General features: G+C 42.6%; 118 protein-coding genes (1 of these 118 only partly in view). 83 read left to right on the plus strand and 35 right to left on the minus strand.

Annotated features, from left to right (window positions below; translation table 11 throughout):
- The first annotated feature begins 98 nt into the window (after positions 1 to 98).
- The 4 genes from ABXS85_RS01280 (at position 99) to ABXS85_RS01295 (ending at position 3,017) form a co-directional block, all read left to right on the plus strand.
- Positions 99 to 221: a hypothetical protein gene (locus tag ABXS85_RS01280; protein ID WP_353668242.1), complete on the plus strand. Its 123-nt coding sequence runs from the start codon at positions 99 to 101 to the stop codon at positions 219 to 221.
- Positions 222 to 272: 51 nt separating this feature from the next.
- Positions 273 to 989, plus strand: a complete 717-nt coding sequence (locus ABXS85_RS01285) for a ZIP family metal transporter (RefSeq protein WP_353668243.1) — start codon at positions 273 to 275, stop codon at positions 987 to 989.
- 218 nt (positions 990 to 1,207) lie between these two features.
- A complete protein-coding gene (locus ABXS85_RS01290) occupies positions 1,208 to 2,377 on the plus strand; it encodes a benzoate/H(+) symporter BenE family transporter (RefSeq protein WP_353668244.1) in 1,170 nt (389 codons plus the stop codon).
- A 13-nt stretch (positions 2,378 to 2,390) separates the two neighbouring features.
- Entirely contained in the window at positions 2,391 to 3,017 is a 627-nt protein-coding gene (locus ABXS85_RS01295; protein ID WP_353668245.1) for a GntR family transcriptional regulator, read from the plus strand.
- Here the strand turns inward: ABXS85_RS01295 and ABXS85_RS01300 are convergent.
- From ABXS85_RS01300 to nadC, 11 genes are all read right to left on the minus strand, one after another.
- Positions 3,014 to 3,685, minus strand: coding sequence for a HAMP domain-containing sensor histidine kinase (locus ABXS85_RS01300; RefSeq protein WP_353668246.1), 672 nt, complete (start codon positions 3,683 to 3,685; stop codon positions 3,014 to 3,016). The genes ABXS85_RS01295 and ABXS85_RS01300 overlap by 4 nt on opposite strands.
- A gap of 6 nt (positions 3,686 to 3,691) precedes the next feature.
- Positions 3,692 to 4,903 carry a response regulator gene (locus tag ABXS85_RS01305; RefSeq protein ID WP_353668247.1) on the minus strand — a complete coding sequence of 404 codons (1,212 nt, stop codon included), beginning with the start codon at positions 4,901 to 4,903 and terminating at the stop codon, positions 3,692 to 3,694.
- A gap of 26 nt (positions 4,904 to 4,929) precedes the next feature.
- On the minus strand, positions 4,930 to 5,148 hold the full coding sequence (yacG, locus tag ABXS85_RS01310; protein WP_353668248.1) for a DNA gyrase inhibitor YacG: 219 nt from the start codon (positions 5,146 to 5,148) through the stop codon (positions 4,930 to 4,932).
- Positions 5,145 to 5,750, minus strand: a complete 606-nt coding sequence (gene coaE / locus ABXS85_RS01315) for a dephospho-CoA kinase (protein ID WP_353668249.1) — start codon at positions 5,748 to 5,750, stop codon at positions 5,145 to 5,147. The genes yacG and coaE overlap by 4 nt, the downstream gene beginning before the upstream one ends.
- Positions 5,751 to 6,235: 485 nt before the next feature.
- The gene (locus tag ABXS85_RS01320) at positions 6,236 to 7,300 is read right to left on the minus strand and encodes a secretion system protein (RefSeq protein WP_353668250.1); all 1,065 of its coding nucleotides are present in this window, start codon (positions 7,298 to 7,300) and stop codon (positions 6,236 to 6,238) included.
- 19 nt (positions 7,301 to 7,319) lie between these two features.
- Positions 7,320 to 8,234, minus strand: coding sequence for an ATPase, T2SS/T4P/T4SS family (locus tag ABXS85_RS01325; protein ID WP_353668251.1), 915 nt, complete (start codon positions 8,232 to 8,234; stop codon positions 7,320 to 7,322).
- Positions 8,231 to 8,683: a pilin gene (locus ABXS85_RS01330; RefSeq protein ID WP_353668252.1), complete on the minus strand. Its 453-nt coding sequence runs from the start codon at positions 8,681 to 8,683 to the stop codon at positions 8,231 to 8,233. The genes ABXS85_RS01325 and ABXS85_RS01330 overlap by 4 nt, the downstream gene beginning before the upstream one ends.
- Positions 8,684 to 8,757: 74 nt before the next feature.
- Positions 8,758 to 9,123, minus strand: coding sequence for a hypothetical protein (locus tag ABXS85_RS01335; protein ID WP_353668253.1), 366 nt, complete (start codon positions 9,121 to 9,123; stop codon positions 8,758 to 8,760).
- 109 nt (positions 9,124 to 9,232) lie between these two features.
- Positions 9,233 to 11,332, minus strand: coding sequence for a phosphate acetyltransferase (gene pta / locus ABXS85_RS01340; RefSeq protein ID WP_353668254.1), 2,100 nt, complete (start codon positions 11,330 to 11,332; stop codon positions 9,233 to 9,235).
- A gap of 29 nt (positions 11,333 to 11,361) precedes the next feature.
- Positions 11,362 to 12,555, minus strand: coding sequence for an acetate kinase (locus tag ABXS85_RS01345; protein WP_353668255.1), 1,194 nt, complete (start codon positions 12,553 to 12,555; stop codon positions 11,362 to 11,364).
- A complete protein-coding gene (nadC, locus tag ABXS85_RS01350; protein WP_353668256.1) occupies positions 12,555 to 13,406 on the minus strand; it encodes a carboxylating nicotinate-nucleotide diphosphorylase in 852 nt (283 codons plus the stop codon). The genes ABXS85_RS01345 and nadC overlap by 1 nt, the downstream gene beginning before the upstream one ends.
- A gap of 973 nt (positions 13,407 to 14,379) precedes the next feature.
- On the opposite strand from nadC, the gene aceE reads away from it, so the two are divergent.
- The 4 genes from aceE (at position 14,380) to umuC (ending at position 20,890) form a co-directional block, all read left to right on the plus strand.
- A complete protein-coding gene (aceE, locus tag ABXS85_RS01355; protein ID WP_353668257.1) occupies positions 14,380 to 17,046 on the plus strand; it encodes a pyruvate dehydrogenase (acetyl-transferring), homodimeric type in 2,667 nt (888 codons plus the stop codon).
- Between the two features lie 89 nt (positions 17,047 to 17,135).
- Positions 17,136 to 19,037, plus strand: a complete 1,902-nt coding sequence (gene aceF / locus ABXS85_RS01360) for a pyruvate dehydrogenase complex dihydrolipoyllysine-residue acetyltransferase (RefSeq protein ID WP_353668258.1) — start codon at positions 17,136 to 17,138, stop codon at positions 19,035 to 19,037.
- A gap of 135 nt (positions 19,038 to 19,172) precedes the next feature.
- Positions 19,173 to 19,619 carry a translesion error-prone DNA polymerase V autoproteolytic subunit gene (gene umuD / locus ABXS85_RS01365; protein WP_353668259.1) on the plus strand — a complete coding sequence of 149 codons (447 nt, stop codon included), beginning with the start codon at positions 19,173 to 19,175 and terminating at the stop codon, positions 19,617 to 19,619.
- The gene (umuC, locus tag ABXS85_RS01370; protein WP_353668260.1) at positions 19,619 to 20,890 is read left to right on the plus strand and encodes a translesion error-prone DNA polymerase V subunit UmuC; all 1,272 of its coding nucleotides are present in this window, start codon (positions 19,619 to 19,621) and stop codon (positions 20,888 to 20,890) included. The genes umuD and umuC overlap by 1 nt, the downstream gene beginning before the upstream one ends.
- 140 nt (positions 20,891 to 21,030) lie before the next feature.
- On the opposite strand, the gene trmJ is transcribed toward umuC, so the two are convergent.
- From trmJ to ABXS85_RS01385, 3 genes are all read right to left on the minus strand, one after another.
- Complete coding sequence (gene trmJ, locus ABXS85_RS01375; RefSeq protein WP_353668261.1) at positions 21,031 to 21,810, minus strand: tRNA (cytosine(32)/uridine(32)-2'-O)-methyltransferase TrmJ; 780 nt, start codon at positions 21,808 to 21,810, stop codon at positions 21,031 to 21,033.
- 89 nt (positions 21,811 to 21,899) lie between these two features.
- Positions 21,900 to 23,201, minus strand: coding sequence for a J domain-containing protein (locus ABXS85_RS01380; RefSeq protein ID WP_353668262.1), 1,302 nt, complete (start codon positions 23,199 to 23,201; stop codon positions 21,900 to 21,902).
- A gap of 86 nt (positions 23,202 to 23,287) precedes the next feature.
- Positions 23,288 to 25,789: an EAL domain-containing protein gene (locus ABXS85_RS01385; protein ID WP_353668263.1), complete on the minus strand. Its 2,502-nt coding sequence runs from the start codon at positions 25,787 to 25,789 to the stop codon at positions 23,288 to 23,290.
- A gap of 115 nt (positions 25,790 to 25,904) precedes the next feature.
- Between ABXS85_RS01385 and moaC the strand changes: the two genes are divergently transcribed.
- Genes moaC through ABXS85_RS01400 form a run of 3 tightly spaced genes read left to right on the plus strand, consistent with a single transcriptional unit; the run spans position 25,905 to position 27,081 of the window.
- Positions 25,905 to 26,393, plus strand: a complete 489-nt coding sequence (gene moaC, locus ABXS85_RS01390) for a cyclic pyranopterin monophosphate synthase MoaC (protein WP_353668264.1) — start codon at positions 25,905 to 25,907, stop codon at positions 26,391 to 26,393.
- The gene (locus tag ABXS85_RS01395; RefSeq protein ID WP_353668265.1) at positions 26,377 to 26,634 is read left to right on the plus strand and encodes a MoaD/ThiS family protein; all 258 of its coding nucleotides are present in this window, start codon (positions 26,377 to 26,379) and stop codon (positions 26,632 to 26,634) included. Before moaC ends, ABXS85_RS01395 begins: the two co-directional genes overlap by 17 nt.
- Positions 26,635 to 27,081: a molybdenum cofactor biosynthesis protein MoaE gene (locus ABXS85_RS01400; RefSeq protein WP_353668266.1), complete on the plus strand. Its 447-nt coding sequence runs from the start codon at positions 26,635 to 26,637 to the stop codon at positions 27,079 to 27,081. It abuts the gene before it with no gap.
- Between the two features lie 121 nt (positions 27,082 to 27,202).
- Here the strand turns inward: ABXS85_RS01400 and ABXS85_RS01405 are convergent, their stop codons facing one another.
- Entirely contained in the window at positions 27,203 to 28,450 is a 1,248-nt protein-coding gene (locus ABXS85_RS01405; RefSeq protein ID WP_353668267.1) for a site-specific integrase, read from the minus strand.
- A 304-nt stretch (positions 28,451 to 28,754) separates the two neighbouring features.
- Between ABXS85_RS01405 and ABXS85_RS01410 the strand changes: the two genes are divergently transcribed.
- Positions 28,755 to 29,033, plus strand: coding sequence for a hypothetical protein (locus ABXS85_RS01410; RefSeq protein ID WP_353668268.1), 279 nt, complete (start codon positions 28,755 to 28,757; stop codon positions 29,031 to 29,033).
- A gap of 51 nt (positions 29,034 to 29,084) precedes the next feature.
- Positions 29,085 to 29,357: a hypothetical protein gene (locus tag ABXS85_RS01415; RefSeq protein WP_353668269.1), complete on the plus strand. Its 273-nt coding sequence runs from the start codon at positions 29,085 to 29,087 to the stop codon at positions 29,355 to 29,357.
- 71 nt (positions 29,358 to 29,428) lie between these two features.
- On the opposite strand, the gene ABXS85_RS01420 is transcribed toward ABXS85_RS01415, so the two are convergent.
- On the minus strand, positions 29,429 to 30,877 hold the full coding sequence (locus tag ABXS85_RS01420; protein ID WP_353668270.1) for a M48 family metalloprotease: 1,449 nt from the start codon (positions 30,875 to 30,877) through the stop codon (positions 29,429 to 29,431).
- Positions 30,878 to 30,939: 62 nt separating this feature from the next.
- On the opposite strand from ABXS85_RS01420, the gene ABXS85_RS01425 reads away from it, so the two are divergent.
- Both ABXS85_RS01425 and ABXS85_RS01430 read left to right on the plus strand, forming a co-directional pair.
- Complete coding sequence (locus ABXS85_RS01425) at positions 30,940 to 31,140, plus strand: sulfurtransferase TusA family protein (protein ID WP_353668271.1); 201 nt, start codon at positions 30,940 to 30,942, stop codon at positions 31,138 to 31,140.
- The gene (locus ABXS85_RS01430; protein ID WP_353668272.1) at positions 31,134 to 32,210 is read left to right on the plus strand and encodes an AI-2E family transporter; all 1,077 of its coding nucleotides are present in this window, start codon (positions 31,134 to 31,136) and stop codon (positions 32,208 to 32,210) included. Before ABXS85_RS01425 ends, ABXS85_RS01430 begins: the two co-directional genes overlap by 7 nt.
- Positions 32,211 to 32,216: 6 nt before the next feature.
- Here ABXS85_RS01430 and ABXS85_RS01435 read toward each other — a convergent pair whose 3' ends face one another.
- Positions 32,217 to 33,869: an alpha-amylase family glycosyl hydrolase gene (locus tag ABXS85_RS01435; protein ID WP_353668273.1), complete on the minus strand. Its 1,653-nt coding sequence runs from the start codon at positions 33,867 to 33,869 to the stop codon at positions 32,217 to 32,219.
- A gap of 150 nt (positions 33,870 to 34,019) precedes the next feature.
- On the opposite strand from ABXS85_RS01435, the gene ABXS85_RS01440 reads away from it, so the two are divergent.
- A complete protein-coding gene (locus ABXS85_RS01440) occupies positions 34,020 to 35,174 on the plus strand; it encodes an MFS transporter (protein WP_353668274.1) in 1,155 nt (384 codons plus the stop codon).
- A 23-nt stretch (positions 35,175 to 35,197) separates the two neighbouring features.
- Here the strand turns inward: ABXS85_RS01440 and ABXS85_RS01445 are convergent, their stop codons facing one another.
- Positions 35,198 to 36,082 carry a LysR family transcriptional regulator gene (locus ABXS85_RS01445; protein ID WP_353668275.1) on the minus strand — a complete coding sequence of 295 codons (885 nt, stop codon included), beginning with the start codon at positions 36,080 to 36,082 and terminating at the stop codon, positions 35,198 to 35,200.
- Between the two features lie 93 nt (positions 36,083 to 36,175).
- Between ABXS85_RS01445 and leuC the strand changes: the two genes are divergently transcribed.
- From leuC to raiA, 5 genes are all read left to right on the plus strand, one after another.
- The gene (gene leuC / locus ABXS85_RS01450) at positions 36,176 to 37,603 is read left to right on the plus strand and encodes a 3-isopropylmalate dehydratase large subunit (protein WP_353668276.1); all 1,428 of its coding nucleotides are present in this window, start codon (positions 36,176 to 36,178) and stop codon (positions 37,601 to 37,603) included.
- An 8-nt stretch (positions 37,604 to 37,611) separates the two neighbouring features.
- Complete coding sequence (gene leuD / locus ABXS85_RS01455) at positions 37,612 to 38,262, plus strand: 3-isopropylmalate dehydratase small subunit (protein WP_353668277.1); 651 nt, start codon at positions 37,612 to 37,614, stop codon at positions 38,260 to 38,262.
- 20 nt (positions 38,263 to 38,282) lie between these two features.
- Positions 38,283 to 39,362 carry a 3-isopropylmalate dehydrogenase gene (leuB, locus tag ABXS85_RS01460; protein ID WP_353668278.1) on the plus strand — a complete coding sequence of 360 codons (1,080 nt, stop codon included), beginning with the start codon at positions 38,283 to 38,285 and terminating at the stop codon, positions 39,360 to 39,362.
- Positions 39,363 to 39,438: 76 nt separating this feature from the next.
- Entirely contained in the window at positions 39,439 to 40,557 is a 1,119-nt protein-coding gene (asd, locus tag ABXS85_RS01465; RefSeq protein WP_353668279.1) for an aspartate-semialdehyde dehydrogenase, read from the plus strand.
- Positions 40,558 to 40,910: 353 nt separating this feature from the next.
- Entirely contained in the window at positions 40,911 to 41,303 is a 393-nt protein-coding gene (gene raiA / locus ABXS85_RS01470) for a ribosome-associated translation inhibitor RaiA (RefSeq protein WP_353668280.1), read from the plus strand.
- A 221-nt stretch (positions 41,304 to 41,524) separates the two neighbouring features.
- On the opposite strand, the gene ABXS85_RS01475 is transcribed toward raiA, so the two are convergent.
- Together ABXS85_RS01475 and ABXS85_RS01480 are read right to left on the minus strand one after the other, a co-directional pair.
- Positions 41,525 to 44,323, minus strand: a complete 2,799-nt coding sequence (locus tag ABXS85_RS01475; RefSeq protein ID WP_353668281.1) for a bifunctional aconitate hydratase 2/2-methylisocitrate dehydratase — start codon at positions 44,321 to 44,323, stop codon at positions 41,525 to 41,527.
- Between the two features lie 198 nt (positions 44,324 to 44,521).
- Positions 44,522 to 46,249 carry an SUMF1/EgtB/PvdO family nonheme iron enzyme gene (locus ABXS85_RS01480; protein ID WP_353668282.1) on the minus strand — a complete coding sequence of 576 codons (1,728 nt, stop codon included), beginning with the start codon at positions 46,247 to 46,249 and terminating at the stop codon, positions 44,522 to 44,524.
- Between the two features lie 161 nt (positions 46,250 to 46,410).
- Between ABXS85_RS01480 and ABXS85_RS01485 the strand changes: the two genes are divergently transcribed.
- Both ABXS85_RS01485 and ABXS85_RS01490 read left to right on the plus strand, forming a co-directional pair.
- Positions 46,411 to 47,022, plus strand: a complete 612-nt coding sequence (locus ABXS85_RS01485) for a tRNA-(ms[2]io[6]A)-hydroxylase (RefSeq protein WP_353668283.1) — start codon at positions 46,411 to 46,413, stop codon at positions 47,020 to 47,022.
- Positions 47,023 to 47,117: 95 nt separating this feature from the next.
- The gene (locus ABXS85_RS01490) at positions 47,118 to 47,429 is read left to right on the plus strand and encodes a hypothetical protein (protein ID WP_353668284.1); all 312 of its coding nucleotides are present in this window, start codon (positions 47,118 to 47,120) and stop codon (positions 47,427 to 47,429) included.
- Positions 47,430 to 47,508: 79 nt separating this feature from the next.
- Here the strand turns inward: ABXS85_RS01490 and ABXS85_RS01495 are convergent, their stop codons facing one another.
- The 4 genes from ABXS85_RS01495 to queC form a co-directional block, all read right to left on the minus strand.
- Positions 47,509 to 48,300: a UDP-2,3-diacylglucosamine diphosphatase gene (locus ABXS85_RS01495; RefSeq protein ID WP_353668285.1), complete on the minus strand. Its 792-nt coding sequence runs from the start codon at positions 48,298 to 48,300 to the stop codon at positions 47,509 to 47,511.
- Positions 48,300 to 48,803, minus strand: a complete 504-nt coding sequence (locus tag ABXS85_RS01500; RefSeq protein WP_353668286.1) for a peptidylprolyl isomerase — start codon at positions 48,801 to 48,803, stop codon at positions 48,300 to 48,302. The genes ABXS85_RS01495 and ABXS85_RS01500 overlap by 1 nt, the downstream gene beginning before the upstream one ends.
- Positions 48,804 to 48,843: 40 nt before the next feature.
- On the minus strand, positions 48,844 to 49,494 hold the full coding sequence (gene queE, locus ABXS85_RS01505) for a 7-carboxy-7-deazaguanine synthase (protein ID WP_353668287.1): 651 nt from the start codon (positions 49,492 to 49,494) through the stop codon (positions 48,844 to 48,846).
- Positions 49,495 to 49,598: 104 nt separating this feature from the next.
- Positions 49,599 to 50,258, minus strand: a complete 660-nt coding sequence (gene queC, locus ABXS85_RS01510) for a 7-cyano-7-deazaguanine synthase QueC (protein ID WP_353668288.1) — start codon at positions 50,256 to 50,258, stop codon at positions 49,599 to 49,601.
- Between the two features lie 169 nt (positions 50,259 to 50,427).
- Here queC and ABXS85_RS01515 point away from each other — a divergent pair, with 169 nt between their 5' ends.
- The 5 genes from ABXS85_RS01515 (at position 50,428) to cysS (ending at position 55,634) form a co-directional block, all read left to right on the plus strand.
- Entirely contained in the window at positions 50,428 to 51,408 is a 981-nt protein-coding gene (locus tag ABXS85_RS01515; protein ID WP_353668289.1) for a bifunctional helix-turn-helix transcriptional regulator/GNAT family N-acetyltransferase, read from the plus strand.
- A complete protein-coding gene (locus ABXS85_RS01520) occupies positions 51,405 to 52,127 on the plus strand; it encodes an AzlC family ABC transporter permease (protein ID WP_353668290.1) in 723 nt (240 codons plus the stop codon). The genes ABXS85_RS01515 and ABXS85_RS01520 overlap by 4 nt, the downstream gene beginning before the upstream one ends.
- Entirely contained in the window at positions 52,124 to 52,450 is a 327-nt protein-coding gene (locus ABXS85_RS01525) for an AzlD domain-containing protein (RefSeq protein WP_353668291.1), read from the plus strand. Before ABXS85_RS01520 ends, ABXS85_RS01525 begins: the two co-directional genes overlap by 4 nt.
- 122 nt (positions 52,451 to 52,572) lie before the next feature.
- Positions 52,573 to 54,246: a glutamine--tRNA ligase/YqeY domain fusion protein gene (locus tag ABXS85_RS01530; protein ID WP_353668292.1), complete on the plus strand. Its 1,674-nt coding sequence runs from the start codon at positions 52,573 to 52,575 to the stop codon at positions 54,244 to 54,246.
- A gap of 5 nt (positions 54,247 to 54,251) precedes the next feature.
- Positions 54,252 to 55,634: a cysteine--tRNA ligase gene (gene cysS / locus ABXS85_RS01535; RefSeq protein WP_353668293.1), complete on the plus strand. Its 1,383-nt coding sequence runs from the start codon at positions 54,252 to 54,254 to the stop codon at positions 55,632 to 55,634.
- Positions 55,635 to 55,712: 78 nt separating this feature from the next.
- On the opposite strand, the gene ABXS85_RS01540 is transcribed toward cysS, so the two are convergent.
- On the minus strand, positions 55,713 to 56,144 hold the full coding sequence (locus tag ABXS85_RS01540; protein WP_353668294.1) for a universal stress protein: 432 nt from the start codon (positions 56,142 to 56,144) through the stop codon (positions 55,713 to 55,715).
- Positions 56,145 to 56,208: 64 nt separating this feature from the next.
- Here ABXS85_RS01540 and ABXS85_RS01545 point away from each other — a divergent pair, with 64 nt between their 5' ends.
- Positions 56,209 to 56,706 (plus strand): hypothetical protein, encoded by a 498-nt coding sequence (locus ABXS85_RS01545; protein WP_353668295.1) that lies wholly within the window; start codon positions 56,209 to 56,211, stop codon positions 56,704 to 56,706.
- A gap of 1 nt (position 56,707) precedes the next feature.
- Here the strand turns inward: ABXS85_RS01545 and ABXS85_RS01550 are convergent, their stop codons facing one another.
- Positions 56,708 to 57,472, minus strand: coding sequence for a DNA topoisomerase I (locus ABXS85_RS01550; protein ID WP_353668296.1), 765 nt, complete (start codon positions 57,470 to 57,472; stop codon positions 56,708 to 56,710).
- Between the two features lie 187 nt (positions 57,473 to 57,659).
- Here ABXS85_RS01550 and topA point away from each other — a divergent pair, with 187 nt between their 5' ends.
- Genes topA through ABXS85_RS01565 form a run of 3 tightly spaced genes read left to right on the plus strand, consistent with a single transcriptional unit; the run spans position 57,660 to position 61,022 of the window.
- The gene (gene topA, locus ABXS85_RS01555; RefSeq protein WP_353668297.1) at positions 57,660 to 60,293 is read left to right on the plus strand and encodes a type I DNA topoisomerase; all 2,634 of its coding nucleotides are present in this window, start codon (positions 57,660 to 57,662) and stop codon (positions 60,291 to 60,293) included.
- Positions 60,290 to 60,757, plus strand: coding sequence for a DUF6586 family protein (locus ABXS85_RS01560; protein WP_353668298.1), 468 nt, complete (start codon positions 60,290 to 60,292; stop codon positions 60,755 to 60,757). Before topA ends, ABXS85_RS01560 begins: the two co-directional genes overlap by 4 nt.
- Position 60,758: 1 nt before the next feature.
- Positions 60,759 to 61,022 (plus strand): hypothetical protein, encoded by a 264-nt coding sequence (locus ABXS85_RS01565; RefSeq protein WP_353668299.1) that lies wholly within the window; start codon positions 60,759 to 60,761, stop codon positions 61,020 to 61,022.
- A 103-nt stretch (positions 61,023 to 61,125) separates the two neighbouring features.
- Here ABXS85_RS01565 and lexA read toward each other — a convergent pair whose 3' ends face one another.
- Positions 61,126 to 61,749, minus strand: a complete 624-nt coding sequence (lexA, locus tag ABXS85_RS01570; protein WP_353668300.1) for a transcriptional repressor LexA — start codon at positions 61,747 to 61,749, stop codon at positions 61,126 to 61,128.
- 70 nt (positions 61,750 to 61,819) lie between these two features.
- Between lexA and dinG the strand changes: the two genes are divergently transcribed.
- The 9 genes from dinG to ABXS85_RS01615 all read left to right on the plus strand — a co-directional run bounded on the left by dinG (position 61,820) and on the right by ABXS85_RS01615 (position 71,307).
- Entirely contained in the window at positions 61,820 to 63,943 is a 2,124-nt protein-coding gene (gene dinG / locus ABXS85_RS01575) for an ATP-dependent DNA helicase DinG (protein WP_353668301.1), read from the plus strand.
- Positions 63,944 to 64,072: 129 nt separating this feature from the next.
- Positions 64,073 to 65,404, plus strand: a complete 1,332-nt coding sequence (locus tag ABXS85_RS01580; protein ID WP_353668302.1) for a DEAD/DEAH box helicase — start codon at positions 64,073 to 64,075, stop codon at positions 65,402 to 65,404.
- A gap of 24 nt (positions 65,405 to 65,428) precedes the next feature.
- Positions 65,429 to 66,850 carry a protein adenylyltransferase SelO gene (locus tag ABXS85_RS01585; protein ID WP_353668303.1) on the plus strand — a complete coding sequence of 474 codons (1,422 nt, stop codon included), beginning with the start codon at positions 65,429 to 65,431 and terminating at the stop codon, positions 66,848 to 66,850.
- Between the two features lie 26 nt (positions 66,851 to 66,876).
- Complete coding sequence (locus ABXS85_RS01590; protein WP_353668304.1) at positions 66,877 to 67,905, plus strand: NAD(P)H-dependent glycerol-3-phosphate dehydrogenase; 1,029 nt, start codon at positions 66,877 to 66,879, stop codon at positions 67,903 to 67,905.
- Positions 67,898 to 68,182 carry a DUF4389 domain-containing protein gene (locus ABXS85_RS01595; RefSeq protein WP_353668305.1) on the plus strand — a complete coding sequence of 95 codons (285 nt, stop codon included), beginning with the start codon at positions 67,898 to 67,900 and terminating at the stop codon, positions 68,180 to 68,182. Before ABXS85_RS01590 ends, ABXS85_RS01595 begins: the two co-directional genes overlap by 8 nt.
- Positions 68,172 to 68,648 carry a phosphohistidine phosphatase SixA gene (sixA, locus tag ABXS85_RS01600; RefSeq protein WP_353668306.1) on the plus strand — a complete coding sequence of 159 codons (477 nt, stop codon included), beginning with the start codon at positions 68,172 to 68,174 and terminating at the stop codon, positions 68,646 to 68,648. Before ABXS85_RS01595 ends, sixA begins: the two co-directional genes overlap by 11 nt.
- Before the next feature lie 35 nt (positions 68,649 to 68,683).
- On the plus strand, positions 68,684 to 69,547 hold the full coding sequence (locus tag ABXS85_RS01605; protein ID WP_353668307.1) for an alpha/beta hydrolase: 864 nt from the start codon (positions 68,684 to 68,686) through the stop codon (positions 69,545 to 69,547).
- A 32-nt stretch (positions 69,548 to 69,579) separates the two neighbouring features.
- Positions 69,580 to 70,362 carry a DUF4892 domain-containing protein gene (locus ABXS85_RS01610; protein WP_353668308.1) on the plus strand — a complete coding sequence of 261 codons (783 nt, stop codon included), beginning with the start codon at positions 69,580 to 69,582 and terminating at the stop codon, positions 70,360 to 70,362.
- 15 nt (positions 70,363 to 70,377) lie between these two features.
- Complete coding sequence (locus ABXS85_RS01615; protein WP_353668309.1) at positions 70,378 to 71,307, plus strand: patatin-like phospholipase family protein; 930 nt, start codon at positions 70,378 to 70,380, stop codon at positions 71,305 to 71,307.
- Here the strand turns inward: ABXS85_RS01615 and ABXS85_RS01620 are convergent.
- Positions 71,255 to 71,896 (minus strand): Maf family protein, encoded by a 642-nt coding sequence (locus ABXS85_RS01620; RefSeq protein ID WP_353668310.1) that lies wholly within the window; start codon positions 71,894 to 71,896, stop codon positions 71,255 to 71,257. The genes ABXS85_RS01615 and ABXS85_RS01620 overlap by 53 nt on opposite strands.
- A gap of 117 nt (positions 71,897 to 72,013) precedes the next feature.
- Between ABXS85_RS01620 and ABXS85_RS01625 the strand changes: the two genes are divergently transcribed.
- The 7 genes from ABXS85_RS01625 (at position 72,014) to fabF (ending at position 77,123) form a co-directional block, all read left to right on the plus strand.
- The gene (locus tag ABXS85_RS01625) at positions 72,014 to 72,562 is read left to right on the plus strand and encodes a YceD family protein (protein WP_353668311.1); all 549 of its coding nucleotides are present in this window, start codon (positions 72,014 to 72,016) and stop codon (positions 72,560 to 72,562) included.
- Positions 72,563 to 72,573: 11 nt separating this feature from the next.
- A complete protein-coding gene (gene rpmF, locus ABXS85_RS01630) occupies positions 72,574 to 72,753 on the plus strand; it encodes a 50S ribosomal protein L32 (protein ID WP_353668312.1) in 180 nt (59 codons plus the stop codon).
- A gap of 11 nt (positions 72,754 to 72,764) precedes the next feature.
- Positions 72,765 to 73,712, plus strand: coding sequence for a fatty acid synthesis protein (locus tag ABXS85_RS01635; protein WP_353668313.1), 948 nt, complete (start codon positions 72,765 to 72,767; stop codon positions 73,710 to 73,712).
- Positions 73,709 to 74,632 (plus strand): ACP S-malonyltransferase, encoded by a 924-nt coding sequence (gene fabD / locus ABXS85_RS01640; protein ID WP_353668314.1) that lies wholly within the window; start codon positions 73,709 to 73,711, stop codon positions 74,630 to 74,632. The genes ABXS85_RS01635 and fabD overlap by 4 nt, the downstream gene beginning before the upstream one ends.
- Before the next feature lie 49 nt (positions 74,633 to 74,681).
- Entirely contained in the window at positions 74,682 to 75,416 is a 735-nt protein-coding gene (fabG, locus tag ABXS85_RS01645; protein WP_353668315.1) for a 3-oxoacyl-ACP reductase FabG, read from the plus strand.
- A 130-nt stretch (positions 75,417 to 75,546) separates the two neighbouring features.
- Complete coding sequence (gene acpP, locus ABXS85_RS01650; RefSeq protein ID WP_067017871.1) at positions 75,547 to 75,780, plus strand: acyl carrier protein; 234 nt, start codon at positions 75,547 to 75,549, stop codon at positions 75,778 to 75,780.
- Between the two features lie 104 nt (positions 75,781 to 75,884).
- Positions 75,885 to 77,123, plus strand: coding sequence for a beta-ketoacyl-ACP synthase II (fabF, locus tag ABXS85_RS01655; protein WP_353668316.1), 1,239 nt, complete (start codon positions 75,885 to 75,887; stop codon positions 77,121 to 77,123).
- Positions 77,124 to 77,211: 88 nt separating this feature from the next.
- On the opposite strand, the gene ABXS85_RS01660 is transcribed toward fabF, so the two are convergent.
- Positions 77,212 to 77,619, minus strand: coding sequence for a PA2817 family protein (locus ABXS85_RS01660; protein ID WP_353668317.1), 408 nt, complete (start codon positions 77,617 to 77,619; stop codon positions 77,212 to 77,214).
- 60 nt (positions 77,620 to 77,679) lie between these two features.
- Between ABXS85_RS01660 and ABXS85_RS01665 the strand changes: the two genes are divergently transcribed.
- The 3 genes from ABXS85_RS01665 to queF are packed head-to-tail and all read left to right on the plus strand — an operon-like array spanning position 77,680 to position 80,198.
- Positions 77,680 to 78,594 carry an ABC transporter ATP-binding protein gene (locus tag ABXS85_RS01665; RefSeq protein ID WP_353668318.1) on the plus strand — a complete coding sequence of 305 codons (915 nt, stop codon included), beginning with the start codon at positions 77,680 to 77,682 and terminating at the stop codon, positions 78,592 to 78,594.
- 3 nt (positions 78,595 to 78,597) lie between these two features.
- The gene (locus tag ABXS85_RS01670) at positions 78,598 to 79,371 is read left to right on the plus strand and encodes an ABC transporter permease (RefSeq protein ID WP_353668319.1); all 774 of its coding nucleotides are present in this window, start codon (positions 78,598 to 78,600) and stop codon (positions 79,369 to 79,371) included.
- A gap of 8 nt (positions 79,372 to 79,379) precedes the next feature.
- Positions 79,380 to 80,198, plus strand: a complete 819-nt coding sequence (gene queF / locus ABXS85_RS01675) for an NADPH-dependent 7-cyano-7-deazaguanine reductase QueF (RefSeq protein WP_353668320.1) — start codon at positions 79,380 to 79,382, stop codon at positions 80,196 to 80,198.
- A 65-nt stretch (positions 80,199 to 80,263) separates the two neighbouring features.
- Here queF and ABXS85_RS01680 read toward each other — a convergent pair whose 3' ends face one another.
- Complete coding sequence (locus tag ABXS85_RS01680) at positions 80,264 to 81,157, minus strand: AEC family transporter (protein WP_353668321.1); 894 nt, start codon at positions 81,155 to 81,157, stop codon at positions 80,264 to 80,266.
- Positions 81,158 to 81,204: 47 nt separating this feature from the next.
- Here ABXS85_RS01680 and ABXS85_RS01685 point away from each other — a divergent pair, with 47 nt between their 5' ends.
- Positions 81,205 to 82,185, plus strand: coding sequence for an aldo/keto reductase (locus ABXS85_RS01685; protein WP_353668322.1), 981 nt, complete (start codon positions 81,205 to 81,207; stop codon positions 82,183 to 82,185).
- Positions 82,186 to 82,436: 251 nt separating this feature from the next.
- On the opposite strand, the gene bcp is transcribed toward ABXS85_RS01685, so the two are convergent.
- Positions 82,437 to 82,886 carry a thioredoxin-dependent thiol peroxidase gene (gene bcp, locus ABXS85_RS01690; RefSeq protein ID WP_353668323.1) on the minus strand — a complete coding sequence of 150 codons (450 nt, stop codon included), beginning with the start codon at positions 82,884 to 82,886 and terminating at the stop codon, positions 82,437 to 82,439.
- A 175-nt stretch (positions 82,887 to 83,061) separates the two neighbouring features.
- On the opposite strand from bcp, the gene dapA reads away from it, so the two are divergent.
- The 5 genes from dapA to ABXS85_RS01715 all read left to right on the plus strand — a co-directional run bounded on the left by dapA (position 83,062) and on the right by ABXS85_RS01715 (position 87,763).
- The gene (gene dapA, locus ABXS85_RS01695) at positions 83,062 to 83,943 is read left to right on the plus strand and encodes a 4-hydroxy-tetrahydrodipicolinate synthase (protein WP_353668324.1); all 882 of its coding nucleotides are present in this window, start codon (positions 83,062 to 83,064) and stop codon (positions 83,941 to 83,943) included.
- Positions 83,940 to 85,022 (plus strand): hypothetical protein, encoded by a 1,083-nt coding sequence (locus ABXS85_RS01700; protein WP_353668325.1) that lies wholly within the window; start codon positions 83,940 to 83,942, stop codon positions 85,020 to 85,022. Before dapA ends, ABXS85_RS01700 begins: the two co-directional genes overlap by 4 nt.
- 40 nt (positions 85,023 to 85,062) lie before the next feature.
- Positions 85,063 to 85,779, plus strand: a complete 717-nt coding sequence (gene purC, locus ABXS85_RS01705) for a phosphoribosylaminoimidazolesuccinocarboxamide synthase (RefSeq protein ID WP_353668326.1) — start codon at positions 85,063 to 85,065, stop codon at positions 85,777 to 85,779.
- A gap of 63 nt (positions 85,780 to 85,842) precedes the next feature.
- Entirely contained in the window at positions 85,843 to 87,087 is a 1,245-nt protein-coding gene (locus ABXS85_RS01710) for a lipoprotein-releasing ABC transporter permease subunit (protein ID WP_353668327.1), read from the plus strand.
- Positions 87,080 to 87,763, plus strand: coding sequence for an ATP-binding cassette domain-containing protein (locus tag ABXS85_RS01715; RefSeq protein ID WP_353668328.1), 684 nt, complete (start codon positions 87,080 to 87,082; stop codon positions 87,761 to 87,763). Before ABXS85_RS01710 ends, ABXS85_RS01715 begins: the two co-directional genes overlap by 8 nt.
- A gap of 174 nt (positions 87,764 to 87,937) precedes the next feature.
- Here the strand turns inward: ABXS85_RS01715 and ABXS85_RS01720 are convergent, their stop codons facing one another.
- Positions 87,938 to 88,450, minus strand: coding sequence for a DUF2062 domain-containing protein (locus ABXS85_RS01720; protein ID WP_353668329.1), 513 nt, complete (start codon positions 88,448 to 88,450; stop codon positions 87,938 to 87,940).
- Positions 88,451 to 88,494: 44 nt separating this feature from the next.
- On the opposite strand from ABXS85_RS01720, the gene ABXS85_RS01725 reads away from it, so the two are divergent.
- Genes ABXS85_RS01725 through murI form a run of 8 tightly spaced genes read left to right on the plus strand, consistent with a single transcriptional unit; the run spans position 88,495 to position 95,146 of the window.
- The gene (locus tag ABXS85_RS01725; protein ID WP_353668330.1) at positions 88,495 to 90,429 is read left to right on the plus strand and encodes a ComEC/Rec2 family competence protein; all 1,935 of its coding nucleotides are present in this window, start codon (positions 88,495 to 88,497) and stop codon (positions 90,427 to 90,429) included.
- 26 nt (positions 90,430 to 90,455) lie between these two features.
- Entirely contained in the window at positions 90,456 to 91,082 is a 627-nt protein-coding gene (locus tag ABXS85_RS01730) for a MotA/TolQ/ExbB proton channel family protein (protein WP_353668331.1), read from the plus strand.
- On the plus strand, positions 91,079 to 91,501 hold the full coding sequence (locus ABXS85_RS01735; RefSeq protein ID WP_353668332.1) for a biopolymer transporter ExbD: 423 nt from the start codon (positions 91,079 to 91,081) through the stop codon (positions 91,499 to 91,501). The genes ABXS85_RS01730 and ABXS85_RS01735 overlap by 4 nt, the downstream gene beginning before the upstream one ends.
- Positions 91,498 to 92,517, plus strand: a complete 1,020-nt coding sequence (gene lpxK / locus ABXS85_RS01740; protein WP_353668333.1) for a tetraacyldisaccharide 4'-kinase — start codon at positions 91,498 to 91,500, stop codon at positions 92,515 to 92,517. Before ABXS85_RS01735 ends, lpxK begins: the two co-directional genes overlap by 4 nt.
- A 22-nt stretch (positions 92,518 to 92,539) precedes the next feature.
- Entirely contained in the window at positions 92,540 to 92,737 is a 198-nt protein-coding gene (locus ABXS85_RS01745) for a Trm112 family protein (protein WP_353668334.1), read from the plus strand.
- Positions 92,734 to 93,216 carry a low molecular weight protein-tyrosine-phosphatase gene (locus tag ABXS85_RS01750; protein ID WP_353668335.1) on the plus strand — a complete coding sequence of 161 codons (483 nt, stop codon included), beginning with the start codon at positions 92,734 to 92,736 and terminating at the stop codon, positions 93,214 to 93,216. The genes ABXS85_RS01745 and ABXS85_RS01750 overlap by 4 nt, the downstream gene beginning before the upstream one ends.
- A gap of 26 nt (positions 93,217 to 93,242) precedes the next feature.
- Positions 93,243 to 94,349, plus strand: coding sequence for a UDP-N-acetylmuramate dehydrogenase (gene murB, locus ABXS85_RS01755; protein ID WP_353668336.1), 1,107 nt, complete (start codon positions 93,243 to 93,245; stop codon positions 94,347 to 94,349).
- The gene (gene murI, locus ABXS85_RS01760) at positions 94,346 to 95,146 is read left to right on the plus strand and encodes a glutamate racemase (protein ID WP_353668337.1); all 801 of its coding nucleotides are present in this window, start codon (positions 94,346 to 94,348) and stop codon (positions 95,144 to 95,146) included. Before murB ends, murI begins: the two co-directional genes overlap by 4 nt.
- Positions 95,147 to 95,172: 26 nt before the next feature.
- Here the strand turns inward: murI and ABXS85_RS01765 are convergent, their stop codons facing one another.
- Entirely contained in the window at positions 95,173 to 96,324 is a 1,152-nt protein-coding gene (locus ABXS85_RS01765; RefSeq protein WP_353668338.1) for a patatin-like phospholipase family protein, read from the minus strand.
- 198 nt (positions 96,325 to 96,522) lie between these two features.
- Here ABXS85_RS01765 and ABXS85_RS01770 point away from each other — a divergent pair, with 198 nt between their 5' ends.
- Together ABXS85_RS01770 and pgm are read left to right on the plus strand one after the other, a co-directional pair.
- Positions 96,523 to 97,647 (plus strand): beta-ketoacyl-ACP synthase III, encoded by a 1,125-nt coding sequence (locus ABXS85_RS01770; RefSeq protein WP_353668339.1) that lies wholly within the window; start codon positions 96,523 to 96,525, stop codon positions 97,645 to 97,647.
- Positions 97,648 to 97,780: 133 nt separating this feature from the next.
- Positions 97,781 to 99,421 carry a phosphoglucomutase (alpha-D-glucose-1,6-bisphosphate-dependent) gene (gene pgm / locus ABXS85_RS01775; protein WP_353668340.1) on the plus strand — a complete coding sequence of 547 codons (1,641 nt, stop codon included), beginning with the start codon at positions 97,781 to 97,783 and terminating at the stop codon, positions 99,419 to 99,421.
- A gap of 87 nt (positions 99,422 to 99,508) precedes the next feature.
- Here the strand turns inward: pgm and ABXS85_RS01780 are convergent, their stop codons facing one another.
- Positions 99,509 to 100,249, minus strand: a complete 741-nt coding sequence (locus tag ABXS85_RS01780; protein ID WP_353668341.1) for a spermidine synthase — start codon at positions 100,247 to 100,249, stop codon at positions 99,509 to 99,511.
- Positions 100,250 to 100,425: 176 nt separating this feature from the next.
- Here ABXS85_RS01780 and ABXS85_RS01785 point away from each other — a divergent pair, with 176 nt between their 5' ends.
- The 11 genes from ABXS85_RS01785 to ABXS85_RS01835 all read left to right on the plus strand — a co-directional run bounded on the left by ABXS85_RS01785 (position 100,426) and on the right by ABXS85_RS01835 (position 110,775).
- Positions 100,426 to 101,373 (plus strand): cysteine desulfhydrase, encoded by a 948-nt coding sequence (locus tag ABXS85_RS01785; RefSeq protein WP_353668342.1) that lies wholly within the window; start codon positions 100,426 to 100,428, stop codon positions 101,371 to 101,373.
- A 135-nt stretch (positions 101,374 to 101,508) separates the two neighbouring features.
- Positions 101,509 to 102,390, plus strand: coding sequence for an NAD(+) kinase (locus ABXS85_RS01790; protein WP_353668343.1), 882 nt, complete (start codon positions 101,509 to 101,511; stop codon positions 102,388 to 102,390).
- Between the two features lie 22 nt (positions 102,391 to 102,412).
- Positions 102,413 to 103,312 carry a rhomboid family intramembrane serine protease gene (locus ABXS85_RS01795; protein WP_353668344.1) on the plus strand — a complete coding sequence of 300 codons (900 nt, stop codon included), beginning with the start codon at positions 102,413 to 102,415 and terminating at the stop codon, positions 103,310 to 103,312.
- Between the two features lie 57 nt (positions 103,313 to 103,369).
- Positions 103,370 to 103,651, plus strand: coding sequence for a DUF1315 family protein (locus tag ABXS85_RS01800; protein ID WP_353668345.1), 282 nt, complete (start codon positions 103,370 to 103,372; stop codon positions 103,649 to 103,651).
- Positions 103,651 to 104,475 (plus strand): DUF2797 domain-containing protein, encoded by an 825-nt coding sequence (locus ABXS85_RS01805; RefSeq protein ID WP_353668346.1) that lies wholly within the window; start codon positions 103,651 to 103,653, stop codon positions 104,473 to 104,475. Before ABXS85_RS01800 ends, ABXS85_RS01805 begins: the two co-directional genes overlap by 1 nt.
- 10 nt (positions 104,476 to 104,485) lie before the next feature.
- A complete protein-coding gene (gene pepN / locus ABXS85_RS01810; protein ID WP_353668347.1) occupies positions 104,486 to 107,119 on the plus strand; it encodes an aminopeptidase N in 2,634 nt (877 codons plus the stop codon).
- 164 nt (positions 107,120 to 107,283) lie between these two features.
- Entirely contained in the window at positions 107,284 to 108,735 is a 1,452-nt protein-coding gene (locus tag ABXS85_RS01815; protein WP_353668348.1) for a hypothetical protein, read from the plus strand.
- A 229-nt stretch (positions 108,736 to 108,964) separates the two neighbouring features.
- Positions 108,965 to 109,141, plus strand: coding sequence for a hypothetical protein (locus ABXS85_RS01820; protein ID WP_353668349.1), 177 nt, complete (start codon positions 108,965 to 108,967; stop codon positions 109,139 to 109,141).
- Positions 109,125 to 109,568, plus strand: a complete 444-nt coding sequence (locus ABXS85_RS01825; RefSeq protein ID WP_353668350.1) for a hypothetical protein — start codon at positions 109,125 to 109,127, stop codon at positions 109,566 to 109,568. Before ABXS85_RS01820 ends, ABXS85_RS01825 begins: the two co-directional genes overlap by 17 nt.
- Positions 109,569 to 109,861: 293 nt before the next feature.
- Positions 109,862 to 110,068 (plus strand): hypothetical protein, encoded by a 207-nt coding sequence (locus ABXS85_RS01830; protein WP_353668351.1) that lies wholly within the window; start codon positions 109,862 to 109,864, stop codon positions 110,066 to 110,068.
- Entirely contained in the window at positions 110,068 to 110,775 is a 708-nt protein-coding gene (locus tag ABXS85_RS01835; protein WP_353668352.1) for a hypothetical protein, read from the plus strand. The genes ABXS85_RS01830 and ABXS85_RS01835 overlap by 1 nt, the downstream gene beginning before the upstream one ends.
- On the opposite strand, the gene ABXS85_RS01840 is transcribed toward ABXS85_RS01835, so the two are convergent.
- Positions 110,738 to 111,235: an NADAR family protein gene (locus ABXS85_RS01840; RefSeq protein ID WP_353668353.1), complete on the minus strand. Its 498-nt coding sequence runs from the start codon at positions 111,233 to 111,235 to the stop codon at positions 110,738 to 110,740. The genes ABXS85_RS01835 and ABXS85_RS01840 overlap by 38 nt on opposite strands.
- 282 nt (positions 111,236 to 111,517) lie before the next feature.
- On the opposite strand from ABXS85_RS01840, the gene ABXS85_RS01845 reads away from it, so the two are divergent.
- The 5 genes from ABXS85_RS01845 to ABXS85_RS01865 all read left to right on the plus strand — a co-directional run.
- Positions 111,518 to 111,685, plus strand: coding sequence for a hypothetical protein (locus ABXS85_RS01845; RefSeq protein WP_353668354.1), 168 nt, complete (start codon positions 111,518 to 111,520; stop codon positions 111,683 to 111,685).
- 5 nt (positions 111,686 to 111,690) lie between these two features.
- A complete protein-coding gene (locus tag ABXS85_RS01850; protein ID WP_353668355.1) occupies positions 111,691 to 112,311 on the plus strand; it encodes a hypothetical protein in 621 nt (206 codons plus the stop codon).
- Positions 112,312 to 112,510: 199 nt separating this feature from the next.
- Entirely contained in the window at positions 112,511 to 112,846 is a 336-nt protein-coding gene (locus tag ABXS85_RS01855) for a TolC family protein (RefSeq protein ID WP_353668356.1), read from the plus strand.
- Positions 112,843 to 113,550, plus strand: coding sequence for a hemagglutinin repeat-containing protein (locus ABXS85_RS01860; RefSeq protein WP_353668357.1), 708 nt, complete (start codon positions 112,843 to 112,845; stop codon positions 113,548 to 113,550). The genes ABXS85_RS01855 and ABXS85_RS01860 overlap by 4 nt, the downstream gene beginning before the upstream one ends.
- 71 nt (positions 113,551 to 113,621) lie before the next feature.
- Positions 113,622 to 114,456, plus strand: the 5' portion of a protein-coding gene (locus ABXS85_RS01865; protein ID WP_353668358.1) for a transposase. The gene runs 134 nt beyond the window's last position; 835 of the gene's 969 nt are visible here — the first part of the coding sequence; its start codon is at positions 113,622 to 113,624; the stop codon falls past the right edge of the window.

Below are 114,456 nucleotides of genomic sequence, written 5' to 3' on the forward strand. Positions count from 1 at the left end.
TATAGTTTTTATTGACTAGTTTGTTGAATTTAATTTTGTTGTTGTATTTAGTTCAGGTTCTTATCCTAGTATGGTCATAACATAATAGGGTGAAACTCATGTTGAAAAAACTATTTACTCTGAGCTTAGCACAACAACAAAGTCTGGATATTGAGATGTGGCAAGGTTGGGATGCTTGGGTCAGTGTTGATTTCAGTGACTATGAAAGCCTTTCTCATTAAGCATTTTTTGCTAAAGTGTGATGTGAAATAAAATGGATTTGAGGGATAAAAATGACACCAATGCAGTGGGCTTTGATTCTCACTTTAATGGCAGGAATGGCTATGCCATTTGGAGCCATCATTGCACACTTTTTACAGATTAAACCTCGTTGGTTAGAAAAAGAAATCTTGCATGGTATTACCGCATTTGGCGGTGGTGCCTTATTATCTGCAGTATCACTAGTTCTAGTACCTGAAGGGATTAAACACTTTAATGCTGTGCAATCTGCGAGTTTGTTTTTATTAGGCGGTGTGATTTTTATGCTCTTGGATTACCGTTTATCCAAAAGTGGCTCATCCATGAGTCAGCTGATTGCCATGTTGTCTGATTTTATTCCTGAATCTTTAGCCCTTGGAGCGGCAGTGGCAGTAGGGCGAAAAGACGCTATGTTAATTACCTTGTTAATTATTATGCAGAATTTGCCTGAAGGTTTTAACGCTTTTCGTGAGATACGGCAAAGTCGCCAATTTAGTGTGAAAACAGTGATTGGTATTTTTCTTTTACTGGCATTAACCGGGCCAATTGCAGGCATGGCTGCGTACATCTGGTTATCTGAATGGCATGGTATGATTTCTGGCATCATGCTGTTTTCTGCCGGTGGTATTTTATACATTGTGTTTCAAGACATAGCACCACAAGCGGTTCTTGCAAAACATTGGGGACCTCCACTCGGGGCTGTTTTGGGTTTTGCTCTAGGTCTTATTGGTTATGTTATGGTGAACCAATAATCTGACCGTTTTTTAGCTTGTGCGTCTCTCATTTCAAATTTCATCTTGTCTGTAAAACCCATATTCGTTCTTTCAGTTTGTTAGTAAAAATGAATTCTTTTTTTAGATAAAAAGTGATTATTTATGCTTAGTATAAATAATGTATACATTTTTTTGTGTTGTCCGATTATAGTGGTTCATAGTAAGCGATTTGCTGGATGTAAAATAAGGTGGACAAGATGCTGGTATCAATATTAAAGGACGTTAGCTTGAGTGCTGTGGTCGCTGGATTTGTAGCTGTATTGATTGGTTTTGCTAGCTCGGTAGCCATTGTCTTTCAAGCGGCACAAGCAGCAGGAGCGAGCGAAGCCATTGTGGTGTCATGGATTATGGCATTGGGTCTAGGCATGGGGGCTAGCTGTTTTTGCCTCTCTTTATGGTTTCGTGCTCCTGTTATTACGGCTTGGTCCACGCCAGGGGCGGCTTTATTAACGACAAGCTTGGCTGGTTATTCCTATCCAGAGGCCATTGGCGTGTTTATTTTTGCTGGAACTTTGACGCTTATCGTCGGCGTATCAGGATGGTTCGATCGTTTGATGAACTGGGTACCATTACCTATAGCCTGTGCCATGTTAGCGGGGGTGTTGTTTCAGTTTGGTATAAGCATTTTTACTGCTATGCAAGGGGATATTTGGCTAGTAGGGATTATGCTGTTGGCCTACTTAGTTAGTAAACAATGGTTACCGAGATACGCTGTTCTTGGTGTGCTTTTGGTAGGTGTGATGATGGTGGTAGGTCGTTCTAATCAGGCTATTTTTACAGGAATCCCGCTTACTATTGGACATCCTATTTGGGTGTGGCCCGAATGGAACGTTAGTGCTTTGATCGGTATTGGTATTCCTTTGTTTATCGTTACCATGACATCTCAGAATATTCCTGGTGTGGCTGTATTGCGAAGCAGTGGTTATCAAACTCCTGTGTCACCTTTGATTAGCTCAACCGGTTTGGCTTCTATATTTCTAGCACCGCTGGGCGGCTTCGCTTTTAACCTAGCGGCTATTACTGCGGCGATTTGTGCTGGTGATGAATGCCATAAGAATCCAGCAAAGCGATATATTGCTGGCCTTTCAGCAGGTGTGTTCTATGCTATAGCGGGTTTGGCTGGGGCATCGGTGGTTGGTTTATTTACTGTTTTTCCGGCGAGCATGATAGCGGCTTTGGCGGGTATTGCTTTGCTAGGTACGATTGGTACAAATTTAAAAGTCGCAATGCAGGAAGATAGGTATCGCGAAGCGGCTTTAGTTACTTTTTTAGTTACCGTTTCCGGAGCGTCTTTTTTTGGTGTGGCTTCGGCGTTTTGGGGAATCTTATTAGGGATTGCATGTCTGTTAGTCAATAAATGTCGTTAATTAAGGTGGTTTAATGGATTTAGTCGCCGTCATAAAAGAAGATATATTGCACCAGCGCTTACCGACAGGAGTGCCATTAAGGCAAAGTGTGTTGTCAGAACAATATGCTGTCAGTCGTATACCGGTGCGAGATGCTTTACTGAAACTCAAAGGAGAAGGGTGGTTAGTCGCGCATGGCAAAGCTGGGGTGATGATTCCTGAGTTGAATTGGCAAGAGGCGGAGGAGCTTGCTTGGATGCGGGCCAAACTGGAAGTATTAGCACTTGAGCTGGCTTGGTCAAAGTTAACAGTCGAGCATCTTTCAAGTGCTCATTCTTATTTGGATAAACTGGAACAAAAAAATTTGCCTTTAATGACGCGAGGCGATTTGAACTGGTCTTTCCATAGTGCTATTTACGAGGCTTGCCAACGGAATACTTTATTGAGAAATATAGCCTCTCTTAATCAGCAAGCCAGTCGATATTTGGGTTTTCAATTTGGTCCATTGGACTATCACCAACATAGTCAGCAGGAGCATAGGGACTGGTTGGATTGCATTAAGCGAGAGGATAAAACAAGTGCCATAGTTTTGCTTGAGAAGCATATTTTAGCGGCGGGACAACGACTCTCTGAACATTTAAAGAGAAGCGTAGAAGATTAATCGTGACTTTGCGGAATATGAATAGAAAGGCAAGCGCCGCCAAGTCTCGTCGACTGACTTTTACGAGTAAAGCCTAGCTTATTATTTTTGCTATGAGCATTAGCCGATAATTCCGCGAAATACAGGCCTAAGCCAGTGTTGTCGTCAAGCAGGGCATCAAGGTGATGCTCTTCATCTTCATTAAAGCCTGGGCCATCGTCTTCCACGGTTATAATCAGATACTGATCTTCTTTGTAAGCCGACAGCAATATACTGCTTTTCGCGTAACGAAAGGCATTGTATACGCCAGTACTGACGACTGCTGTCATCAGCCTTTCATCAAAACTGCCGGACAGTCCGGTTTCACAATCAAAGGACAGCTCTAATTTTTTTGCGTTCGCTGAAGATGATAAAGCAAATACTTGATCGTCTAAGAATTCTTCCATAAGAAAGGTATCTGGATGTAATTCATAGCCGTCAGATGCCAAGCGATATAAATACAGGTACTCTACCCATTCATCATTGAGTTTTTTTAAGGACTCTTCGATATGGACGATTTTTTTGTTCTGGGGAGCTTTATCGCCAAGGCTTTCTTTCACCGTTTGTAATTGGTACAGAAGGGTGCCAACTTGGTTTTTGCTCTCATGAATGGCGCTTGCCAATATGGTGCTAATGTCGACTTTTTCCATCTTAGATCAATTTCCAAAAAGTTTGGCATAACGGTCATTTTGTTCCTTGGTTGGGGCGGTGGTCGTGGCAGAACCTACCTCACTTAGCCAAACTTCAAAAATTTGCTTGGCTGTAGTGGTCTCTCCGCTAGCAATACAAACATCCATTTCGTATTCATAAGATTTAGCACGTGTTTCAGGTTCTTCAAAGAAGTTCTCGTGAATTTTCTTTAAAGTACTATCAAAGTTATCTTGCTGGCGAGGAAGCAGAGTGCCAGCGTCAGAAATTCTTGCTAAAGACTCTAGGTGTTTTAAATATACCTCAGAGGTATTGTAGCAGGAATGTTTCGCTAAAAAGACCGCTTTACGATAAGCCATTTCAGCGGTGATACTGTCTTCAATCATTAAACTGATGCGACCTAATTCCATTTGCCGCAAAATATTTTTTGGTGATTTGGTGATGGCTTCTATTAAGGCTGCTTGAGCTTCTTTTGGCTTATCTTGCTTGAGTAGTACTTTGGCTAGCCAATCATATGCACTAACGAAAAAGCGATTGTCTAACATAAGCTGGCGCAGCAGTTTTTCTGCCTTGTCCTGTTCATTTGTGAAGTAATAGCATTTGGCCTTGCCAAATAAGGCCCAAGGCATCTTGCGGCTTTTGGCAACTTTGTCAAATAAGCTAAAGGCTTTTCTGTAATCTCGTAACTCTAATAAGCAATCACCAATAATTCGTTCGCACTTACCTTCCAGTGAAGGATGGTTTTCAATGACTTTTTCGGCTTGCTTGATGGCGTCTGAATATTTTTTTGAATCCAAAGCTTTATTTACTTTGAAAAGGCGTTCCTTGGTTTCTAACAATTTATTCAATCGGCGTTGTAGCATAGCCTGAGAAAATGGTTTGGTAATGTAGCCATCAGGTTGATATTCAATAGCGCCCATAACCATTTCAATGGAGGTTTCTGCGGTAACCATCAAATAGGTCGCCGTGTTGGGAATCAGCTTAGAGTGGCGAACTTCCTCTAGTAGTTGTTGGCCGTCCTTGCCTTTACCAAGATTGTAATCTGACAAAATGACGTCGAAGGACTTGCTGCGCAGCAGTTCAATTGCTGTTTCTGCTTTCATCGCAATATCAATGGAAGTAAAGCCAAAATCTGTCAGCATTTTACGCTGCATAATACGAGCTTCAGCCATATCTTCAATCAATAGAGCTTTCTTAGTCGAAAAATCTTGTTGAGCCATAAAACGTTAGGTTCCCAATCGATACATCATAAAAAAGACTTATTAGGGTCGGCTGCTAAGTCTTCGGAGAAGATTTCGTCTTCTTCAGAGGTTTGTTGAGGAATAGCATAAGATTCTCTCGCCCACTCACCAAGATCAATTAATTTACAACGTGCACTGCAAAACGGACGGTCAGGATTGTCAGTTGACCAAGCTGTTTTATTTTGACAGGTTGGACAGGAGACAAGGCTAGAATTTTGTATCATTTGAGCAGACCTAGTATTTTTTCATGCATAGATAAAACTTTAGCATTCATCTTGTTAATATTTCCAGCATTTTCAAGGCTGAAGTCAGCTTTGTTGAGTCTTTCATGGTTGCTGAGTTGGGAATGAATGATGTTCAGTGCGGTAGATTCATCACAGTGATCACGTGATATAACACGCTTTAGCTGGATATCTTGTGGTACATCTAATGCAACAACAAAGTGACATAAACTATTTTGACCTGTTTCAAACAATAGAGGATGAACCAAAAGTACGTAATCTGATTGGGCAGCTTGCAGTTGCTTTTGTAACTCTTTTCGAACGGCTGGATGCGTAATGCTTTCTAACCATTTCTTCTCATCGACATTATGGAAAATAATCTCTCTAAGGGCTTTACGGTCTAAAGAGCCGTCGGTTAGAAGAATACCGTCACCATATCTTTGTTGGATCTGTTGTAATGGGACAGATCCAGGTTCAACCACTAAACGAGCTACATCGTCCGCGTCTACGGTTTCAATACCTAAGTCTCGAAAGTATTTTGCAACTGTGCTTTTACCAGAACCGATGCCGCCGGCCAAGCCAATGATAGGAGGTGCTAATGCCATAAAACCTGTATGTAGAATAAATCAATACCTGAAAAAGCCAAAAAAGAGTCAAACGCTAATTTAGTCCTTCTCAGCTTAGATTGATAAATACTATATAAGATTCCCAGTAAAGATGCACAAACTAGTATGCCAGCAAGTTGAAAAAATACCTGTCCTAACGGTTAAAACGCTCGTTAATTTAGCATCTCCCAGATTAACACCATGAAGCTTTAACGCAGCATAATGAAGCTTATTGATAGCATAGATAAGAAAGAAAACCATACACTTAACTACGCAATACAGACCAATGAATGATGATGAATAATCAAAGTGGGTCGCAGAGAAAACCAGATACACGCGTCGGTTAGGTATATTGGTTGGTTGGGTATTAAAAAATGGTTTTTATCAATTAAGGTGGCGGTAATGATACTGCACATGATGTCAACATGTAACGAAGGTGCGAACAAGTCCACTGATTTCAGCGTGTGGACTTGTTAGTGCCTTCCTTAACTCAGATTAAACAAGGGCTGATAAATAGCAATAAGGGTATTGGCAACGAAGCTACCTGCAATCATTAAGCAGACAGCAGGAATTAACTTCTCTAAAAAAATAATCTTTTGTTGCCAGTGGTTTTCATGCTTACGAGCAGCCAGTTGTAAGGCACGTTCTAAATCACCATCTTGTTCGGCCGAATGCAGTGCTATATGGGATTCGCCAGGAAACCAACTTTCAGGAAAGCTGTCTACATAGCTCTGCCCTAATTTTAATTGATAATAAATTTCTAAGCTCTGATCTATGCAGTTTTGATTAGTCAAAAAGGTATGTAGGTTTAATAAGGATTGCTGCAAACTGTTGCCTGTTTTGCGGGCATTACTGAGTATGGAGAATATTTTAGCTAATCGAAAGGTGGGGCTGATTTTTTCTAGCCAAAAGCAAGCTGTGCCATTACGCAAAATGAATATGAGATAAATTTGTGCCGTGCAGGTCACTAAGTAGCTAAGGGTAGGTTTTGCCATAGCGAGTACCATGTTGTTATCATCCGGTGTTTGCCAATAGGTATTAGTGAGGGCGATAACCAAGGCAATTTGAATGACGCAGAAAGGGTAGGCACAGGCTTTTAATAAACGCTGTGACCAATTTAATAAGCCATTCAGTTGTTGAATGGACACAGTCAAGCTTTGTATGCAATCTTCACGAGTACCTTTTGTATTGATTAATTGACAATAGGGTGCCGCCATTGTTAAGGATAAACTGGCCAGTAAATTATTGAAGGATCTACCTTTATTCAGCTCACTTAGTAAGGCTTTATTGATTAAGCATATGTTTCTATTTCGCGATGACATACTAAGATGCTTTATCGCTTCGTGTAGTTGTAAGCCGGAGGTCAGTGCGCTCTGTATTTCTTGATAAAACAACAAGAGAGTGGCGTAATTTAGATAATGAGGCCGCCATGGGCAAATTTGAACATGCCATTGTTTTTGACGAATAAACTGAAACGTCAAACTGGCCGCAGATTTGGCGTAATGTATTTCCTCTTTTTGGTTGGCTATTTTTACTTGATACCAAGGCATGTTATTTCCTTTTTCAATATTACAGTGCCTGCCAAAGCTCACTAGATTGAATCAAGTCTGCATAACTGGAGGGGAATATTTCCTGCCAGCGAGGTCGTATGGCAGTGAATTTTGCGTGTTGCTTGGAATCGTTATAGTGCATGGATTGATGAATAATAAGCTGCAGGGAACTGACTAAAGAAAAGAAATCGACTTGCCAAGTATGACAACGGTGAATGGCATCAAGTGCTGAGTTGGTATGTAATGTTGCGAATACTAAATGACCAGTAAGCGCGGCGCTTACCGCTAAATTGGCGGTTTGTGCATCACGAATTTCGCCAATCATAATAATGTCAGGGTCTTGTCGTAAAAAGGCCTTTAATAAAGCAATCGCATCCAAACTAATGGCCGGATTCGGCTCACATTGAAATATGCCAGCTAGTTCGTACTCGACTGGGTCTTCTATGGTGAAAATACTTTTTTTACCACTGTTGATAGCATCTAAACAGGCATAGAGAGTGGTGCTTTTACCTGCTCCGGTGGCCCCGCACACAAGGATTAGACCGCTGGGCTCTTGTAGGCAAAATTTCAACTGCTCGAGTATGGCGGCAGGCATATTCAAATCATTCAAGCCTAATTGCTGTTTTTCTGGTAATAGGCGTAAGGCTACTTTTTCACCTCGTATGCTAGCCATAATGCTGACGCGTACAAACCAAGTATTATCTTGATCAACAAAAGTAAATTGACCCTCTTGTACTCGTCGTGATTCCGACAGATCTAAATTTGCCTTCATTTTAATGCGATTGAGCAGCTTTTCAGAAGTGGATAAATCCACCATTTTACTTAGTTTTCCATGTTGTCTGTGTAACACAGATATGCCATTTTGACTTTGCTCAATATGGATGTCACTGGAGCCAGCTTGACTGGCGGTTGCCAGTATTTCTTCGAGTGTCATTCTGCCTCCTCGTTTTGTTGTTGACATTGTTGAGGCAAAATCTGTGCGTTGATATTACTGATACAAGCCCAGTTGCGATTGGCGTCTCTTTGATAAGTAAGGATGTCACCTTCATTTATTTCAGTGCTGTCGTTTAAGGTAAGGATTACATCGCCTTGAACTTTATTTTGATTGGCCACGGATATGTTTTTTACGATGGAATCATCGGGCAAGATATGTTTTATTTGATGAAAATCATCGCTCGATGGAAAGCGCCCATTGAGTAAAATAAACTCTTCAACTAAGGCTTGGTGTTGCGTAGCGACATTTTGTGCATCAATCAGTTTCGCCTTGGCGATTTGTCGGTTAAAAGATGGGGCTGATAGACTGGCTAAAATAGAGATAATGGCGATAACCACCATTAATTCCAACAAGGTAAACCCCCGTTGAAAAACAAGAGACATTGACATTCTTCACTCCTTGAAGATGTATCAGGCTTCCTGCCTGAATTTGTTAGTGATACATGATATTGTTTGGATGAATGTTAAACAGTTTGATCTAGCATTTCACCTCTAGGTGTTTGTTCCGAGTAATAGGGTGACTGATTAATTTTTCCGAATATGGGTAAATCCTGTTCGTCGTCAAACACTTCATCGAAGTCATTCGCTTCTTCTTCTTTTCTTTTACTTTTGATGTCGTCGTCTTTTTTACGTGTTTGACCCTGTAGCGCTTGTCCCTGCTCTGAAATGGTCACAATTAAATCACTGGACGCTTTAGCATTGCGTGCATGAAGTGCCGCTAGGTTGTTGTCTTCATCTGAGCGTACGTCATAGGTAGTATAGCCAGGTTGAGCTGTACTTGAATGAGTATGATTTGAAACGGCAATAGAATGAGGGACGCTGCCGGACATAATATTCACCACCTAGTATGTAAAAAAATGTTAATGGTTAAATATTAGACGGCTTTGAATTAATTGTCCAATCTGACATCAGGAGTCATGACAGATTGGACAATGAAGGTTATTTTAAATCGATTTTACCCGCTTGAATGGCCGTGATTGCGATTGTGTAAACGATATCATCTACCAAAGCACCGCGAGACAAGTCGTTTACAGGCTTACGAATGCCTTGCAGCATAGGTCCAATACTAATGACATCAGCACTCCGTTGAACTGCTTTGTAAGTCGTATTTCCTGTATTCAGATCTGGGAAAACAAATACCGTTGCTTTACCGGCCACCTTGCTGTTTGGTGCTTTTTGCTTGGCGACTTTTTCCATGATCGCAGCGTCATATTGTAATGGTCCGTCTATCAATAGGTCTGGGCGCAGCTCTTGAGCGAGCTTGGTGGCTTTTCGTACTTTTTCGACATCGTTACCACTACCTGATCCCCCCGTACTGTAACTGATCATAGCGACTTTTGGGGTAATACCAAAAGCGGCAGCAGAATCGGCGCTCTGGATGGCAATTTCAGCAAGTTGCTCAGCACTTGGATCTGGGTTGATTGCACAATCTCCGTATACCAATACTTGATCAGGTAAACACATAAAGAAAACAGATGATACCAAGCTGGCAGTGGGAGAAGTTTTAATCAATTGTAAGGCAGGACGAATTGTGTTTGCCGTGGTGTGAACGGCACCTGATACTAGACCATCTACATCATCTGTTTGTAGCATCATGGTACCAAGTACCACGTTATCTTCTAGTTGCTCGCGTGCCACAATATCGGTTAGACCACGGTTCTTACGAAGCGTCACCATAGGACCCACGTAGCGCTCACGAATGCTCGCCGGGTCGAGAATGTCTACTCCGTGACTTAATTCAATGCCATTATTTTGTGCAGTACGAAGAATTTCTTCTTCGTTTCCAAGTAGAGTGCAGCGAGCAATGCCACGTTCTGCGCAAATAGAGGCTGCTTGAATGGTGCGAATTTCTTCTCCCTCTGGTAATACGATGCGTTTATTCAGTGAACGGGCCAGTTCGATTAGACGAAAACGGAATGCTGGTGGGGACAATTTCCTTTCTTCTTGGTTCAGGGCAAATGAATTGATCCAGTCATGATCGATACAACGAGCAATATGCTCTTTCACCATGGAAACACGCTCTTTATCATCGAGGGGGATTTCTTGGTTGAAGGATTGCATGTTGATCACAGTTTCCCAGCTGTTGGAGTTGACTGATAATACAGGTAATCCCTTTGCCATGGCTTTGCCGCACAAAGACATTAAGGCTTCACTAGGCTGATAACCCCCAGTGACTACTAAAGCGGCGATCTTAATGTCGTTTAAAGCCGCAATGGCTGTTGCCATGATGACATCAGTACGATCCCCAGGAGTGAATACCAAAACTCCTGGCCGCAATGCTTCGAGTACGTTTTCAACACCACGGGCACAAAGGGTATAGGATTGTACTCGACGAGTGTCCATTTCCCCTGCGTTTACCACGGTGGCACCAAGAAAATCGGCCACGTCTTTGACGCGAGGGAAGGTGAGTTCATCAGCGGCAGGAATCTGTCCTAGTAAACTGAAGTTGCGTTTGAAAATGCCACGTTGCGCGAAGAGATCGCCATAGGATTTTACGCCCAAGGAGCCGGGTGTGGTTTTGTTTAGGATACAGCCAATAACATCATCAGCCTTGATACCACCGTATGATCCTGCTGCAATTTCTACATGGTGCTCAAGTTCATTAACACGCATGTTATTTGGTGCGGTGACCAAGACTAGACCAGCATCCAAAGTTCGGGCAATGGCTTTGTTTAATCGTGTTGCATATGGATGACCAGCAATTTGGGCTAGGCCCTCTACAATGACGGTTGAATCCGGTTCTACACTGGCTTGAAAACGACCAACAATTTCTTCCATCAGCTCATCTATGTTGTCGTTATATAGATAGCGTTCTGCTTCATGAAGGGGGATTGGCTCAGCAGGTGTTAAGGAAGAGCCTTGTGCAACCATAGCTGTGGATTTATCAGGCCCTTTATCGCCAGGCTGTGGTTGAGCTACTGGTTTAAAGAAGCTGGCTTTTAAACCTTGTTGTTCTAAGGCGCGAACTAGGCCAACTGAAACAGATGTTAAGCCGACACCTGGCCCTGTTGGGACTGTCATAAGTACGTTGATTGTCATGTGTGATAATCCTATGTTAGTCCAATCTCTTATAAACCTTGTATCAGGCTGATAGCATCCAGCGCAATCATAAGTTCTTCATTTGTTGGTATGACCCAGATTTGCGTGGCACTGTCTGCAGCTGCGATCCTGCTCACTTTGCCACGTGTGGCATTATCATTTAATGCGGCATCTAATTTAATATTAAAGGCTCTTAGTTGCTGACAGATAACTTGACGTAAATAGCTAGAATTCTCGCCGATTCCACCCGTGAAAACCAAATGATCAATACTTTCTAAAGTTGTTGCTGTGCTGGCGAGATATTTTGCCGTTCTTACCGCAAACATATCCAGCGCTAATTTGGCACGTTCGTCCCCTGATACCATCGCGTCTTCAAGGGTTCGACAGTCGTTCGACAGTTCAGAAATACCCAATAAGCCGCTTTGTTTGTTCAGAATGTTTAGCGCTTCTTCTGCACTGATATTTTTGGCCTGCATAATGAAAGTCAGTAGGCTTGGGTCCAGACTACCCGAGCGTGTGCCCATCATCAGGCCTTCCAGTGGTGTGATGCCCATACTGGTATCCGAAGATAGGCCGTGATGAATGGCACAGGTGCTGGCACCATTGCCAAGGTGGGCTACCAAAACACCTTGTTGATCACTGTTTGGCGCTAATTTAGCAAGTTGTTGACTAATATAGCGGTAACTGGTGCCGTGAAAACCGTATTTACGGAAATGGTGTTCACGATAAAACTCCATAGGAATAGGGTAGAGGTATTGCTCTTGGCTCAGTGTCTGGTGGAATGAGGTATCAAATACCGCGACTTGCGGAAGGCCTGGGAAGAAGTTCATGGCAACATGAATACCTTGTATATGCGCAGGATTATGCAAAGGTGCCAAGCTGCTGCACTCGCGAATGCCATTAATGACCTCTTCATCGATCAATACTGACTGACCAAAGGTTTCGCCACCATGCACAATACGGTGGCCTATGCCCATCATGCTGTCGCGAATGTCGGCATGTTGATCAAGCCATAGTTTGATCTGTTCCACTGCGTTTTCATGGCTGCTGACTGTGAGATGAGTGAGCTCTTTTTGTCCCTGATACTTAAAGGTAATGGTGCTGTTATCCGAGCCAAGCTGATCTGCAATGCCTTCAAAAAGAGTGTCTTGTCCAGAGTTTGCCAGCATGGCAAATTTTAATGATGAACTGCCACAGTTAATTACTAAGATGCTGTCTTTCATTATTTCTCCTGAGACACGCGAAGGGATAAATCGATTGCGCTAATGTGTTTGGTAAGAGCACCAATGGAAACATAATCAACGCCAGTGGCGGCAACAGCGGAAAGGCGGTCTTGATCCATATTGCCTGACGCCTCAAACTTCACCTGATCTTTGTATTTTTGTACTGCAGTACTCATATCTTCATATGAAAAGTTGTCTAGCATAATAATGTGAGCGCCAGCTTTTACCGCTTCATCTACTTCCGCAAGACTTTCAGTTTCAATTTCAATGGTCTTACCTGGCGCTATTTGTTCAGCCATGGCAACGGCTTTAGTAATCGACCCTGCTGCCATAATATGATTTTCTTTGATGAGAAAAGCATCATACAAACCAATACGGTGATTCTGTCCACCACCGGTCCGCACAGCATATTTTTGTGCCAGTCTCATACCGGGTATGGTTTTGCGAGTATCAAGAATGGTCAGTTGAGTGTCTGCAACTATTTGACAATAATGATGTGTCTCAGTCGCAGTGTAAGATAGAGTTTGAAGAAAATTTAAAGCAGTCCTTTCACCAGTTAAAATACTTCTGGCGTGTCCTTTGAGTGTTAAAAAGACTTCATTGGCTTGGATTAAATCCCCATCTTGTTTATGCCAAATTAAAGACACATTTTCACCTAACTGGGAAAACACTTCGTTTGCCCAAGCCTGGCCACATAGTACTGCTTCTTCTCGACTGATTAGGTTAGCGGTAATAATTTGATCATAGGGGATTAATTGAGCAGTAATGTCGCCACTGCCGATGTCTTCTTTTAGTGCAAAAGCAACTTGAGTTTTAATGTGCTCAATCAGTTGAGCGTCCAACGGGCTCATGTAATGTCCTAGTTAACGTTTTTCTTGAGTGCATTATTGTAGCTCTATATTGTGATGTCGTCAGTGCTGATTTCACTATTATGATTGATTTATATGACTTTCCGCAGCACATTCAAAGAAATAGATGATTTAACTAATAGGCATTTTTTAAACAAGGTACGAACAAGTCCACTGACTAAGGTAAGCTTCTCCTGCGTTGCTCTAACCCCCAACATCCATGTGATGTTAGAAGATTTATTCGCACCTTTCTAAACTGAGTAAATTTTGTATTAGTTAATGAGGTACAAAATGAGTGCCGATTGTAAAAAAATAGTGCATATTTTGTTCAAAAATAAGTTTATATTTATGAATTATAGTCTCCATAAGTTTTGTGAATATGGAATGATGTGGTTAGACTGAGTCAGATTTGCTCGGACTTACACCCTATTTTTGTCAATAATATGTAATGTTTTAAAGCGACAAAAGTGCTCTTTGTCAGTTTGACATGAGTTGTTTGGCTAGGCGATTTCTTGTTTAGGTGTTAACCTTACGCCCAAATTAGAAGAGCATAAGATTGAAATGAACCCGTTTTACGGTAATCGGGTAAGGATATAGAACACTTCATTTGCGCTTTCTATTTTGCGTTTTTAAAGTACTGTATTTAAATTTTACGTATCCAAACTTGGAGTGAAGGCTAGGTAAAATTTTTAATAAGAGGTCTGTTGAACCAGACCAAAATGGAAGCGGGCCGACCAGCGTATTTCAGTTGGTGGTCGACGCAATGGCACAAAATTAAAACAACAAACATGACCATTGATGCAGATAAAACGACACCGTCCTCCAAAGAGAAGGGTGTCCTTTTATCAAGGTCGACTGAAACAAAATGGTGTAAAACATTGTTTGTTTCTGGCTCGTTTAAGTAGCTGTTGGTGTTTACTAAAAAGTGAACGTCAATGGTTAAGTATCTGTTCTAATAGCGGGAGTTATTAACACGATGACTGAGCAGCATATTCTCGAAGACATCGATCCAATTGAAACCAAAGAATGGGTCGATGCGCTTGAGTCTGTCCTTCGCGAAGAAGGTCCTGATCGCGCGCAATACATTTTAAATCGTCTGAACGGTGAAGCCTCTAAAGCAGGTACTTCCCTTCCAGCCTCCATCACAACTGCTTATCGCAATACGATTGCCCCTGAAGACGAAGCGCCTTTACCTGGCGATGTTTTCATGGAACGCCGTATTCGTTCCATCATTCGATGGAATGCCTTAGCAATGGTAATGAAAGCGAACCGTGAAGATTCCTCTCTTGGCGGCCACATTACCAGCTTTTCATCTGCCGCTACACTTTACGATATCGGTTTTAACCACTTCTTCCGTGGTAACAGTGAAAAGCAAGAAGCCGACATGGTCTTTTTCCAAGGTCATATCTCTCCTGGTATTTATGCACGTTCATATATCGAAGGGCGTTTGACTGATGAGCAACTCGATAACTTCCGTCGTGAAGTGGATGGTAAAGGTATTTCTTCATACCCGCATCCTTGGTTGATGCCGGATTACTGGCAATTTCCAACGGTTTCTATGGGTCTTGGACCATTGCAAGCTATTTATCAAGCCCATGTGATGAAGTACCAACACAGTCGTGGCTTGATCGATCAAGGTGATCGTAAAGTCTGGGCTTTCCTGGGAGATGGTGAATGTGATGAGCCTGAATCTTTAGGTGCTATTGCTCTTGCTGGTCGTGAGAAGCTGGACAATTTGATCTTCGTGATCAACTGTAACCTACAGCGTCTTGATGGCCCGGTACGTGGTAACAGTAAAATCGTGCAAGAGCTGGAAGGCGTTTTCCGCGGTGCTGGTTGGAATGTTGTTAAGTGTCTATGGGGACGTCATTGGGATCCTCTGTTTGAAAAAGACACCAAAGGTTTGCTGGTTAAGCGCATGAATGAAGTGTGCGATGGTGAACTGCAAAACTACAAAGCGAATGGCGGTGCGTACACTCGCGAGCATTTCTTTGGCAAATACCCTGAATTGCTAGAAATGGTCAAAGACATGACTGACGATGAGATCATGAATCTCAATCGCGGTGGTCACGATCCATACAAGGTTTATGCAGCTTATAAAGAGGCGACTTCTCACAAAGGTCAACCGACAGTTGTTTTGGCGCAAACCGTTAAGGGTTACGGCATGTTCAAAGCGGCTGAGGCGCAAAACACAGCGCACCAGACGAAGAAGTTGGATGAAGAGTCTTTAGCTCAATTCCGTGATAAGTTTGGTATCCCGATCAGCGATGAAGAGCTGAAGGACCTGCCTTACTATCGTCCGGCAGAAGACAGTCCTGAAATGCAATACTTGCGCGCTCGTCGTAAAGAGTTAGCGGGTGATTTCCCTGTTCGTCGCCGTGACTGTGAAGCACTTGAAGTACCTTCTTTGGAAGCTTTCAAAGCACAAATCGCGGGTACTAAGGGGCGTGAAATTTCAACAACCATGGCATTCGTGCGTGCTTTGAATGTAATGGTTAAAGATAAGCAGATTGGTCCACGTGTAGTGCCTATTCTAGCTGATGAAGCGCGTACTTTCGGTATGGAAGGTATGTTCCGTCAGTTGGGTATTTACTCTTCTGAAGGTCAGCGTTACACGCCACATGACCATACTCAGATCATGTACTATAAAGAGTCTGAAGACGGTCAAATTCTGCAAGAAGGTATTAACGAAGCGGGTGCTTTCTCTTCTTGGTTGGCTCTTGCTACTTCTTACAGTAACAGTAATCTGCCGATGATTCCTGTTTACATCTATTACTCTATGTTTGGTTTCCAACGTGTTGGTGATTTGGCATGGGCGGCAGGTGATTCTCAGGCTCGTGGTTTCTTGATTGGTGCCACCGCTGGTCGTACTACACTAAACGGCGAAGGTCTGCAGCACGAAGATGGTCATTCTCATATTTTGGCCGGTACGATTCCAAACTGTGTGTCTTACGATCCGACTTATTCTTATGAAGTAGCGGTTATCGTTCAAGATGGCTTGCGTCGTATGTACAAAGAGAAAGAGAGCGTTTTCTATTATCTAACTGTAATGAATGAAAACTATGCTCACGAAGATATGCCTGAAGGTGTTGAAGAAGGCATTATTAAGGGTATGTACAAGCTGAAATCTCACGCTAAGAAAACCAATAAGAAACAGGTTCAACTGCTTGGTTCTGGTGTGATTTTGCGTGAAGTAGAAGCTGCTGCTGAGATTCTATACAAAGATTACGGTGTTAATTCTGACGTATGGAGTGTGACATCTTTCAATGAATTGCGCCGCGAAGGTTTGGATGCAAGTCGTTGGAACATGCTACACCCAGAAGAAGCACCACGTTTATCTTACGTTGAGTCTTGCTTAAATGACAAAGGTCCTGTGATTGCATCAACTGACCACGTTAAGTTGTTTGCTGATCAGATCCGTCCATTCGTTAATGGCACTTACAACGTACTAGGTACAGACGGCTTTGGTCGAAGTGATACTCGCGCTAAATTGCGTCACTTCTTCGAAGTTAACCGTTACTGGGTGGTTGTATCTGCACTAAGTGCATTGGCGAAAGACGGTGTGATTGATGCATCTGTAGTGAGTGAAGCGATTGCTAAGTTCGATTTAGATCCAAATAAACCGAATCCAGTTATTTGCTAACTACTGTACAAGCTAGGTATCAGGCTTCGCTTTAATGAAGCCTGATAAGATTTTATGTTTGATGCGTCTAAACGACAAAGGAGATTTCTGTGAGTACTGAAATCATTCGAGTACCGGATATTGGCGGTGCGGCTGATGTCGATGTTATCGAAATCAGTGTTAAGGTTGGCGATACAATCGAAGCTGACCAATCAATTATCGTTTTGGAGACAGACAAAGCGTCTATGGACGTACCTGCTCCTAAAGCGGGTAAAGTTACGGCTATTCATATTAAAGAAGGCGATACTGTTTCAGAAGGCGATGACATTCTTACCATTGAACTAGAAGCTGGTGCATCCGAAACAGCGCCTGCTGTTGAAGAAGAGACAGCACAAGCAGCGCCAATGACAACAGCTGCCAGTGAGCAGACTGTGATGGTACCAGACATTGGTGGTGCAGAGGGTGTTGATGTCATTGAAGTATGCGTTGCAGAAGGCGATGATGTTCAAGAAGGCGACTCCATTATTGTGCTGGAAACGGATAAGGCATCGATGGACATTCCGTCTCCTTTTAGCGGCAAAGTCGTTAAGCTGATGATCAAAGAAGGTGATACAGTTTCTGAAGGTGACGAGATTCTTGCTGTAACGGTTGAGGGTGCAGCTGCGCCTGTTGCTGAAGCGAAATCAGAGCCGGCTCCGGCGCAATCGGCATCCGCACCTATAGCTGGTGGTGTTGAAGCGGTAAATGTACCAGACATAGGTGGTGCAACGGACGTTGATGTCATTGAAGTGTCTGTTGCTGTAGGTGATAAAGTAGCGGAAGGCGATTCCATCATTGTGTTGGAAACCGACAAAGCCTCTATGGACATTCCTGCACCTAAATCTGGTACAGTCAAATCTCTTTCTCTTAAGGAAGGCGACAAGGTATCTGAAGGCACCTTGATTCTTGAACTTGAAGTGGAAGGCGATGTTGCAGCACCTCAAGCGCCAGCGACGCCTGAGAAAGTGGCTGCGCCTGCTGCCCAATCTCCAGCAACTAAAGCGCCTGCGAAAGCAGCGCCAGAAGTAGATCAATCTGCGGTGCTAGCTGAGCCTTCTAAGAAAGTTCATGCTGGTCCAGCGGTACGTATGTTGGCTCGCGAGTTAGGTGTTGACTTGTCATTGGTTCGTCCAACAGGCCCACGTAACCGAATCTTGAAAGAAGATTTGCATGCCTATGTGAAAGCAGCGGTGCAAAAAGCCGCTTCTGCTCCAGCAGCAGGTGCCACAGGCGGTGCTGGTTTACCAACTGTTCCAGACCAAGACTTTAGCAAGTTCGGTGAAGTCGAAGTTGTTAAAATGAGCAAGATCCAGCGCTTGACGGCTGAGAACATGGTGCGCAACTCACTTGTTGTGCCACAAGTGACTCAGTTCGACAAAGCGGATATTTCTAACCTAGAAGAGTTCCGTAAGAGCTTGAAGCCAGAAATGGAAAAACAAGGTGTGAAATTGACGCCTCTGCCATTCCTGATCAAAGCGGTTGCACAAGCTATGGTGGCGAATCCTTCTTTCAATGTGTCATTAATGTCTGATGGTGAAAGCTATGTACAGAAGCATTATGTGCACATTGGTATTGCGGTCGATTCTCCTGTGGGTCTTGTGGTGCCTGTATTGCGTGATGCGGATAAGAAGTCCGTGGTACAGATAGCTAAAGAAGCAGGTGAGTTAATCAAGAAAGCGCTTGATAAGCAGCTTAAACCTGCAGATATGCAAGGCGGTTGTTTCACTATCTCTAGTCTAGGTGCTATTGGTGGTACTGGCTTTACTCCTATCGTTAACTGCCCAGAAGTGGGTATCTTAGGTGTGTCTAAAGCAGACATTGAGCCTCGTTGGAATGGTAAAGAGTTTGAACCTCGCACCATGTTGCCACTGTGTCTATCTTATGACCACAGGGCAATCAACGGTGGTGATGCAGGTCGCTTCCTGACTTACTTAAATGCTTTGTTGAGCGATGTACGTCGTTTAACTTTGTAATCTGAGTATTTAAATTTGAAAAGCCGCTCGTTGAGCGGCTTTTTTATTATTTGTTCACAAAAAGTAACTTGGTAAAAATCGCATAGTAAAACTATAATTATACTGTTCAAATATACAGTGTATTGAGTATTAAATATGCGTTTAACTTATCTTGGAGCATCTGGCTCCGCTTCATATATTGCGGAAAACAGTATTTTGATTCCACTTTATGGGGAATCTGTGTCTGCAGGTTTTCCTTCTCCAGCTCAGGACTTTGTTGAGAAAACTCTGGATCTAAATGAGTTGTGTATACCGCATCCGGCAGCGACCTTTTTTGTACGAGCACAAGGCGATTCAATGATAGAGGCGGGTATCTACAGTGGTGATGTATTAGTGGTAGATCGTTCTTTATCAGCATCCCATGGTGACACTATTATTGCTTGTTTACACGGTGAAATGACAGTCAAGGTGTTGGAACTAAAACCTAATGTATTGTTAAGACCGAAAAATAAAGCTTATAAAGCGATTCCCATTACGGAAGAATCAGAGTTTGAAGTGTTTGGCGTCGTGACCAGTGTGATTCGTAAACTAGATCGCATGTAATGACAACCGTGTTTGCTTTGGTGGATTGTAATAACTTTTACGCCAGTTGTGAGCAATTATTTCGTCCAGATTTAAAGAACAAGCCTGTCGTGGTTTTATCCAATAATGATGGTTGTATTGTGGCTCGCTCACAGGAAGCTAAGACGTTAGGGTTGAAAATGGGCGTTCCTATGTTTCAGGTGCAAGCAGATATTGAGAAGCATAATGTCGTGTGTTTTTCCTCTAACTATGCTTTGTACGCGGATATGTCGAATCGAGTCATGACATTGTTGGAACAAGAAGCACCACAAGTCGAGGTGTATTCTATTGACGAGGCGTTTTTGGATCTGAGTGGCGTATCGGCAGTGGAAGATTTATTGTCTTTTGGCCAAGCTGTCAAAGCTAAGGTGGATAAATGGACAGGAATTAGTGTGGGTATCGGCATTGCCCCGACGAAAACACTGGCTAAATTGGCGAACTATGCCGCGAAAAAATATCCAGCAACGGGCTCTGTGGTCGACTTGATGAGGCGGGACAGACAGCAGCGTCTACTCGCCTTGACGGATGTGGGAGAAGTTTGGGGGGTAGGACGACGCTTGAGTAAGCGACTGCAAGAACAGGGAATTTATACTGCTTTAGATCTAGCGCGCACGGATCCTAAAAGAATTCGCCATGAGTATTCTGTGGTATTGGAACGTACGGTGCGAGAGCTTAATGGCGAGTCCTGTATTGCTTTGGAGTCTGTTCGTCCAGTAAAGCAGCAGATTATTTGCAGTCGCTCTTTCGGTCATAAAATTACTGAATCTAGAGAGTTGCGCGAAGCCATATCTAAATATACCTACCGCGCAGCGGAAAAATTACGGGCAGAGCAACGTTTGTGTCGAGTGATGAGTGTCTTTATTCGTACTAGCCCTTTTATCAAAAATGCGCCTTTTTATAGTAAAAATTTGTCGGTAGAGCTGCCTTGTCCAACCGATGACACACGAGATCTACTGGCAGTTGCTAATAGCATTTTTCGACGTATTTGGCGGCCAGGTTTTCGCTATATGAAGGCTGGTGTGATTTTATCGGATTTTTATGAGCCGGGAAGTTTTCAGGCTGATTTGTTTTCTCCTGTAGGGAGTAGGCGTCATGCAAAGGGAATGATGAAGGTGCTTGATCAGATCAATCATAGTGGTATTGGTCATGTTTTCTTTGCTGCGCAGGGTGTCTCTCCCCAATGGACAATGAAGCGTGACTATTTGTCGCCTCGCTACACAACTTGCTGGCAAGATTTACCCCGTGTGAGTTAAAGACGTGTTGGGAAATGAGTTAAGGGAGTATCGGGAAAATAGAGAGTTGACATATTTTCTGTATCAAAATATGTCAACAAAGCGAGAGTATTTGAAGCCAATGGATAGCTAAGAGACTTTTCGCAGGAGAAGGGTTGAGGTTAGTGATCAGACTTGGTATCTGTTGTCTTGTCTGCGTCTTTTGGCTGATGGTTATTTGCCTCGACTAATCCCGCTTCCCTTTGAACTGCTGCTAGTACGCCACGAAGTATACCCAGTTCTTGTTTTTCGGGGCGAGAGCGGTTAAAGAAACGATGCAGCTTGTCCAGAACCTTACCCGGATGGTTACGAATAATAAAATTGATCCCGTATAAGGTTTCTTCTAAGTGCTGATAAAAAAGGTCCATATCCTTTTTATGCGGGTATTCTGGTGTTTCTTTGCTATGCAGGCTTTTATGTTGATTGGCCATCCAAATTTCGTAAGCAACAATTTGTACTGCTTGTGAAATATTTAATACTGGGTACTCATCATTGGCATCAATGTAAACTTGGCGATGACATTGAGCGATTTCTTCATTAAGTAAGCCTGTGGTTTCACGTCCAAAGACAATGGCCACTTGATGGTTAACCGCCTCGGGAATGACAGTTTCAGCACATTCTCGAGCATTCATAATAGGCAATTGAAAGGTGCGATGTCGGGCGCTAGTGCCAATGACCAAGCTGCAATCGGCTATAGCTTCTTCAAAGGTATCGACTATTGTGGCATTTTCTAGTAAATCGACGGCACCTGCTGCGCGACTAGTGGCTTCTTCAGAAGGGTAATCATTAGGATCAACCAGGTACAGGTTAGTTAAGCCCATATTCTTCATGGCCCGTGCAATAGCACCCACATTACCCGGATGAAAAGTATTGATTAATACAATGCGAATGTTATTTAACATGAATTTAACTGTCTCGTTTTTATAATCTGATTAAGTGAGCGATGAAGGGAAAATCAAGCTTTTCGTTATTTCTAATGCTCTGGAGGAGATTAGAAATCACTCAATGTCAGGGTTTGTTCTGTGCTGGCAAAATCCACTTTATCTAGGATAACACGGCGTTTGTCATTAAATAGAAACTGTTGACAAGCGTGATGATACAGGGAACCTGTCTCTAGTACCAATCGATATTGACCTTTTGGAATGAAGTTAGCGGCGAAGGCTTGCTTGCGGGCTAGAAAAATTGAAAAAGGTGGCTTTCCGTCATAAGACTGAAAGGTTAACAGACTTTGAGTAGGCAATTGATTGAGTATACGTAAGCGACTTTTACCCTGAGCGTCACCAATCAAATCACCATGATCTGGTGCTACTCCAGGGTAACCAATACAACCAGTGCGTCTTGCTAGCTGAATACTACCAAAGCCTGTGTTTTTTGCAGCTAGCCAACCATTTATGTTCTGGTAACGAACACTCAGCCAGTCACCTTGCTGATTAAAAACTTGTATATCCACTTGTGCAGGCACTTCTTCCAGTACACGACTTGATGCGTTAGGTTCAGCAAACAGCTCAGCTGTGTCTAAGGTGTAATTGGTTCCGATACGGTATTGTGGATACAACCCCGCTACATATTGATTGTTTGGTTGCTCGTTTGTGGTCTGTTGCTCATTGTCTTGCCAATACAAGGTGGCGTAAACGCCGGCTGCGAAAACGGCAATATAAGTGGCAGCGCGAAATGCGGCTTTGGCGGCATCAAGTTTTACGGAGTGAATTTTTTCTTCATTTGCTGAGGTGTGAGTCTGATTGTCAAATGGCTCATCAACAAAGGTGTGATAAGGGGGAATGTCGTATTGTTTGTGAGACTGATATGGGTTTTCTTTGTAGCCTTCTACGGTAAAGTTCTCTGATGCTTTAAAGGCTTCTTCGTAAATGGCTTTGATGCGCTTTTCGTTGAGAGTGTTACGTGCCGCTTTGATGGCTTCGTTACGAACCTTTTCTTGATGGGCGTTGTTGCGTTTCATTTCTTCATAAGCGCGTTGGCGTTCACGAATCAGTTCTTCTTGTTGTTTGTCCGATTGTTTATCCGTTTGTTGTTTAAAGCGGAAAGAGTTTGCTTGATAACTATCTGCCTCAGAAAAAGAAAAAGGTTTCCAGTCACTGGTTTGCGCCCCTTGGCGAATGGCATTTAAGACATTTTCATAGGCGGCTTGTAAACGTTGAAAATGTTCTGTTGTGTCGGTTTGTGGGTTTTTGTCAGGATGATATTTTCTAGCCAGACGTCGAAAAGCACTTTTGGCTTCTTGCTCGCTCGCATTGGTGGGTATTTCCAATAGCTGGTAATCGTCTATGAGGCTCATTGTCTTGATTAAGTCTGTATTCAATCTATACAAAAAGTCATTATGCCTGATTTATTAATTGGCACAAACTCTTATCTCACAACTGATTATATAGAATCTGAGTGATTGTTTTGCATGCGGTTTTGTTTGACCAATTGCTGGAGGTATTGCTCCGGCGACAGGGGTTCAAAGAGGAAATAGCCTTGACCTACTTCACATTGCCATTGTTTGAGTGCATTTAAGGTCGCTTCATCTTCAATGCCTTCAGCAACGCTACTGATATTGAGTTGCTGACACAAGCGAATCATATTCTGGCAAAGATATTGATTGGATTCTTGTTTGAATAATCCCATGACAAAAAATTGGTCTATTTTCAGTTCATTGGTTTTTAGTGACACCAAATTCAGCATAGAACTGTAACCAATTCCAAAATCGTCAATGGACAATTTAAAGCCAGCGGCATGCAATTTATCGACATTTTTTTGAACAATATCATTATTATGAAACATACTGGTTTCGGTGATTTCAATCGTAAAATGCTGTGGATTGAGAGCGAAGCGATGAACATCTTTGGTGACTTTATCGGCAAAGTCAGCGCGCAATAAATCTAGGGCCGATACATTGAGTGATAAACTGGTATAAGCCAGAATGGATTGATGTTGGCTGGCCCAAGTGAAGACCTTGTTAAGCAGCATTTCGGTTAATGGATAAATTAATCCAGATTGTTCAGCCAAAGGAATAAATTCGGTAGGAGATACTTGTCCTAATTGATCATTTTCCCATCTTAGTAATACTTCGCCACCAATGATTCGATTGGTCTTTAAACAGATTTGTGGTTGTACCTGATAATCCAATCTGGCGTGTAAAATATCTTCTCTGAGCAAGGTTAAAATGGTCAGTTGTTTAGCATAATCTTGTTTTAATTCATCCGTATAAGCCGCCCAGTTACCAGAAGAAAAAGTGACTGAATTGTGAGCGATAAGGGCATTTTGATAAAGCTTGTCTAAAGAGGTTGCTTGACTGGGAAACAAGGCACTGCCGATTTTATATTGATGTCGGAACTGAATTTTATTTAATAACATAGGGTATTCAAGTGCGGTTTGAATTTGAACAATCTGAGAGGCTAATTGATCAGGTGATAAACTGATGATAGCTATGTTTTTTGCTGTCATGCGAATCATTTTTTTATGACTTTTGTCAGGCAAAATGAACGACAGTAGGTTGGGTATGGTTTCTAATTGTGGATGAATGTCCAGCATGAGCTCTTGCATGACAGTATCGGCTTTTGCGGGTCCAAAGGCTTGGCTTAATGTTTGGTGATTAAAGATATCAATAATGATCAAAGCCATAGGCTGTTGACTGTTCAAACGAGATTCAATTTGGTTGGGGAGTTCGTCGTAGTAAAAAGAGCGATTCGGTAACCCAGTGGGTTGATCTGTTAATAATTGCAATTGACGATTACGATCACTGTGTTTGGCTTTGTCAGCTAAGGCAAATGAGAAGCCTAGTAATTGGACAATACTGAAGATAGGGAAAATGGCTGTGGTGATTGGGGTAATTGGAATTAATTGCCAGAACAGCATGGTGTTGAGAATCGAGCCAACAATAAGAAAAAGCCAAGAGAATAAATAGAAACGTACCACTAAGAAGCCTTTACGTAACGCCTTAATACCCCAATAGGTACAAGAGATAAAAAGAAAGGCTTCAATACCTGCAAAGAGTAATGCGCTGGTTTTTGTTTTAAACAGTGACACACAAACCAGAAAAAGAATGAATATCCAGTCGCCATAACGTGTCATGATGCTTTTGGCGGATGGTACGTTCACCTCTTTTAGAAAGAGGAGGCTGAAGCGATACAATACCCAAGCGCCTAAACCAAATACATAAAAAATGTTTGCGACTAGCCATTGACTTATAAATTCAGGAAACAACCAGCGGCTAAAACCATTGGTGATAGAAATGGCAATGAAGACCAAGGCGTTAAGTGCTAAGTAATAGACAAAGCCTGGCTGCCTTAACATGTTAAATACTAGGGCATTATGGGCTAATAAAATGAGCAAGGCACTGATAATTGCAGTCCAGAAAATGAGCTTTTGTTGGCGATTTTGTTCGGCCTCACTTTCATCAAGAATTCGTAGTGGTGTGAGCAAAGGGCTACTGCCAGCCTTACGAATTAACACTGTTGTTTCATTAAAAGGTGAGAGAGTTATTGGAACGAGAATGCCATCGTAAATGTTGGTTGATTTGTTCCAGTTTTGCAGCGCGCCTCGTTGCCATTGATCGACTAATTGACCATCATGAAAAACATAAAAGGTTAGTTGTTCAATCACATAGTAATCTAACTCTAAATAAACAACTTGCGTGTCAAAAGGGTAGGCTTTAGGGAAGCGAATTCGATGCCAGTATGCTGAGTCAGAAAAACCCTGTGACATTTGATATAGGTCTGATGTGTAAGACTGAGTTAATGCTTCCTGTGCCGTAATAGGTGACGTCTCAATAAAGGTTGGATAAGCATAGTGTGTTTGCTTAATTAGGGAATCGCTTCCCCAATTGAGACATGAAAAGAGGAGCAAAAAGCCGCTAAGAATAAAAGACTTAATACCATTCATACGAACAACTGACTCATGAAATTGACACAAAATGCCAAGTTTAGTCTTGCAATCAAAGTGTGTTTCTTAAAATATAGGTGAAAAATACCAATCTGTAGACTAGTTTAGGACATTTATGAATGACACTTTGACCCACCTTGACCAAAATGGTCATGCTCATATGGTGGATGTCTCCGATAAGAATCAAACCAAGCGTAGTGCGACGGCTCGAGCTTTGGTGAGTATGCAAGCGTCAACCTTGAGCAAAATATTAGCAGGTGGATTAGCGAAAGGTGATGTATTAGCCACGGCCCGCATTGCAGGGATACAAGCCGCTAAAAAAACCTCCGACCTGATTCCCTTATGCCATCCATTGATGCTGACGAAAGTTAGTGTGGATATTAAACAACTTAGTGCTACTCAGTTAGAAATATTGTGTACTTGTGCTTTGTCAGGCAAAACTGGGGTTGAAATGGAGGCCTTAACTGGTGCCAGTGTGGCGTCTTTGACTCTTTATGACATGTGTAAAGCGGTTGATAAGGGCATTACTATTGAGACATTAAAACTCTTAGAGAAGACGGGTGGCAAGAGTGGTGATTGGAGAGCAAATGATGACAACAATTAATGTCGTTTTTTTTGCTGCGCTGCGTGAGCAGATGGGCATTTCCAATTATTCGTTTGATCTTATTGAGGAAATGACAATTGGTGAGTTGAAGCATACTTTAGCGAGTCAGTTGGAGCAGGGGCGTTTACTGTTGGCCGAGGGTATTCAATCGTCTATTGATTTTGAATTCAGTCGTGATATCGATAGAGTGACCCATGATAGTAAAGAGGTGGCTTTTTTTCCTCCGGTAACGGGAGGCTAAATGATTCAAGTTCAGCAAGAAGATTTTAGTGTCGAGGTACTTTACCAAGGATTACGCAGTGAAAACATTACTGGTGCGGTGGCCATGTTTGTTGGTTTGGTGCGTGATTTTACCAGTTCAGAGACAGAATCTAGCTATTTTGAGTTGGAACATTATCCAGGAATGACAGAACACAACCTACAAGTCATTGTAGAGCAAGCACAGGCAAGATGGCCTTTGATCAAAGTTACTGTGGTTCACAGAGTGGGACGCTTGGCGATAAATGATCAAATTGTGTTTGTTGGTGTCAGTGCATCCCATCGGGCGGAAGCTTTTCAAGCCTGTGATTTTATTATGGATTATTTGAAAAGTCGGGCTGCTTTTTGGAAGAAGGAAAACCAAGGAAAACAGAGTCATTGGGTTTCAGCGCAAGATAAAGATGAGCAGAGTCTAAAACGCTGGGAATAGATAATAGCGATTTGTCCCTCATACCGCTTACTAAAGGAAAACGCTAGATCCTGCATGAATATAAGACACTAGAGCAGGGTAAGAGTCGTTGTCATAGTTATTGTACTGGCTCACGTTTCCCCTAATGCGGTCGTAAACTTTTTTTGCGTCCACTGGCATGACGCTCACGGTATTCCGTATCTATGTATTTGTCAGTGGTGGCCATGCTGGCGTGACCGGCATCTTCTCTAACATGTTCTTTAGGGCGAATTTTCACGTCCTCTGAAATACCTGTATGTCGAAGCCAGTGGACTGTAGCCACTCGTAAATCTTCTGCATCCGCTTGCATGCCATCAGCACACATGCGCTGATAGGCTTGATCAAAACAAAACTGAACTATATTACGAACCTGTCTCGTACTGGTCATCGCGCCTTGGCCACGATTTTTAGGAATCAAGGCTGTGTTTTCGGCAACCGTTGGTAAACTGGGTAAACCACGAAAACGACGGTAGCGGGTTAATGAATTTAGCATATCATCGGACACAGCAACCAAACGTTCTTTGTTTCCTTTCGATAAGACTTTAAACCACCAATGGCCATCGGCGTCTTTGGTAAAGTCACCCATGATAGGTGCTGAACGCTCATCTGCTACCAATTCAGAAATCCGCAAATACATGCCAAGCAAAGCATTCATAATAAAAAGAGTACGTTCATGGGTATTAGGGTCTTCTTCAGCCAATAATTCAGCGGTTTCTATTACATAGTCCCATTGTAGATTTGAAATACGGCGGATTTGTTTGCGTGAGATTTCTTTTTTAACAAATTTACTCTTCTGACGTATCAAGGCAACAGGGTTTTGCTGTACCGCATCTTCCTGCATTAAAAAGCCATAGTAAGAAGAAAGGATAGAAAAGGTAGCGCGTATGGCTGCTTGAGATAAAGCGTGAGTTTTGGTTTTTGGCGTATCACCATTTTTAAAAGCCAATTTACTGACATGGGCGACAAAAGGACGCCACTCTTTGTTTGGCGTTCTTTCTCCCATGTGTAATTTGAAACGTGCGACATTTTTGGTCCCTATCCAATCTTCTGGTGGTTCAATACAAAAATGAATGAATTCCTCAATTTGCTCACGTCTTAGCTCATGGGTTGGGCTATTCGCCATATGCCAAGACCACAAAAGCAATCGTTCTACCTCACGGCGATAAGAGTTAAAAGTGGCCTGTGAACCGTTGTAACTGTAGATAAAACACAAAGCTAACTGTAGATCACGCCGATATTCTGGCTTGCGCAAAAGGGCGCTATGTTGACTTAACGAGCCTGCTATTGTCTCAAACTGGGTAAAAGGGTTTGGTAGGTGTTCTAGATTGTCTATCAGTGCAATGGGCGCCATGGTATGTCTTCAAATCGTTAGTGGTCTTGTTATTTTTAATCAAGTCGCTTTGTATCTCAAGAAGAATAAAAAGTTCCTTGATAGTCATTTTTTTTAGAGGATTAATTTTTTATTCCTTATTTTCTGATTTTAAGGGTGTATTTTTGTGAGATTCCTTCAATTGTACAATTTTCTATTCATATTTTGAAAGAAGATGGAAACGAGTATAAAGGGGTTTTTATTTTATCTGAAGAAACTACTATATAAATACCAAAGCGAAACAGCTTTATGCTTTGTTAAATTAACAACCTCTAAGGAGTTCAATATGAAAATGTTAACTAAAGCCACTTTAACTCTTTTAACTGCCACAGCCATGACTTCTGCTTTTGCGGCATCTGATGGTAACTATTCAGATCGTATCCAAAGTACAAAGGCCGGTATCGAAGCTTTATCAAATACACTGGAAAAAATGGGTGCTAATGTTGATGTTTCGGTGGATTTGAACGGTGCTTATACACCTTCTCAAAAAGAAGCTGTCTACAGCGCTAAATATGCTGAATTACAAGATCAATTTGATGCACTTCATAATCAAGTTGCAGAATAAATTAAAAGATTATTCTTCTGATTAAACTCAACAAATGAAAAGGATATTACTATGAACACTTTAAATAAAACACTTTTAGCATTGGTTACTACCGCTGTATTTTCTAGCGCTGCAATGGCAACTTCTGATGAGTCTGTTTCGGATCGTCTAATGAGCGCGCGAGGCAGTGTAGAAGCCTTGGCGACAACCCTTGAAAACATGGGGGCTAACGTAGATGCTTCTGTTGATCTAAACGGTGCCTACACGCCGTTTCAGAAAATCGCTGTTTACCAAGAAAAACATGATGAATTACAAGCACAATTTGATGCATTACACGCTGAATAATTTGCTTGAAAATGAAAAAGCCTTGCTCATATTATGAACAAGGCTTTCTTAATTTTGTTAGAAATAAATGCCTAGCTTTTTTCTTCTTTTAAATTCTCCACTTTTTCGGCTGAAATTATATTATTAAATTTTTTATCAGTTGATTTTAATAAATCTAACTCTTGATTTTTTGCATTCTTAATGGCTCTGTTTAATAAAATCTTCGCGGTTTTTTCTTTTCCACGATTAAAATCCAACAAGGCACGATAGTAAAGCGGCATGCTTTTATTATTAATGCTTTGGTAAAATTGAATATTAGCTCGCCATAGCGCTCTCTTCTGATATAAGTATTCAGCTTTTAATTTTTTAGGTTGAGTTTGGGTTAATTGTGCATTAAGCATGGAGAAATAAATGTTTTTGGGTGCTAAATTTAATGCCTTCTCAGTTACTTGAATAGCCGAATCGATTTGTTCTGAAGCGGCTAAGCTTAATGCTAATAAATATTGACTGTAACGATTCTGTATTTCTATCTGCTGGAGATATGTAAGAGCACGCTTTGGAGATTGAACCAAATAGGCAAACAAAGCTTTAGCGAAGTAACCGGCGTCCGTGTGGTGTATTTGCTGAGTCAAATACAGGTAGGGCCGTTCTTCCAATCCTGCTCGATAAGCTAATAAACTGGCACGAAAAAACTCAAATTCTGTATTATCTTTCTGGTGTAATAGGGTCTCTTTGGTGGTTATACTAAAGGTATCTGACATACGGGATTCAGGTGATGGATGAGTGGATAAAAACTCTAATTTTGGTCTTCCCAACGCCTTTTTAAAAAAAGCCTGAAACAGTTGTGTCATGCCATTTGGATTTAAATCTGCTTGTTGTAAATAATCGCGACCTCGTCGATCGGCTTCTTGTTCTTGTTGACGACTGTAGGTCAATTTGTTTTCGGCTTGATTGGCTATACCACCCAGCCAAAGAGCAGAAGTTGTATCACCACCGGCACCCGCCAATGCAGCGGCGATACCGGCACCTAACATGGTCAAGGTTTTTTGCATTTCTTCATTAGAACGTTGTGTTTGCCTTTCATAATGTTTTAAATCTAAATGGGCTAATTCGTGAGCGAGAAGTCCGAGTAACATATCTTCATTAGTAATCATCTCCATGATGTCGGAATACAAAAACATATGATTGCCGGGGATCACAAAAGCATTGCTCTGTGAACTGTTTAAGAAGGTAAGCTCCACTTTTTTATTGTACAGGTCGGTTTGTGGCAAGAGTAAAGCAAGGGTGTCTTTGAAATAATCATAGGCAGGTGGAAAATCAATTAGGGCGCGACTGCCATTTAATTTGCGAAACCAATATTGGCCTAACACATAAGATGGGTTGGAGAGGGATCTTTCGTCTTTATTGGCTTCAAGGTCTGGCAGGCTGGCTTGGCTAAGGGACGTGTAAACAGTTAAGAAAAGCAGCAGAATGAGTGTCAATTTGGTTGTAACGACAGAAAATAGTCTCATAATAAAGCGGTCAAATATTAGAATTTTCATTTATGATCGAACACAATCTTCAGTATGACGTAATCTTAGACGCAAGAGAAGACAGATGTCCCATGCCATTGCTTAAGGCTAAATTAGCCTTAAGCAAAATGCAAAATGGACAAATTCTTCAGCTGATCACCTGTGATTCAGGGTCTTTAAAAGACGTAACATACTATGTGAAACAACAAGGCTATCAACTATTGTCTTCGTCTCAAGATGAAGGTGAAATTTGTTTTATTATTCAAAAGGAGTCTGTGGATTCATCATGCTAAAAATCGTTGACGGATTGATTAAACGTTATTTTTCTAATGAAGAAGTCGTTGTTTTTTTACTTCTGTTAGTGACCTGTATGGGGGTATTAGCATTTTGGGGTGGTATTCTGGCGCCAGTTCTGATCGCTACTGTGTTGGCTTTTTTGTTACAAGGTTTGGTTGAACGTCTGCAAAGCATAGGTCTTGGGCATACTCCTTCGGTATTAATAGTGTTTTTAAGCTTTATGACAAGTTGTGTTGTCTTTATCAGTGTCATGGTACCTATTATTTGGCAACAAGCTGATCGTTTTTTTAAAGATGCACCAAGAATGCTCACTGATCTTAGAGATTTTGTGCAAAAATTTGCTGAAGGACACAGTGAAATTGTCAGCCAAGATGCCATAGATGAAGTGATTAACTCTTTAGCAAATGAATCGACTAATCTAGGTCAATGGATTGTCTCCTTTTCATTATCGAGTATTCCTTCTTTATTTTCTCTTGTGATTTATCTGGTTCTAGTGCCCTTGGTGATCTTCTTTTTATTGAAAGATCAAAGAGCCATTCTGACGTATCTTACTTCTTGGTTGCCAAAAGAAAGAAAAATGATGCAACGTATTTCCCATGAAATGAATGAACAGATTGCCAATTACATTCGTGGCAAATGCATTGAAATGATCGTAGTGGGGCTTGTGACGTACGTGGTGTTCCTATTCTTTGGTTTGAGGTACGCTGAATTGTTGGCACTATTGGTCGGTTTGTCAGTATTGATTCCATATATCGGTGCGGCAGCGGTGACCATTCCCGTTGTCTTGGTTGCTTTTTATCAATTTGGTACGCAAAACGAATTTCTTTATGTGGTCATAGCCTATCTTATCGTTCAGGCTTTAGACGGTAATGTATTGGTACCCTTACTGTTTTCTGAAGCAGTTAATTTGCATCCATTAGCAATTATCATAGCGGTACTGTTTTTTGGTGGTATTTGGGGATTTTGGGGGATTTTCTTTGCGATTCCCTTGGCTACCCTAGTCAAAGCCATCATCAATGCTTGGCCAGAAGATAAAGAAATAATGGAACAATCCAAAGCAGAATAATGTTTATTAAATAAGCTTATTGGGGTTGAATGACTTGTCCGCAAGTTCAGCCATAACAAAACTGAAAGCAGGTAGTGTCAGGTCATGCTTACTGACTTCTCCGACTGGCAAAGCGTTAGGCAAGTCAATGGAGCTCAAAAGCCAAGATGATTCATATTTAAATTCATGATCGCCAAGATTAATGGCAATCATACAGGAGTGCTTTTTGCTGTATCTTATGAAGACTAAGCTCTGTTTGTCAGCATGTAGAAACTTAATGTCACCACCAATCAACTCAGGTCGCGTTTTACGAAAAGTTAAAAAAGCTCGGTATGCCGCCAAACAGGAATGGGTATCTTGCTCTTGTTGTGCCACATTTAACGGGTAATGAGATTCGGCGACCGGCAACCAAGTCTTGTCAGCCTGGCTGAAACCGGCATGCTGATTTTGATTCCATGGCATTGGGGTTCGACATCCATCTCGCCCTTTAAATTCTGGCCAAAAATTGATCCCAAAGGGATCAACCAATTGTTCAAACTCTAACTCTGCTTCGTTTAAGCCTAATTCTTCACCCTGGTAAAGGCAGACGCTGCCCCGCAAAGTGAGTAGCAGTATCATATAAAGTTTGGCTTTCTCAAGACTGTGCTGATTTTTCCCCCATCGAGTGACCACGCGTTCAACATCGTGATTACCAATGGACCAGCAAGGCCAACCATCCGCTAAACCCGTTTCGATGCTTTCCATGATTTGGCGAATATGAGTCATACTATTGTCATGGGTCAGCAAATCAAAGGAATAACACATGTGCAGCTTGTCACCACCTTGAGTATATGACGCCATGGTTTTTAAAGAAAAGTCGCAGCCAACTTCACCCACCGTAGTGGTATTGGGGTATTGATCCAATAACTGACGCAGTGCTTTTAAGAAGGCTAAGTTTTCCGGCCGAGATTTATCGTATATGTGTAGCTGGTATGCATAAGGATTATCTAAACGTACACCAATACTGCCTTCCACTACTTCTTTTTTAGGAGGGTTGTTACGTAATTTGGTATCGTGAAAATAATAATTTGCTGTGTCGAGTCGAAAGCCATCCACACCACGTTTTAGCCAAAATTCAACACTCTCTAGAATTGCTTTGACAACATCGGGATTGTGAAAATTTAGATCGGGCTGACTGTCGAGGAAATTGTGTAAATAGTATTGTTTTCGGCGACTGTCCCAACGCCAAGCAGGGCCGCCAAACACGGATAGCCAGTTATTGGGGACAGTACCATCCGGTTTAGCGTCAGCCCAAACGTACCAATTAGCTTTAGCATTATCGTGACTTTGTCTGGATTCAATAAACCAAGGGTGTTGGTCAGATGTGTGATTCAAAACCTGATCAATGATGACTTTAATATTTCTATCATGAGCGGCTTTAATCAAAGAATCAAAGTCGTCTAAGCTTCCGAAAAGGGGATCGACATTGCAAAAGTCAGCCACATCGTAACCAAAGTCTTTCATAGGGGAAGTGAAAAAGGGCGATACCCAGATAGCATCGATTCCTAATTGAGCTAAGTAATCCATTTTTCGGGTAATACCTGCCAGATCACCAATGCCATCTTTATTGGTATCCAGAAAACTACGAGGATACACCTGATAGATCACCGCACCACGCCACCAAGCTTGATTCGTCGTCATTGTTTTTACCTATATAAGATTAAACAGAAAAATTGATGGGTTGTTATTATTTTGGTTGGATCGTGCTTTTTAGTCCTATATGCAGCATACTCAATGGTTAGGAATTTTGCACAATTATCACAGTGAATGATCACGATTATTGGAGCTAGGATGTTTTCGCAAAAAGCTCGACCTGTGGCTTGGCCATTGTTTTTCTTCTATTTTTTCTTTTGTTGTTTGATCGGTGTGATGATGCCTTATATATCGGTTTATTATAAATCGATTGGCTTATCGGCTTCTGAAATTGGTCGACTCATGTCCACTTTTACCTTATCGGGTATCATCATCCCCCACTTTTGGGGCTGGCTAACAGCGAAAATAGGTTTACCTAGGCGTATTTTACAGATTGCCGTCATTGGCTGTTTTATTGCTCTTTTGCCTTTCAACTGGAACAAAGAATTCGAAAGCTTGTGGTTACTGACTTGCTGCATGGCTTTGTTTTATTCAGCACTTTTGCCAATGACAGACTCATTGGCGGTACGCAGCATTCGTCGTCTAGATGTACCTTATACTCGCTTACGGGTGGGAGGGTCTATAGGTTATGTGGTTGCTGTCGCAGCAGGTGGTTTTTTGATTGGACAATTTGGAGCTTGGATCGTCATTCCCACCATGTGTGCCTTTCTGGCATTGGCTGTGATCACCATTTTTTTCGTCAAAGAACAAGCTTATGAAGTCTCTCATCATAAGGAACATGTGTCATTCATGTCATTGTTGAAAACACCTGAATCCATGTTGTTCTTTGTTTTGGCCTTTTTGGCTTTTATGTCCCATGCGCCTTTTAATATCTTCTTTGCAGTACATCTAGAAAACGCCGGATATTCGGGAGAGGCTATTGGGCTTTTGATGGCGTTAGGGGTGATCATTGAGATTATTTTATTCCTGTTTTTTGGTAACACAGTGAAGCGCTTTGATGTGGTTCACTTGGTGATTCTGTGCTTTATTTGTGGCATGGTTCGCTGGTTTTTGGTCGGTTGGTTTGCTGATGTGCTTGCCATTTTGATTTTTACGCAAATGTTGCATTGCATCACTTTTGCTTTGTTTCATATGGTGTCGATAGAGCAAATTCGTCGCTTATTTCCTGAACGTTATGCAGGTCAAGGTCAGGCTATGTATAGCGCTTTTGCGATAGGCTTGGGTGGCGGACTAGGAATGGTACTAACAGGGTATTTGTGGCAATGGGCTGGTGGGGCGTGGGCTTTTACCGCAGCGGGAATGGTAAGTGCTGCGGCTTTAGTGATTATGTTAATGAGTCAGCGTAGTCACTAGAGATATATTTTTGATTTAATTCTTCATAAAGGCGTGTTCGCATCGGTTTTCAATAATTGAATAAAGGCACTGGCAGCTCGACTGAGTGTCTTTTGCTTATGATGTAACACACCCAATTTACGTTCTACGTTCAAATCGGGAAAGTTCAATACACACAGTCTGTCGTCCACCATAGTGGATGGCAGCAGTGACCAGCCCCATCCAATACTGACTAGCATGGCGAGGGTTTCTAAATTATTGGTATTCATACGGACTTGAGGTTTTAAGTCTTGTTTGCCAAATACTTGTTCCGCGATTTGTCTGGTAAAGGTGTTTTTATTGGGCAAGACGCAGGGATATTGAGCCAAGTCGATCAGGCTAATATTGGTGTTGTGCGCCAAAGGATGATCTTTACTGACGACACAAGTTAATGGATCAGACCAGATGGGAATAGTCTCTAATAATTCATGGGTTTTGTTGGAGAGAGTAATGACAGCGAGTTCAGCTTGGCCTTTGAGCACATGCTGATAGGCTTGTTCGGACTGGGTGAAATCAATTTCTAATTGTGCTGCCGGGTACTCTAACTGAAAACGTTTTAAACTTTCAGGCAACCTATGTAAACCAACATGATGGCTAGTCGAAATACGCAACTCACCACTTACATCTTGCATCTGCAGTGTCATGCTGCGTTTGATGTCTTCTAAGTCTTCCGCCATTTTTCGTGCTTTGGGCAACAGATTGTGACCCGCTTCGGTAAGCAAAACTTGTCGACCAATACGATCAAATAATTTCACCCCAAGATTGCTTTCTAAGGCCGCGATGCGCTTGCTTATAGCAGGTTGTGTGACAAAAAGTTTATCAGCTGCCTCTGAAAAAGAAGCGGTTTCAGCTACTTTTATAAAGGTTAGTAATTCAGCAATATCAATCATTCCAAAAAATAATCCAAAACATGAAAAATATGAATTTGAGTAATTTAAGCCAAAGTTTTAGCATAGCGCAATAAGATTTTTAGGAGAGAACTTATGGCCGGTAAAACCCTATATGACAAGTTATGGGACAGCCACCTTGTACAGCAAAGAGACGATGGCAGTGCCTTGATCTATATTGACTTACAGCTATTGCATGAAGTGACTTCACCTCAAGCCTTCGAAGGCTTGCGTATGGCTGGACGCAAACCTTGGCGTACTTCTGCCAGTTTGGCTACGCCCGATCATAATGTGCCGACAACTAAGCAAGAGCGCATTTCAGGTGTGGATGGTATCGCAGATCCTGTGTCGAAAATTCAGGTGACGACACTGGATGAAAACTGTGCAGAATTTGGTATTACCGAATTCAACATGAAAGACATTCGCCAAGGCATTGTGCACGTTGTTGGGCCAGAACAGGGTGCGACATTGCCAGGTATGACGGTGGTATGTGGTGATTCTCATACTTCCACTCATGGTGCTTTCGGTGCTTTGGCGCATGGTATTGGTACTTCCGAAGTAGAGCACGTATTGGCAACGCAATGTCTTGTGCAGAAAAAAAGTCGCAATATGCTTGTGCGTGTTGATGGTGAGCTTTCGCCTTGGGTGTCAGCAAAAGATGTGGTGCTGGCCATCATAGGTGCAATTGGTACAGCAGGTGGTACAGGGTATGCCATCGAGTTTGGTGGTACAGGCATTCAATCTCTGTCTATGGAAGGCCGTATGACAGTATGTAACATGGCCATCGAAGCGGGTGCTCGTGTCGGTTTGATAGCAGTAGATGATACCACAATTGAATACGTCAAAGGCCGTCCCTATGCACCAAAAGGTGAGCAATGGGATATGGCTGTCGAGGCTTGGAAAGATTTGGTATCGGACAAAGATGCTAAATTTGACGAAGTGGTGGTAATCAAGTCAGAAGATATTAAGCCTCAAGTGACTTGGGGAACATCGCCAGAAATGGTTATTGCCATTGACCAGCCGATTCCGCGTCCTGAAGATCAAACCGATCCTGTAAAAAAAGAAGGCTACGCACGAGCCTGGAAATACATGGGCTTAGAAGGTAAAACGACTTTATCTGATGTGACTTTGGATCGCGTTTTCATTGGTTCTTGTACCAACTCACGTATTGAAGATTTACGTATCGCTGCAGAAGTTGTGAAAGGGCGTAAGGTAGCATCCAGCTTGAAACAAGCCATTGTAGTGCCGGGTTCTGGCTTGGTGAAAGCGCAAGCGGAAAAAGAAGGTCTGCATGAAATTTTTGAGGCGGCAGGTCTTGAGTGGCGTGAGCCAGGTTGTTCTATGTGTTTGGCGATGAATGCGGATAAGTTAGGGAATGGCGAGCATTGTGCTTCTACCTCAAACCGTAACTTCGAAGGTCGACAAGGTTTTGGTGGTCGTACCCATTTGGTTAGTCCTGCGATGGCGGCAGCGGCGGCGATTGCTGGTCACTTCGTTGACGTTGGCGAATTTGTTAAGCACTAGGAGAAATTATGCGTCCATTTACAAAACACACAGGTTTGGCGGCTCCTTTGGATTTGGCAAACGTTGATACGGATATGATTATCCCGAAACAGTTTTTAAAGTCGATCAAACGAACCGGTTTTGGTAAGAACTTGTTTGATGAGTTGCGTTATGAAGACGAAGGACAGCCTGATCAATCATGCGAAGGTCGTCCTTTACGTGAAGATTTCGTTTTAAATCAGCTAAGATACGCTGGCTCTAGCGTGTTATTGGCGCGTCAGAACTTTGGTTGTGGTTCCAGTAGAGAGCATGCCCCCTGGGCTTTAGACGACTATGGTATTCGTTCCATAATAGCTCCGAGTTTTGCGGATATTTTTTATAACAACTGTTTTAAAAACGGTTTGTTACCCATCATTTTGCAAGCAGAAGAAGTGGATCAGCTATTTATCGAAGTGGCAGCCAAAGAAGGGGCGACAATTGATATTGATTTAGAGAGTCAAACGGTCACTTCGCCTTCCGGTGCGACCTTTGAATTTTTGGTTGATCCATTTCGCAAGCATTGTTTGCTGAACGGTCTTGATGACATAGGTTTGACCTTGCAAGAAGAAGACCGTATTCGTCGTTTTGAAGAAAAGCGCATGCAACAAGCGCCTTGGTTATTCATGAGCCGCGAACAATAATTTATTAATAAGGATTTAACATGTCTAAAAAAGTATTGGTCTTGCCGGGTGACGGCATAGGTCCAGAAATCGTTGAACAAGCGGTTCGTGTTTTAGATGCTGTCAATGACAGCTTTTCATTGGGTATTGAACACGAATCTGCTTTGGTGGGTGGTTCGGCTTACGATGAAACGGGTTCGCCTTTACCTGAAGAAACCCTGTCTAAAGCTAAGGCAGCAGATGCCATTTTATTGGGTGCCGTCGGTGGTCCAAAATGGGATGGCTTAGACATGGCCGTACGTCCAGAAAAGGGGTTGTTGGGCTTGCGTTCTAATCTAGAACTTTTTTCCAACTTGCGTCCTGCGATCTTGTATCCGCAGTTGGCTGACGCTTCTAGCTTGAAACCTGAAATTGTTGCTGGTCTGGACATCTTGATCGTACGAGAACTAACAGGCGGTATCTACTTTGGTCAACCACGTGGCATTCGTACTTTAGAAAATGGCGAGCGTGAAGGTTTCAACACCTATGTTTACAACGAATCGGAAATTCGCCGTATTGCCCGTTCTGCCTTTGAAGCGGCTCGTCAACGTGGCAAGCGTGTGTGTTCAATCGACAAATCTAATGTGCTTGAAGTAACCGTTCTGTGGAAAGAAGTTATGGAAGAAGTGGCTAAAGAGTATCCTGACGTCGAATTAAGCCACATGCTAGTGGATAATGCTGCCATGCAGCTTGTTAAGGCACCAAAACAGTTCGATGTAATGGTTACTGGAAACATGTTTGGTGATATCCTTTCTGATGCTGCTGCCATGTTGACTGGCTCTATTGGCATGTTACCCTCAGCCTCGCTTAATGCAGAAGGTCGTGGCATGTATGAACCTTGTCATGGCTCGGCACCTGACATTGCAGGACAGGGTATTGCGAATCCATTAGCGACCATCTTGTCTGTGGCAATGATGCTGCGTTACTCACTAGATGCCAAGCAAGCGGCAGATGCTATTGAGGCAGCAGTAAGTACCGTTTTAGACCAAGGTCTAAGAACGGCAGATATTGCATCACAAGGATGCACAACGGTTAGCACGCAAGCCATGGGTGATGCGGTGCTAGCAGCTTTAAAAGCTTAATTCATAAAGGGTTAGGCGTTCATTCGGGATATTGCTCTTGGTATGAGTGACCCCACAAAAAAAAGGTAAAAAAACCATGTCAAAAAATACTGTAGGTTTAGTCGGTTGGCGCGGAATGGTCGGTTCCGTATTGATGCAACGTATGATGGCGGAAAAAGACTTCGATCATATTGATCCGGTGTTTTTCACAACGTCTCAAACAGGGCAAAAAGGGCCAGAAATTGGTAAGGATATTCCATTACTTCAAGATGCTAAAGACATTGAGTCTTTAAAGAAGATGGACATTATTATCACCTGTCAGGGTGGTGATTATACCAAGGAGATTTACCCTCAGTTGCGTAAGGCTGGTTGGCAAGGTTACTGGATTGATGCCGCATCTTCTTTGCGTATGGATAAAGATTCCATCATTGTACTTGATCCTGTTAACCAAAATGTCATTAAGCAAGGTTTGCAAGATGGCGTGAAAACCTTTGTGGGTGGTAACTGTACTGTGAGCTTGATGTTGCTGGCATTAGGTGGTTTGTTTGAGAAGGGTCATATTGAGTGGATGACTTCCATGACCTATCAAGCCGCTTCTGGCGGTGGTGCTCGTCACATGCGTGAATTGATCAACCAAATGGGCATGTTGCAAGGTGCGGTGGCTGGTGAGCTAGCGGATCCAGCCAGTGCCATTTTGGATATCGATCGTAAGGTCGCTGAGAAAATGCGTGCTGCTGACATGCCTGTAGATCAGTTTGGTGTGCCATTAGCGGGGAGTTTGATTCCTTACATTGATGCGCAGCTAGACAATGGTCAGAGCCGTGAGGAATGGAAAGCTCAGGCAGAAGCTAATAAGATTTTGGGGAATACTTCCAACATCATCCCAGTGGATGGTTTGTGTGTACGTATCGGCGCCATGCGCTGTCACAGTCAAGCTTTTACCATCAAGCTGAATAAAGACATTCCAGTCGCTGACATCGAAGGCTTGTTGGCAGAACATAATGATTGGGTTCGTGTGGTTCCAAATGATAAGCAAGCCACTATGGAGCAATTAACGCCAACTGTTGCCACAGGTACGTTAGGTATTCCCGTTGGACGTATTCGTAAGCTGAATATGGGACCTGAGTTTATCAGTGCTTTCTCGGTGGGAGATCAGTTGTTGTGGGGCGCGGCAGAGCCATTACGCCGTATGCTACGCATTTTGCTTGAGAATTAATTAAATTAATTCAATAGGTTAGCTTTCTTTTTAATTAAACGCCATTTTTTATAAGTGGCGTTTTTTTATGTCCATCACAAATTGTAAAACTTAGTTACATAAAAATCTGGTTACTTGTGTTCGGGCTGCTACACTGGAATGAGAGGTTGCTAAAAAGGCTCAAAAAACGATGCAAAATTCATGAGAAAGGGTGATTGAAAAATCACCCTTTCTGTTCTTGATCTTGAGCAAGTATTTACACTTTGGGGATTGAATTTATGTTCAATCATCCATAGATTAATAAGTAGGAAGATAAGAGGAGGATAGATAATAAACACATTAAACGTCTGACCAAAACAGAAGGAAAATGCTATATGTATACATTGAATATCAGCGGTCACCATGTTCAATCTGGTGAAGAAGTACAACAAGTAGTCAAAGAAAAAATGGATCACTTGGCGCGTATCAATAATCAGATAACTAGCATAAAAGTGATTCTCAATACTGAAAAGCATGAGATCCATGAACTTATTGTAGAGGCCAGTGTTCACATTCCTGGTCATGACTTATTTGCTACCGTTAAGACAGATAAGCAACTGAAACCTGCCCTTGACCTGCTTGTTAGTAAGCTTGAGAAGCAATTAATTAAATACAAGGCAAAACATTCCGGCCGACTGCATCACATCAATGCTAAGGACGTCGAAAGCGCTGCCGAGAGGCAAATGCAAGCGGAATTTAATGAACTCGTAGAGAGAGAAGTGATTTAAACCCTCAGTCACTTAAAGAATATAGCCTCGCAAATGCGAGGCTTTTTAATGTCTAGAGAGAAGATCAAGTGTCGTGCCAGTAAGGGCTTCTTTCCCTTCAAAGGCCTATTTCAAGTTATAAAGATAACAAAAAACCGATACTGGATTAGTATCGGTTTTTTGGTTAATAGGGCATTTACAACGAGTATACATGCACTAAATGTTAAGGTTCAAAAATGATCCTAGTTGCTGCTAACAGCAATGAGTTCAGGTTCAGATGTCATCTCTTCAGCTGGAGGAGCAAAAGAGGTGAGATCGATGCCTTCTACTGCGGATAGGTACTCATCCATCGTTGGGAAACGGCCCAATACGGTCGACAATACAACCAGAGGTGTTGAACCAAGTAGGGATTCACCTTTCTTCTCAGCAGAGTCAGCAACCACACGTCCTTGGAAAAGACGAGTAGAAGTGGCAATAACGGTATCACCTGGTGCCGCTTTTTCTTGGTTACCCATACATAGGTTACACCCTGGGCGCTCCAAATATAGGATGTTTTCGTATGAAGTACGAGCAACAGACTTAGGATTGGTGTCATCAAATTCAAAGCCGGCGTATTTGGCTAATACTTCCCAGTCACCTTCTGCTTTCAATTCATCAACAATGTTGTAAGTTGGAGCAGCAACAACAAGCGGAGCTTTGAATGACACGCTGCCTTGTTTTGCTTCAATATTACGTAGCATTTGCGCGATGATCTGAATGTCACCCTTGTGAACCATGCAAGAACCAACGAAACCAAGGTCGACAGGCTTGTCTTTGTAGAAAGATACTGGACGAATAACGTCGTGAGTATAGCGCTTAGACACATCATCGTTGTTTACGTCTGGGTCAGCGATCATAGGTTCAGCAATTTGATCCAAATCGATCACTACTTCAGCATAGTATTTTGCATTGTTATCAGGAGCTAGGGCCGGTTGTTCGCCAGATTGAATACCAGCAATGCGCTTGTCGGCTAAGTCGATCAAACCTTGAAGTGTTTTTGCTTCGTTATCCATGCCTTTATTGATCATGATCTGAATACGGCTCTTGGCCAATTCTAGTGACTCGATCAAGGTTTCATCAGTAGAGATACAGATAGAAGCTTTCGCTTTCATTTCTGCAGTCCAGTCTGTGAAAGTGAAGGCTTGGTCGGCAAGTAGGGTACCAATGTGTACCTCAATGATGCGACCTTGGAATACGTTTTCACCGCCAAACTGCTTAAGCATCTGTGCTTGAGTAGCGTGAACCACATCACGGAAGTCCATGTGACTCTTCATGTGACCTTTGAAGGTAACTTTAACAGAGTCAGGAATTGGCATTGCTGCTTCACCTGTAGCCAGTGCAAGGGCAACCGTACCTGAGTCTGCACCAAATGCGACCCCTTTTGACATACGTGTATGAGAGTCACCGCCTATAATGATGGCACGATCGTCAACAGTGATGTCGTTCAATACTTTATGGATTACGTCGGTCATAGGTGGGTAAACACCTTTTGGATCACGTGCTGTGATCAAACCGAAGTTGCTCATAAAGCTCATTAGCTTAGGAATATTAGCCTGTGCTTTTTTGTCCCAAACCGATGCAGTGTGACAGCCAGATTGGTAAGCACCATCCACAATTGGGGAGATGACAGAAGCGGCCATGGCTTCCAATTCTTGCGCCGTCATAGGACCAGTGGTGTCTTGAGAACCAACAATATTCACTTTAACACGAACGTCAGAACCTGCGTGCAGTGGTGAATCTGAGTTCACACCCACCGCATTATTGTTGAAGATTTTCTCAACCGCGGTTAGGCCTTGGCCTTCAATCGAAATTTCTTTAGAAGGGGCGTAAACCTGAGGTGCTTCAACACCTAAGGTTTCGGCAGCAAAGGTTTGCAACTTCTTACCGAAGACAACAGCATAAGAACCGCCAGCACGCATGAATTCAACTTTTTGTGGACTGAAAGAGTCAGAAATATCCATCAGCTCTTTGTCGCCGTTGTACAATTTCTTCTGTTTTGTATCAATGGTCAACAATGTGCCAGTTGCAACAGAATAGGCTTCTTCTAGAACGGGATCACCATTTTCATCTAGTACAGTTTTGCCATTTGCATCTACCTTCTTAACCCAGTTTTTCAGGTCGATACCGATACCGCCAGTTACACCAACGGTTGTTAAGAAGATAGGAGAGATGCCATTGGTACCAGCAACAACCGGTGCAATGTTGATGAATGGTACATAAGGGCTTGCTTGCTTACCTGCCCAAAGTGCCACGTTGTTCACACCAGACATACGTGATGAACCTACGCCCATGGTGCCTTTTTCAGCAATCAACATAACTTTAGCGTTAGGGTGTTTCTCTTTTAGTTCAACGATTTCTTGTTGAGCTTCTGGAGAGATCATGCAACGACCGTGCAATTCGCGGTCGGCACGAGAGTGAGCTTGATTACCAGGAGACAATAGGTCAGTAGAAATATCCCCTTCACCAGCAATGTAGGTAACCACTTCGATTTTTTCTTCGATGTCAGGAAGCTTAGTAAAGAATTCTGCTTGTGCGTAGCTTTCAAGAAGATCTTTTGCAATGGCATTGCCAGCTTTATAAGCTTCTGCAAGGCGACTCATGTCTGCGTCATATAGGAAGACTTGAGTTTTCAAAACTTCGGCAGCGGAAGCGGCTTTAGTTGCATCATCAGCAAGAGCAAGATCGATCAATACTTCAACGGATGGGCCGCCTTTCATGTGTGATAGGTATTCAAATGCTAATTCTGGTGTGATTTCGGCAACAAGACTTTCGCCTAGGATGATTTCTTTTAGAAATTTAGCTTTAACCGCTGCTGCGCTGGTAGTACCCGGCAGCGTGTTGTAAACGAAAAAGTTAAGTGAGTCAGCTTTGTGTTCATGCTCTGTGTCTTTGATTTGAGCAATTAGTTCTTTAACTAGATCGCCGCTGTCGATAGGTTTAGGGTGTAGCCCTTCTCCTTTACGGTCTTCAATTTCTTGCAAGTATTCTTGATACAGGCTCATATAACACCTCTGAACATTTATTCGCGATATGGTACATAGAGAGATGAACATCAAATAAAATGCTGATGTTCAGACTCTGAATGTTTGACTACTAATATAGTATAGGAAAAAGCGTGGCATGAGTGATATAAGGCCATAACAATTTCGAATAGGTGACATTTAGTGGAATTATTCTGATTTAGATTAATACCACCTAGATCAAATATTTCGAATCACTCGGACCACTCGAAATCCCCAGTTACTGGCTTTTAAATCCGGTTTGGCTCGATAGCGAGTTGCGCTGCGTCCCACTCGTGGGATATCAAACCAAGAGCCTCCGCGCAACACCCGGTTGTCACATTGGTTTGCCAGCCAGACTTGGTTTTTGGTCGGAGCACCTTCATAGTTGTCGTGGTAACAATCTTCGACCCATTCAGCCACATTACCATGCATATCAAACAAGCCTAGTGGATTACTGGCTTGACTGCCAACTGGGCCAGTTGAGATTGCGTCCCACTGGCTGCCGCAGCTATCACAGATGCTATAACCAGGCTGCACTTCATTGCCATACCAAAAGGCCGTATTGGAGTCCGCACGGGCTGAGTATTCCCACTCAATTTCGGTGGGGAGACGATATTCCTCGCCAGTCTGTTCTGATAACCAAGCGGTGTAAGCTTTGGCATCGTACCAGCTCACATTAATGACAGGTCGATTACCGCGCCCCCAACCATTATCTGGCGGTAAAGGACGACCAGTGGCCTTAGCAAACTTGTCGTATTGATTAAAGGTGACTTCGTATTTGCTGATATAAAAGCCTTTTGGTATTTCTACTTCATGAACCGGTTTTTCATTGTCATCACCTAAACGATTTTGGTCACCCATTAGGAAGGTCGCAGGTGGTATTTTTTCAATCTTAGGCGCTGTACCACCAGAAATAAGAGGTTCCTCCAATACTTTGGGGAGTTCCTCGAAGGGGCTGGCTTGTGGCTTTTCTTGTTGTACCACAGGGGTAATTTTATTCGATTCTGGTGTGGTGACTGGCCAAAATATCATGGCAAGCAGTGCAGTAACGAATCCTGCTGAAGCAACAGCCACGGCTTTTTTATTGACCTTTTTCATTTGCTTGCGCAAAAAGGCTTTTAGTGCAGATTCACCTTCATTTTCTGGTTTATATAGATCGGCGCGAATAAATCGAATCACCTCGGTAAGGGATTTAGGTCGTGATGATTCGCTATCTCTTGTCCATTTCGTTAATTTTTGCCAAGTGGAATCACTTAGCTGTGGATGCGATTCAGGCAAGTCTGCAAAACTTTTGTCGAGTATGGATTCACCCAGTAACGCCGCCATTAAAATTCGCATGAAGGCAAAACGGTCAGCAGCAGGAGATTTTTTCTGATCTTTTTTGCGATACTCAGGTGGGAAAAAGCGGCTGTCCATGTCTTTTTCATCGATCTGTTTCATCCAGTTATGAGCGCCGAAGCCCGTCATGATGCCAATGCCATTGACCACTTGAACTGATGATAGGTCTAAATGACCATGGAAGAGATTATTTTTGTGCGCCTGATCCAAAGCTTTGGCCATACTGTCCATTAAACCAATTACGACATTGAGCGGTGCGCCATCAGGATACTTACCAAGAAAACTGTATAGATTTTCGCCGCCACACACAGCAGAGCAAGAGAAAACCCACAGGTTGGAATAGAAAGGAGGGTAATTAGGCGTAATAGCCGGATGCTTAATACCAGTATACTTACGTGCATTTTGTAAAAAGTCTTCTACCTTACCTTTGTCAGCTTGATAAAAACGCAGTACAAAAGGTCGACCACCTTGATCCGCCACCCAGGTCGTTTTCTGACTATCCATAGGATAGTTGAGAATATAGGGATCAAGCTCCACGCCAACATGTTGGCCAATTTTTAGTTTATTCGGTTGGTAAAATTCATTCATTACAAAATTGACATCCAAATCAAGACCTTGCTGCCAAAATGGCGAATTCTCAAGGCAAGGATAGTGTGAACAAGTGAGTTGGTATTATAAGCGAGCTTAACGCTACTTTATTCGCACCTTCCCTAGTATAATCTCGTTTTTTAACACAAAAAGGTAGACCAATGTTATCTGCGTACCCTGAGCTGGTCGAGTTTCTTCCTTGTCAATCCCCAAAAGCTTGGGTGAATTGGGCTTTAGAAAATCAGTCGTTATTACTAAATGATCACGCTCACTGTGAGAAAAAAGCCGCATCAACGGCCATGAGTTTAATGTATCGTTACGTTGATCGCGATAACTTGTTGCATAAAATGTCACGTTTAGCGCGAGAAGAATTGCTGCATTTTGAACAAGTACATAAATTGATGCGTAAGCGAGATGTTGCTTATGAGCATTTAACGGCATCACGTTATGCGGACGGTTTGCGTAAACATATTCGTACTCATGAGCCTGCACGTTTGGTAGATACTTTGATTATTGGTGCCTTTGTTGAGGCCAGATCCTGTGAACGTTTTGCAATATTAGCTCCTCACCTTGACTCTGAATTGTCGAAGTTTTATCTGTCATTGTTAAAATCAGAAGCTCGTCATTTTGAAGATTATTTGGCGTTGGCAAAAGAGTATGCTGATGGACCAATTGATGACAGAGTGGCTTTTTTTCGTGACTTGGAAAAAAAGCTTATTACAGAGCCGGATGTTGAGTTTCGTGTTCATAGTGGGCCGCCACAAGCTGCTTAAAATTACAAATCGCCACAAAGCCATAGTGCTTTTTAACAGTCATAATAAGGCTAGCTGCTAAACTATAAGCATTGTCTCAGTAGGAGAACATGCTTATGAGTTCGCAAAAAAGTGAAACCTTACCAGATGTCACCTATTGGTTGGCGTTAGAAATTGCCAAGGTGGATCCCGTCGTCGATTTAGATGTAATGTATCGCGGCTCTATGGAATTGGATTACTTGTATCAAGTATTGACCAGTAAAGCGCAGCATTTTTGGTGGCAAGAACATGGCATTAAGCTATCGCCAGTTATGGTGAATAATGCGTTTTTTAGAGCAGTCGCCATGTTGCATCATAGAAATTTAGAGTTTACTAGGTCTCGTGACAGTGATGAAACTGCTTGGGTTAAGGAGTTGTTAGGCCGATGATATGGAAGATGTTATTCCTTGAAAAATAAAAGCCAGCTTGTGTGCTGGCTTTTTTGTGCAAGGGACTTAGCGCCATTGGCTAGATGGACAGAAAGGGAAACAAATTAAGCTGATGCTCCGTCTTTAGGCTCTTCAAGCCTTTAGCTAAAAAGTTGTCAACCTTGGCCTTAGATTGTACAAATTGACCTTGCTCAAGGCTTGCGAACCAAACAAACTCGTCCCAGTCACCTAAAACACAACGTACATATTGTCCATCTTGATGAATCGCAGGGCGATGTGTATGGCCGTGAATCATAGCCTTACATTGATGCTGAGTTAGTGCGCTTTTTATAGCATCATCTGTGACATCCATGATACTCATGGATTTTTCAGTGGACATGCTTTTGCTGTCATTTCGTAACTGTGAAGCCAAAGCAATACGTTGTTCTATTGGCAGGCTAAGAATTTCCTGTTGCCAAGCTGAGGAACGTACTGTGCGACGAAATGCTTGGTATTGCGTATCGGCAAGGCAATATTCATCCCCATGAGACAAGAGTAGATTACCTTCGTTTAACTGCAGTCGAGTTTGTTCGTCCAGCAGAGTGGCGCCAACCCGTTTTAGCCAAGTATCACCAATTAAGAAATCACGATTACCGTGTAAAAAGTAGATTTGCCAATCTGCTTTTGAAAGCGCTGTAAGCGCTTGCTCGATAGATTGATTCCAATCTGGCTGATAATCGTCGCCAATCCAAGCTTCGTAGAAATCACCCAGTAGATAAAGCTCAGCGGGAGAAAATTGTGTTTTGAGTTCAGACAGCATTTGTACAAACGCCCGAATAAGATCCGGGCGTTTGTCACTTAAATGCAAGTCAGAAATGAAGAAACGTTTCATTATCCGACGTTAGAAACCAATTCAGCCGATTCGATTACCACATCTTCAACAGGTACATCTTGATGACCTGCTTTGATAGTGGTGCTCACTTCTTTAATCTTATTGACCACATCCATGCCTGCAGCCACTTTACCAAATACAGCGTAACCCCAACCATCTGGTGTTTTACTGCGGTGATTGAGAAAGCTGTTGTCTGCCACGTTGATGAAGAACTGTGCAGAAGCTGAGTGTGGGTCCATAGTACGTGCCATGGCAATCGTACCCACTGCATTTGTTAGGCCATTATCCGCTTCATTTTCGATGGATGCGCGAGTTTCTTTTTGATTCATGCCTGGCTCAAAGCCGCCACCTTGGATCATAAAACCATTGATCACACGATGAAAGATAACGCCATTGTAAAAACCTGAAGTGACGTATTCTTCAAAGTTTTTTGCTGACTTTGGCGCTTTTTCGTAATCCAGTTCGATCTGAATATCACCGTGGTTCGTGTGTAAAATAATCATAGTAGATTCCTTGTTGTCATATGTGTCTGAAATTAGACAGCTAATCAATGTTGAGCATTTTATGTGTTTGTAAGCTAAGACGCCACCTTGGATGTGCTAAACAATAGGCTAAAGTAGCGTTTTGTGCGTCAGGGGTATGGATGAGTTTTTGGTTTAAGTGACTTTGATCCATGGGTTGCAGATAAAAGTGATCAAACGCCAAACCCTCAAAATGTTCCGGTGGTAAGTGACTTTGTGGAAAGACCAATTTTAATTCATTGCCTTTATTCACCTTTAAAGGTTGAACGGTTTTTGGGCTGACGCATATCCAGTCAATTCCTTCGGGTAAGTCCAGTGTGCCATTGGTTTCTATGGCAATGGTATAGCCAGCTTGCTTCATTTCATCGATGAGTTTTTTATCCAATTGCAAGGCTGGTTCACCACCGGTAAAGACGACGTATTTATGCGCTTGATTATCAGGCCATAAGGTGTCGAGATGGTTTTTGAGTTCGTTTGCGTGACGAAATTTACCACCGTTTTGACCATCAACACCAACAAAGTCGGTATCGCAAAATTGGCATTCTGAATTGAGCCGAGTTTTTTCTAAACCAGACCATAAGTTGCAGCCGGTAAATCGACAAAAAAGAGCAGGGCGGCCTGCGTGGGCGCCTTCGCCTTGTAAAGAATAAAAGGCTTCTTTAATAGAGTACATGTGTTACACCTGTTACATCTCGAAAACAGTCGAGGCAAGGGTTAATCACTTTTATTTAAGGTCTGGGGATTTGTGGAACAAAAACCAGACTAAATTAAGTTTTGTTAGATTTCGTATGATAATGGATCTTGTGTGCCTTGTTCAGCAAAGGCTTCTAGGCGCTCATTGCAGGCTCCGCATTTGCCACAAGATTTTTCTCTGCCATTATAACAGGTCCAGGTCTTTGCGTAATCCAATTGCATAGCTAAACCCGCTTTTAGGATTTCTCCTTTGCTGTTATGCAAAAATGGCGTAACGATTTCAACAGCTTGGTAGTTGGCGATTTTGGCCACAGCATTCATGGCTTCTACAAACTCAGGTCGACAGTCTGGATAGATATGATGATCTCCAGAATGAGCGCCATAAAATACTTTGCTTGCTTCCAATGACACGGCATAAGCGATTGCCATAGACAAGAGCACCATATTACGATTTGGTACCACAGTAGACTTCATATTGTCATTAGCGTAATGACCTTCAGGAATCTCAGCCTCACCTGTTAAAGAGGAGTTGGCCATTAGGCTGTTAATCGCAGTAATGTCTACCACTTTATGAGGGATATTCAGCTCTTTACAAACTTCTGCCGCTACGAGCAGCTCTTTACTGTGTTTTTGGCCATAATTAAACGAAATGGCATGAACCTCTAATCCCTGTTGAATCGCTGTATTTAATACAGTAAAAGAATCCATTCCTCCTGAGTAAACCACGACGGCTTTGTCTGACATGTATTCTCCTCTTTGATTGATAAATGAGTGCAGATTCTAACAGATTTTGTCTGCTTTGATCTGTTATTAAAAATTATAGGAAAGACAAAATTAAATTTACGTAACCAGTTACATAAATTGCAATTACCTGTTACTCTTCTTGTATCAACTTCTGGTGAGAATGCATTTTATGGAACAATTTGGTGTGCTAACGCTAGGTAGTCGACTGAAGCGTTTGAGTGATTATTTGTTTGCTCAAGTACAGGAAATTTATAGTGTGACTGGAGTGCCTTTTTCTGCGACCTATTTTCCTATTCTGAGATTATTACAGATGCAAGGGAATATGCCTGTTACAGAAATCGCTGAGCGGCTTAGGTTGAGTCACCCTGCGGTTAGTAAGCAAACGGTTAAGATGCTTAAAGAGGGGTTGTTAGACAAGCAGCTTGATAAGGCTGATCAACGACTTAGTGTGTTGCAATTGTCTGAGTTTGGTGCTTATGCCATGTCTAAAGCGGAGCCTGTGTTATTGGAGATGCAACACTTGTTGGAGCGTCAGTTGAGTTTCTCCAGTGAAAATTTTATGACAGCTTTGGAGCAACTAGAACAAAACACCTTCTCTCATGAAATGGCGATTCAGGTAGTTGATCGCTTAGTCGGTACTCAAATTGTCAAAATGAATTCCACAAAGCATGCCAAGGCCTTTTATCATTTAAATATGGTTTGGTTAAAGCGTTACTTTGCTGAGCAAATTAATGCATATGACTTAGCTATATTAGAACGACCAGAGGAATGGGCGTTGCAGCATAATGGTGAGGTATTTCTTGCCGTCACAGCCTCTAATGAGATGATTGAAAACCTTGCTGAAGAGAGCGTGGTCGGTGCTGTGGCCATTAAATGGCATGATCAACAAGCTGAAATTTTGAAATTGGCGGTGGCGGATCATTGTCAGGGCAAAGGTATTGGTCAGAAGCTATTAGAGTATTGTATTGAAAGGGCAAAGCATAAGGGTGTTAACAAGGTGTTTTTGGAAACGGCAGCTTGTTTAAAAGCGGCGCAACATCTCTATGAAAAAAATGGTTTTGTGACAAAGGTTGCACCCAGGAGCTCGGACTATGAAAGAGCAGATGTTTATATGGAAAAACAATTAGAGGGAAAAGAGCGAGTACAATGAATTCTGTAAAAATGGGCATAGTTGCGTCTATTCCTATGATTATCGGTGGTATCCCCTTTGGTATTTTGTTCGGTTCATTGGCATCAAGTTATGGTTTGAGTCCTTGGTTTGCTTTAGCTATGTCGGCTTTTGTGTTTGCGGGTTCTGCACAGTTCGTAGCACTAGGGCTAATTGCTCTCAATGCGCCTATTTGGGTCATTGTATCAACCACCTTTATCGTTAATTTACGTCATTTATTATACGCTGCCGACATGGTGAAATACGTGAAACATCTACCATTCTCACTTCGGCTTGTTATGGGCTTTGGTTTAATTGATGAAACCTATGCTGCGGTACGACCACTTTACAATCAAGGTAAGCTTAACCTAGACAATGGCCATAAAGCCTATTTAGGCTCGTTTGTAACCTTCTACCTGATGTGGAATATCACTACTGCCTTGGGTGTGCTGTCCGGTGAGTTGATACCAGAGATGAGCGAATGGGGGTTGGAGTTTGCTATGGTGGCCACTTTTATCGGTATTATCACGCCATATTTGAAATCGCAGGCCTTCTGGCTGTGTTTCCTAAGCGCAGGGTTTTCTTCCGTTGTGTTGGTTGATTTGCCACACAATTTAGGATTACTAAGTGCTGCTGTGATTGGTGTCTTGGTGGGGTTTTGGGCTGAACAAATACATCCTTCTAAACACCAACCAGCTGCTCTTGAAGGAGTGGAGTCATGAGTACTAGCCAAGCTGTTTTTATCCTCGTAGGTATGTTTGCGGTGACTTTTGGAGTGCGCTTTGTGTTGTTGGCCAGAGCACACAAAGTCACCATGCCCTTGTATGTAGAGCAAGCATTAAAATACGTTCCTGTAGCCGTGTTGACGGCCATTATTACACCAATGATCTTCATGCCAGATAAACACTTGGCTATTCAATTCACCAATCCTTGGTTATTGGGTGCATTGGCTGCCTTTACTGTGGGTATCTGGCGACAGCATCAATTGTTAACCATAGTGATTGGGGTTGGGGTTTTCTTTATTGCGCGTTACTTTATTGCTTAAAAAATATTCTTATACCGATAAAAAAATCAATAACTCGTCACCCATGGAAAACGAAATACGATATACTCGCATGTTAAAGTTTTTTATCGTCAGTCGAATATTCATCAGGACTTGCAGTTAACATGTCAGAAACGTCAAAACCAGGTAATTTTATTACTCAAATCATTGATAAAGATAACGAAACAGGTAAGCATGGCGGCAAAGTATTAACCCGTTTTCCGCCTGAACCAAATGGCTATCTTCATATTGGACATGCTAAGTCCATTTGTCTTAATTTCGGTATTGCTGAGCGTTATCAAGGTCAATGTAACTTACGTTTTGATGATACCAACCCTGAAAAGGAAAGTGTCGAATACATCGAGTCCATTAAAGGTGATGTCGAATGGTTGGGCTTTACTTGGAAAGACGAACCTAAATTTGCATCAGACTACTTTGATCAATTACATGATTTTGCTGTTCAATTGATTGAGCTGGGTAAGGCCTATGTGTGTGAGTTGAACGCTGAGCAAATGCGTGAATATCGTGGCACCCTAAAAGAACCGGGTAAAAATAGTCCTTATCGTGATCGTAGCATTGGAGAGAATTTAGCCCTTTTCAATGATATGAAGGCAGGTAAGTTTGCTGATGGTGACGTGGTATTGCGTGCCAAGATCGACATGGCTAGCCCCAATATTAATTTGCGTGATCCGATTATTTATCGTGTTCGCCATGTGCATCATCATCAAACGGGGGATAAATGGTGTGTTTATCCTATGTATGATTTTACCCATGGTTTATCCGATGCGATTGAAGGGGTGACACATTCTATTTGCACACTGGAGTTTCAGGATCATCGTCCCTTATACGATTGGATATTAGAGTCTCTAGGGACCTTTCACCCGCAACAAATTGAATTTGCCCGTTTAAATTTAAATTACACTGTCACCAGTAAACGTAAATTGAAACAGCTAGTGGACGAAAAGCATGTGACTGGTTGGGATGATCCACGTATGCCAACCATTTCTGGCATGCGTCGTCGTGGTTATACAGCAGCATCAATACGTAACTTTTGTGAGCGTATTGGTGTCACTAAGTCTGATAGCGTAGTAGATGTGGGCATGCTAGAACACGCTATTCGTGAAGACTTAGATGCCAATGCGAACCGTGCGATGGCCGTATTAAATCCAATTAAAGTTGTGTTGACCAACTATCCAGAAAATAAAGAAGAAATTTTTACGGTCAGCAATCACCCTAAAAATGAAGCAGCAGGTCAACGTCAAGTACCATTCAGCAAAGAGTTGTACATAGATGCTGCTGATTTTGCCGAAGTCCCTCCGCGTAAGTGGAAACGTTTAACCTTAGATGGGGCTGTTCGTTTGCGTGGTGGATATGTCATTACCTGTGATGAAGTCATAAAGAATCATGCTGGCGAAGTGATTGAATTGCGTTGCCGTTATGATGAAAACACCTTAGGGGTTAATCCAGAAGGTTATAAACCAAAAGGCGTTATTCATTGGGTGAGTGCGCAACATGCGCTGGATGCGACGGTGAATTTGTACGATCGTTTGTTTGATAATGAAGCGCCAGATGCAAACTATGCAGATAAAACCTTCTTAGATTTCATTAATCCAGAATCACTGACTGTGCTATCAGGAGCAAAAGTAGAGCCTTCGTTGGCTCAAGCGGCAAAAGGCCAAGGTTTTCAATTTGAGCGTGAAGGCTATTTTTGTCGTGATGCTAAGGAAGAAGGTTTGATCTTTAATCGTACTGTTACATTAAGAGATTCATGGGCAAAAATTGAAGCAAAAGGAAAGTAAGCGAGATGTTGAAGATTTATAATACCCTGAGCGGGAAAAAAGAAATTTTCAAACCTATTGAAGAAGGTAAAGTGGGTATGTACGTGTGTGGTAACACAGTATATGACTACTGCCACATTGGTCATGCTCGCGCTATGATTTCTTTCGATGTTATTTCACGTTTTATTCGTCATCTTGGTTACCAATTAAATTATGTACGTAATATCACAGATGTAGACGATAAAATCATCAAACGTGCTGAAGAGAACCAAGAATCGACCCAAGCTTTAACGGAGCGAATGATTGCGGCGCAACGTGAAGATGAATTGCGATTAGGCAATAAAATGCCTGATCGTGAGCCGAAAGCCACGGAATTCATGCAAGAAATCATTGATATGGTGCAAACCTTGATTGATAAAGGCTTTGCTTACCAAGGTTCATCGGGGGATGTTTATTATCGTGCCACCGCGTTTAAAGAATACGGTAAATTGAATAACCGTAAACTGGAAGATATGTTGGCGGGAGCGCGTATTGATGTGGAAGCTGCTAAAGAGCATCCAGCGGATTTTGTCTTGTGGAAACAAGCTAAAGAAGGCGAAGTTTCTTGGTCTTCACCTTGGGGAGAAGGTCGTCCTGGATGGCACATTGAATGTTCTGCCATGTCAACTAACTGCCTAGGCAGTCACTTTGATATTCATGGCGGCGGCCCGGATCTGAAATTTCCCCATCATGAAAATGAGATTGCTCAGTCCGAAGCCGCGACAGGTAAAGACTATGTGAACTACTGGATGCATTGTGGTGCGGTACGCGTAAACAATGAAAAAATGTCTAAATCCTTAGGGAATTTTTTCACAGTGCGTGATGTGTTGGAAAAGTACAATGCGGAAGTCATTCGTTACCTAATGGTGTCTAGTCAGTACCGTAGTCCAATTGACTATTCAGATCAAAGCCTGAATGAAGCAAAAGTTGGTCTAGAACGTTTGTACACGGCATTACGCCAACAGAATATTGCCGAGACATATCAAGCAACTGAGTATAGTAAACGTTTTGAAGAAGCCATGTGCGATGACTTTAATACGCCTGTGGCGGTATCTGTGTTGTTTGAATTGGTTCGTGAATTGAATAAAGCCAAAACAGAAGCGCCAGCAAAAGCACAAGCTCTGGCCGCTGAACTGAAATCCTTAGCGGAATTGTTAGGCCTTTTGCATCAAGAACCTGAATACTTCTTGCAAAATAGTACGATAAACGAAGGATTAGACGAAGCGGCTATTCAAGCCTTAATTGATGAGCGCACGCAGGCGCGTAAAGATAAAAACTTTGCTCGTAGTGATGAAATTCGTGATGAGTTAGCCGCGCAAGGCATTGAATTGCTGGACAGTCGTGAAGGCACCACTTGGACGCGCAGTTGAGTCATTAGAAGGTAATGTAAAAAGAGGCGATGCTGTTTCAGCGTCGCCTTTGTTTTGTTTGTCTTTATTTGATGTGGATTAGTCTTTATTAACTTTAACGGCTAATACATCGCAAGGAGAGCCATGCAATACACCATTTGCGGTTGAGCCAAGTAGTAGAGCTAGACCATGTCGACAATGACTGCCAACCACAATCAAATCGACTTGTTTTTCTTCAGCGATACGATGGATTTCACTTTCGATACCACCTTGAGTAATGCAACACTCTTTAACAGGAATCTCGATTTGATCCTTCAAAATGTCGATGCGCTCTTTGGCTGTGTCTTGAAGTTGTGCTTGGATGTCGGTGATGTCGATAGGCACATCGCCACCATAAGCGTAATTAAGGGATTCGATAACATGAAGGATAGTTAGCTCTGCGCCAGTGGCTTTACATAAGCCGACGGCCTCATTGGCCACCTTGATACTTTCATCCGTTAGATCAACAGCGAGTAGAATTCTGTTATACATCCTAGAAAACCTCCAGAGTTGGCTAGATATATTTATTATAGTTTAAATCAAGAGAGACATTATTATGACTGCTCTAATTGTTATCTGTATCGCTTTGTCTTTAATGGGTTCGGCATTGTGGATTATGCCGCCAAAAAAAGAGCGTCAACGAATGGCTCTGCGTTTGCATGCGCGTCAGCGAAACCTCACGGTTCAGCTTACCTCAATTGACTTCCCAGACAAATGGGATAAATCAATGATTCGTAAAAAAGTCGTGAATTATGCTCTGTACCACCTAAAACCATTAGATTCTGTCTCTCAGGCTTATTGGTTATTGCCTTATCAAGTTTGGAAATATGAGGAAGTAGCCAAAGGTTGGTGGAGTAATGTGCCTTTATCACTCAGCGATAGTCAAAAGCAGTTGCTAATTGAATTCTCTGGGCGCTTAGAGGGAATTAAGATTCAGTCATCCGGTATTGATTTTTATTGGCAAGAGCAGGGTGATGAGTCAAGTGTGGACGATATTGCCAAGTTACTGCAATCTTTAAAAGAAGTAAAAGTCCATGCCGTTAATGATAATTGACTTATTTAGGCTTCATTGGTGCTTCTGGTGATTCGACACTTTGCATCAATTTAGCCAGCGCCTCTTCAGGATTTTCACTGTCTTTCATGGCTGCTATTTGTGGTGCAAGAATTTCTTTCATACGATCGGTGACAAAGGTTTTTAGTATTTTCTTTTCAGGGCGTTCAATGGAGTCTGATTTGAGATGAGAAAGAATGACGCCATATAATGTTTGTGCAACACGAGTGTCGCCGCTGTCAAAATTTTTGTTGGCTTGAACGATCTGACGGTTTAACTGAATCCATAGATTGAGCCAACGTAAATAGTCGTAGCAGGCTTGATAGTGAGCATTACTTATGCGACCTTTGCGGCGTAAATAGAGTAGCATTTTAGCAAGTTTGGTTAATCTTTCTTTGTAGTTGCTCTTTTCTTGAAAGCTGAACATTTCAGGTTCAGGGCTGAATTCAATAGGTTCCATGTCGCGACCTTCTTCCGCCGTGGCAATGCGGATTTCAATTTTCTCTGGATCGTCTGTGTATTGCAGAAGCTCGCGAAGTGTGTCTAGATAGAAGTCATAGAGAACATCAGAGGCAATGGTATCGGTATTAATGTCCTTAAGACCGCGAATGTGAGATTCAACCCGATCAGCTCGATTAGATAGCTGTAACTGTTTAACGCGGCGTTCGGTGATTTCCTTTTCTTTTTGATGAGCACGCGAACCAACAATGACAGATAAGAGTACTATGATGATTAAAACCGCGATGGTTAAAATTTGCAGAGTAGCCATGATTGTCCTTTAGCAATGAATTCAGTATGTTAAATAAGAAATACCAAGTTCAGCAAGAATTATTATTGAAACAATACAGGGATCGCTTGTCATATAAAAGGTGTTTGCTTAATATCAGCGCCCGAAAGATGAAACTTCGAGCAATACACATTTGCAGATCGACTTTATATAAGGCTTACACAGTTCAATGGGAAAATCACTGGTAATCGTGGAATCGCCAGCTAAGGCGAAAACAATTAACAAGTACTTAGGCAATGACTATGTCGTCAAGTCGAGTGTCGGCCACATTCGTGACTTGCCATCAGGAAAAACTGCTACTACTACGCCGCAGGAAAGGGCGAAGCAAGCAGCCTTGACTCGTAAAATGAGTCCTGAAGAAAAGCTTGAGTATAAAAGTCGTAAAGCTCGTAAACAGCTTATTGCACGCATGGGTGTCGATCCTGAAGACAATTGGCATGCAAATTATGAAGTGCTGCCGGGTAAAGAAAAGGTGGTTGATGAACTCAAACGCCTTGCCAAGAATGCTGACACCATCTATCTCGCAACCGATTTGGATAGAGAGGGAGAGGCCATCGCATGGCACTTGCGTGAAGCCATTGGCGGTGATGACAGCCGTTATAAGCGTGTGGTGTTTAATGAGATCACCAAAAAAGCCATTCAATCTGCATTTGAAACACCTTCAGACTTGGATATGAACCGAGTGAATGCTCAGCAAGCACGACGTTTTCTTGACCGTGTTGTAGGCTTTATGGTGTCACCTTTGCTGTGGGCGAAAGTGGCACGAGGTTTGTCTGCTGGTCGCGTACAATCTGTCGCCGTACGTTTGATTGTTGAACGCGAGCGCGAAATCCGAGCGTTTGTTCCTGAAGAATTTTGGGAATTAGACGCTATGTTAGCCACCTCAAGTAAAGAGGTGATTAAGTTTGAAACCACCAAATACCAAGAGCAAGAATATCGTCCAGTTAATCAGGCCCAGTCTGATGAACACGTAATGCGACTGCAATCGGCAAAGTATTTGGTCAAAAATCGTGAAGACAAGCCGACTAAGAGTAAACCTTCTGCACCCTTTATCACCTCTACCTTGCAGCAGGCGGCCAGTACTCGTTTAGGTTATGGCGTTAAGAAAACCATGATGTTGGCACAGCGTTTATACGAAGCGGGTTACATTACTTATATGCGTACTGACTCGACCAACTTGAGTGTAGAAGCGGTTGACTCATTGCGTGACTATATTCTGAAGCAGTTCGGTGAAGCCTATCTGCCAGCTGAGCCAATTCGTTATTCTAGCAAAGAAGGTGCCCAAGAGGCCCACGAAGCCATCCGTCCCTCAGATGTGAATGTACGAGTTGATGACCTGTTAGGCATGGAAAAAGACGCCCATCGCTTGTATGACCTGATTCGCAGTCAATTTATGGCTTGTCAAATGACGCCAGCCGAATACACCTCAACAACCATTACTGTGACAGCAGATGATTATGAGCTAAAAGCTAAAGGGCGCATTTTACGTTTCGATGGTTACACTCGAGCTATGCAGACTGTGGCGAAAAAAGGCGAAGACAATATCTTGCCTGATGTGGCTCAGGGCGAATATCTTGATCTTAATGAACTTTTACCTGAACAGCATTTTACCAAGCCTGTGGCACGTTTTAGCGAAGCCAGCTTGGTGAAAGAGTTGGAAAAACGAGGCATTGGTCGTCCATCTACCTATGCTTCTATTATTTCAACGATACAAGATCGTGGCTACGTGCGTGTGGAGAATCGTCGTTTTTACGCCGAAAAAATGGGTGACATTGTCACTGACCGTCTGGTGGATAGTTTCACTTCTTTGATGGATTTCAGTTTCACCGCACAGATGGAAGAACGATTGGATGAAATTGCTGAAGGAGATAAGGATTGGATTCAAACCTTGAATGCTTTCTATCGAGATTTTAGCAATGTGCTGGCACGGGCAGAATCGCCAGATGATGGCATGATGTTAAATGAACCAACACCGACGGATGTAGATTGTCCAACCTGTGGTCGTCCAATGCAGATTCGAACTGCCAGTACAGGTGTATTCATGTCTTGCTCCGGTTATGCCCTGCCACCTAAAGAACGTTGTAAAGCGACCATTAACCTGATTCGTGGTGATGAAGCCGTCGCTGTAGACGATGATGAGGGTGAATCTAAGGCGCTGATTAATAAACATCGCTGTAAGATTTGCGGTTCAGCCATGGACAGTTACTTGATGGATGAGCGTCGTAAGCTGCATGTTTGTGGCAACAACCCTTCTTGCCCAGGATATGAAGTAGAAGAAGGTAGCTTTAAAATCAAAGGTTATGATGGACCAGTAATAGAATGCGATAAATGTTCGTCTGACATGCAGCTTAAAACAGGTCGTTTTGGAAAATACTTTGGTTGCACGAATGAAGAGTGTAAAAACACCCGTAAGCTGTTGAAGAACGGTGAAGTTGCTCCGCCTAAAATGGACCCTGTTCCTATGCCTGATTTGGCTTGTCAAAAGGTGGAAGATCATTATGTCTTGCGTGACGGTGCGACTGGTTTGTTCCTTGCTGCCAGCCAATTTCCTCGTAAGCGTGAAACCCGTGCACCTTATGTGAAAGAATTGCTGCCTTATATGGATCAAATTGATCCTAAGTATCATTTCTTTGCAGATGCACCTGTTGAGGACAGCGAAGGTCGTCCTAGCTTAATCCGTTATAGCCGTAAAACCAAAGAGCAATACATAATGACGGAAACGGAAGAAGGTAAGCCAACGGGTTGGAAAGCTTTTTACGATAATGGCAAATGGATAATTGAAGAAGGCAAGAAGAAAAAATGAGCCTTGCCAGTAGTGCTAGCATTACAAATCAAAGATTAGATGCTGCTCGTCGTCTGATAGAGCTAGCCCAATCAAGCGATGAAGCTTGGTTGATTTCTAGTTTAGAAAATTCGGCTATGTTTCAATTGCGCAGTGCTTTAAATGGCTTATTACAAGAAGTTAAATTGGCCTATCGTTTATCAGGTAAGTTGGATATAGCAAGCCTATTGCGAGAAGCGCAAGAAAAGCAGTCATTGGTGCCTGTGTTGATAGAGTTAAATGATTTGCTACAACAAGCTTCATCATGGTGTAGTCAATTAATCTCACTTTATCAGCAACAGCTCGATTGTCATATGAATCAAGCGGCGGTCGATCGAACCAACCTAATTGGTGTGGGCAGTGACGACAGTGCCTCATTAAATTTATATTTATCCAAGCTAACTGACTTGGTGTTACGTTTTAGAGAAGAGTCCTCCGAGTATTAGTATGAAAGAATCTTACCTTGAAATTGTTGAGCTGGATAACGGCGACATTGTATTACGCCCGGCCAGTGACAGTGGTGAGGAAACAGAGCCTTTGGCGACTTTGAAAATTTCAGATAAAACCAAATCCTACCTACAAGATAGGTATTTTGAATTGGCAAAATGTATGTTTCATGCAGGTATTGATTATGTCTATTCGGATGAGTCTGTCATTGAGGAAGGTACGGAATATTTAGAAGAAGATTTTCGCCCGAAAATTCTACATTAACAAATAAGTTTTCTTGAATGGAAAGACCAGAAAAACAAAAAAGGTGGTTGTTGCCACCTTTTTTGCCAGTCATTTGATGTCAAGTGTTTGACTTGCGGAATGATTATAAGCCTTGACGAATAACACCAACGGACAAACCTTCAATAGCAAACTCTTCACTTTCTAAATCCACCACAATGTCTTGGTAATCTTCGTTTTCTGGAATCAGACGCACAATACGACCTTTTTGTTCGAATCGCTTTACGGTTACTTCGTCGCCAATTCTGGCCACCACTATCTGACCGTTACGAACCGTATTGGTTTTGTGTACCGCGAGCAAGTCTCCTTCCATAATACCGATGTTTTTCATACTGGTGCCGGATACGGATAAAAAGTAATCCGCTTTAGGGGAAAACATATTGGCAGGTACAGTAACGTGAGTATCTATGTTTTCTTGTGCCAAGATAGGGTATCCTGCCGCCACTTTACCAATAACGGGAAGGCCTAGATCGTCTTCTTGATTGGCACTTTCACTTGGTTCGATTAAACGTATGCCACGAGAAGCGCCTGACAGCATTTCGATGGCGCCTTTTTTACAAAGGGCCTTTAAGTGTTCTTCTGCGGCATTGGGGGATTTGAAGCCAAGTCTATTCGCGATTTCTGCACGTGTTGGTGGGAATCCGGTTTCATTGATAAACTCGCGAATGGTGTCAAGTACATCAGATTGTCTTTTGGTTAATTTAATCATGGCATTGTCTGGTTGTTTATACAGTAACTGTTATTATATACAGCATTCTTAACGATTCTCAATAAAATAAATGCTTTCAGACGAATTAAAAAATAAAATCCAGTCCGCTTACCGAAATATGCTGGATGCCAAATCTCACCAACCCAGAGTAGGGCAACGCCAAATGATAGGTGCCATTGCCCGTACTTTAGGAAGTATTAAACAAGGCAGCGAAGGGGAACGCTTAGGTGAAAAGCACGTTGCTGTGGTAGAAGCCGGTACAGGGACAGGGAAAACCTTATCATATTGTCTGGCAGCGATTCCTATTGCAAAGGCACGCGGCGCTAAGCTCATCATTTCCACTGCGACTGTTGCCCTGCAAGAGCAGATTTTGCACAAAGACCTGCCGGATATTTTGCAGCACACTGACATCAGCTTTAAATACACTTTGGCAAAAGGTCGTGGTCGCTATCTCTGTTTAAATAACTTAGAGGGGTATTTAGGGGCAGAAGAACAGGCCATGGACGATATGTTTGCTGGCTTGTTTGAACAGCATTTGCAATCGGATGATGTCAATACTCCCTTATATCAGGAAATGGATGAAGCCCTCAGTAAAGGTAAATGGGATGGTGACAAGGATAATTGGGAAGGTATTATTCGCGAGCAAGATTGGCGACGTTTAACCACAGATCATCAGCAATGCACCAACCGAAATTGCGCCAACTATTCCGCTTGTCCTTTTTTCAAAGCTCGTGCTGAAATCGAGGTAGCGGATGTGATCGTTGCCAATCACGATTTAGTCTTAGCAGATTTATCCCTTGGTGGCGGTGCGATTCTGACGCCACCGAAAGAAACCATTTATGTGTTCGATGAAGGCCATCATTTGCCTGATAAGGCCATTGGTCATTTTCGTCATGAAGTTCGATTACAACAAAGCATCAGTTGGCTTCGTCAGCTGGAAAAAAATTTGGTGAATCTGAAGCAAGATTTAAGTGATGAAGTGAGCTTGACTGGACAGCTATTGATTAAAATTCCTCAGCAAATTCAAACCATAGTCAATTTTATTCAGTACGCACAGCAAGGCTTGTCTCCCTATATTAATGGATTAGGCTTGGATCAGGATAACAATCAACACAGATTCGAATTTGGTGTGGTGCCAGACGAATTACGACAACTTGCCTACAGTTTGAGTACCAGTTATCAAAAGTTGTTTAATAGTATTGAAAGCATTCAGGATGAATGCAAAAAAGCCAAGCAGAATGAAGGCATGGGGGTGACACCAGAAGTGGCGGAAACTTGGCAGCCAATTCTAGGGGCAATTTTAGGGCGTATTGAACAAAGTATTGGCCTATGGCAGCTTTACGCTACGGTCGATGACGAACAATATCCACCGAATGCAAGATGGTTGATTCTTTCTGGACAGGGAATGGAGCAAGATATTGAGCTTGGCGCGTCCCCCATTTTGGCAGCTAATACTCTGCATCAGCAGTTATGGGATAAATGTTTTGGTGCTGTAGTGACCTCAGCCACTCTGACGGCCCTGAATCAATTTCATCGCTTCAATATGCGCTCAGGAGTGCCTCGTGAGAGTGAATATTTGCGCGTAATGAGCCCTTTTGATTTTCAAAATAAAGGCCGCTTGCGGATCCCTGATATGGTCTCTGAGCCGAATCAAGTTGAACAGCATACCAAAGAAATCGTCACTTATTTGAACGACAATATTGATGTGGATGGCGCCAGCTTGGTGTTGTTTTCTTCGCGCCGTCAGATGGAAGAGGTAGCGCAGGCCGTTAATGAATCGTTGAAAGACATGATGCTCATTCAAGGAGAGCAGTCGAAACGTGTGATATTGGATTCGCATAAGGCACGTGTAGATGAAGGAAAAGGCAGTTTGTTATTTGGTTTGGCAAGTTTTGCGGAAGGCGTGGATTTGCCTGGAAGCTACTTAACGTCTGTCTATATAGCCAAAATTCCGTTTGCCGTGCCTGACGATCCGGTGGAAGCGACTTTGGCTGAGTGGATTCAAAAACGCGGAGGCAATCCTTTTATGGAAATTACCATACCAGATGCTTCATTGCGCTTGGTGCAGGCGACAGGGCGATTGCTGCGTAGCGAGAAGGATACAGGGGATATTCATATATTGGATAAGCGCCTCAAAACGAAGCGCTACGGCAGTCAGTTAATTCAAAGTTTACCTCCTTATCAGCAGATTTGATTGGAAAAAATAGATATTGGCGGGCTGACTGTGGTCGATTACAAATGAAAAGATGATAAAGCCCTAGCAATTAGGTACACTGCCTGCTCGGATAATTAACCTTTAACAGAAGAAGTGCAAAGTTCCATTATGGAAAACCAAAATCAAGATGTAACACCAGACAGTAACGCGAAACCGAAACGTAATCGTCGTCCAAGCAAACGACCAAGAAAAGCTCAAGGTAAGGCGAGCAACACAAGTAAGGATACGGCTAAATCGGCGCAAGGTGTATGGTCTATTGACGATTTTCAGGTGCCAGAACTGGAAGGTAAATTGCGCTTCCATGACTTAAATTTGCCTGATCGTGTATTGAAATCCATTGCTGAAATGGGGTTTGAGTATTGCAGCGAAATTCAAGCAGAAACATTACCAACAACCTTGCAAGGCTATGACATCATAGGTCAAGCGCAAACCGGTACGGGCAAAACCGCCGCGTTTTTGATCGCTATGATCAGTGACTTCTTGGACTATCCTATTGAAGAAGATAGGGCCAACAACCTAGCTCGTGGTTTGATTATTGCGCCGACACGTGAACTGGCTTTGCAAATTGCTGATGAAGCAGTGAAGTTGACGGCGAATTGTCATCTTAACGTTGTCTCATTGGTGGGAGGCTTGAGCTACGAGAGACAAAAACAAGCATTACTAACGGAAAACGTTGATATTCTTGTCGCAACTCCGGGTCGCTTGTTAGATTTTGCTCGCAGTCGTAAGGTATTGCTTAACAAGGTGGAATGCTTGGTGTTAGACGAGGCAGATCGTATGTTGTCTATGGGCTTTATACCAGATGTGAAAAGCATTATTCGTATGACTCCATACAAAGAATCTCGTCAGACTATGTTGTTCAGTGCCACTTTCCCGAAAGACATTCAAGCTTTAGCGAAACAATGGACCTTCTTCCCGAGAGAAGTCTCCGTGGTGCCGAAAGAAACCACCAATAAAAACATTGAGCAGATTATTTATACTGTCGAAGCTGAGCAAAAATGGCCAGTATTGAAGCAGTTAATAGAAGAAAATGGTGAGCAAAGAACCATTATTTTTGCTAACCGTCGAGACGAAACCCGTGATTTGTTTGAGCGTCTGAAGATGGAAAAGATCAACTGTGCCATCTTGTCCGGTGAGGTTTCTCAGGACAAGCGCGTTAAAACACTGAAAAATTTTAAAGATGGTAAGATTCAAGTTCTGGTCGCAACGGATGTTGCTGGTCGTGGCATTCACGTTGACAATGTTGAGTTAGTGGTGAACTATGCTTTACCAGAAGATCCAGAAGATTATGTGCACCGCATTGGCCGAACGGGTCGTGGTGGCGAAAGTGGCAAGTCAGTGAGCTTCGCTAGTGAAGACGATGCTTTCATGATTCCAGAAATCGAAAAAACCGTGGGCGAAAGTATTCGTTGTGAATACATGGTTGATGCCTCCAAGTAAGCCCAATATATTGAGTGAGCAAAAATGAAGTTAGAACATCATTATGCAGCTCTAGGTGACGCTTTTTCCTCTCATGTGGCGATTCAGCCACTACATGAACAGCGTTTGGTTGAATGTAACCAGACGCTGGCATCCTTTCTAGAGATTGATTTTAAATCCCCAGAGACTCGCGCTATTTTATTAGGTGAAGAGTCTGTGCCAAATAGCCTGAGTATGGTTTATGCAGGTCATCAGTTTGGTGGCTTCTCTCCTCAGCTGGGGGATGGTCGGGGTGTTTTATTAGGGGAGATCAGGGCCCCCGATGGACGATTATATGACCTTCATATGAAAGGCGCTGGATTAACGCCTTATTCTCGCCGTGGTGATGGTCGGGCAGTATTGCGCTCATGTATCCGTGAATATTTAGCCAGTGAAGCCATGGCAGCGTTACAAATACCCACTTCCCGTGCGTTAGCTTTGTTCGATAGTCGTGAAGCGGTTTACCGGGAAATTCCTGAGCCCGGGGCTATGTTGCTTAGAAGTGCACACGGGCATATACGTTTTGGTCATTTTGAGTATTTCTTTTATCAGGGGAAGCAGGATGAGTTACAGCAGCTTATCGATTATTGTCTTAAACAGTATTTTCCAGACGCTTTAACGGCAGAGCAGCCTTTAGTGGCTATGCTTTTTGAAGTGGTAAAAAGAACTGCGCAGATGATCGCCAAATGGCAGTCAGTTGGCTTTCAGCATGGTGTGATGAACACAGATAATTTCTCCATGACAGGAGAGACCATTGATTATGGTCCTTATGGTTTCATGGAAGATTTTGATGAAGGTTGGGTGTGCAATCATTCAGATTATGAAGGTCGTTATGCTTTTTCTCGTCAACCGGGAGTAGGTTTATGGAATCTAAATTGCTTAATGCGTTGTTTTTCTGAGCATTTGTCACGAGATCAGCTGGTTGCCATATTGCAGACTTATGAAACACAACTGCAAACACATTATGACCATCTTATGATGGCTAAAATGGGTTTGCAAAAGCAGCAAGATTTGCATGCGCTCTTGCCACCGTTATTGCAGCTTATGAGTAAGGAGAAAATGGATTACACCTTATTTTTCCGCTTGTTATCTAGTCTTGAACAAAATGATTTCGCCCCCATACTCGATGAAGTGATTGATCGTGAAGCCATGCGTGATTGGCTTCATGAGTATCAATCGGTAAGGTTAAAAGAAGATGGGGATTGGTCATCTGTCTCAGACGCCATGTTGGCAGTTAATCCGAAATTTATTTTACGTAATTATTTGGCTCATGAAGCCATACAGGCTGCGGAGCGAGGCGATTACCTTCCGTTTCGACGCTTGTTGAATGTATTAAACTCCCCGTTTGCGGATCATGACGCTGCGAATGATCTGGCGCAACGTGCACCTGAGTGGGGGAAATCATTGGAAGTCAGTTGTTCATCATAATAGATGATCACAATAGGAAATAATAAATGAAGCATTCTGTATGTGTGTTGGGTGGCGGAAGTTTTGGTACTGCTCTGGCCAATATAATGGCTAAGAATGGGCATCAGGTCAGCCAATGGATGCGTAATGAACAGCAAGTAGAAGAAATTAATTTAACAGGGTTGAATAGTCGTTATCTACCCAATGCCCCGTTGCACCAGGAATTGCTGGCAACCAGTAACCTAGAGCAGGCGATACGTGACAGTGATACTGTGTTTGTTTCTATTCCATCGAAGTCTTTTGAACAAGTTGTGGAACGCATAGAATCCCTGTTGACACCCGATAAAATTCTAATTAGCACAACGAAAGGCTTTAACCCAAACCGTTTTGAGTTGATGAGTGATGTATTGCGCCGTAATTCAGTGACGCAAAAAATTGGTGTGCTAAGTGGGCCAAATTTGGCCAAGGAAATTGCTGCCGGACAAATGACAGGTTCGGTAATTGCTAGTGCAGATGACTTGGTTCGCCAGCGAGTGATAGAGTTACTCAAATCACCGACTTTCCGGGTTTATGAAAACCGCGATAGTAAGGGCGTAGAGTTAGCAGGTGCATTGAAAAATATTTACGCCATTGTTTGTGGTCTAGCCAAAGCATTGAAAGTGGGTGAAAACACCATGTCGATGATTATGACCCGTAGTTTGGCGGAGATGAGTCGTTTTGCTGTGCACTTTGGTGCTAATCCAATGACTTTTTTGGGGCTGGCTGGTATGGGAGATTTGATTGCCACTTGTACTTCGCCATTGAGTCGGAATTATCGTGTTGGCTTTGCTATAGGTTCTGGCCAGGATTTGGATGAAGCCATAGGTTCTATTGGTGAGGTAGCTGAAGGGGTTAATACACTTAAAATGGTCGTGGAAGAAGCTCATAAGCATCAACTTTATATGCCTTTGGCAGAAGGTTTGTTTAAACTAATATTTGCAGGGGCATCAATAGAATCTCTAGTAGGTTCTATGATGACGGGAGAGCAGAAATGGGATGTCGAATTTGCGACAAATGAGGAGGCAAAAAATGTCTAAACCAGGCTACGCCAAACAAGAATTTTGGTTTCGTTTGATTTTTATGTTGTTTTATTGGTTTGTGTTGAATCTAGCGATCACAGTATTTGGTATTTTGCTTGTGGTGGTGAGTTTAGTGAAATTAGGCTCTAAACAAGAACCGGTAACCTTGTCTTCTTGGCTAACGAATGTGACGGCGTTTATCGGTCAGATTTTTTCTTACCTGTCTTTTGCCGAGGAAGAAAAGCCTTTTCCATTTCAGCCTTGGCCAAAAGTAACACCTGAAGATGATGCCTAAACATCTCTATATACTGCGTCATGGTAATGCCAGTCCATACAGTCAAACAGGTGATGCCGAACGTGAGCTGACAGAGCTTGGTATAGCTGAAGCCAAGTTGTCAGCGCAATCTTTTAAAGCTAGGCAGTGTCCACTGGATACGGTAGTCGTCAGTCCTTATGTAAGGGCGCAGCAAACAGCTAAAACCTTCTTGGCAGAGTTAGGGGGGAGGAGTCAATTTTTCACGAATGATTTGATTACACCTGCCGGCCGAGTATCGCAAGTTACCGATTGGCTTGAACAGCAGAAAAGTGAGTCTATTTTATTGGTCACTCATCAGCCATTTGCGCAAGATTTGGTGGAATATTTGACTGATCAAGTATTACCGTTGGATTTTGCCATGACCACTGGCACTTTAGTCTGCATCGAGGCGGAATTTTTTGCTGCTGCTTGTTGTCAAATGAGTTGGTATATCTCTCCAAAATAAATCATCAATTGATCTCATAGAATGGTAGTTCAAATATGGGAAATGAAGTTGTCTTTAAGCTGCCTCATACTGAGTTGGCAGCCTTGCAGTGGCTGTCGCAAGACGCTTCTGCAATCAAAGTACTATCTTTACATGGTTGGCTGGACAACGCAGCTAGCTTTATTCATTTAGCGCCATACCTTGCTGATTTTTCTCACACTGCGGTGGACATGGCTGGGCATGGTTTATCACGACATAGACCGGCTGGCAGTTTTTATCATTTGTGGGATTATGTTCTTGATACAGTGTCAATTTTGAATCAGTCCAAACAAAGTGTCTGGCTAATTGGGCACAGTATGGGAGGTGCTGTGGCCATGTTAGTTGCTGCAATAGCGCCAGATAAGGTACGTGGATTAATTATATTGGATAATATGGGCCCATTGACCGGAGCGCCACAGGATAGAGCAGTGACCTTGCAGCGAGCGATTAATAAAATGGCTAAGTTAAAGCTTGGACGCACTTCTCAATATGAGAACAAAGAAGCCATGGTGCTTGCGAGAATGGAGGGTTTTACTAAGCTTTCTAAATCCGCATCAAAACTATTGGTGGAGCGTGGCGCTCAGGATGATGAGCAAGGCGGGTGGTCATGGCGACATGATACTAAGCTGACTTTCCCTTCTCCCTTTCGAATGGATGAAGAGAGTGTGGCCGCTTTTATTCAGGAGATTAAATGTCCTACTTTGGCGTTAATGGCCAGTCAGGGTATTTATGCTAATAATCCAGATTTTGTTGAGCAACGTAAACAATACTTTCCATGGATAAAATTACAATGGCTAGAAGGAAATCATCATTTCCATTTAGAGCCAGATACTTGTTTTACAGTAGCGACTCAAATTAAACAGTTTATTGATCAAAACTGATAAGCAAGACACACAATCGAGGATACGACTCTATGAAATTGACAATAAGTTTATTGGCGATTTTATCAAGCTTTGCACTTAATGCTGCGCCGCTCGGTATTGAAGATTTTCGTGATGCTCAGTTAATCAAGAGTCGTTCTGATAAGCAGGTCTCTGTTGAAGTGCCATTGGCTAAAATTCAGCGTTCTGGAAGGGGCTGGGAGCCAGAAAAAGTGTTACGACTTACCGGTGATCTGACTACTTCACTTTACAAAATTGATCGTAACGCTTCATTAGAGGCGGTTTATCAGCATTATCGTGATCAGTTAACCACTTCTAATCAAGCCTTGCTGTTCGAGTGTTCAAGTCGCAATTGTGGTAGCAGTAATGCTTGGGCAAATGACTTTTTTGGCGAATACTTGCTATATGGTTCAGAACAAAATCAATCTTTGTTAGTTGTTCAATCTTCCAACAATACTTATCAAGTCTTGTACATTAATCGGCGCGGCGCGGGCGATGTAATGGTACGTCTAGATCAACTATCTATATTATCAGGCACAACCGATCGTAATTTTCTAGCTCAATTAGAAGTAACTGATGTGCCAAGGATTCGACGTTTCTTAAGTGATCTGCCAGCAGGACAAAAGGTGGTGGGTTTTGTAACCAGTGAAAGGCAAAATGGTGAAACAGCTATTGTGCTTGGTGATCGACAGATTGATAATCTCATGTCAGCATTAGGAGAAAGGTTGGCAAGCAGGGTAAGATTTATCAATCTTGCGGACATGGGAAAAGACAGTTTGGGCGTGAATCGCATTACCTTTGTAAGAGAGGATTAATTCACTAGGAAACTTATGGAAGATTTAAGAAACAAAAAAACCGCTTCTTTGGTACTAGGAAGTGGTGCTGCAAGAGGGCATGCGCACATTGGTGTTATCAAAGCGGTTGAAGAAGCGGGTTATGATATTATCAGTGTTTCAGGTTGTTCAATCGGTGCAATTGTTGGTGGCGTTTATGCCGCTGGTAAATTTAAGGAATACGAAGAGTGGGCTTTGTCTCTTGATAAGGTAAGTGTTCTGCGCTTATTGGACATGTCTATTTTTAATGGTGGTTATATTAAAGGCGACAAATTTTTCGAGAAAATCGAAGAGATGATTGGTGCGCCACAAATAGAAGATTTGAACATAGATTTTACAGCAGTGACGGTAGATCTACTTAATCAAAAGGAGTTTTGGTTCCAGCGCGGTGATCTCATTAGCGCGATGCGCGCGTCTTCTGCAATTCCTTCGATTGTCTCACCTGTGGCAATAAATGATCGCAAATATGTTGACGGTGGTGTGCTCAATCCGTTGCCTATTATTCCTTCTGTACCAGCGGGAGCAGATTATATTATTGCTGTAGATCTTAATGGTCCGGCGGATAATATCCATCATGAGCAAGAAAAAATAGAAGAGCAAGAAGATGGTCCAGCTTGGTGGAACAATGCCAAAAGTTTATTCTCCAAAAATAAAAATGAAGAAAATCAGGGGGATTACAATGCGGAGAGCTGGGGACGTTTAGAAACCATCAACATGATGTTTGAGACTATGCAAGAATCATTAACTCAATATAAGTTGGCGGGCTATCCGCCGGATTTATTGATCTCAGTACCCAAAGATATTTCCGCGTTTTATGAATTTTGGCGGGCTGAAGAATTAATTAAATTCGGTTATGAAGTGGCGCAAAAAGCCATTACTGACCTTGAATCGAATAATTCAGTTTATCATTCATTTCCAAAGGGTTAATGCCTTGCTTACGTAATAAGCGACACAGTTCAATTAATGGTAGTCCAATGAGGGCAGTTGGATCATCACCTGCCATTTTTTCAAATAGGGTAACGCCTAGGCCTTCACATTTAAAGCTGCCAGCGCAATCTAAAGGTTGTTCAAGGCTAACGTAATTCACAATCTCTTGTTCACTCAACTGACGAAAATGCACATGATAGGGTACTAAGCTGTAATCGTATTTTTGCGTGGCGGTATTAAAAACACATAAGCCAGTTAAAAAGCTGACCTTTTCGCCACTAAATCGAGTGAGTTGAGCAATAGCCTTGGTATGAGTGTGTGGCTTGCCGAGAATATCCTTGTGCAATACAGCAACTTGATCGGATGCAATGATAATGGATGAAGTGGTTGATGGTGGACATTTGTCTATTTGCTCAGCGACAGCCTGCGCTTTACTAATGGTTAAGCGTTTTACTAATGCTTCTGGTGATTCATGAATAAGAGGCTGTTCATCAATGTTAGGTGAAACACATTCAAAAGACAGGTTAAGTCGTTGTAATAGTGCCTTTCGATAAGGGGACGAGGAGCCCAAAATGAGTTTTTGTTGCATCATTTTTCCTGTGGGGGGTGAGTGAATGTGTGAATTTTACTTGTTTTTCTCTATCTGGTTCAAAATAAAGTGAAAAAAAGCGCTTTAAGTGCAGTTAGACTTTGACAATAGAGGTGCTTGGCAATATCATTTGCCGCCATGTTGAATGACACATTGCCCAAATATTTTGACCCGCGCAAGTACGCTAACAATGAGTCGGCGTTTGAAGGGAAAATGCCCCTTAATCAATTTAAGGAGTTATGTGCTGTTTTAGCCTCAGATGAGGGTGATGCATTTATACATTTAGACTTTAGAGTTGATGAGGATAGGCGATATATTGCTACCGGATCATTGACAGCGAAAGTGCAGGTTGTTTGTCAGCGTTGCATGGGACCAGTTGAGTATGATCTGGCGGTGGATTTAGCACTGGGCTTTGTTTATGACGAAGATCATGCAAAAAATCTTCCGAACAATTACGATCCTGTTGTCATGACCGATGGTGAAGTAATTTTGGCAGATATGGTCGAGCAAGAAATCATACTTGCTTTGCCTATTGTCGCTTATCACGAAGAAAGTGGTTGCAACCCAACAGCTCAAAAGTATGCCTCGTCTACCGATGACGCAGCGGATGACGAAAAACCGAATCCATTTAGTGTATTAGCCCAATTAAAGGCTAAGAAAAGTTAGGAGCTCCAAAAATGGCAGTACAAAAAAGTAAAGTAACTCGTTCACGTCGCGGCCAGCGTCGTTCTCACGATGCTTTGACTAGCGCAACTCTATCTGTAGAAAAGACAACGGGTGAAATTCACCGTCGTCACCACATTTCTGCAGACGGCTTTTACCGTGGCCGTCAAGTTATCGCCCCAAAAGGTGAGTAATTAAGATACCCATGATCAGGGTAGCTTTAGACGCTATGGGCGGGGACTTAGGTCCCCGTATTGCTTTTCAGGGAGCTGTTCATATATTGGACAATAATCCTGATGTGGCAATTACTCTTTTCTATGCCCCAAATGCAGGGCTTGATTTACCTTCGCCTCACGAAAGACTCTCTTTAGTAGCTTGTGATGATGTCATATTACCTGATGAAGAGATTCGTTTGTCCTTGTTTCATCGTCAACAAACTTCAATATATCAAGCTATTCGCAGTTTATTCACAAAGCAATCTGATGTTGTGGTTACCTTGGGTAATACTGGTGTAATGGTGGCATTAGCGCGTCATATTCTTGGTCTAATTCGCCCTAAGTTGTATCCTGCTTTAATGCGTGAAATACAATCTAATCCCTTACGTTGTTTAGTGGATCTAGGGGCAAATGTTCATTGTCCTGCATCAATGTTAGTAGGCTTTGCTCAATTAGGTGCCGCTTATGTAGAAGCTTTGAGTGATGAGGAGCCAAAAGTGGGCTTGTTGAACGTTGGGGTAGAGAGCTCAAAAGGCAGTGCGGTTATTAAAGAGGCTGATGGCCTTTTAATTGACCAAGAGTGGCCCAATTATCAAGGCTACGCCGAAGGGAGTGAATTGTTTGAAGGTGAAAAAAATGTCATTGTTTGTGATGGCATGGTGGGTAACGCAGTATTAAAAGCATCCGAAGGTTTATTATCATTTATTCAGAAAAAAATGACTCGCATCACACAGGCGTCTTCTGTTTTTGAGTCTTTTTACCAAACTGAGCGACGTCATGGGGCTTGCCTTGTGGGAGTGCGTGGCAATTTGGTAAAAGGTCATGGTCGCTCAGATGTGCCTGCAATGATTGGGGCGATTGAATACGGAATGGATGTCGCGCGCGCTAATTTATCGCAGGTGATAGAAGCGCGAATTTGTAAGGAGGAAATAAAATGAGTACAACAACCGCTTTTGTTTTTCCCGGTCAGGGGTCTCAGCAGCTAGGTATGCTTGCTGACTTGGCTGAAAAGCATGGCATTATAAAGCAAACCTTTGCGGAAGCTTCTGATGCTTTGGGCTACGATCTATGGGATCTGGTTCAAAATGATGCTGAAAGATTGAGCCAAACTGATAAAACTCAACCAGCTTTGTTGACGTCAAGTGTTGCTCTATGGCGTCTTTGGGAGCAGCAGGGGGGTGACAAACCCGCCTACCTGGCTGGTCACAGTTTAGGGGAATACTCTGCTTTAGTGTGTGCTGGTGTGATTGAGTTTGCTGATGCTGTGAAATTGGTAAAATTACGCGGCGAGTACATGCAGCAAGCTGTCCCAGCTGGTGAAGGCGCTATGGCGGCGATTATTGGTTTAGATGATGATAAGGTCGTTGCGGTTTGTGATGCTGTACAAGGCATCGTCAGTGCAGTGAATTTTAACTCGCCAGGTCAAGTGGTTATTGCTGGTCATGTTGCCGCCGTAGAAGCAGCAATGGAAAAAGCGAAAGAAGCAGGTGCAAAACGTGCTTTACCCCTTCCTGTTAGTGTACCATCTCATTGTGAATTGATGATTCCTGCAGGCGAAAAATTGGCCAAAGAATTGAACTCTATTGAGTTTAAAGCGCCGACTTGTACACTGGTGCAGAATGTTTCTGCGCAGGCTGTGTCCGATCCTGAGTTGATCAAGTCGAACTTGGTGGCTCAATTGAGTGAGCCTGTATTGTGGACACAATCGATTGCTTTACTTGCTGAGTTGGGTGTTACTACCACTATTGAATGTGGACCAGGTAAAGTGTTAAGTGGTTTGAATAAACGTATTGTAAAAGGCTTGGCAGCATCTTCTGTTGGAGATTTGGCAGGTTTTGAAGCGGCATTAGCTAACTAGGAATACCTTCCTTTAGCTTTTGCTTTTTTGTTAATTGTTGGAGACAGGAATGAGTCTTGAAGGAAAAATTGCCCTAGTGACAGGAGCGACACGAGGCATAGGTAAAGCGATTGCAACTGCTTTAGTTGAGCAAGGTGCAACCGTGATTGGTACCGCGACCAGTGAATCTGGTGCGCAAAGTATCAGTGAATACCTAGGTGAAAATGGAAAGGGTTGGGTATTGGATGTCTCATCCAGTGATTCCGTAGACAGTGTGGTCAAAGAAGTGACCGCTGAATTCGGTGCGCCAACTATTTTAGTTAATAATGCCGGTATTACTCGCGATAACCTTATGATGCGTATGAAAGAAGATGAGTGGGAGCAAGTGCTTAACACTAATCTGACTTCAGTATATCGTGTCACCAAGGCTTGCTTGCGTGGTATGACCAAAGCCAAATTTGGTCGCGTCATCAGTATTAGTTCTGTTGTAGGCTCCATGGGGAATGGTGGTCAGACTAACTATTCAGCTGCCAAAGCGGGTTTAGAAGGCTTTAGCCGTTCGCTAGCAGCGGAAATTGCTTCTCGTGGTATCACAGTGAATTGTGTTGCCCCAGGCTTTATTGAAACAGACATGACCAAAGTATTGCCAGAAGATCACAAAGCCAAATTGGTGGAAAAAGTGCCTTCAGCGCGTCTTGGTCAACCTGAAGAAATTGCGTCAGCTGTCGCATTTTTGGCGTCACAAGGCGCTGCGTACATTACCGGTGAGACCTTGCATGTCAATGGCGGCATGTATATGTCATAATTTGAGTTGAATTTTATAATTAATTCAACGAAAATACGTCTCCGGTTCATGTTGAGAATCATGCCTTTAAGGCGATCGAATATATAATATGCTCACAATGAGCTGTTAATGAGTAGAGTAGGAACTTCTAATGAGTAGCATTGAAGAACGCGTAAAAAAAATCGTTTGTGAACAACTGGGTGTTAAAGAGGAAGAGGTTGTTCCTTCAGCATCTTTTGTAGATGACCTAGGTGCAGATTCCCTAGATACGGTTGAGTTGGTTATGGCTCTTGAAGAGGAATTTGATACTGAAATTCCTGATGAAGAAGCTGAAAAAATCACTACCGTACAAGCAGCGAATGACTACATCAACGCTAACTTGTAATAGTTTGGTGAACTGAGTTTCCCGAAAAGCCGCTCGTAATTGTTACAGCGGCTTTTCTTATTAATAGCCATTTAGGTTGTGGTGGCGATTTTTGGAGGAATCATATGTCTCGTCGTCGGGTTGTAGTCACAGGAATGGGAATGGTGACACCCCTTGGCAATAATGTAAAAGACACGTGGGATAACATATTGGAAGGCAAAAGCGGTGTCAGTGAGATTACTTCTTTTGATTCTAGCCAATTTTCCACGCGATTTGCGGCGCAAGTGACTGACTTTGATGCAACTCAGTATATGAGTGTCAAAGAAGCTCGCAAAATGGATATTTTCATTCAATATGGTATTGCAGCTGCTGTACAAGCTTTAGAAGATGCGGATATTCGCGAAGAAACCGTAGATTTGGCTCGTGTTGGTTGTGCTATTGGTTCTGGTATTGGTGGCTTACCAATGATTGAAAAGAACCTTGAGTTATTGAATGAGTCTGGGCCAAAACGTATATCGCCTTTCTTTGTCCCGGGCGCGATTATTAATATGATTTCTGGTCATGTAGCCATTCGTTTTGGCTTTAAAGGACCGAATATTTCAATTGTTACGGCTTGTACTACAGGCACTCATAATATCGGTATGGCTGGTAGAATGATTGCTTATGGTGATGCGGATGTAATGATAGCGGGTGGCGCTGAAATGGCGATAACGCCACTTGGCATTGGTGGTTTCGGAGCCGCGAGAGCTTTATCAACCCGTAATGATGATCCGAAAACGGCAAGTCGCCCATGGGACAAAGATCGTGATGGTTTTGTGATGGGAGACGGTTCGGGCATTTTAGTGCTAGAAGAATATGAGCATGCTGTTGCTCGTGGTGCGACCATTTACGCTGAGTTAGCAGGCTTTGGTATGAGTGATGATGCCCATCATATGACAGCGCCGCCTGAAGGTGGTGAAGGAGCCGCAGTGGCCATGAGCTCGGCTCTAAAAGATGCTGGGGTTTCACCAATGGAAATTGATTATATCAATGCCCACGGTACTTCCACGCCTGCCGGTGATTTGGCGGAAACGCAAGCGGTTAAAGCGGTGATGGGTGAGGACGCTTCTGATGTGGCAATTAGCTCAACAAAGTCCATGATAGGTCATCTTCTGGGGGCCTCAGGAGCTGTTGAGTCAATTTTCTCTATCTTAGCAATACGTGATCAAGTCGCCCCGCCAACCATTAACCTTGAAGAAGTGGGTGAAGGTTGTGATTTAAATTATGTGCCATTCACTCCGCAGAAGCGCAAAATTGATGTGGTTTTAAACAACTCATTTGGTTTCGGCGGAACGAACGGAACATTGGTGTTTAAAAAGGTGTAATTTCTTGGGCGATTTATATCGCCCAAGAAAGTTGCGTTTGCTGAGTGCGCAGTTGCTGTTTATCTAGTGAGATACTTGATAGTAGCGATTAGTGTAACTGCTTATTATGGTTACGAAATTTACTGATTTCATCGTGAATATCATAGGCAATTTGTTGATTATCTAATTCATAGAGTTGGTCTTCTAATTGTTGATAAAAGGCGATTTCTTCATCACCTAAATAATGCAGGCATTCACCACCGATAAACCAGAGTAATTCCCGTTTGATTAATGGGACTAGATTTGGGTAGCAGCGAATAAAGCGTGCTAAAATTTCTTGGGCATTGAAACTGTAATCCGCTTCGTTATTTTCGATCTGCTGGCTAAGAAGCTCCCATTTCTTAAGAAAATCCGTTTCTTCTTCTGCTAAATCCGCAGTGTTAAATGGATCGTGTTCAGCGAATCGCTGACGTAGATCTGCAAAAGCGTTAAGAATGTATTGTGTGCGTGATTCCACGTAAAACCCTATTAAATAAGTAACGATTGAGTCGGCTAGAGCCGTACGAGAAACCTAATTATGACATATGCAATCGAAATTAGTGACCTCAAAAAACGCTATGAAAGCGGATTTGAAGCATTAAAAGGGGTGAATTTAACGGTTGAGAAAGGGGATTTCTTTGCCTTGTTAGGGCCAAATGGTGCTGGAAAATCGACAAGCATCGGTATTCTCTGTTCATTGGTTAACAAGTCGTCTGGTAAAGTGTCTATTTTTGGGCACGACATAGATCAAGACTTTGCCAAGGCAAAACAATACTTGGGTGTGGTGCCACAAGAATTCAATTTTAATGTCTTTGAAACGGTTTTTAACGTTGTCGTTACTCAGGCTGGTTTCTATGGGATTGATCGCAATGTGGCGGCTGAGCGAGCTGAAAAATATCTAAAAGAGTTGGACCTGTGGGATAAAAAAGACGTTCAGTCGCGCATGTTATCAGGGGGCATGAAGCGGCGATTAATGATTGCGCGGGCTTTGATTCATGAACCCGAAGTGCTGATTTTAGACGAGCCAACCGCTGGTGTGGACATTGAATTACGTCGTTCCATGTGGGAATTCATTAAGGGGTTAAATGCCCGTGGTACGACCATCATACTCACCACCCATTACTTAGAAGAAGCAGAGCAGTTGTGCCGCAATATTGCCATTATTAATGCGGGTGAAATTGTCGAAAATACCAGTGTCAAAGCACTGCTTAAAACCCTTAATCAAGAAACTTTTATTTTAGACCTAGATCAGCCATTACCGACAGATTGGTCGGTGGACGACTATAGTGTCACAATCAGCGCAGATGGCTCTAGCTTGGAGGTTGAGGTAACCAAGGGGCAATCGATCAATCATATTTTCAGTGCGCTGGATAAGGTGTCGGTAAATGTAGTGAGTATGCGCAATAAATCAAATCGACTTGAAGAATTATTTGTAAAATTAATTAAGGGCTAGAGTATGAAAAATTCTGAAATCTGGATTGCGTTTTGTACTATTTTAGCTCGTGAGATTCGTCGCTTCACACGAATTTGGGCACAAACTTTATTACCACCAGCCATTACAATGAGCTTGTATTTCGCTATTTTTGGTAACCTAATTGGTGATCGAATTGGTGAAATGGGGGGCTTTAGTTACATGCAATACATAGTGCCTGGTTTAATCATGATGTCGGTGATTACCAATTCCTATTCTAATGTGTCATCGTCTTTTTTTTCGGCTAAATTTCAGCTTAGCATTCAAGAGTTATTAGTCTCACCAACACCTAACTGGGTGATTTTATTGGGTTACGTGCTAGGGGGCGTCGCGCGCGGGTTGAGTGTAGGCTTCATTGTCACCTTACTGTCATTGTTTTTTACTCATCTGGCATTAGAAAATTTGTTTCTGACCATTCTTGTGGTGTTTCTCACAGCCGTGATGTTTTCTTTGGGCGGCTTTGTGAATGCTATTTATGCGCGTAATTTTGATGATGTGTCAATCGTACCTACCTTTATATTAACGCCTTTGACGTATTTAGGTGGGGTCTTTTATTCGATCGATTTGTTGTCTAACTTTTGGCAATCGATTTCACTGCTTAATCCTGTGTTATATATGGTGAATGCGTTTCGATATGGCATTCTTGGTATTTCTGACATTAATATTTACTGGGCACTGGTCATGGTCAGTGTGTTTATTGTGGTTTTATTTTGGTACGGATTGCACTTGTTAAATAAAGGCAAGGGCATTAGAAATTGAGGTAAGTTATGGGCTTTTTACCCTTAGGTCAGCAAACAGAGTATGTTTCTGAGTACGATGCAGGGTTGCTTTATCCCATTGCACGGGTGGATAAGTGGTCAGAAATGGGAATTGCTTCTGAGCGTCTGCCTTTTTACGGTGAAGATGTGTGGAATGCTTACGAAGTTTCTTGGTTGGACTCGAAGGGCAAACCTATCGTTATGATTGCGGAATTCCGCTTGCCTTGTGATTCTCCTAATATTATTGAATCTAAGTCGTTTAAGTTATATTTGAATTCACTGAATCAAATGCGTTACGAATCCTTTGAGCAGGTTCAAGGCATTCTTGAGAACGACTTGTCTGCCGCTGCAGGTGCTAAGGTCACAGTTGTATTGCGTGAACTGGATGCTATGCAATCTTTGGTGATTTTGACGCCAGATTATTGTATAGATCATTTGGACGTGGACATTAATGACTACCACCCAAATAGCGAATTACTTACTACTGATCAAAGTCTAGGTCAGGTGGAAGAGCGCTTGGTCAGCCACTTATTAAAATCCAACTGTCCGGTGACCAATCAGCCAGATTGGGGGTCAGTATTTATTGATTATTGTGGACCAAAAATTCAACATGAATCCCTGCTTAAATACATTGTTTCTTTTCGAGAGCATACGGATTTTCATGAGCAGTGTGTTGAACGCATCTTTATTGACATCATGCGTCAATGTCAGCCAGAGTTTCTGACCGTATACGCTCGTTATGTTCGCCGTGGTGGTTTGGACATTAACCCATACCGTTCGACCCAAGAGGGTTTGGTATTGGGTAATGATAGATTGAGTCGACAGTAAATCGCATGATATGAAAAACCACACTAAGCTGTGGTTTTTTTATTTTATGACCTTGCGTAAATATCTCATGTAGCCTGTAAAGCTAGCCAACCAAGTAGCCCACAGATTATCAATGATATGGGCAGAGACAGCAAAATCATCAGTGCTATTTCTTCTTTTGGCCCCTTGTAGCTCGTAGCCAGCATGTAACTGATTACAGCCACAGGCATGGCGTTTAGAATGATGAGTACCATTTTTTCCAGCGGCGTTAGAGGCAATAAGCAAGTAATGGCAAAAGCCACCAAACAGCCCATTACAGGTCGATAAATAGAAAAAGCGATAACGCTTTTTAGTTTGCCTTTGTCCTTGATGGTCAATTTACTCAATGAATTGCCAAGTAATAACAGCATCATAGGAAGCGTTATTTGGCTCATCATGGTCAAAGTATTGGTGATTGCTTCTGGTAGCTGTATGGACAGAGATAACATTATGATGCCAATGAGCAAGGCAATAACAGGCCCATTTTTCAGTAGCTGTTTTGGACGATATTCTCCTGACATAACACCAACACCCAGACTAAAGTGACTGATCTGCACCACGGACGATACCACAACCGCTACCGCCAACCCTGGTTCAGCAAATAAAGCGAACGCAATAGGAATACCAAGATTGCCTGCATTTGGGTTAACTAAAGGAGACAGATAAAAACGAATGGATTGACCAGTTAGCTTAAGGAAAGCTAGAGTGATAAGTGACATGCTGGCCAATATCAAAATACTCGCCATAATGATTTTTGCCATAGAATAGATTTCCATATTCATTGACAAAACAGAGGTTAACAGTAGAGCTGGCATGCCTATATTGGACACTAGATTACCGATTTGCGGGGCGTCTAAATAATCGGTATGTTTCCCTAAAAAAAATCCTAGACTGGCAAGCAACACAATAGGAGTTAAAGCAAGGAGAATTGAGGGAAGCATGAATGTCTCTTAACTACATGATTAAAATCGAAAAATAAGGATAACAGATGAAATCAAGAATACTAGGTAAGACAGCTTGGTCAATTTCTGAGATAGGATTGGGGTGTTGGCAGTTAGGTAATGACTTTGGCCCCATTGAAGATAAACAAGCCTTAGCAGTATTGGATGCGGCTAAGGAACAAGGCATTAGCTTTTTCGATACGGCAGATGTCTATGGTGCAGGACTCAGCGAAGAGCGCATTGGTCGTTGGCTAAAGCAGAGCAGTTGGCAGCCTAAAATCGCCACCAAAGTGGGTCGTAATGGGGAATTATACCCAGATGGTTATACTAAGGTGAAGATGAAGCAGAGCCTTCAGGCGTCTGCCAAGCGTTTGGGAGTGGAAACGCTTAATCTGGCTCAGCTGCATTGTGTTCCAAGAGAGGTCTTGTTTGCTGGCGATGTACTAGCATGGATGGAAGACTTTCAACAGGAAGGTTTAATTGAGTATTTTGGTGCCAGTGTCGAAATGATCGACGAAGCTCTATTTTGCTGCCAGCACGATAAGCTCGCCAGTTTACAGGTTTTGTTTAATCTATTTCGTCAAGATGCCGTGGATGAATTGTTTCCATTAGTGTCAGAGAAAAACATAGGTGTCATTGTTCGCTTGCCTTTGGCCAGTGGTTTGTTAACGGGAAAGATGTTTAAAGGCTATCAATTTGATGAAAGCGACCATCGACACTACAACAAAGATGGTGTGGCTTTTCATGTTGGTGAAACATTTAATGGCATTCCTTTTGATCAGGGAATAGATCTTGTGGAGGAAGTCAGTGCTATGTTGCCTGAAGATCATAGTATTTTGGATGTGGCTTTACGATGGATTCTAGATCAGCCACAAGTGTCAACCATTATTGCTGGAGCCACCCGTCCAGAGCAGGTAATTCGTAATGCTCAAGCCAGTCTTCTTGAGCCATTATCGACTGAGCTTCACCATAAGTTGAAAACTTTTTATCTACAAAAAGTACGCCAGGCAATACGTGGCGGTATTTGATGTAGGTGCAAAATATTTGATGGTCAGTAAATCTTGCCCCTGAAAAATTTAGGGGCAGGATTATTAAGGAAGGGCGTGGTTTAAGCTCTCTTTATTCTTTGTTAAGCTTCTTGCCAATATGCTTATATTGGACGGCGAAACTTGCCTCGAATAAAAGAGAGTGATCCTCACGCTGACCCCTACATGGATGTAGGGGATTAGAGCAACGCAGGAGCACGTTGTCGTAGCCAGTGGACTTGTTCGTACCTTCCTTAACTTAAAATCTGCTCGGCATGAGCCTTGGTTTTGACCTTAGTTATGATGTCGGCAATTTTACCTTCTTCATCAATGATAAAAGTGGTGCGTACCGTTCCCATGTATTCCTTGCCCATGAACTTTTTTAACTGCCAAGTACCGTACAAATCGTGCACTGTTTTTTCTGTATCGGCAATTAATGGGAAAGGCAGTTGATATTTTTCGATGAAGTTTTGGTGTTTTTTTTCGCTATCGGGACTGATGCCCAATACCACATAACCTTGATCTAATAAAGCCTGATAGTTATCGCGTAAATCACACGCTTGAGCGGTGCAGCCTGGCGTGTTGTCTTTTGGGTAAAAATACAGCACTACCTTTTTACCTCTGAACTGACTAAGGGTAATGGTGTCACCGTTTTGATCTTTGGCGCTGAACTCTGGGGCAATTTGTCCTACTTCAATAGTCATAACATTTCTCTCGAATCAATCAGATGAAAAAGGCAAGCTTAACAAGAGCCAAACAAAAAATCTCTGTTAACGGCAATTATGGCAAAATTACATAGGCTTTACTCTTGTCAATGATTGTTTATAAACAGCCTGAGCGTTAATATAGGCGCGCTTATAATTTTAACGGAGACTCAAAATGATCACGGGTAGTTTAGTTGCGCTTATCACTCCCATGTTAGCGGATGGCGCTGTAGACACTGAGAAGTTGGATGATCTAATCGAGTTTCATATTAATGAAGGAACTCACGGCATTGTGGCCGTTGGGACCACAGGAGAAGCTTCTACTTTAACGCATGAAGAACATGCTAATGTGATTCGACAAGTGGTTAAAAAAGTAAATGGTCGCGTACATGTTATCGCGGGTACCGGAGCAAATTCGACCCATGAAGCCATTGATTTAACACGTAGTGCGAAAGAAGCCGGTGCAGATGCTTGTTTATTAGTCACGCCTTATTACAACAAACCTACACAAGAAGGTTTGTTCCAGCATTTTAAAGCGGTTGCGCAAGCCGTCGACATACCTCAAATTCTTTATAATGTACCGGGTCGAACTGGCTGTGATATGCAAAACGATACTGTGGTTCGTTTGTCGACTATTACCAATATTGTCGGTATCAAAGATGCAACAGGGGATCTAGAGCGTGGTCAGGCTTTGCTTGAAATGGTGTCTACGGATTTTGCTGTGTATTCCGGAGATGATCCAACCGCTGTTTCCTTGATGTTATTGGGCGGCAAAGGCAATATTTCCGTTACCGCAAACGTGGCTCCAAAAATGGTAGCGCAAGCTGCTGAATTTGCGATTGCTGGTCAGGCAGATAAAGCACAGGACCTCGACTCTTCAATTTCCTCATTACATAAGAATTTATTTCTTGAGTCCAATCCTATCCCAGTGAAATGGGCAGTAAGCCAATTGGGATTGTGCCAAGAAGGGATTCGTTTACCATTAACGCCGCTTGCGGAGCAGTATCATGCTGCTGTGCGACAAGCTATGGTTGAAGCAGGAGTATTATTAGTATGATGAAACCAATGGTGAAATTGCTTGGTGTAGCAAGCGTAGCAATAAGCTTGTCTGCATGCAGTACCTTTTTTCCAGACCATTCGAATGACTATCAACAAGAAGCGGGTGCTCATACCAAGTTAAAAGTGCCAGAAGGGTCAATTGAGTCTCAGGACACTTTAGTGATTCCAAACGAAAATGAGATTGCTAATTTAGATAAGCCTCAGCCATTTGTTACGCCTCGTGCACCATTTGTCTATTATCCTATGGAAATAATTGGCTTTGCTGAGATGGATGATTCCGTGCAGTACAGGCTGAATACTTCTACAGCGGAAGCGAAGAAAATCGTTGAGGATTTCTTAACATCCATTCATGGTGCTGGGCAGTCTATTGAGACGCAAACAGACAATCAAATTGTTTCCATTGCATTTGATTTTCAGCCTCAAGGTTGGTGGGCCTCTTTGTGGAGTGATATCACACGTTTGCACCCTTCAAAGACGGCATTTGCCTTCTCCTTTGAACAACAAGATGATGTTACTTTGGTGAAGCTACAATACCGTGAAGTCAATCAAGATCCTGCTAAGTCAACCGAATGGGCATCACCAATGGCGCAATCTGACGCTGAGTCGATTGCTGTTCGCCTATGGGGAACCTTTGGTCTCCAACTTAATCAGTCTTCTGCCTATTTATCCAATACCAAAGATGTGACAGCGGCATTTCCTGTCTGGGTTGACCACCAAGGCATGTATGCTATTTATCTAGGTAAGGATCTTTCTGATAATGAGTTTGAGGCAAAACTCAAAGCCGCAGGGATATACTTGATGCCCGGTGATGAGAAACTCTTGGCCCCAGTACCGGCTGATAAAGTAGCTCGAGTTGGTGACATCATTGACTTCTCTTTGCCGATAGGCGCTGACGGGAAAGAACAAAAGCTATTTAATGTTTATCGTCGTGATTTAGATGATGTCAGTTGGCAGGAAAGGGAATATCCGTATCAAATAACCCATCAAAAAGCTGGCGACTTTTTGGTAGTGGATGTATCTGCGATGGAGAATCCAGAAATAGCATCTTTTAGAATCGCACAACGATTCATACCTTAAATAAAATTAATCCCTCGTAACTAAAACCGGAGACTCTCCAATGGAAAAACGACAAGAGCTGTATGCAGGTAAGGCAAAATCTGTATTTCGTACAGATGATCCTGACAAGATGGTTCTCGTATTTCGTGATGATACGTCAGCATTTGATGGCAAAAAAATGGAGCAGCTTGATCGCAAAGGCATGGTCAACAATAAATTCAATGCCTTTATCATGGCCAAACTTCAACAAGCTGGCATTCCAACGCATTTTGAAAAATTACTTAGTGATACGGAGTCTTTGGTAAAATGCTTGGATATGATGCCTGTAGAATGCGTAGTACGTAATGTGGCAGCGGGTAGCTTGTGCCGTCGTTTGGGCGTGGAAGAAGGCACCACTTTGACGCCGCCAACATTTGAGCTTTTCTTGAAAAACGACGCGCTAGGTGACCCAATGATCAACGAGTCTCATGTTGAAGCGTTCGGTTGGGCCAAAGCGGAGCATCTGGCGAAGGCCAAAGAGCTGACTTACCAAGTGAACCAGGTCTTGAAAGAGCTGTTCGCTGAAGGTGGTATGATTTTGGTGGATTATAAGTTGGAATTTGGCTTATACAAAGGTGAAGTCGTTTTGGGTGATGAGTTTTCACCTGATGGTTGCCGTCTGTGGGACGCACAAACCAAAGAAAAACTGGATAAAGATCGTTTCCGTCAAGGTTTGGGTAACGTAATCGAATCATACGAAAGCATTGGACGTCGTATTGGTATCGATTTCGACGCTTAGAATGTCTTGGCAGTGTTTGTAAATGGAGGTGAAAACCTCCATTTTGCCATGTAAGGATAAATTTTGATTAACTTCCTTCCCGTTACTATTGGTTTACGCTATGCCAGAGCTAAGCGTTCTAACCATTTCATTTCTTTTATCAGCTTTTCTTCTATTGCAGGCTTGGCGCTGGGCGTTATGGTACTGATTACCGTATTGTCTGTTATGAATGGGTTTGATCGCGAATTGCGTGAACGAATCTTAGGCATGGTACCTCATGCCACATTATGGGGAAATCCTTTGCTAGAAGATTGGCGGGAAACGGCAAAGTTGGTTGAAAAAATGCCAGATGTGATCGCGGTAGCGCCTCATATACAAGCACAAGTGATGTTTCAGTCCGGTGAGAGCGTCCACGGTGCTATTTTGAATGGCATCAATCCAGACATGGAAAAGAAGGTATCCATCATCGACGATAATATGGCGTCTGGTTCGCTGGATGCGCTCAAGGATAAATCTTTTGGTATTGTCTTAGGCGCCCAACTGGCCCGTCAACTCCGCGTCAATATTGGTGATAAGGTGACTGCCATCTTACCAAAAGCGTCTGTTTCTATTGCCGGTATTGCTCCTGTTCTCAAACGCTTCACCTTGGTAGGTACCTTTGAAGTCGGTGCTGAGTTAGACAGCAGTCTTGCTTATATCAATATCAAAGATGCGGCAAAGCTTAAACGTTATGCACCAGACAGTGTAGAAGCCTTGCGTATATCCTTTGCTGATTTATTTGTTGCCCCCAAAGAGATTTGGAATATTGCTCGTGCTGTACCGGGGCAAAATCGTGTTAGCGATTGGACACGTACACATGGAAATTTATTCCAAGCCATTCAGATGGAAAAAACCATGATAGGGCTTTTGTTGTTATTGATTGTCGCAGTAGCGGCATTCAATATAGTGTCCACTTTGGTTATGGTGGTGACGGATAAACGAAACGATATTGCTATATTACGCACCATGGGGCTGACTTCTGTTCAGGTAATGTGGGTCTTCATAGTGCAAGGTATTTTTATTGGTATGTTAGGCACCTTAATTGGCGTTATTTTAGGAGTAAGTTTGGCGCTAAATGTCAGCGACATCATCGCAGGTATTCAACATTTATTCGGCGTGCAGTTTCTTAATGCTGATGTGTATTTTATTAATTATTTGCCATCCCAATTGGAATGGTCTGATGTGGAATTGATCGTTACCAGTGCCTTTATTATGACGGTGGCAGCCACTATTTATCCTGCATGGCGAGCATCGAAAGTAGAGCCAGCGGAGGCGTTACGTTATGAATGAGTTGGTGCTAGAGTGTCAGGCGTTATGCAAGCAATATCAAGATGGTAAACAAACCGTTGAGGTGTTCAAAGATATCAACTTTTCTCTACATAAAGGCCAGGCTTGTGCCATTGTTGGTGCATCAGGATCAGGGAAAACAACCTTACTTAATTTGTTAGCTGGCTTGGATTTGGCAACGTCAGGTGAGGTAAAGCTAACGCAAATTTCTTGGTCTAATTTAAGCGATGCGAAACGAGCGAAAGTACGTAATCAGCAAATGGGCTTTGTCTATCAGTTTCATCATTTGCTAGCTGAGTTTTCTGCATTGGAAAACGTTTTGATGCCTATGTGGATTTCAGGTATGAAAAAGTCAGAAGCGAAACAGCGAGGTATCGAATTACTTACGCAAGTTGGTTTGTCAGAGCGTCTGTATCATAAGCCGTCCCAGTTATCTGGAGGTGAGCGTCAGCGAGTGGCCATTGCTAGGGCTTTAGCCAATCGACCTGCTTGTGTATTGATGGACGAACCTACAGGCAACCTAGATGAATTAACCTCTTTGGAGGTGCAGAATTTGATAAATACACTGAAAACCACATACCAAATGGCCTTTTTGATCGTTACTCATGATGAAAAGATGCTGGATTGGATGGATTCTGCTTATCGTTTGTCGCAAGGTGAACTAACGTCTCTAAAATAACCCCGAGTTTGAATCAAGAGTGTCACTTGAGTAAAGTTACCTGAGTAGAGTCACTTGAGTGCTAGGCTTTTATTTGAATGGATTGGGTAAGAGGAATTCTATTTTACTCTTAAGCTTGTTCACTCTTTAAGCTTGTTTATTCATTAACCCTTGGCGGGACAAAATAAGCAAGCCTTATTGGTTTCGCTGTTTTCGTTCTTGCCAACGTTTCACCACATGCAAACGCCATAAGACAATAATTGTCACATAACTAATGGCACCAATAACCAATCCTGACACAATGGATCCTGTGTAAAGTGGTAACCAGATATGCTCAAGCTTATTCCAGATCCACTCAACTGACAGCTGGAATTTCTTACCGCTTTCAATACCAAGGATCAGACTGCCTACTTTGTAATTGAAGTAGAAAACAAAAGGCATAGTGATGGGATTGGTAATCCACACAAGGGCAATAGACAAGGGAATATTCGCACGTAATGGGATGGCAAACATGGCCGCGGCGAGCATTTGAAAGGGCATAGGAATAAAAGCCCAAAATAAACCGTTGAAAAATGCTCTGGCGACAGAACGACGATTAAGATGCCATAAATTTGCCTCATAAATTTGTGATCCAAGAAGAGCTAAAGCTTTGTTCTCTTTTAGCTTTTCTGGATTAGGAATGTACTTCTTTAGATAATTCTTAGGCATAATTAAATAACAGTCATTTAGCCGTCATAAGACAAGGAGGTCTTATGTTACTTACTAGTTTGTCTAGTATGATTGGCGCCATTTTGGTGCCGAATGAGTATTTGTGGCTGTATTCTACTCATATCATTTTGGTCTGTCTCTATCTAATACGCACAAAGCGTGTATTAGTTTTGTTTTTGACGCTAATTTCATTATTTGCTGTGTGGTTTTCTGAAACGCCAGCAAGTCATAACGTGACATTAAGTGAACAAGACCGCTATTTCATCAACCTGCATCAACAAACTTTACTTATATTAACAAACGACAATAGGTTGCCAGATCAAGAATTCAGTAAGTCTGTCGCTGTTCGTCTGCACTTCCCGCAACTGCTAGGTGATATTAACAATCGAGATAAAAAATCTACGGCTAAATTAGCAGAAGACAACTTATTATTTAATGATATTAACTTGGTTTATAGTACGCACATCCCTAACCATTATTATGAAGTCAGTCTGATGCGCTATGCCTTGGCGGATCGCTATGGTGCTTGGTGGTTAAAGCAACTTTATATTGAAAGACAAGCTGCGCTATTAGATTTGGCTGTTAAGGAAAACATCGATTTGCCTTTTTCATTGCGTCGCAGCGTGATGGAAAGTTTAGATAATTCATTACAGCAGTTTGCTTCTTGGCGATTTTCTAAGGCGCTGCTATTTGGCCAAGATGACGATTGGAGCCAGCGAGACTTATGGGTAGTGAGAACCTTAGGGTTAGCTCACTTATTTGTCGTATCGGGATTGCACGCTGGTTTTATGTTTCTCATTGGTGTGTTGGTCGCTAAAACCTTATGGCAGTTATTGCCTGCCAGACTCTTGTTAAGTGGTTTAACAAGACATCATGTTGAACTCCTTTGTATTTTTCCCTTATTGATCTTATACGGTTATTTGACGCAATGGGGAGAACCTGTCATTCGTGCCACCATAATGTTGACCTTGTATTTGCTGAGTCGATGCTTGCAAATGCGCTGTTCAGCTTTGCAGATTCTTGCTTTGACATTATGGATAGTATTGCTAATTAACCCACGACAAATTTTAAGTCCTGGTTTGTGGCTTTCGTTCAGCATGGTGTACTTATTAATCGGTTTTTATTCTATTGCAAGGTTCAAATGGCGTCGTTTACTAGCCAGTCAGCTCATGCTCAGTACCGCTTCTATGGTGTTGATTTTGGGGTGGCAAGAAGCCATTTCCGTTACTTCCATAGTTATTAATCTCGTATTGATACCTTTTGCTGCCATGGTTTGGTTTCCTTTTGGATTGTTGGCATCGTTAGAGGTCTTATTGTTATCCAATGATCGACTTTATGCCGTTTTGGAACGTATGTTGAAACCTTTATGGGACTTCTTAGAGCGTTTGGTGTTCGAGCTTCCTTTGCTTTTCTTTGCTCCATCTTACTCTTTGATTACCAAATGGCTTTTGCTAATGACGCTGATGTTTTGGGTATTCCAATCGCCATTGCGTCGAGGTTGGTTGGCCTTAGTTTGTATTTGGTGTGTTTTGTTTTATGGCGAAATGGGTTGGCAAAATACAGCCGATGTACTTATAGCCCACGGTAACGGTGGTTGGTTTATTGAAAAAAACCATGAGAGATTGGCGTTAAAAGAGTTGGATGAGTCGCAACGTCAGTTATTTTTAGACGGTTATCATGTCGCCAAGGATAATACTCTATTGTTGATGGCCGAAAGGGATCAAAGCTATTCAGCTAAACATCTCTTAGCACATGACGTTGATTGGTTGATCGTGCCAACGGAGCTGGTTTCAGAACAGCAAGATTTATGGACAGGATTATCAATAAATTGGTTGGATATTGATCAAAATGAGAGTCTCTTCTTGTATTTTGAAGAGACAAGGTTGCGTGTTAAGCACAGTCGATGTCAATATGCATTTTTTCTCTTTAAATCTGACACTTGCATGCGTGTAGAAAAGTTAGAGAGTATGTTAAATTAGCGACAAACCTAAAATGGAGAGAGACCTTGTTAAGCTTTATTCAATCTGGTGGTTTTTTTATGTGGCCACTACTTGCGTGTTCGATTTTAACACTCGCTATTATTCTCGAACGATTTTGGACATTACGCAAAAACAGTGTCGCTCCAAAAGGCTTATTAACCGATGTTATGATGCGTCTACGAGACGATAAAATGACCTTGGAATATATTCGCAGCATGCAATCCAAAACCGGGTTAGCTTCCATTTTTGCGGCGGGTCTCGTCGCCTCTAAACACGGTCGCAGTGCTATGAAAGAAAGTGTTCAAGAAGCGGCCAGTCATGTTATTCACGAACTTGAGCGTTTTATGAATACCTTGGGAACCATAGCCGCCATTTCCCCTTTGCTTGGTCTACTTGGTACGGTTGTGGGAATGATTAAGGTCTTCTCTGTCTTGATGGAGAATGGGGCGGGTAATACGGCATTATTAGCGGGTGGTATTTCAGAAGCCTTGCTGACCACTGCCGCGGGACTGGGGGTGGCAATTCCTGCTTTGATCTTTCATCGTTTTTTTGCTCGTCGCATTGATGAGTTGGTGGTGACCATGGAACAGCAATCGACCAAATTAGTAGATGCTTTACACGGTGATCGAGAAAAATCAGGAGTGGCACAGTGAAATTTCGCCGTCAAAAAATAGACGACGTACAAATCAATCTAACGCCATTAATTGACGTGGTTTTTTTGTTGTTGATTTTCTTCATGGTCAGCACCACCTTTAATCAAAGCACCGAGCTTACCATTGACCTGCCAACGGCTACTTCGGATGCGCCTGCCAGTGATAGAGACAAAACCGTTGAACTAGTGATTACCGCTGACGGGCAATATGTGATTAATGGTCAAACCCTGATTAATGAAAATGTGGCTACTTTAGTGCAAGGTTTAGAAGAGATCACCCAAGGGGATAATTCTCGCCCCTTGATCATTACCGCCGATGCCAATTCGTCATATGAGATGGTCATGCGTGTGTATGATGCAGCAGCTAAACTTGGCATTACTAAATTGGCTCACACTGCACAGAAAGAGACCAATCAGTGAGTTTAGAAATTTGTTTTACTAAGTCTTGGTATCGTCGTTTAGGTTGGACGCAAGTTTTTCGACCTCTACAGCCCTTGGTGAGACACATTGTTAACAAGAAAAGACAGGACTTTCTAGCGCATAAAAACGCTCCATACCGTGCGCCTGTTCCTGTTGTGGTTGTGGGCAACATAAGTGTGGGGGGGACAGGAAAATCGCCAATGGTCATTGCGCTAAGCCAATGGCTGAGCGCACAAGGTTATCGGGTTGGCCTGATTTCACGTGGTCACGGCGTACAACTTGATACTCCTATCCTAGTGACTGCTGCAAGCTTAGCCAGTGAAGTGGGTGATGAACCTGTTATGCTGGTACAAAGAACGGGTTGCCCAATGGCGGTGTTTACTGAGCGTAAACTTGCTATTGAGACCTTGTTAACGAACCATGATATTGACATCATCATTAGTGATGATGGCATGCAGCACTACGCGATGGCGCGAGACATAGAAATTGCTATGGTCGATGCACAAAGAGGTTTAGGCAATGGTCAGCTTTTGCCTGTAGGGCCTTTACGAGAACCAAAATCCCGTTTAGGAACAGTGGATTTCGTGGTAAGCATTACGGAGCACATAACGCCTGCTTTGCAGCAATTGGCTTTGTCTATTCACCATTTTCCCCTAACTAGCTCGACTTTGTCTTCTTTAGATGGTCTGCGTAGTGTAAGCTGCCAACAAGCCTTTAAGGAAACTCACGATTGGCATCTGATGGCTGGGATAGGTAATCCGCAACGTTTTGAGAACACCTTGTTGTCCTTAGGTCTGCCCGAAGGATACACACATCACTGGTACTCGGATCACCATGCTTTTTCCGCTAAGGATATTATCAGAGACCGAGCCGTCATAATGACAGAAAAAGATGCCGTAAAATGTCGCCATTTGGAGATAGAAAATCAAGCCGTGTGGTATTTACCTGTCACACTGAATTTATCTGAAGCCTTTAAAGAGGCTTTTTTAGCCAAATTAAATGATATTAAACATTAAACTGCATTAAAGAAGACATGTTATGAATAAATCTTTACTTGATATCCTGGTGTGTCCCATCACCAAATCCAGTCTAACCCTTAACAAAGAGGGGACTGAGCTTATTAGTAAAATGGGAGGAATCGCTTACCCAATTCGTGATGGCATTCCTGTTTTATTGGAAACCGAAGCGCGTACCTTAACAGCTGATGAACGTTTGGATTCGGGCAGTAAAAAATGAATCAAATTAGAGTGTTAACTGTTTGTCTTGGTAACATTTGTCGCTCACCTGCAGCGCAAGGAATTTTGTCATCCGAAGCGGCGAAGAGAGGCATGAATTTAACACTGGATTCAGCGGGTACGGCGGCCTACCATGTGGGGAATTTACCTGATTCTCGCTCAATTGCCGCCCTACAAAAAATTGCTATCGATATTACCGATCAAAGAGCACGACAAGTTTCTGAATCCGACTTTGATGAATTTGATTGGATACTGGCAATGGACCGAGACAATCTGCGTAATTTGAAGAAGATCAAACCTGCTAAGTGCCGTGCCAAAGTGGTCATGTTTGGTGAATTCACGTCAGGACAAACCTATGGCGAGGTGGATGATCCGTATTATGATGGTGAACAAGGTTTCATTATCATGCGTCAACATTTAATGGACATCAGTCAGGCGTTTCTCGATCATCTCGAGATGCTTAACCAAACGGATTCATAATCAAGACAATGCAGCAAGCTAAGCCAATGGAAACTTCTCGTCCTATACCCAACGCCATCACTCATCAAGTCTCGCTCAAGGCCTATAATACTTTTCGTTTTGACTATCAGGCTGAATTTTTTGCAGAAGTTCATAGCTTGCTTGAATTAAAGCAATTGCTTGGTTGGGCACAACAAGAGCAGTTGCCAGTTACCATCTTGGGTGGTGGCAGTAATTTATTGATTCGCAATGACATTAAGGGCTTGGTCTTGATCAACTGTATCAAGGGTAAGCAAGTCATTGAAGGCAAATACAATCAGGTACATTTGGTGTTGGGCGCAGGTGAAAATTGGCACCATGTTGTCACTTATTCAGTCGAAAAAAACTGGTTTGGAATTGAAAACCTAGCTTTGATACCTGGCACGGTTGGTGCGGCTCCAGTACAAAATATTGGTGCCTATGGCGTAGAAATCAAAGACGTCTTAGCGCGAGTTCAAGTGATAGATAGACAGACCCTAGATGTCTTTTGGATTAATGCCAAAGAATGTGGTTTTGCTTATCGAGATAGTCATTTCAAAGGCAAATGGAAAGACAAATATTTTATTACCGGCGTCGAATTAAGCTTGAAAAAACGTGGTGAGCTTTGTTTGTCATACGGTGGTTTGCAACATCAGCTTGAAGGTGAACCGAGTTTGCGAAAAGTATACGATGCAGTATGTCGTGTTCGCGCCAGTAAGCTGCCAGATCCACAAGTTATTGCCAATGCAGGTAGCTTCTTTAAAAACCCAATTATCAGTGCAGATCAGCATACTAGGCTTAAAAAAATGTTTCCTGATATGGTGTCTTTCCCTCATGGGGATGATTTTAAGTTGGCGGCGGGTTGGCTGATAGATCAGGCTGGCTTTAAAGGCAAAAGCCAGCAGGGAGTGGGGGTTTATGAAAAGCAGGCTTTAGTATTGGTAAACCATGAAGCCAATAAAGCAGAAGCCTTATTGGCCCTTGAAGCAGACATACAAAACGCGATTCAAAACAAATATGGGGTCTGCTTGGAAAGAGAACCTGTGTTGTTGCCTGAGATAATATTCTCAGCACAAGCTGAGGCTTTTGAGACTAAGAGCGATGCAAATCAAGCGTCTGAGGAGTCTCAGAGTTGAAAGTAGGTGTCATGGACTCGGGAGCTGGTGGTTTAACCATAGTCAATGCCATTCAAAAAAAACAACCGCATCTGGATCTTTTGTATCTTGCCGATGACGCTTTTGCACCCTATGGCGATAAGACAGATCAAGCTTTGCAGCAACGCTTGATTGACATAGCGAATTTTTTTGAACGAGAAGCAGTACAAGCCATTGTGGTGGCGTGTAATACCGCTACCGTAGCCGGTATAGAGGCATTGCGGTCACATACTCAATTACCAGTGATTGGCGTTGAGCCTGCAGTGAAACCGGCTTTTCGTCTCGGCAAACAGCGTCACGTTGCTGTCTTGGCGACCCCAGTGACGGCTAAAAGCCGGCGATTAAATGACCTTATTTCTCTTTGGCAAGCTGATAGCAAGGTGCAAATCGTTTCCAGTGCAAGTTTAGCCTTTGATATTGATGCTTGGCCTGCAACACAAAGCAAAATACAACAAACTGTCATGGCCTTGTGTCAACAGATGAAAACAGATGAAGTGGATACCCTAGTATTAGCTTGTACACACTATCCTTTGGTACGTCATATGTTTGCAGAGTATTTGGGAGCAGACTGTGAAATTATTGAACCAAGTGAAGGCGTTTCTGCACAATTGACAAGGCGTTTGGTCGCCACTTATCCAGAACTTGTAGAATCTGAGAGTTTGTCAGAGCAAGGACAAATTACTTTATGCAGTAGCTTGTCTTTAGCAGGAGCGCAGCGTTTGCGAACTTGGGTAGACGAACAAAGCAGTATAGCAGGTGAGCGCTTAGTCAGTATTTAAAGTCAGTGGACTTGCTCGCACCTTTCTTAATCATTCATGAGAAAGGCTAAAATCTTATCTTTCTCCCACATGGCATCTTGATAACCTAGCTCCATTAGCGCACGACAGTATTGCGGTGTAAAGAGTAAATAACTGGCGGCCGAACTGACTTTTTCAGCTGTGGACCCGCCCACCGATTTTAATAGTACACGAATGTTTTTTGGCAAGGTGTGCAAGTAATGATGGGCGATTTCATTGAGTTCTTCTGAAGGTGAGATGATCAAGGTTTCTGTGGGGAGATCAGAATATTTTTGCTTTTTGTTATCAGGCAAATCTCGAATTAATGCATTCATCAACTCCAGTTGATTGATGTCGTCTTCCAAATTGTCAATAAAAGCACTGTTTAATAGCTGGCCTAAGATCTGTGCCATACTTGGTGTACTGTTGGCCATCTTGTTTTTCTGTAATGCCCATTTACGTGGACTGCGATTGCCACTTACTCCTATGATGAACAACTTATTCGCGCCTAATTTTAATGCTGGATAAATGGCTGATTTTTGGCGAATGGCTCCATCTCCATAATAATGGCCGGCAATTTTATGAGCTGGAAAAATCACTGGAATTGCACTGGATGCTAGTAAATGCTCGACACCTAATTCCTCCCTCACTCCTTTACGACGATGACCTTGCCAATGTTGTGGTCTATTGTTGCCTTGAAAAAAGGTAGTAGATTCGCCGGTACTGTAACTCATTGCGGTGACAGCTAAAGCCGAGACCAGTTTTTTATCAATGGCGTGCTGAATGCGTGAAAAATCCAAGTGTTTGCTCAGCAATTCTCGTAACGGTTGGTTGTCCATGATAGCCATGGAGGCAGAGTGATTGTGTAAATGAAACAAAGATAACAGGGTTTTAGTGACGGAAGTGGCTAAGGGCCAACGTCCTAGGGTGTAAATTTGCTCTGGGCTTAAATGACGCCATACGAAAGCCAGTGTAGAAACTGCTTTTGAAAAATTGTCAGCGTAACAGGCCAACATAGTGGAATTGAGTGCCCCTGCGGAGGTGCCGCAGAGGATGGGGAAGGGTAAAGGTGTTTTTTTCGGCAGCATTTTACCCATGGCGGACAGTACGCCAACTTGGTAGGCCGCTCGTGCACCGCCGCCTGATAAGATCAGAGCATTTTGATTGGTTATTTCATCCATACAGCCATCAACTTTTTATTGAAAGGAATCAATTACACTTGAGTATGGCTAACATTTTATTAAAATGCCATGCTTGTTATGCCTATTATCTATTTCATCTAATTGATGATATTACTTTTATGTAGACGGTGAGGCATTTGTCGTTCACAATCTAACCTATACTTCAAATTGATATAAGAATAAAAAGGACGAATTAAAATGCATTCTTCTGTTGTCATTAGCGGAGTCGGTTTATGGACTCCTGCTCATTCCATCACCAATGAAGAACTCGTCGCTAGCTACAACGCGTGGGCGGAAAAATTCAACATGAGCCATGCCGAAGCGATCGAACAAGGGGACATGGAAGCCAAACCCTTATCCAGTGCTGCTTTTATCGAAAAAGCATCCGGTATTAAAAGCCGATATATCTACTCAAAAGAAGGGGCGTTAGACATTGATCGTATGCGACCTTTGCTGGCACCGCGTGGCGATGATGAGGTTTCTCATCAAGCTGAGATGGCCATTGCGGCGGCAGAGAAAGCATTAAAAGCGGCCAACAAAACCCCGCAAGATATTGACATGGTCATTGTGTCTTGTGCCTATACCCAGCGTTCTTACCCTGCTATTGCCATTGAAGTGCAAGCCGCTCTGGGTATTGATGGTTTTGCCTTTGATATGTTGGTGGCTTGTTCGGCCGCCACTTTCGGTTTGCAACGTGCCGTGGATGCGGTAAAAGCGGGTACGGCAAAAGGTGTGTTAGTCATTAATCCTGAATTGACTTCAGCACAAGTGAATTATATGGATCGTGACTCCCATTTTATTTTTGGTGATGTCGCAACAGCTACCTTGGTTGAGCGAGGCGAAACCTGTCAATCTGAGCAGGCTTTTGAGGTTTTAAGCACCAAATGTGTCACATCCTATTCCAATAATATTCGCTCTAATTTTGGTTATTTGACCCGAGTGACAGACGAAGATCCTTACGGTGCCGATAAGCTGTTTCATCAAAACGGTCGCAAAGTCTTTAAAGAAGTTTGTCCTATGGCAGCCGATCACATTGAAAGTCATTTGCACAGTGAAGGCATCCAAGTATCACAACTTAAGCGCTGGTGGTTGCATCAGGCCAATATCAATATGAACTTACTCATTAGCAAACGCCTATTAGGCCGTGATGCCACATTAGAAGAAGCTCCTGTGGTATTGGACGAATACGCGAATACCGCTTCAGCAGGTTCCATTATTGCTTTTGCTAAATACCATGAAGATCTGCAAGCGGGCGACATTGGAGTGATTTGTTCGTTTGGGGCGGGTTATTCTATTGGCAGCTTGATTCTAAAAAAGCGTTAAAAGCTGAACTTATGGGCTCTAATAGTGAGGACTGCTGACTTATTGAGCCCATTTTGCTTTTGAGATAACTCATTGAAAGTTTGATGAATTTAAGCGAGACTTTATTGTTAATACAATCAATAGGACTCACTACATGGCAATTCATCCCCAAGCAGGACAGCTTGCACACCATGATTCTCTGGTGAATTTACCGCAACTCATGACAGCCTACTATCTCAACAAGCCAGACGTTGTGAACCACCCAGATGAAAAAGTTAGCTTTGGTACCTCAGGTCATCGTGGTAGCGCTTTACACACCACATTCAATCAGGATCACATATTAGCAATAACACAGGCAATAGCAGAATATCGATTGAGCCAACATATCACAGGGCCTGTCTATTTGGCAAAAGACACTCATGCTTTATCTGAGGCGGCGTTTCAAACAGTATTAAGTGTTTTAGTGGCGAATAATGTTAAGGTTCGCGTGCAAGCGGGCGGTGGTTTTACCCCAACGCCAGTGGTCTCGCATGCCGTATTGACCCACAACGCAAAAGCATCAGAATTAAGTGACGGTATTGTGATCACGCCTTCGCATAATCCACCAGAAGACGGCGGTATAAAATACAACTCCATCAAAGGCGGCCCAGCGGATAAAGACATTACAGATTGGGTCGCTAATCGTGCCAATGACTTATTGGCCGCTGGTTTAGAAGGCGTGAAAATCTGTCAACAAACCGAGCTGAATCAATCCGCTTTAATCGAAGACTTTGACTACATTTCTCATTACGTTGATGACTTAGAAAATGTCATCGACATGCAAGCCATTGCAAACGCCAAGATTCGCATTGGTGTTGATCCAATGGGCGGCTCTGGTATTCATTATTGGCAACCTATTGCGGATAAATATGGTCTAGACATTAGTGTGGTGAACACAGAAGTGGATCCGACATTTCGCTTTGTGCCATTAGACAAAGATGGCCGTATTCGAATGGATTGCTCATCCTCTTATTCCATGGCTTCACTGTTAAAGTTAAAAGATGATTTTGATATCGCGGTCGGTAATGATCCAGATTATGATCGGCATGGCATCGTCTGCGCTCAGTCCGGCTTGATGAACCCCAATGCTTATTTAGCGGTGGCGATTGAATACTTATCTCAGCACAGACCCAATTGGCCAGAAGATACTATGTTTGGTAAAACATTGGTTTCCAGTGGCATGATTGACCGTGTGGTAACGGGCTTAGGCAAACAATTGTGTGAAGTGCCTGTGGGCTTCAAATGGTACGTAGAAGGCATGTATCAGGGCACTATGGGATTTGGTGGGGAAGAAAGTGCTGGTGCCTCTTTTTTGCGTAAAGATGCCAGAGTTTGGACGACAGACAAAGACGGCATCATTATGGCCTTGTTGGCCGCCGAAATTTTAGCGGTAACCGGCAAAGACCCGCAGACTCTTTATGAAGAACAAGTGGCGCGCTATGGGAAGCCGTTTTACAAACGTATAGATGTGCCAGCAACACCAGCGCAAAAACGTTTGTTGTCTGCTTTACAAGCCGATAATGTTAAACAGACTTCATTGGCTGGTGAAGAAATTACCTCAGTATTGACCCATGCTCCCGGTAATCATGCGGCGATTGGTGGCCTAAAAGTCTGTACTGCCAATGGATGGTTTGCAGCGCGTCCATCTGGTACCGAAAATGTTTATAAAATATATCTGGAAAGTTTTGTTTCAGAGCAGCATCTAGCGGATTTAGAACAAGAAGCAAAAGCCTTAGTGGACAGCGTACTTGGTTAAATCGCTAATCCAACCAGTGATTGTCAAAGCCAGCCCCAGTTGGTTGGCTTTGCTATTTCTGCTTAATATTCATCGTCTCTTTTATACTTATAGTTCCGTCATTCTGGTCAGCCATTTAGTGAGTGAGAAGCCCAATTCACTACTGAGTTTCTGAGCGGCATTTTTCAACTCTTTACCCGTTTGTTGTGGTGCCTGCTTAAGGGCGATGATGACCCAATTACCAGTGCCAGTATCCAAAGCGTAAACAGAAGAAAAATGTTGTTTGATTAACTGGGTAAATGCCTCATTGTGCTTTTGATCAAGCCAACAATTTAATACTAAGCAGCCTTTTTCTTTGATGTTCTTTGCGCAATCGGCAACAAAACTTGGTGCCAATACACTAATGTCCATGCCCTGCGTGTTGTATATATCGGTGAGCAATAAATCGACTTTACGATCTAGGCCAGATGCCATGTGATCAATCGCATTGTCTAAAGTCAAGGTGATGCGTTTTCCTTTGGGTAATTTAAAAAACATTTCAGCGGCGTCTAATACTTCTTGTCTGAGTTCGACAGCGTGAATATGAACCCCAGAAATGGCTTGGTAGAGAGCGTGAATTAATGTACCGCCGCCTAAGCCCAGTAGACACACTCGTTTTGGTTGGCAAAACAGCAATGCTAGCATCATGGCTTGGGTGTATTCATGTTGTAATACATGAGGTGTGGATAGGCGCATTCGACTTTGTTCATCACCATCAGCAAAGGACAGAATACGAAATTGTCCATCATCAAATACGCGAATGGGACCGAATTCATCACAGCTATCGTGAAGAAGATTCTGTTGTGTCATAGATTGCCTCTGAAATTGTTTGCCGATTTTAGATCGAGCCGTTTTTAGGTTTCGCTGTTTGAATGAAATGACGGCATTTAAAAATAGGACCCTAGAAGAAAACGCTTATAAAAGATGAGTGTCAATAAGCTCCAAGGGTATAATGACAGCAAACTTATCATAACAAAAGGTAGAAAGTGCCACAGATTCAAGCCCTTAATCTCAATTTAAAAGATGCTTTGCCTTTAAATAAAGAATATCAAGTGCATGTCTATCGAGGGGATCTAGAGCATGTGAGCGCTCCGGGTAACAAATGGCACAAGCTGAAGCATCATCTTCAAGCGGCTAAAGTACAAGGTGCAACGCATATTGGCACTTTTGGAGGGCCATTTTCTAATCATCTAGATGCAGTTGCTGCTACCCTTGCGGATCAAAATGAGCAAGCTGTATTAGTGGTGCGAGGCGAATTACAACCCGATTTAACGCCAACTCTACAAGATGCGGTAAAGCAGGGGGCGGAGCTTTGGCCTTCCACTCGACAAGACTATCGCTTGGCAATGAAAGGGGAAGTGGTTAAACAAATTACTCATAGATACCCAAATATCTACTGGGTGCCAGAAGGAGGCGGTGGAGCGTTAGGAGCAAAAGGCTGTAGCGATTGGGCAAAACAAATTGCAACGAATGCCGTTGGCTATGATGCTTGGACGCTTGCGGCCGGAACAGGCACCACAGCAGCAGGTTTCTTGGCGTCTCAAAGCTGTCAGAATTTGCATGTATTTAGCGCGTTAAAAGGAGCACAACAACAAGCTTCCGAGATTGTAGAAATGGCAAAGATGCTTAACCCTGCTTGTCAAAATCAGCCTATGGTTTTTCATAGTGATTGCCATCAAGGTGGCTATGCTAAACACTCTCCAGAGTTAATCTCTTTTTTGCACAAGTTTGCTCAGCTTAACCCTGATGTCACGTTAGACCCGGTATACACATGTAAGAGTCTCTATGCCATTTATCAAGCCATGTTGGCTGGCCGTTGGCCGCATCAAAAAACCTTGCTCATTCATACTGGAGGGATGCAAGGGTGGCGTGGTTATGCAGATGAGAGCAATCCGTTTTCTAATATGTCGACTGACGATAAGATGAGTTTTTAAACTTTATAATCTTGTCCTTACATGGCGTCTACCTAGTGTTCATGTTAAAGTGCCCACAGTATGTATGTTGCTATCTAAGCTATTAATAGACTTCATATTATTGGCTGTTATTTAAAGGTGGAAAGAGAAGGACGCATGAGTCTTTTTAAACGTGTTGGTATTATTGCTCGATTGGATAAATCTCAAATTCTGGAAACCGTTAAGAAGTTAATGGAATACCTTGAAGAAAAAGAGATTCAGCCCGTTCTCGAAAGTCAGCTTGCTGCCATGTTGCCGGGCATCAAAGTTGCGCAAGCGCCACTCAAAGAATTAGGTGATCATTGCGATATGGTTATGGTGGTTGGTGGCGACGGTAGTTTTCTCGGTGCCGCGAGAGCCATTTGCAATTATGACATTCCAGTGTTGGGCATAAATCGTGGTACCTTGGGCTTCTTAACCGATATATCACCACAACATTTGCAACAAGAGTTAGACCCCATTTTGGCGGGCAACTATCATGAAGAAAAACGTTTCATGATAGAAGCCAAAATTAAGCGTCAAAACCGTCCCAGTGGCGATGGTATTGCTTTGAATGATCTGGTGCTTCACCCTGGCAAATCGGCACGTATGATTCGTTTTGATTTGTTCATTGATGATCAATTCGTTATGAATCAAAAATCCGACGGTTTGATTGTTGCAACCCCGACAGGTTCCACTGCTTATGCTTTGTCAGCAGGTGGGCCAATAATGCTGCCAAAGTTGGATGCTATGGTTTTAGTTCCAATGCACCCACATACCTTAAGTAATCGTCCTATTGTTATCGATGCCAATGCCAAAATTCGTATTGTAGTCTGTGAATCCAATTTAACCTATCCGAGCGTAAGCTGTGATGGACAGTTGAATATCACCGCAGCACCGGGCGATGAAATTCACATTGCTAAAAAGCAAGGCGGTATTCGTATGATACATCCGAAAGATCACGATTTTTATAATGTCTGCCGAGATAAGTTAGGCTGGCAATCGAGTTACCGTCAATAATAAAGGCGAGTGTTAAACCTACATGTTATTTGTATATCGATTTGAATCCACGGAAGATCCGCAACTATTAGCGAATGCTTTATGGCACCACAAGGTCGCCCATCAAATAGTAGCGAATCAAGGAGTGCAAGAGCTGTGGTTATTAGACCCATCACAGCAAGCGACAGTGCAACAACTCATTTCAATTTGGAAAGAAGACCCTTCGTTACTGCAAAAATCCACCATTAGACCCGAAGAAAATCCCAAACATCAAACAACACGCCCTCCATTATCTACCCAAATGAGAGCGGCGCCGTTAACCCTTATTTTGTTATTAATGAGTGTTTTGGTATCTGTTATCACGGAATTGGGTAGTAATTTGGCGGTTGTTAGCTGGTTTACCATCAGTCCTTTTCAAGTGGTTAACGGTCATTTGTATTTTCGAACCCTTTCCGATGTATTGAGTTCGGGGCAATGGTGGCGTGTGTTTACGCCAGCTTTATTGCATTTCAGCATGATGCATATTGTCTTTAATAGCCTATGGGTATGGGAAATTGGCCGCAAGTTAGAATATTTACTCGGTAAGTGGGTTTGGCTGTTTTGCATTTTGGTGACCGCAGTGGCCAGTAATTTACTGCAGTATTATTTTAGTGGATATCCCGTTTTTGGTGGTTTATCTGGGGTTGTGTATGGCTTGATTGGTTTTGCTTGGTTGTTGCCCATACTTCTGCCAAGGTTTCCTGTTATGGTCAATAGAACCCTTATGGCCTTCTTCATGATTTGGCTTGCCTTTGGTTATACTTCATTACCAGAGGCGATTGGCTTAGGTCGTATTGCCAATACCGCCCATACTATTGGTTTGTTATCAGGGCTGGTTTTATGCGTTTGTTTTTACTTCATTAGTACTTTGATCACAAACAAAGGCCATACGCCTAGAAGTTAACAAAGTCAGTGGAATCGTCATTTAGTCCTAGCTTGATATTGTAAAGAGAGCATTAAGATGAACTTCAAAGAAATGATCGACAATATGTCACCGGAAGTCTACGCCAGCCTGAAACAAGCTGTAGAGCTAGGGAAATGGCCGAATGGTGTACGCCTGACAGAGGAACAAAAAGAATTGTGTTTACAGGCAGTGATTACCTACGATTACACCAATAAATCGGAAGAGCAAAGGGTCGGTTATATTGATACTCAGGTTCATCAGGGCTGTGATAGTAAGCAGTCAACTAACGAACATGAAACCATCAAATGGGTCAATAACTCAGCAGAAGGCCATTCTTAATGCTGCAAGGTCAGGTCCGTAAAATGAAGGTTGAGGCGATTGATGGCAAGGTACAATATCAACTTAACCTGAATGATCAAACACAACAGATGAACGACCTATTGGGGCAAAGGATACGTCTGGATTTCAGCGGTGATATTCATTGCATTCATTGTCACAAAAAGACCAAAAAGTCATTTAGCCAGGGTTATTGCTTTAACTGTTTTCGTAAACTGGCCGCTTGTGATACCTGCATCATGAGCCCGGAAAAATGTCATTTTCATTTGGGTACTTGCCGAGAGCCTGAATGGGCAGAGCAATATTGCATGCAAAGCCATTATGTTTATTTGGCCAATTCTTCTGCCTTAAAAGTGGGTATTACCCGTGGCGATCAACTGCCTATTCGTTGGATAGACCAAGGCGCCACTCAAGCCAGAGCCATTTTCCGCGTTGAGAATCGTCGTTTATCAGGTTTGGTAGAAAGCTTATTTAAATCCGAAGTGGCAGACAAAACCAATTGGCGTAACATGCTAAAAGGTTCAGATTTGGTATTGGACCTTGAGGCAGAACAAGAACGTTTGATTGGTCAGCTTTACGAAGGTTTGGATGCGCTGCAGCAAGAATTCGGTCTGCAAGCCATTATTGACTTGTCTGATCAAAACCATACTCATGAATTTACCTACCCAGTGTTGGAGTATCCTACCAAGATCACCAGTTTGAATGCAGAAAAAACGCCCACCATAGAAGGGGTGTTAATGGGCATCAAGGGGCAATATTTGATACTCGACACAGGTGTGATCAATTTACGCAAATACACAGGTTACCAAGCCAGCCTCAGTTTCTAGGAGAGGGATTATGAAAGAGAGTCAACCGTCAGCGATTTATCTGAAAGACTACAAAGTGCCTCCTTTTTTGATTGATAAAACAGAGTTAACCTTTGAATTAGATGAAGCCACGACTGTGGTCACATCCAAGTTGCACATGCGCCGCAATCCAGATTCAAAAGAAAATACCGCGCCTTTGGTACTGGATGGCGGTGAAGATGTGAAGCTGGTTGCTCTTGCTATGGATGATTATGTGTTGCCATCTGGTGAATATCAGCTGCTGAACAATCAGCTTATTATCACAGCGACAGCAGACAGTTTCGTATTGACCTGTGAAACATTGATAGAACCACAAAATAATACGCGCTTAGAAGGACTGTACCGTTCTTCCTCAATGTTTTGTACTCAGTGTGAAGCAGAGGGATTCCGTCACATTACCTATTATCTTGATCGCCCAGATGTGATGTCAGTATTCACCACACGTATTATTGCCGATGCCGAAAAATACCCTGTGATGCTGTCTAACGGTAATGAAATTTCCCGTGAAATATTAGAGGACGGAAAAACCTCCGTGGTATGGCACGATCCATTCCCCAAACCCGCATACTTGTTTGCTTTGGTAGCGGGTAATCTAGCAGTCAAAAACGATATTTTTGTGACTCAAAGTCAGCGGCAAGTAAAGTTACAGATTTTCACCGAAGCGCACAACATAGATAAAGTCGATTACGCTATGGAAGCCTTAAAACGATCCATGCGCTGGGACGAAGAAGTCTATGGTCGAGAGTACGATCTGGACATCTTTATGATAGTCGCGGTGGATGACTTTAATATGGGGGCAATGGAAAACAAGGGGTTGAATATCTTTAATTCCTCTTGTCTATTAGCCAGTCCTAAAACCACAACGGACGACACTTATTTGCGTGTTGAAGCCATTGTTGCACACGAATACTTCCATAACTGGTCTGGTAACCGGGTAACCTGTCGTGATTGGTTTCAATTAAGCCTAAAAGAAGGCTTTACCGTTTTCCGTGATCAGAGTTTTTCGTCGGATATGCATTCTGGCACAGTCAAGCGTGTCGAAGACGTGTCTTTCTTGAAAACAGCGCAGTTTGCCGAGGATGCAGGCCCAATGGCGCATCCTGTTCGTCCCGCGTCATTCATTGAAATCTCTAATTTTTATACCTTAACCGTGTATGAGAAAGGTGCAGAAATTGTGCGTATGATTCATACCTTATTAGGGGCTAGAAATTTCCGTAAAGGATCGGATTTATATTTTGAACGCCACGATGGCCAAGCCGTTACCTGTGATGACTTTGTGGCCGCCATGCAAGATGCTTCTGGGGTGGATCTAACGCAATTTAAACGTTGGTATTCTCAAGCTGGCACACCGCAAATTCGTGTTACTGATGAATACGATGAGCAAAATCAAATCTATCGTCTGACCCTGCAACAAGATACACCCGCTACGCCAGGTCAACCCACCAAATTACCCCTGCACATTCCTGTACGTGTGGGATTACTGGATCAGTCAGGTAAGGCTCTCAAGGCTGCTTTTATGGGGCAATCTGCCGACGAACATTTGCTTGAATTGACGGATGCTGAACAGGTATTTGAATTCGCTCAAGTGGCAAGTAAACCTGTGCCGTCTTTACTAAGAGGTTTCTCTGCGCCGGTGAAATTGTCTTATGATTATTCTTCCTCGGATCTGTTGTTACTCCTGTCCGCCGATAAAGACGGTTTCAATCGTTGGAATGCAGGGCAACAACTAGCGGTAAATGAACTCAATATTTTGATTGAGCAAGCGATTGCCGGAGAGGCCATGTCGTTATCCTCACATTTGGTGGAAGGTTATAAGGCATTATTGCAAGATGCTCGCTTAGACCCTGCTATGGTGGCTTTGATCTTAAATCTGCCAAGTCAGGCTTATTTATCCGAGTTGGCTCAGGTGATTCACCCTAACGCCATTAAGCAAGCACGCCACTATCTGAAAAAACAAATCGCGCAAGCTTTGCAAGCAGAATTTGCCAAAGCCTATCAAGAACACCAAGTCACAGGCCCATACCAAGCTCAGGCAGCTGACATAGCAAGCCGTTCACTCAAGAATCTTGCCTTATCTTACTGGTTAGAAAGCGATGATAATGAGGCTAAGCAAGCCGTCGTGAGTCAATTTGAATCAGCCGACAACATGACAGATCAGTTTGCGGCTTTGTCGATAGCGGTAGATTATGGCCATGATAAAGCGGATAGTCTGCTGGATACCTTCTATCAACAATGGCGCGATGAGCCTTTGGTGGTGAACAAATGGTTAATGCTGTGTGCTGGCCGTGAACAAGAATACGCTATTGCAAAAGTATCAGGCTTGATGTCACATGAAGCATTTGATCTTAAAAATCCAAATAAAGTGCGCTCACTCTTAGGTGGATTTGGTCAAAATGTTGCGGCGTTCCATCACCCTGATGGCAGCGGTTACCGCTTCTTGGCCGATCAAATATTGGTTTTGGATAAACGTAATCCACAAATTGCATCACGTCTTTGCACACCATTAACGCGCTGGAAGAAAATGGCGCCGGAATTGAGTGTAAAAATGAAAGCTGAACTCGAACGTATTATGACGGAAGATTTGTCCAAAGACGTTTACGAAGTGATTTCAAAAAGCCTCGCTTAGTCTTGGTCAGGCAGGTTTATAAGATAAAAAGCCAGTTAGTATTGTCACCTATGACTTAACTTACTGGCTTTTTTATACTTTTTGCAATAATTCTCTTTACGTCTTTTTTGCATTCTATACTTAAATCTGGCATAAGGTTTAACTACCTTGGGATTAAGGAGCGAATGATGAAACTAAGTATGGCATTATGGGTTCCGGTTGCAATTGGCTTATTGTTATCAGGTTGCAGCAGTCAAAGTACCAGTACGAGTGATCAAACCAGCAGTGAAGAAGTGTCTGGACAAGTCGCAAATCCCATCCAAGCATCCTCATCTCAATCCAATTCAGAAATACTGCGTCTTAACCAAGTGTTGGCGGACAATGAAGCAGAATTACAGCGACTTGCCAGTTTATTGGACGCAAAAGACAGTCAAATTGCACAGTTACAGTCCTCTGAGAACAATGCTGAAATCTTATTGGAATTGGAGAATGAAAAAACACAACGAACTGCTTTAGAAGCTCAATATCAAGCATTGCAGCTTGAAAATAATCAGCTAAAAGACAATATACAGGCGTTAGCTTTGGAGAACACGGCACTTAATGAACAATTGGGGCAGTTAGCAAGCCAATCTAGTCAAGGTGAAGAATGGCAACAAAACTACCTTTCAGCATTGGATGAAAAAAATTCCTTACAGCAGCAAGTGTCACAATTACGTCAGCAAAATAATGTCTTGGCAAGTCAATTAGCGGCCGCTCGTGAAGCGCATCAAGCGCTTAGAGAGCAGTATAATCAGCTATCAACTGCTCCCTCTGAATCCAATGAGTTAGAACAAGCTCAAGCTCAACAAATTGCCTCTTTACAAACGAGTATTGCTAATTATCAGGAAAAAATTCGTCAGCAGGAAAGGGCATTAGCGGATTATCGATCACAAGTGATTGCCTTAGAAGGGGCCATTGATGGTCATGCCGACCTGGAAGCGCGCTGGTTGGCAATGGATCAAAAACTCGCTACAGCACAAGCGAACAATACTCGCCTTGCTCAAGAGTTGGCGACTGCGCAAGCCAGCTTGAATGAGAAAAATCAGCAAGTGACGGATCTTAATGCTGCTTTAGCAAAGCTAAAAAATGACCTTGGTGTGTTAGAAAATGACACCATTTCTTTACAAGCCGAAAGTCAATCTATGGATTTGCAGCTCGCCTCTACAATCCGTGCTGTGAACTGGCAACTGCCTAGTGAAATGGCGTTAAACGACACCTTTGAAATATTGGTCACTGCCGTGGTTGCTCAACCTGTATTAGGGCAGAGTTACGAAGCCGAATTAATTACTGACAGTGAAATTCAAATGATCAGCAATGCTAAGGTCAGAGCCAATGTGCAAGCAGGCCAATTGCAATGGCGATGGCGTGTGGCTGGTTTAAACGAAAAACCTGAAGCGGTTTTGCATCTTCAGGTTCGCCAGCAAATGAGCTTTAAAAACCAAAGCATACCAAGACTGGTATACCAAGAAAGCGAGAGCCTAGCCCTCATCAACACCAATTTATTTGATAAATATGGCTATTGGACTATTGCCATTTTACTTGGCTTACTAGGGGGATTCTTAATTGGCCGCATCAATAAGGGCAAAGCGCCTAGCTAAGTGAGTGAAGCTGACTAAAAACGTTATTTTAGCAAACTAATCGTCTAGCCACATACAACAAAGCCAACCTTCTAACGAGGGTTGGCTTTTTTTTACAGCAAGAATATAAGTAACTGTAATTGTTAAAGGTAAAGAGGGTTATGAGTAATATAATGGAAATAATGTCCGCATAAATTTTGATATCGATGATCCTAATTCTGTTTTAGAAGTACCTAAAACATCAGATTTCTTGAATGATATTGGTGGTCCAACGGCATTAGGTGGTGCTCGCCAGCGTACTCCAAGTGAGTCTCTTCCAGTGGGAACTAAAAATCCTTCGGTAGAGAAATTAGATGGTGCGACTTTACCAAAGGGTATTTCTACAAGTAAAAATGTTAAGGGTAGTGATTTTGAAAAGTCTGAATAAAGCTGTTGTTAAACTTATTGACCTAATTAGTGGAAATTATAATGAAGTTTTAAGTGGTAATCCATGGAGAATGGAGGAGTTCGAGCATTTCGAAAATACATATATTAATCCTTTGTCTGATGAAGATAAGATCAAGGTTTTCCGTAAGGCATATGACCTATTGGGATCAGAAAATCTTGCTGATAATATTAAACAGCTATTTTATTTAGCATCAATTTATGGGGTTAAATTTTCTAATGAATATATAGATATATTGCAGAACGAAACCTCAGCTAAAAAGAAAGAAGTTTTTTTTAAAAAAGCTCATTACTATATTGAAGAAAGGTGGTCTAGTTCTGCAAAATTGGCATTGTCAAGTGATGCTAAAAAAATGATTGACGATTTATGCAAAGAATATGGGCTCAACTCTCCGTTTGATTGGAAATAATTTAACAAGTCGTCCCTAAATAATGGCTTTTTTATTCTAAAGAGCCATTTCATTTTCTAGCCTTCGCAGCAATTAGGCTTGTACTAATTCCATCCCGCTATAAAAGCCACACCAGATCAAGACAAAATTAAGCCACTTCAGCAGCTTACGAAGGTTTTGACCACAGGAAAAAAATTTAGTAGGGCATCCATCCTAAAATATTAATTTTTCTAATAAGTTAAGAGTTTTATTAGTGGTCGAGAAGACACCTATGACAACTACAAGAAGCGATTAATCTTGGTGAAGTCAAGAATGTGAAGATTATTACACCTCAGCAGGTTCAGAATGAACTAACATCTGACTTAGAAAAAGCTCAGAAACGTTTTGATATGCATCCTAGTGAAACGAATAGTGACAAAGTAGATAGCGCTCAGATGCGATTAGATAATGCCAAACGTGACAATGAATGTATAATTTCGGGTGGTTGTGTTCCTTCAAAATTTATTGAAAAGGCTGAATAATGTCATCATTTGAAGAGCTAGTTGGAGAGAAAATTTATCATATACTCTATTCTTACGAGGATAAGTATGGGAATGAATTTGAAGATCGTGATGACCTTCTTTTGTGTGAAGATGAAGATATTCCCTTAGAGCGAGTTAAAAAGCTGAAGCTCTTAATCTCTTATGGTTCATCTGATAAAGAAGTGATAATCGCCTTTGAAGCAGCCAAGCTATTATGTGCTTGGGGAGAAGTTGAAGGGATTAAATACATGAAATATTTCATGGAAAAATACTATGGTGATCTTCGTTCATCGTACCCTATGTCACATCATCGTTTGTATGGCTATGACACAACAGTTGAAGAGATAGAAGAGGTTATTATGTGTTATCAGGCGCGATGGAGTGATCGTTTGGCGGCACAGGGTAACTCAATTTGTCCTGAAATAAGGCATATTGTTACTTTAATACTGAATAGAGCGAAGCTCTGTGAACATAATATGCTAGGTATAATCCAAGAGATAAAACAAGAAAAATGGCACTATTTCGATACCCAATTAAAAGAATGCATGATTGCTTATCTAGAAAAAGAAGATCAATCACGCAATAGCTATTGGAATACCATCGATCTGAAAGTTTTTTTTGAAGAACGGGATCCGGAATTTTTATCAAAAATTGAAGAGAAATATGGGGTTATTGATATTCCTGACTCTGTAAGAAATCAGATCTGAGTTGTGTTAGTATTTTGCCGAGAAGATTTAGTCCTTTCCAGTTTTTTTGTTCTAGTATGAGTGGATCTGTTTTATGTAGGCCGACACCCCATATAGTGTCAACAGGGCTTGATTCTACTAATAACGATGGTGCTGTTTTTAAAAGCTTTTTCATAAATTTGGGGTTTTGAGAGAATTTTGCTTCGTTTCCAGTGTAAACGATTTCTTCTCTATGACTCTCCCAAATAGTATCGTCATAATTTTTGATTAGTCTTCCAATTGCTTTTTGCTGCTTTGGATCATCACTAGATAGGATGAGACCAGCAGCGTTCTGATCATTAAAAAGAATTGCTTTTTTATACATCATATATTGTTCAGCGGAATTAAAAGTTGTTCCTTCTATTTTGAAAAGGCAAGGTTCCCACTGACTAAAAGTGCCACTCCAAAAAAAATAATACTTTCTATCTGGTGAATAACTCATTGATTTCGACTTTATTAAGATATTTGAATATGCAATATTTGCAAATGATGCTTTATCGTATTGTAAAACATTTCAATGAAATTATGAACTTAATGAGGAACCTAACGTAAATTTAGCAAAACACTCACCTTAAGTTATTTCTAAGGCTAAATCCAGCAATTGAGCTTTTTTGTTACTACTGAAAAAGCATAAACCACCATCAGCTTTGGTAGTGTCACCGTTGGCGGCAGCAATCTAGGCGAACAAGCACAAATTTCTTTTGGAGAAACAGAAAAACGAGTTATGTTAGGAGTTAAAACAGGTAATGCTACAGAAAGCAGCAACCAAAGTAAGATCTTCGATGCGTGTCAGCTAGGACAAGGCGTAGGCTGTGGTGGTAATGCAGACGATGCAGGTTATAAGAATTCTCAAGCTCCCACGCAAATTTATACCATACAACCAAAAGAGTAATACGGATGGCGTTAACAAGAGGAAAACAAATTGAACTGCTTTGTAAGGAAATTGCCAATGACTATGAGGGATGGGAGTATTCAGCTAAAACATTTAAAGATAAAAGATTAAAGCATACAGATAAGGTGATTATATTTCGTTGGACTGGAAGCTCTATATCTGTGTCTAGTCAGCCTATTGTCGGTATATTAAATAAAAAGATAGAGTTGGTATGGAAGATTTTGAATAAAGGAAAAACTGACAGAACCCAATTTCTACGAATTATGCGTCCCGGAAGCGATGTTCACCCACATCGCAATCGTATAACGGATTTAGAGAAAGATAATGCCGAGGAATACATTCGCGAAGTGTTGGATATTGGCATACGCATGTTGGATGAAAACTGGGATTTTAGCAGTGAAGAAGCTTTGTTGCGCAACCTGCCCGGTTTACTTGAAGATGATTTAGGAACTCGCTATTGCATTGCTCAGATGTTATTGGGTGATTTTGATTACATTGAACGTTTTTACAATGATGAAATAGAGACAATCCGCCCAAAACGTAAAAAAGACCTTGAAACCATCATCGAACATATTCCTGAGTTTAAGGATAAATATGAAAAGCAAGGAATACTTTTCAAGGTGTAAAACTAATAAATAATAATTGAGTGACTCACACGTTTTAGTTCTCGTCATTTTTAAAGAGATAAGGCAATCATCTTCTTCTAAAGCTCAATCCTATGATTGAGCTTTTTTGTTTTTCTTGAAGGAATTTAGCAGACATCCATCCTAAAATATTCATATTTTCAATAAGTTAAGAATCTCATTGGTGATCGGGAAGACACCTATGACAACTCTCCCAAAAAAATATGACACCATCACCAAGACCAAGACCCTCACGGTAGGGGTGAAAAACGCCTATGCGGATACCTACCTTGCGGTACGTGCCTTGGATCAAGCCAAAGACGCGGTGAAAGACGCCAAAGCGGCCTACGAAGACGCCAAGCAAAAAGTGGCGGACGGTAAGCAGCCGAAAAATGACTTAGACTTTTACAAAGCCAACCTCGCTGTGGCGACCGCTAATGTGGCCAGTGCCACCACGGCGGTTGCGGCATATCGGGAGCGGCCGCTGCCGCAGCGTCCACCAGTGCGGGAACGGGCTTTTACGCCACAGCGGGCGTGACCACGCAAACCGACACGACTTCCACTACGACCAGTCAAGGTCAGTGGAAAGGTTCCAACCTCAAAGTGGGTGGCAACACCAGCTTAACCAGTGACAACGACCTCAACATCGAAGGGTCGAACGTCGCTACAGGTGGTCAACTTGCCCTGAATGCCAGCAATATTAATATCACGGCAGGCAAAAATACCCTCACTGAAAGCACTGAAAGCCACAGCGAAGGGGCCAATGCCAGCTATGGCATCACCAATGGCAGTGTGAGTGGTGGCATCAACGCCAACCAAAGCAGCAGCGACAGCCAGAGCGTGACGCACATTAATAGCCAACTGGTAGCCGCTAATCTGGTCAGCAAGAGTGATAACCTGACCATTGCAGGCGGTAAACTGGACGCGGCCAGCATTGACATCACCACAGACCAACTGGTGGTCACCAGTTTACAAGACACTTCCAGCAGCCACAGCGAGAGCTTAGGTGGCAACATAGGTGCCGGTGGCGATGGCATCAGTAATATAGGCGTCAACGCCAGCCAAAGTGAGGCCGAGCGTGCTTGGGTGGCACAACAAAGTGGCATCACGGGTGGTCAAGTCACTATTAAGGCAAAAGACACAGCCATAACCGGTGGTGTGATTGCTGCGGTGGATGAGCAAGGGCAAACCACCGACAAACTGACTCTCACCACAGAGAGGAATAATACAGGACAGGCATAACTTAGTTGACTGGCTAAAAAATATACTGTAATTTTATCCAGTATATTTAACGTTGGAAAAGGAGTTTCCAAATGCCTAGAGCCCGATATCAACAAATCAGTTTAGACAGCACTCCTTACTATCACTGCATTTCTCGATGTGTTCGTCGAGCCTTTCTTTGTGGTGAAGATTCCGTTAGCGGTAAGAGCTTTGAACATCGTCGAGGGTGGATTGAGGCGCGTTTATTGTTGCTTGCCGAAGTCTTTGCGATCGATGTGTGCGCTTATGCCATTATGAGCAACCATATTCATGTCGTGCTTCATATTGATGAACGAGAAGCAATGGAATGGACAACGAAAGAGGTATTAGAGCGTTGGCATAAGTTGCATAAAGGTACTTTGTTCACCGAACAGTACGTTAGTGGTCAGGATTTGCCTGATTATGCTTTGCAACAGGTTGAAGCCTCTGCAGAAGTCTATCGAGAACGCTTGATGGATATTAGCTGGTTCATGAGAGACCTCAATGAGCCTATTGCTAGAATGGCTAATCGAGAAGATCAATGTAGCGGCCACTTCTGGGAAGGCCGTTTTAAATCTCAAGCATTACTGGATGAAGCGGCGCTGATGGCCTGTATGGTGTATGTGGATCTGAATCCAGTCAGAGCTGGCATTGCAGAAACACCCGAAGCATCAGATTACACTAGTGTAAAGCAGCGAGTAAAATCAGCCAAAGCCAGTGAACAACCCAAACCGTTATTGGATTTTATTGGCTATGATCGAGCAGAAAGCCCAAAAGGACTCAGTTTCAAACTATCTGAATACTTGGAACTTGTTGATCTTACGGGCCGCATCGTAAGGGAAGATAAACGAGGCAGCATTGATCTAAACTTAATGCCGATTCTTAAGCGTCTGAATATTTCCCATCAAA

It is taken from the genome of Marinomonas sp. THO17, assembly GCF_040436405.1.
In the GTDB taxonomy this organism is placed as follows: Bacteria; Pseudomonadota; Gammaproteobacteria; order Pseudomonadales; family Marinomonadaceae; genus Marinomonas.

Coding starts and splice junctions, on each gene's coding strand:
- ABXS85_RS01280 (WP_353668242.1), top strand. CDS start 99: ATGTTGAAAAAACTATTTACTCTGAGCTTAGCACAACAACAAAGTCTG.
- ABXS85_RS01285 (WP_353668243.1), top strand. CDS start 273: ATGACACCAATGCAGTGGGCTTTGATTCTCACTTTAATGGCAGGAATG.
- ABXS85_RS01290 (WP_353668244.1), top strand. CDS start 1,208: ATGCTGGTATCAATATTAAAGGACGTTAGCTTGAGTGCTGTGGTCGCT.
- ABXS85_RS01295 (WP_353668245.1), top strand. CDS start 2,391: ATGGATTTAGTCGCCGTCATAAAAGAAGATATATTGCACCAGCGCTTA.
- ABXS85_RS01300 (WP_353668246.1), bottom strand. CDS start 3,685: ATGGAAAAAGTCGACATTAGCACCATATTGGCAAGCGCCATTCATGAG.
- ABXS85_RS01305 (WP_353668247.1), bottom strand. CDS start 4,903: ATGGCTCAACAAGATTTTTCGACTAAGAAAGCTCTATTGATTGAAGAT.
- yacG (WP_353668248.1), bottom strand. CDS start 5,148: ATGATACAAAATTCTAGCCTTGTCTCCTGTCCAACCTGTCAAAATAAA.
- coaE (WP_353668249.1), bottom strand. CDS start 5,750: ATGGCATTAGCACCTCCTATCATTGGCTTGGCCGGCGGCATCGGTTCT.
- ABXS85_RS01320 (WP_353668250.1), bottom strand. CDS start 7,300: ATGCCTTGGTATCAAGTAAAAATAGCCAACCAAAAAGAGGAAATACAT.
- ABXS85_RS01325 (WP_353668251.1), bottom strand. CDS start 8,234: ATGACACTCGAAGAAATACTGGCAACCGCCAGTCAAGCTGGCTCCAGT.
- ABXS85_RS01330 (WP_353668252.1), bottom strand. CDS start 8,683: ATGTCAATGTCTCTTGTTTTTCAACGGGGGTTTACCTTGTTGGAATTA.
- ABXS85_RS01335 (WP_353668253.1), bottom strand. CDS start 9,123: ATGTCCGGCAGCGTCCCTCATTCTATTGCCGTTTCAAATCATACTCAT.
- pta (WP_353668254.1), bottom strand. CDS start 11,332: ATGACAATCAACGTACTTATGACAGTCCCAACAGGGCCAGGTGTCGGC.
- ABXS85_RS01345 (WP_353668255.1), bottom strand. CDS start 12,555: ATGAAAGACAGCATCTTAGTAATTAACTGTGGCAGTTCATCATTAAAA.
- nadC (WP_353668256.1), bottom strand. CDS start 13,406: ATGAGCCCGTTGGACGCTCAACTGATTGAGCACATTAAAACTCAAGTT.
- aceE (WP_353668257.1), top strand. CDS start 14,380: ATGACTGAGCAGCATATTCTCGAAGACATCGATCCAATTGAAACCAAA.
- umuD (WP_353668259.1), top strand. CDS start 19,173: ATGCGTTTAACTTATCTTGGAGCATCTGGCTCCGCTTCATATATTGCG.
- umuC (WP_353668260.1), top strand. CDS start 19,619: ATGACAACCGTGTTTGCTTTGGTGGATTGTAATAACTTTTACGCCAGT.
- trmJ (WP_353668261.1), bottom strand. CDS start 21,810: ATGTTAAATAACATTCGCATTGTATTAATCAATACTTTTCATCCGGGT.
- ABXS85_RS01380 (WP_353668262.1), bottom strand. CDS start 23,201: ATGAGCCTCATAGACGATTACCAGCTATTGGAAATACCCACCAATGCG.
- ABXS85_RS01385 (WP_353668263.1), bottom strand. CDS start 25,789: ATGAATGGTATTAAGTCTTTTATTCTTAGCGGCTTTTTGCTCCTCTTT.
- moaC (WP_353668264.1), top strand. CDS start 25,905: ATGAATGACACTTTGACCCACCTTGACCAAAATGGTCATGCTCATATG.
- ABXS85_RS01395 (WP_353668265.1), top strand. CDS start 26,377: ATGATGACAACAATTAATGTCGTTTTTTTTGCTGCGCTGCGTGAGCAG.
- ABXS85_RS01400 (WP_353668266.1), top strand. CDS start 26,635: ATGATTCAAGTTCAGCAAGAAGATTTTAGTGTCGAGGTACTTTACCAA.
- ABXS85_RS01405 (WP_353668267.1), bottom strand. CDS start 28,450: ATGGCGCCCATTGCACTGATAGACAATCTAGAACACCTACCAAACCCT.
- ABXS85_RS01410 (WP_353668268.1), top strand. CDS start 28,755: ATGAAAATGTTAACTAAAGCCACTTTAACTCTTTTAACTGCCACAGCC.
- ABXS85_RS01415 (WP_353668269.1), top strand. CDS start 29,085: ATGAACACTTTAAATAAAACACTTTTAGCATTGGTTACTACCGCTGTA.
- ABXS85_RS01420 (WP_353668270.1), bottom strand. CDS start 30,877: ATGAAAATTCTAATATTTGACCGCTTTATTATGAGACTATTTTCTGTC.
- ABXS85_RS01425 (WP_353668271.1), top strand. CDS start 30,940: ATGCCATTGCTTAAGGCTAAATTAGCCTTAAGCAAAATGCAAAATGGA.
- ABXS85_RS01430 (WP_353668272.1), top strand. CDS start 31,134: ATGCTAAAAATCGTTGACGGATTGATTAAACGTTATTTTTCTAATGAA.
- ABXS85_RS01435 (WP_353668273.1), bottom strand. CDS start 33,869: ATGACGACGAATCAAGCTTGGTGGCGTGGTGCGGTGATCTATCAGGTG.
- ABXS85_RS01440 (WP_353668274.1), top strand. CDS start 34,020: ATGTTTTCGCAAAAAGCTCGACCTGTGGCTTGGCCATTGTTTTTCTTC.
- ABXS85_RS01445 (WP_353668275.1), bottom strand. CDS start 36,082: ATGATTGATATTGCTGAATTACTAACCTTTATAAAAGTAGCTGAAACC.
- leuC (WP_353668276.1), top strand. CDS start 36,176: ATGGCCGGTAAAACCCTATATGACAAGTTATGGGACAGCCACCTTGTA.
- leuD (WP_353668277.1), top strand. CDS start 37,612: ATGCGTCCATTTACAAAACACACAGGTTTGGCGGCTCCTTTGGATTTG.
- leuB (WP_353668278.1), top strand. CDS start 38,283: ATGTCTAAAAAAGTATTGGTCTTGCCGGGTGACGGCATAGGTCCAGAA.
- asd (WP_353668279.1), top strand. CDS start 39,439: ATGTCAAAAAATACTGTAGGTTTAGTCGGTTGGCGCGGAATGGTCGGT.
- raiA (WP_353668280.1), top strand. CDS start 40,911: ATGTATACATTGAATATCAGCGGTCACCATGTTCAATCTGGTGAAGAA.
- ABXS85_RS01475 (WP_353668281.1), bottom strand. CDS start 44,323: ATGAGCCTGTATCAAGAATACTTGCAAGAAATTGAAGACCGTAAAGGA.
- ABXS85_RS01480 (WP_353668282.1), bottom strand. CDS start 46,249: ATGAATGAATTTTACCAACCGAATAAACTAAAAATTGGCCAACATGTT.
- ABXS85_RS01485 (WP_353668283.1), top strand. CDS start 46,411: ATGTTATCTGCGTACCCTGAGCTGGTCGAGTTTCTTCCTTGTCAATCC.
- ABXS85_RS01490 (WP_353668284.1), top strand. CDS start 47,118: ATGAGTTCGCAAAAAAGTGAAACCTTACCAGATGTCACCTATTGGTTG.
- ABXS85_RS01495 (WP_353668285.1), bottom strand. CDS start 48,300: ATGAAACGTTTCTTCATTTCTGACTTGCATTTAAGTGACAAACGCCCG.
- ABXS85_RS01500 (WP_353668286.1), bottom strand. CDS start 48,803: ATGATTATTTTACACACGAACCACGGTGATATTCAGATCGAACTGGAT.
- queE (WP_353668287.1), bottom strand. CDS start 49,494: ATGTACTCTATTAAAGAAGCCTTTTATTCTTTACAAGGCGAAGGCGCC.
- queC (WP_353668288.1), bottom strand. CDS start 50,258: ATGTCAGACAAAGCCGTCGTGGTTTACTCAGGAGGAATGGATTCTTTT.
- ABXS85_RS01515 (WP_353668289.1), top strand. CDS start 50,428: ATGGAACAATTTGGTGTGCTAACGCTAGGTAGTCGACTGAAGCGTTTG.
- ABXS85_RS01520 (WP_353668290.1), top strand. CDS start 51,405: ATGAATTCTGTAAAAATGGGCATAGTTGCGTCTATTCCTATGATTATC.
- ABXS85_RS01525 (WP_353668291.1), top strand. CDS start 52,124: ATGAGTACTAGCCAAGCTGTTTTTATCCTCGTAGGTATGTTTGCGGTG.
- ABXS85_RS01530 (WP_353668292.1), top strand. CDS start 52,573: ATGTCAGAAACGTCAAAACCAGGTAATTTTATTACTCAAATCATTGAT.
- cysS (WP_353668293.1), top strand. CDS start 54,252: ATGTTGAAGATTTATAATACCCTGAGCGGGAAAAAAGAAATTTTCAAA.
- ABXS85_RS01540 (WP_353668294.1), bottom strand. CDS start 56,144: ATGTATAACAGAATTCTACTCGCTGTTGATCTAACGGATGAAAGTATC.
- ABXS85_RS01545 (WP_353668295.1), top strand. CDS start 56,209: ATGACTGCTCTAATTGTTATCTGTATCGCTTTGTCTTTAATGGGTTCG.
- ABXS85_RS01550 (WP_353668296.1), bottom strand. CDS start 57,472: ATGGCTACTCTGCAAATTTTAACCATCGCGGTTTTAATCATCATAGTA.
- topA (WP_353668297.1), top strand. CDS start 57,660: ATGGGAAAATCACTGGTAATCGTGGAATCGCCAGCTAAGGCGAAAACA.
- ABXS85_RS01560 (WP_353668298.1), top strand. CDS start 60,290: ATGAGCCTTGCCAGTAGTGCTAGCATTACAAATCAAAGATTAGATGCT.
- ABXS85_RS01565 (WP_353668299.1), top strand. CDS start 60,759: ATGAAAGAATCTTACCTTGAAATTGTTGAGCTGGATAACGGCGACATT.
- lexA (WP_353668300.1), bottom strand. CDS start 61,749: ATGATTAAATTAACCAAAAGACAATCTGATGTACTTGACACCATTCGC.
- dinG (WP_353668301.1), top strand. CDS start 61,820: ATGCTTTCAGACGAATTAAAAAATAAAATCCAGTCCGCTTACCGAAAT.
- ABXS85_RS01580 (WP_353668302.1), top strand. CDS start 64,073: ATGGAAAACCAAAATCAAGATGTAACACCAGACAGTAACGCGAAACCG.
- ABXS85_RS01585 (WP_353668303.1), top strand. CDS start 65,429: ATGAAGTTAGAACATCATTATGCAGCTCTAGGTGACGCTTTTTCCTCT.
- ABXS85_RS01590 (WP_353668304.1), top strand. CDS start 66,877: ATGAAGCATTCTGTATGTGTGTTGGGTGGCGGAAGTTTTGGTACTGCT.
- ABXS85_RS01595 (WP_353668305.1), top strand. CDS start 67,898: ATGTCTAAACCAGGCTACGCCAAACAAGAATTTTGGTTTCGTTTGATT.
- sixA (WP_353668306.1), top strand. CDS start 68,172: ATGATGCCTAAACATCTCTATATACTGCGTCATGGTAATGCCAGTCCA.
- ABXS85_RS01605 (WP_353668307.1), top strand. CDS start 68,684: ATGGGAAATGAAGTTGTCTTTAAGCTGCCTCATACTGAGTTGGCAGCC.
- ABXS85_RS01610 (WP_353668308.1), top strand. CDS start 69,580: ATGAAATTGACAATAAGTTTATTGGCGATTTTATCAAGCTTTGCACTT.
- ABXS85_RS01615 (WP_353668309.1), top strand. CDS start 70,378: ATGGAAGATTTAAGAAACAAAAAAACCGCTTCTTTGGTACTAGGAAGT.
- ABXS85_RS01620 (WP_353668310.1), bottom strand. CDS start 71,896: ATGCAACAAAAACTCATTTTGGGCTCCTCGTCCCCTTATCGAAAGGCA.
- rpmF (WP_353668312.1), top strand. CDS start 72,574: ATGGCAGTACAAAAAAGTAAAGTAACTCGTTCACGTCGCGGCCAGCGT.
- ABXS85_RS01635 (WP_353668313.1), top strand. CDS start 72,765: ATGATCAGGGTAGCTTTAGACGCTATGGGCGGGGACTTAGGTCCCCGT.
- fabD (WP_353668314.1), top strand. CDS start 73,709: ATGAGTACAACAACCGCTTTTGTTTTTCCCGGTCAGGGGTCTCAGCAG.
- fabG (WP_353668315.1), top strand. CDS start 74,682: ATGAGTCTTGAAGGAAAAATTGCCCTAGTGACAGGAGCGACACGAGGC.
- acpP (WP_067017871.1), top strand. CDS start 75,547: ATGAGTAGCATTGAAGAACGCGTAAAAAAAATCGTTTGTGAACAACTG.
- fabF (WP_353668316.1), top strand. CDS start 75,885: ATGTCTCGTCGTCGGGTTGTAGTCACAGGAATGGGAATGGTGACACCC.
- ABXS85_RS01665 (WP_353668318.1), top strand. CDS start 77,680: ATGACATATGCAATCGAAATTAGTGACCTCAAAAAACGCTATGAAAGC.
- ABXS85_RS01670 (WP_353668319.1), top strand. CDS start 78,598: ATGAAAAATTCTGAAATCTGGATTGCGTTTTGTACTATTTTAGCTCGT.
- queF (WP_353668320.1), top strand. CDS start 79,380: ATGGGCTTTTTACCCTTAGGTCAGCAAACAGAGTATGTTTCTGAGTAC.
- ABXS85_RS01680 (WP_353668321.1), bottom strand. CDS start 81,157: ATGCTTCCCTCAATTCTCCTTGCTTTAACTCCTATTGTGTTGCTTGCC.
- ABXS85_RS01685 (WP_353668322.1), top strand. CDS start 81,205: ATGAAATCAAGAATACTAGGTAAGACAGCTTGGTCAATTTCTGAGATA.
- bcp (WP_353668323.1), bottom strand. CDS start 82,886: ATGACTATTGAAGTAGGACAAATTGCCCCAGAGTTCAGCGCCAAAGAT.
- dapA (WP_353668324.1), top strand. CDS start 83,062: ATGATCACGGGTAGTTTAGTTGCGCTTATCACTCCCATGTTAGCGGAT.
- ABXS85_RS01700 (WP_353668325.1), top strand. CDS start 83,940: ATGATGAAACCAATGGTGAAATTGCTTGGTGTAGCAAGCGTAGCAATA.
- purC (WP_353668326.1), top strand. CDS start 85,063: ATGGAAAAACGACAAGAGCTGTATGCAGGTAAGGCAAAATCTGTATTT.
- ABXS85_RS01715 (WP_353668328.1), top strand. CDS start 87,080: ATGAATGAGTTGGTGCTAGAGTGTCAGGCGTTATGCAAGCAATATCAA.
- ABXS85_RS01720 (WP_353668329.1), bottom strand. CDS start 88,450: ATGCCTAAGAATTATCTAAAGAAGTACATTCCTAATCCAGAAAAGCTA.
- ABXS85_RS01725 (WP_353668330.1), top strand. CDS start 88,495: ATGTTACTTACTAGTTTGTCTAGTATGATTGGCGCCATTTTGGTGCCG.
- ABXS85_RS01745 (WP_353668334.1), top strand. CDS start 92,540: ATGAATAAATCTTTACTTGATATCCTGGTGTGTCCCATCACCAAATCC.
- ABXS85_RS01750 (WP_353668335.1), top strand. CDS start 92,734: ATGAATCAAATTAGAGTGTTAACTGTTTGTCTTGGTAACATTTGTCGC.
- murB (WP_353668336.1), top strand. CDS start 93,243: ATGGAAACTTCTCGTCCTATACCCAACGCCATCACTCATCAAGTCTCG.
- ABXS85_RS01765 (WP_353668338.1), bottom strand. CDS start 96,324: ATGGATGAAATAACCAATCAAAATGCTCTGATCTTATCAGGCGGCGGT.
- ABXS85_RS01770 (WP_353668339.1), top strand. CDS start 96,523: ATGCATTCTTCTGTTGTCATTAGCGGAGTCGGTTTATGGACTCCTGCT.
- pgm (WP_353668340.1), top strand. CDS start 97,781: ATGGCAATTCATCCCCAAGCAGGACAGCTTGCACACCATGATTCTCTG.
- ABXS85_RS01780 (WP_353668341.1), bottom strand. CDS start 100,249: ATGACACAACAGAATCTTCTTCACGATAGCTGTGATGAATTCGGTCCC.
- ABXS85_RS01790 (WP_353668343.1), top strand. CDS start 101,509: ATGAGTCTTTTTAAACGTGTTGGTATTATTGCTCGATTGGATAAATCT.
- ABXS85_RS01795 (WP_353668344.1), top strand. CDS start 102,413: ATGTTATTTGTATATCGATTTGAATCCACGGAAGATCCGCAACTATTA.
- ABXS85_RS01800 (WP_353668345.1), top strand. CDS start 103,370: ATGAACTTCAAAGAAATGATCGACAATATGTCACCGGAAGTCTACGCC.
- ABXS85_RS01805 (WP_353668346.1), top strand. CDS start 103,651: ATGCTGCAAGGTCAGGTCCGTAAAATGAAGGTTGAGGCGATTGATGGC.
- pepN (WP_353668347.1), top strand. CDS start 104,486: ATGAAAGAGAGTCAACCGTCAGCGATTTATCTGAAAGACTACAAAGTG.
- ABXS85_RS01815 (WP_353668348.1), top strand. CDS start 107,284: ATGATGAAACTAAGTATGGCATTATGGGTTCCGGTTGCAATTGGCTTA.
- ABXS85_RS01835 (WP_353668352.1), top strand. CDS start 110,068: ATGTCATCATTTGAAGAGCTAGTTGGAGAGAAAATTTATCATATACTC.
- ABXS85_RS01840 (WP_353668353.1), bottom strand. CDS start 111,235: ATGAGTTATTCACCAGATAGAAAGTATTATTTTTTTTGGAGTGGCACT.
- ABXS85_RS01845 (WP_353668354.1), top strand. CDS start 111,518: ATGTTAGGAGTTAAAACAGGTAATGCTACAGAAAGCAGCAACCAAAGT.
- ABXS85_RS01850 (WP_353668355.1), top strand. CDS start 111,691: ATGGCGTTAACAAGAGGAAAACAAATTGAACTGCTTTGTAAGGAAATT.
- ABXS85_RS01855 (WP_353668356.1), top strand. CDS start 112,511: ATGACAACTCTCCCAAAAAAATATGACACCATCACCAAGACCAAGACC.